Genomic DNA, 115343 nt, shown 5'->3' with positions numbered 1-115343 from the left:
GTTATAATTTGCGGCAAATTTTTCAAAGGTGACAAAAATGAGTATTACCGTTAATCAAATTGTTTTGCATCAGTTAGTCAAAAATGTGGATGGCGACAGTATAAAAATGGAAAGCGTATTTCGCGACGAGTTGCTGTCCATTACACCAGAAGTAGAACAAATGATGTTGCAATTGCATCAAGGCTATCAAAATAAAGCGAAGGCTTTTGGCGTGTTTCAGGAAAAGTCTATATTTGCACAACATTTAAATCGTTTATTAGAGCAAGAAATTGAATTTTTAGGTTTTAGTCAATATTCAACAAAATTGCTTGCAGATGAGCTAGGTAAATATAACTTTGCGGAAAGTGGCACCTTGATTTTATGTCAATATAATTTCTTAGCGACAGATTATTTGTTTATTGCATTGCTTGATAGCCGTCATAGTATGTTAGTCGATGAGCATTTAGATATTCGCCGTACAGAATATTTGGATATTACTCAGTTTGATATTGCGGCACGGATAAATTTGACGGATTTGCAAGTAAACGCGAACTCTAATCGTTATTTAACCTTTATAAAAGGCCGTGTTGGTCGCAAAATTAGTGATTTTTTTATGGATTTTTTAGGTGCCGAAGAAGGATTAAATCCACAAGTTCAAAATCAATGTTTATTGCAAGCTGTGAGTGATTACTGCGATCAAGGCGAACTCAACAAAGAGCAAACTCAAGCGGTAAAAAAACAAGTGTTTGAATATTGTAAAGGTCAGCTTTCAAATGGTAACAATATTGAATTAAGGGAACTTTCTGATTCATTACCCACTCTAAACGAACAGCCTTTTGTCGTCTTTACGGAAAAACAGAATTATGGTTTGGAAGAGAGTATTCCACCAATACGTTCAACATTGAAATCGCTAACAAAATTCTCTGGGTCAGGAAAGGGCGTTACCCTAAGTTTTGATGCGGAATTATTAAATACACGTATTCAATGGGATCCTATGACAGATACCCTAACCATCAAAGGCTTACCACCAAATTTAAAAGATCAATTACAAAAGGCTTTAAAATCAGAGAATTAATTTGGAAATACACCCAATTTTGGATATTATTTGACAGAACTTTTGCACAAATTAAGGTAAAGAAAATGCAAGTTAAAACACTTTTAGGCGCAACCTTTTTAGCATTAAGCCTCGCTTCTTGTTCCACCGTTGAAAAAGTTGTATATCGAATTGATGTACCGCAAGGCAATTATTTAGAGGCGACTACCGTTGCGCAAGTTAAAGAAGGCATGACCGCCCAACAAGTACAATATTTGTTGGGTACGCCAGTATTAGTCGATCCTTATAATAGTCAGACTTGGTACTATGTGTTCTTACAACAACGTGCCTATGAAACGCCAGTTCAACATACTTTCACAGTAAAATTTGATCAACGTGGGATTGTGACAGAAACCCATCTTGATAAACCTTTACCACAGGTTTCACAACAAGGCGAAAATAACACCATTATTGAAACAGGTGAGAAACCAAAATCAAGCTGGTGGAAATTCTGGAAATAATCTTTTTATTTTCACCGCACTACAATAAGAATAATTGGTAAAAGGAATCTCCAATGTCAAAACTCTTACTCGTTGATGATGATATTGAATTAACTGAACTACTTTCTACACTTTTAGAACTTGAGGGTTTTGACGTTGAAACTGCAAATAATGGATTAGATGCATTACAAAAACTCAATGAAAGCTATAAACTGGTTTTACTTGATGTAATGATGCCAAAGTTAAATGGTATCGAAACATTAAAAGAAATTCGTAAAGTCTCTAACGTGCCAGTGATGATGCTAACAGCAAGAGGCGAAGACATTGATCGCGTATTAGGCTTAGAATTGGGAGCGGATGATTATTTACCCAAACCTTTTAACGATCGTGAACTTATTGCAAGAATTAAGGCGATTTTGCGTCGTAGTGCATCTCCTTCAAATAATATATCAAATGTAGAAATCCTTTCTTTTGACGGAATTACTCTCCACTTTTCTCACGGAATTGCAACCTATAATGAAGAAAATCTAAATTTAACGGATTATGAATTTAAGATTCTTTGTTTATTGCTTAAATCTAAGGGAAATGTGGTAAGTCGAGAAGAATTAAGTTTAGAAGTAATGGAAAAACCACTCACTCCATTTGATCGTTCTCTTGATATGCACATCTCTAATTTAAGACGCAAATTACCAAAACGAAAAAACAAGCCCTCTTGGTTTAAAACTTTACGCGGAAAAGGATACGCTTTAGTTACCTAATTTTTATGAAATTAGGTTATTTTTTCAATTTAAATCAACTCACTATCCAAACATTTCTTATGTTTTGGTTTTCTTTTTTTCATAATGATGAGCCTTGTGATCACTGTACCTAATTTCGATCTCAGAATTTATTCCCCCATTAAAAGAAGCGAATATTGTTAATTATCAAAAAGAAATATTAGGCGGGCTATCAATGAATATAAAATTGCCATTATGGATCACCCATTAAATAAAAATGATGACAATTTTTACCGCACTTTTACCTTTAAGCATTGTCCACAGCAAAAGAAATAACGTCATTAATTTTTTCACAATCTAAAGCGATCATCATTAAACGATCTATTCCTAATGCGACACCTGAAGCATCTGGCATACCCGCTTCTAAGGCAGCAAGAAAGCGTTCATCAATTTCTCGAGTAGGCAATTCACATTTTTGTCTTTGTTGATTATCTAATTCAAAGCGATGACGTTGTTCTTGCGCATCGGCAAGTTCGTGAAAACCATTGGCTAATTCTAAACCTTTATAATAGAACTCAAAGCGTTCTGCTACCCGCTGATCTTCTGGGCTTACTTGTGCTAGAGCTGCTTGTGTTGAAGGGAAATGATACACGGCAATAGGTCGTTCTTTTCCAATTTGAGGCTCAACGACTTCACTAAATAAAAACTGTAATAACGTATCGCGATCTTCATTATCTTCAGCCATAAAATTATGTTTACGTGCTGCTTCAATTAATTCTGAACGTTCTGCTGACAAGGGATCTAAGCCTACATATTCTTGGAAAACAAATTGGTAGCTTAAACTTTCTGCAGGTGGACAATCTAAAATTTGTTGGAGCAAATCATCTACCTCATTAATTAAACGATGCATATGAAAGTGCGGTCGATACCATTCCAACATAGTGAATTCTGGATTATGGCGATTTCCAGCCTCTTCGTTGCGAAACACTTTACTGATTTGGAATATCGGCCCACTGCCTGCAGCAAGCAAGCGTTTCATATGATATTCAGGGCTTGTAGAAAGCCAAAGTGTTTTGGATTGATTATCAAAAGGCGCAAGAAATTCCGTGCTAAAGGTGGAAAGATGTAAATCAGTGACGCCAAATTCACTTAGAACAGGGGTCTCTACTTCAAGCAAACCGCGTTCTGTAAAAAATTGACGAATTTCAGCAATAATTTTTGCCCGTTTAAGAAGATTTTTTATATCAGCAGAAGGTTGCCAATGATTAAGTGCGGTCATTTTTAATCCTGTTTTAAAAATTTTGCACATTGTAAACGAGAGCTACTCTCAACTCAATCTTAGCTTTTTTGAGGTAGATCACAAAATACGATCTTTTCCATCTTTAGACATAAAAAACGTTATTAATTTGTAACAAAAAATGGCACAATGCCCACACAATATTACCCTTTTAGGGGATTTATTTTTACTTTCTATTGATTGGAGGATATCGTGCAAACAGTTAATGTCGATATTGCGATTGTTGGTGCTGGTGGCGGTGGTTTACGTGCAGCGATTGCCGCAGCAGAAGCAAATCCTAACTTAAAAATTGCATTAGTTTCTAAAGTATACCCGATGCGTAGCCATACTGTAGCAGCAGAAGGTGGCGCAGCGGCAGTTATCAAAGAAGAAGATTCTTACGATAAACACTTCCAAGATACCGTTGCTGGTGGGGACTGGCTTTGTGAGCAGGATGTAGTGGAATATTTCGTGCAACATTCCCCTGTAGAAATGACTCAATTAGAACGTTGGGGATGTCCTTGGAGCCGTAAAGCTGATGGCGATGTAAACGTACGCCGTTTCGGTGGAATGAAAATTGAGCGCACTTGGTTCGCTGCAGATAAAACAGGTTTCCACTTATTACACACACTTTTTCAAACTTCTATTCAATATCCACAAATCCAACGTTTTGATGAACACTTCGTATTAGATATTCTTGTTGATGATGGCCATGCTCGTGGTATGGTTGCAATGAACATGATGGAAGGATCACTTGTTCAAATTAATGCCAATGCGGTTGTTATCGCAACTGGTGGCGGTTGTCGTGCATTTAAATTTAATACCAATGGCGGCATTGTAACAGGTGACGGCTTATCTATGGCATATCGTCACGGTGTACCACTTCGTGATATGGAGTTTGTTCAATATCATCCAACAGGCTTACCTAATACGGGTATTTTAATGACTGAAGGTTGTCGTGGCGAAGGCGGTATCTTAGTGAATAAAGATGGCTACCGTTATCTTCAAGATTACGGTCTAGGTCCTGAAACGCCAATTGGCAAACCGCAAAATAAATATATGGAACTTGGCCCTCGTGATAAAGTTTCTCAAGCATTCTGGCAAGAATGGAAAAAAGGTAATACCTTAAAAACCGCGAAAGGCGTAGATGTGGTGCATTTAGATTTACGTCATCTTGGTGAAAAATATTTACATGAGCGTCTGCCATTCATTTGTGAATTAGCAAGTGCTTATGAAGGTGTAAATCCAGTAAATGAACCAATTCCAGTTCGTCCAGTTGTTCACTACACCATGGGCGGTATTGAGGTTGATTTTAACAGCGAAACACGTATCAAAGGTTTATTTGCTGTAGGAGAATGCGCATCTTCAGGTTTACACGGCGCAAACCGTTTAGGATCTAACTCTTTAGCTGAACTTGTTGTGTTAGGTCGCGTTGCTGGGGAATATGCAGCACAACGTGCAGTTGAGGCTCAATCTGTAAATCAAAGTGCGGTTGATGCTCAAGCAAAAGACGTTGTTGCTCGCCTAGAAGCTCTTCACAAACAAGAAGGTAATGAATCTTGGTCTGAAATCCGTGATGAAATGGGTACCGTGATGGAAGAAGGTTGTGGTATTTACCGTGACCAAGCAAGTATGCAAAAAGCAGTAGATAAAATTGCAGAGTTAAAAGAACGTTACAAACGTATTCGCGTATCAGATAATTCAAGCGTGTTCAATACAGATGTGCTTTACACCGTTGAGTTGGGTTACATTCTAGATGTTGCGCAATCTATTGCAAATTCAGCGATTGAACGTAAAGAATCTCGTGGTGCTCACCAACGCTTAGATTACACAGAACGTGACGATGTAAATTATTTAAAACACACACTTGCTTTCTACAGTGAGAATGGTGCGCCGCGCATTGAATACAGTCCGGTGAAAATTACTAAATCTCAACCTGCAAAACGTCTTTACGGTGCGGAAGCAGAAGCTCAAGAAGCAGCTGCGAAAGCTAAGGAGCAAGCAAATGGCTAATTCACCAGTAATGAATGTTGAAGTATTACGCTACAATCCTGAAATCGATCAAGAGCCACATTTAAGCACCTATCAAGTACCTTATGATAATCAAACTTCATTGCTTGATGCGTTAGGCTATATTAAGGATAAACTTGAACCATCTCTTTCTTATCGTTGGTCTTGCCGTATGGCGATCTGCGGTTCTTGCGGGATGATGGTAAATAACAAACCAAAATTGGCTTGTAAAACTTTCTTACGTGATTACAGCGGCCATATGCGTATCGAGCCATTAGCAAACTTCCCTATTGAACGCGACTTAGTGGTTGATTTAAGCCACTTTATCGAAAGTTTAGAGGCTATTAAGCCTTATATTATTGGTAACGAAGCACCAGCATTAGATGGTAAACCACATCCATCGAAAGAATTGCAAGTTAGCCGTACTAAACAAACGCCAGCACAGCTTGAGAAATATCGTCAATTCTCAATGTGTATCAACTGTGGTTTATGCTATGCCGCTTGTCCTCAATTTGGTTTAAATCCAGAATTCTTAGGCCCAGCAGCGATTACAATGGCACACCGTTACAACCTTGATAACCGTGACCATGGTAAAGCAAAACGTATGTCATTATTAAATGGTAAAAACGGGGTTTGGAGTTGTACTTTCGTTGGCTATTGCTCAGAAGTTTGTCCAAAACATGTGGATCCTGCTTCTGCAATTAACCAAGGAAAAGTGGAAAGTGCCAAAGATTATGTTATCTCTATGCTAAAACCAAAAGGCTAAGGGGGAAGGAATGTCAGTAACAGTGAGTAAACGTAAAAAATATGTTCGTCCAATGACAGCGACTTGGTGGCAAAAATTGGACTTCTACAAAGCCTATATGCTACGTGAAGCGACTTCAGTCTTTGCTGTATGGTTTTGTATTGTATTGCTTTATGGTGTTCTTTGTCTTGCAAGCAATCCAATGCCAGGCTTAGGCATATTGAGCTTTATTGAGTTTTTAAGAAACCCTATTGTGGTGTTCTTAAATATTATTACGCTTATCGCAACGCTTTATCATACGGTGACATATTTCTTAATGACACCAAAAGTGATGAATATCATTGTGAAAAATGAACGCTTACCACACACAGTTGTAAGAAATGCACTTTGGGCGGTAACCGCATTAGTTAGCGTGATTGCGTTAGTTTTAGTTTATATTTAAGGGAGAGAAAAAATGGTTGATCAAAATCCAAAACGCTCCGGCGAACCGCCAGTATGGTTAATGTTCGGTGCAGGTGGCACAGTGAGTGCAATTTTCCTTCCTGTCGTTATTCTAATCATCGGTTTGTTATTACCATTTGGTTTAGTCGATGTGCATAATTTAATTACTTTTGCTTATTCTTGGATTGGTAAATTAGTTATTTTAGTGCTTACTATTTTCCCAATGTGGTGTGGTTTACACCGTATTCATCACGGTATGCACGATCTTAAAGTACATGTGCCAGCTGGTGGATTTATCTTTTACGGTTTAGCCACAATTTATACCGTTTGGGTATTATTTGCGGTAATAAACCTGTAATAAAAATGTTATAAATAAAAAAACGAGTCTTAGACTCGTTTTTTATTTTATATATTAAGTAAATATTTTTTAGTTTGTTTTACTTTAGAAATTCGATTGCATTTTTTATAAATCGCTCAAGTATTCAGTGCCTAAATTTCCCATTTGTCTCAAAATCCAAGTTTGTTTTTTACGAACTAATAAGCTTGGCTTATTTACTTTATAAATGATTGGATTGGGCAACACAGCAGCTAAAAGTGCGGCTTCATTTTGAGATAAATTTTTAGCTGATTTTTTAAAGTAATAGCGACTTGCCGCTTCCACACCAAAAATGCCGTTTCCAAATTCCGCAATATTTAAATACACTTCTAAAATACGTTTTTTCGACCAAGTCAGCTCAAGCAACATAGTCGCTGGAACTTCTAAACCTTTTCGTAGCCAATTTTGTCCGTGCCAAAGCATTAAGTTTTTAGCAGTTTGCTGGGAAATAGTTGATGCCCCTCGGATTCCTTTGTTAGATTTTTCGTTATACCGAACTGCTCGTTGGATAGCCTCAAAATCAAAGCCTAAATGTTCAGGAAAACGCTGATCTTCTGATGAAATCACAGCTAATTGAATGTTTGGAGAGATATTTTCTAGGCTAACCCAGTCATATTGAATTTGATATCGAAAATCGCCTTGTAAAAGATTAGCGATTTTTTGTTGTACCATATAAGCGGAAAATGGAATAGGTACAAAGCGAAAAATCAGCAACAAAGCAAAAACGGCGAAAAAAAAACAAAAGACAACTCGCTGCCAGTTTTTTTTCCACCATTTAGGACTAAATAAGTGAGAGAGTGCGGTAAAAATTCGCTTAGTTTTTTTCAATGAGATCAAGATGTTGTTTCATCCATTGCATAAAATCAGGATCCATCGTTTTAATCATATTGGAACCTCGAGTGATTGTGGCGGCACTTGTATTCAGATTTTGTTGAATTTCACGCTGAGGCATATTTTTATCAATCAGCTGAGAGACAATCTGCAAGCGTAATCCTACAGCATCTCGTTCGTCTGCAGTTAATAATAAAGTTAGAAATTCCTGCGCTTTATTTTCTTCAAAGGCGATTTTTAGCATTTGAAGAAATGCATTCCATTGTTCTAAATTACGGCTGATATACATAATTATGCTCCCATTTTACACTATTAAACTAGTGCATTTAGTATAGCCGATTCAATTCTTCTTGGCTAAAGATTTGTGGGTTTTCTTTATTTTGCAAAATTTGATAGTAAAAATCATAAGCGACTACATTTTGCACATAACCACGAGTTTCATAAAAAGGAATAGATGCAACAAATTCATCTAATGCTAATTTTCCACTCGCGCGACTTAACCATTTTTCTACTCGATTTGCCCCTGCATTATAAGCGGCTGCAATCAATATTCGATTATTAGAATATTTTCCATTGAGTTCATTCAGATGTGCGGTACCTAGCAAAATATTATTCAATGGTTTGAATAAATCTTGTTCGCCTTGATAAGGTAGTTGATTATTCTCTGCAGTCAATTTTGCCGTACTTGGCAAAAGCTGCATTAAGCCCCGCGCATTTGCTGAAGATTGTGCCATTGGATTCCAAGCACTTTCTTGACGAGCGATTGCCATAGCAAAAGTTTTGCTGATATTCAAATTCTGTAATGCAGCATTGAAGTATTCAGAATAAGCATTTGGAAGACGAAGAGACAGGTAATCCCACGCTTTTGCCACAATAGAAGCATCAACAGCTAATTCAAACCATTGCTGATTTTTGGCATATTCAGAAAGTTTTAGCTGAGTTGTGAAATCAACATTATCAAGTAAAATTCGCCAACGTTGTTTTGCTAAACCATTTCGTCCAAGTTCTCTTAATTCTGTAATCATTGCAAAAACTTGCTTAAAAGGAAGTTGTTCAGCTTGAGTAAAACTTGGCACAATAGGGACATTCAGTTGATATGCTTGTTTTAATTGTGTAGCCGCTAACATTGGATAAAAGCCACGCTCTTTTGAAAGTGCGGTCAGTTTTTTGGTATTTTTTAATATATCTTGTTTAGCTTCCCAATAACGCCATTCTTGCTTACTTTTTGATTCGGCAGAAAGCAAATTTAGCCAAGAGGTTAATTCAGTTTTTTGCCAAATAGCCATTCGTAAACGGCGTTCGGTTAAATTATCAGTCTGTAATTGTCGGATTTGTTCATCACGCCATTTTTGAAAATCAGTGTTTTCATTATCAAAAAAGCGATTTAAAAAGGCTATTTTCCACTGTTTGATTTCATCTTCTGAGAGTTGCCAAGTATTTGCCCATTTTTGATAGGATTCAAAACTTAGGTTATTCATTTGTTCAGGTAGCGTTTTAAGATAACGTGGGAAAGCATCAATTAATACGGTTTTATCTAAAGTGTTAGGATCACTTTTTCTTACAATTTCAGCAAGTTGTTTAGGATTTTCTACTTGATTTTGTTCTTTTTGAACCCTGTTATTTTCTTTAGCATTATCTGAAGTTGCTGATGTTTGTTGTTCGTTTAACGTGGATAGTTTTTGTAATAAGGCTTGAAATGCTGGCGTCACAAAAGGGTAATTTTGTTGCACTAACGCATTGAGTTCATTTATTGCTTGTTGTTTTCCTTGAATATCATCATTCTGCAAAAAGGCGATTTTTGTCTCCCAAAATCGAGCAAGCAGATCATATTGCAAAGGGTAGCCTTGCAATGAGTCTATTAAGGTTTTTGTGATATTTTGAGTCGCTTCAGAAAATTGCTGGTTTTTTACCGCACTTTTTAGCAAACCTTCAACTTGCAAAAAGACTTCACGTTGTTTTAGACGTTTTAAATAATCTTGATGCTGTATTGACGCCCAGTTTTGTTTCTCTTGCTCAAGATTGATTGATGCTGTTGCCGTATTAGGCGAATCGACAAAAGCAGAAAGTGCGGTCAAAATGCAAAAAGAAATTAAAGCGACTTTTTTCATATTACGTTATTTAAATTAAAAGACTTTTTTAAACGGCTTTACAATAACATCCGCATATACGCCAGCTTCTACATAAGGATCTTGTGCAGCCCAGTCTTTTGCCGCTTGTAGATTTTCAAATTGAGCAATAACGGTTGAACCTGTAAAACCAGCTTCACTCGGATTTTCATCATCAATTGCAGGATTTGGGCCTGCTGTCAGTAAGCGATTTTCCGCTTGAAGTTGTTTTAAACGAGCCAAGTGTTGCTCGCGTACGGCAAGACGCTTTTCTAACGTATTGGGAATATCTTGGGCAAAAATAACATAGTACATAATGATTTCCTTTTATTTACAAGGGTTGTTCTGAAATTAAGGCTAATGCTTTTTCTAACTCTTGGTTATTTTCACGGGGAATCGTGCGAGAGCGACCATTATTATCAACTGCAACAAAAGTAAATACCGCATCGGTGACACAATAACGTTCGCCAATTGGCTCACTCGCCACTTTTTTTACCCATACTTCTACTTTAATTTTAATGGAAGAACGCCCAACTTTGAGACATTCACCGTAGCAACAAACAACATCGCCCACAGAGATTGGTTTGATAAAATTCATACTTTCAACGGCAACAGTAACCACGCGTCCGTGTGCGATTTCTTTCGCTAAAATCGCGCCGCCCATATCCATTTGAGACATAATCCAGCCACCAAAAATATCTCCGTTAGCATTGGTGTCAGAAGGCATCGCCAAAGTTCGTAGTAAAAGAACTCCTTTTGATTGGCGACCATTTTTATCAGTAAAATTGGCAGACATTATTTCTCTCCGTCTTTTGAATTTGAGCCATCTTTAGGCAAATAACGATAAATATAAACTCCCGAAATAATGGTTGCAATCACTGTCATACCAATAATTCCGAAAGATTTGAAATCAACCCAAGCCTCTTCCGACATATTATGGCTGATATAAATATTTACCAACATACAAATAATAAAGAATAATGCCCAGCCAAGGTTAAGTGTATTCCAAGCCTTTTCGGGCAGTTGTAGCTCTTTACCAAGTAACTTTTTGATTAATGGGGTTTTAAATTGAAATTGTGCGACGAGCAAAACAATAGCAAATAAGCCATTGATAATTGTCACTTTCCATTGCAAATAGCGGATTTCATTAAAGTAAGCGGTTAAAAGTCCAAAAAAAACGACCGCACTTGCCATAATTTTCTGTTGTTTTTCAACTATTCCGTATTTCCATTTTAAAATCACGATCTGCAAAATTGTTGCAACCACTAATACGATGGCTGCTTCACGTACACCACCGAGTTTGTAAGTGATAAAAAATAAAATTAAAGGGATAAAGTCAAGGAGTTGTTTCATATTGATTAATCCTTCATAAATAAGCTGTAGAAACGATAAGTCACTACTAGCATGAAAATATTAAGTAATGCGGTGAAAATGCCTATTACCATATCAAATATAGCATTATTGGAAAATGCGCTTAATTGGAAAATAAGAATTGGCACGAGAAAATAAACCAGTAGGGTGTAAATAAACAATACGCCTTTTCGAGTATTTCCTTGCATCCAAATTTTTCGGATAGTTTGCGAAAGTGCCTCTTGAGTAGAAAGATAATGTACTACCGTTAAATTTAAACGGACAAAGAACCAAACGCCAACAAGCATCGCGATAAGTGACATAATAGAGGGCGATTTTTTTGTGAGTAATGCAGCAAAGGCTTCACCAAGACCAAGTAACATTGGTGCAACCATTAATAGATCTAACAGAATTACGCCTGCAAAACGGCGCAAGGTAAGTGAGAAGGTTTCACCTAAAGTGCGGTAATTTTGTAGGCTAATTTTATGGATTGAGGTTAATCCCCAAGCTGCAATAAAGCTCGTTAAAATTTGAGTGATTGCAACTGAAAAGATAAAACTTGTGATATCTGTATTGGCGAGATTTAATACATCATTTTTATTTTCATCATTAACTGAAAAACTTAAAAGTGCACTCGCGCTTTGCACAATAAATAAAATTGCGACAAATTGCAGCATAATTTTTTTCTGATTACGGAAGAAATTCCAACTGTCTTGCAATACTTGTGTAAAGTTAATTAGCATTTTTTTCTCTCTATGAAAATGGTGGCGCAATTATACAGGGTTTGCCGATTATTGCATAAATATCCTTAATTCAGAATTGAATAGATAAAACAAAAGTGGACAAATTTGCCCACTTTTCATTCATTTTATTAAGATTGCGTCAGCTTTATTTTTTCTTCGCATATTTTAACGAGTCAATGGCTACCGCTAGAATGATAATGCTACCTTTAATGATGTATTGCCAGTAAGGGTTTACACCGATGTAAGTTAAACCGTAGTTGATAACAGTAAAGATAATAACCCCAGTGATAACACCAATTACTGTACCTACCCCACCAGCAAAAGATACACCACCCACTACGCAAGCGGCGATAGCATCTAATTCATACATAAAACCTAAGTTGTTAGTTGCAGAACCGATACGACCCGCTTCAAGCATACCACCAAAGGCATAGAACATACCTGCAATCATATAGATTGCAACTAAGTTACGTGCAACGTTTACACCAGATACTTTAGCTGCTTCTGGGTTACCCCCAATAGCAAATACGTTTTTACCGAAACGAGTTTTGTTCCACATAATCCATACTAATAATGCTGCAATAGCTGCATAAATCGTGATGTAAGAGAGTTTAAAGCTGCCGACTCGGAAGAATCCTTGAGCAAATGTTGAGAAATTTTCACTAAAACCTGCGATTGGAGAACCACCTACAGCATCATAGTATAGTGAGTTGAAACCATATATGATGATCATTGTACCCATGGTTGCGATGAATGGAGTTACATTTAAGTAAGCGATAACTAAACCATTCACTAAACCAATTACTGCACCGATAGCACAAACTGCGAGAATAACCATTGGAATTGGTATTTGTCCCATTTCAGGGAACACGCGGTTAATATTTTCCATTGATTGCAACATTGTTGCAGAGATAACTGCAGCCAAACCAACTTGACGACCTGCAGATAAGTCAGTCCCTTGTGTAATCAATAAACCCGCAACCCCTAAAGCAATAATTAAACGTACAGAAGATTGGGTTAAGATGTTACTGAAATTGACTAAATTTAAGAATGTCGGATCTTGTGCAATGATGATGCCGAGCAAAATCAATAACACAAAATAAATCGCATTTTGTTTTAAGAGATCAAAGGATTTGTTTTTTTCTAAGGCACTCATAATTCATTCCTTATGTTTATAAATATTTTGCCGCGAGTTGCAAAATTTCTTCTTGCGATGTTTTTGCGCTTTCAACGATACCTGCTAATTTACCGTTACTCATTACTAAAATGCGATCAGTCACACCCAGTAATTCTGGCATTTCTGATGAAATCATAATAATGCCTTTATCTTTTTTAGCGAGTTCTTGAATAAGTTGGTAAATTTCAAATTTTGCCCCAATATCGATACCACGAGTCGGCTCATCTAGCATCAAAATTTCAGGTTGAGTTAAAAGCCAACGACCAATAATGACTTTTTGTTGGTTACCACCAGAAAGAGAACCAATTGTAGTTCTGTGTGATGGTGTTTTAACATTCATTGAATCAATTACCCACTGGGTATCACTTTTCATCTTCTTCGTGCTAAGTAATTTCCACGGAGTGAGATAAGATTTCATATTTGAAATCAATGAATTAAACTCAATACTTAAATTAGAATAAATCCCCGTTGAACGACGCTCTTCAGTAACCAATGCAAAGCCATTATTAATCGCTTCAAGTGCGGTATGATTTTTCACAGTTTTTCCGTGTAACTTAATCGTTCCTTCGATTAATTCACGTACGCCAAAAATAGCTTCAACGATATCGGTACGTTTAGCCCCCACAAGTCCTGCAATACCGAGAATTTCACCTTTGCGTAATTCAAAAGATACGTCTTGAATGGATGGTTGATTTTTAGCGGTAAGATTTTCCACCTGCAAAATAACTTCTTTTGGCACGTTGGTTTTTTCAGGGAAACGCTGTGTTAATTCACGCCCTACCATCATTCCAACAATTTGTTCCATTGTAGATTCTTTCACGTTTACCGTGTTGATCCATTTACCGTCGCGTAAAATAGTAATTTCATCACAGATTTTGAAGATTTCATCCATTTTGTGAGAAATATAAATGATGCCGCAACCGCGTTGTTTTAATTTGTCGATAATTTTAAACAGATGCTCAACTTCTTTTTCAGAAAGCGAGGATGTTGGTTCATCCATGATTACGATTTTAGCGTTATACGAGAACGCCTTCGCAATTTCGATCATCTGCATTTGAGAAACTGAAAGTTTGGCGACTTTTTCTTTCGGATCTACATCAATATCCAATTCATCAAAAATCGCTTTAGTATCACGGTACATTTTGGCGTGATCAACAAAAGGACCTTTAAGTGGATAGCGTCCAAGCCATAAATTATCCATTACGCTAGTTTGGCGCACGAGGTTGAGTTCTTGGTGCACCATTGAAATACCATTTTCAAGGGCTTCTTTAGATGTTTTGAAATTGACGGGTTCGCCTAAGAAAAGAATTTCGCCTTCATCTTTGGCATAAATACCGAATAAACATTTTAGTAATGTAGATTTGCCCGCGCCGTTCTCACCCATTAAAGCATGAACAGAATGTGATCGAACCGTTAAGTTTGCGTTATCTAAAGCTTTTACGCCTGGAAAGGACTTGCAGACATTGGTCATTGTGAGCAGCACTTGGCTGTCTTGACATTGAGTTTGAGCTGTCATATCCAACCTCTTTAAAAAGGGGAAGATCCACTTCCCCTTAGATTACAACAAAAATTGATGGAAAATTATTTTAAGAAGTCACCTAAGTTGTCTTTATCCACACCAACATAAGGAATGCGTACAACACGATCTTTTAATTCCCATTTTGTGCCTTCAGTTGCAGATTTACCTTGTGCTAAATTGTTAGATAATTGAACAACTGCTTTACCTTGGTTTACACTATCGTTTAATACTGTACCCGCAAGTTCGCCTTTACTAATCAATTGTAATGCTTCTGGTAACGCATCCACACCAAAGATAGGTAATTTTTTACCGTGCGCTTTTGTTGCTTCTAACGCACCTAATGCCATACCATCGTTGTTAGAAATAATGACTTCAATGTCGTTCGCTTTAGAGCTAGATAACCAAGCATCTACTTTATCTTTCGCCATTGCAGCATCCCACATACCAGTATCAATAAATAATTGTTCAGTTTGGATACCTTTCGCATTAAGTTCTTCTACAACATATTTTGTACGCACTTCCGCATCTGGATGACCAGGTTCGCCTTTTAATAATACAAATTGGATTTTGCCATCTTTATTTAAGTCAAGAGCTGGATTCGCTTTCCATTGCTTTGCAATTAAATCCCCTTGAATTAAGCCTGATTCTTTTGGATCAGTACCTACATAGTAAGCCTGTTCATAAGAACCGATAGCTTTTGCACCAGGGTCTTTGTTAAAGAATACGACAGGAATATTATCTGATTTTGCCTTGCCAATAATAGTTGGAGCTGCCGCTGGGTCCACCAAGTTAATCGCAAGTGCTTTCACGCCTTTAGAGAGTAAGATATCAACTTGGTCATTTTGAATAGATTGTGCATTTTGAGAGTCATTCATTAAGAGTTTAATGCCACCGACTACTTTAGCTTCTTTATCAATTTCTTTGCGCATTAAAGACATAAAGTTATCATCATATTTATAAATCGTTACCCCAATACGATTATCTGCAGCAAAACTTGCAGATGCTGAACCTAATGCAATAGCGAAAGCGACGGTACTTAACACGGCTGTTTTTTTCATAATAACACTCCTATTTGGAAAGTTGATGTGGATAGATAAGGTTGTGTACATCATAAATAAATTATCGTAATTAATCTATGAGCAAATTTGCAAAAATGAAAATGATTACATAAAAAATTATGAATTTGTGATCCATGTCACAAATTAGCGCGATTCCACCGAAAAACGGCGTACCAAAGTAGGGTTAAATTGAACTACTGGAGGTGTAATTATTTTCTCGTCAGTTAGACTTAATGCTAATTTAGCCGCATAAGTTGCCATTAAATCAATAGGATAGCGAATTGTGGTTAATTTTGGGATCAAATAACGGGCAATCGGCATATCATCAAAACCAATAATTGAAAATTGGCTTGGTACGCTGATATTGTTTTCATTGAGAACTGAAATGGCTCCCGCCGCCATTGAATCGTTATAAGCAACGACAGCCGTAAGATTTTTGTTATAACTAAGTAAATCAATCATTGCTTTTTCGCCGCCTTCAAAGTCTGGGCTATTGAGTGTTATCGCCTGTTCAATGATGGGATAATTGTGATCTTTTAATGCGGCAAGATAACCATTTCTTCTTTCAACTTCATCAAAAATGGCGTGATTTGAACCGATATATGCAATATGTTGATGCCCATAACGAATAAGCATTTCCGTGGCTAAATAAGTGCCTTTTTGGTTATCTAAACTGACACAACGATGTTCATAACCTTTAATAACACGGTTAATGATTACCATTCCTTGCACAGTATTTAAATAATGGCTTAATTCATCATCAGATAAGGCTTTAGAATGTACAACAAGAGAACTACAACGCTTACGTAATAAGGTATTAATTGCTTCCCGCTCTTTTTCCGCATGATGATAACCAATACCGATAAGAATCGTTTTTTGATGTGCTTCTGCTACTTTATCCACCGCTTTCACTAAAATCGCAAAAAAGGCATCCGTCACATCGGTTACCACCACGCCAATTGTATCGGTGTTTTGCACGGCAAGGGCTTGAGCATTTGCATTAGGTTGATAAGCTAACTGTGCAATAGCTTGTTCCACCGCAAGGCGTGTATTTTCACTAACAGAAAGAGAGTGATTTAATACTCGGGATACGGTAGCGACAGATACATTGGCTAATTTAGCGACATCTCGAATAGTACTCATAACTTTTTCCTTGTTATAATCTATAAATCTTATATTTTGATCATAAATAATTTACGATAAATTGAAAGCGGTTACTTTCATAAGTATGAACTAAATCATAAAAAATTTTGCTTATTTTCTTATTTTGTGACAAAGATCACGGTTTATTTACAATAATTTAGTATAAATTAATGTAATCGTTTACATTGATAAAAAACAGGAGTCAAAATGACCGCACTTTTTGAACCTACAGAACATCCACATCGTCGCTACAATCCGTTAATCGATCAATGGGTTTTAGTTTCGCCACATCGTGCCAAACGCCCGTGGCAAGGGCAACAGGAAAAAGTCAATGAAGAACAAAAACCAAGTTATGATCCAACTTGTTATCTTTGCCCGAGTAATAAGCGTATTACAGGGGAATTAAATCCAGATTATCGTAAACCTTATGTGTTTAAAAATGATTTTTCCGCACTTTTAGAAGATACGCTAGCCCCTGAAAAATCCTCCGATCCTCTTTTCCAAAGTTCTCAAGCTCGTGGGGAAAGTCGAGTCATTTGTTTCTCTCCCGATCATAGTAAAACATTGCCATTATTGACCGCACTTGAGATTGAAGAAGTGATTAAAGTATGGCAGGAACAACTTCGCGAGCTTGGTGCGAAATACCAATGGGTGCAAATTTTTGAAAACAAAGGGGCAGCAATGGGGTGTTCGAACCCACATCCACATGGTCAAATTTGGGCGAATAGTTTCTTGCCAAATGAAGTTGCTCGTGAAGATCGTACACAACGTGATTATTTGCTAAAACATGGCTCAGTAATGTTGGTTGATTATGTAAAACGAGAATTGACGTTGCAAGAACGTATTGTCGTTGAAACTGAACATTGGGTCGCTTTAGTACCTTATTGGGCTATTTGGCCATTTGAAACATTGCTTTTACCAAAAACTCATGTAAAACGTTTAACTGAATTAAGTGACGAACAATCAAAAGATCTTGCGGTTATTTTGAAAAAATTGACGACCAAATACGACAATCTCTTTGAAACCTCTTTCCCATATTCTATGGGATTTCATGCCGCACCATTTAACGGCGAAGATAACGAACATTGGCAGTTACATGCTCATTTTTACCCTCCTCTTTTGCGTTCAGCAACCGTGCGTAAATTTATGGTGGGATATGAAATGTTAGGCGAAAACCAACGCGATTTAACGGCGGAACAGGCTGCAGAGCGATTACGTGCTTTGAGTGAAGTTCATTATAAAGAAAGAACTAAATAATATAGTCAGTTCCCCTCTTTCGCTTTAGCAAAGAGTGGTGCAGATCGAGTATAGATTTAATATAAAGGATAGAAATATGACCCCAATCCAAAATGCTCAACAAATTTTCAATAGACAGCATAAAAATTTGCCAGCTCTTACCGTCTATGCACCTGGCAGAGTAAATATCATCGGCGAACATACTGACTACAACGACGGCTTTGTTATGCCTTGCGCAATTAATTTTGGTACGGCCGTTTCTGGTACAAAACGAGATGATCATATTTGGAATGTTTATGCTGCAGATCTTGATGAAACTGATGAATTTTCTCTCAATGTTGAAATTCCTAAGAGTGAACACAAATGGGCTAATTACGTGCGTGGGGTGGTAAAATTTATCCAAGAACGTTACCCGGATTTTCAACAAGGTGCAAATTTAGTGATTTCTGGAAATGTGCCGCTTTCTTCAGGATTAAGTTCATCTGCAGCGTTAGAAGTTGCGGTGGGTAAATTCTGCCAACAACTTGGCGATTTACCACTTTCTCACACGGATATTGCATTGAATGGGCAAAAGGCTGAAAACCAATTTGTTGGAGCAAATTGTGGCAATATGGATCAGTTAATTTCCGCACTTGGGCAGGAAAATCACTTACTGATGATCGATTGTCGTAGTCTTGAAACCACGCCAACACCAGTGCCACAAGATGTCGCCGTGATTATTGTGAATTCAAACGTACCGCACGATTTAGTAACAGGCGAATACAATACTCGCCGTCAGCAATGTGAAGAGGCAGCAAAATTTTTTGGCGTGAAAGCATTACGAGATGTTTCAGTTGAGCAATTCCAAAAAAGAGAAGCAGAATTGACCGCACTTTCTCCGTTAGCAGCAAAACGCGCTCGTCATGTCGTAACAGAAAATCAACGAGTACTTGATGCAGTAGAAGCATTGAAGAACAATGATTTGACTTGTTTAGGTAAACTAATGGAAGCATCTCACGATTCAATGCGTGATGATTTTGAAATCACCGTACCACAAATTGATTATTTAGTTGAATTGGTTCAACTTGTTATTGGCAAAAGTGGCGGTGCACGTATGACGGGCGGCGGTTTTGGTGGCTGTATTGTCGCACTTGCACCGCATGATAAAGTCGATTCAGTTCGTAAAATTATTGCGGATAATTACGAGAAAACGACTGGTTTAAAAGAAACTTTTTATGTGTGTACCGCATCACAAGGTGTTCGAGTGATTTAAGAGAAAATGATGTTACAACAAACCACTTTTAATGCGCCTAATGGTGCACCTTATCAGCTTATAACCCTGCAAAATGAAAATGGGATGCGTGTTCAATTTATGGATTGGGGCGCAACTTGGCTTTCTTGTAAAGTGCCAGTAAATGACACATTACGCGAGGTTTTATTGGGTTGTAAGGTAGAGAATTATCCCACTCATCAAAGCTATTTAGGCGCAAGCGTAGGGCGTTATGCAAATCGTATTGCAAATGCACAATTTGAATTGAATGGCGAACTTATTAAAGTAAGTAGTAATCAAGGAAAGCACCAGCTTCATGGTGGAGAGGGCTTTGATAAACGTCGTTGGAAAATTCAAGAGTGCGGTGAAAATTTTGTGTGTTTTTCATTACATTCAGAGCATGGTGATCAAGGTTTTCCTGGTAATGTGGATGTGTCTGTAACCTATATGCTAACAGATGATAATAGCGTAAAAATTGAATATTCAGGGATCTGTGATAAGGATACCGCATTGAACCTAACGAATCACGCCTATTTCAATTTAGAAAATGCTGAGCAAGGCAGTGACGTGCGTGAACATACATTGCGTTTAAATGCTGATTTTTATCTACCTGTAGATAATGAGGGGATTCCTAATTCTCCATTAAAGCACGTGGTGAATACAAGTTTTGACTTCCGTATTGCTAAACCCATCAAGCAAGATTTTTTACAAGGAGAGCAGCAAGCAACAAAGGGTTACGATCATTCCTTTATTGTCAATAAGGCTTGGCAAAAGCCTTGTGTGTTACTAACCTCTCCAACTGGCGATTTAAGTTTGGAAGTAAGAACCTCGCAAGCTGCATTGCAGGTTTATACGGGTAATTATCTTGCAGGTACACCAACGAGAAATGGCGAATTATATGCCGATTTTTCTGGCATAGCACTAGAAACCCAATGTTTACCAGATACGCCTAATCATCCTGAATGGCAAAATTACGGCGGGATTCAAAAAGCAGGCGAGCGATATTATCAATGGACGGAGTTTAAATTTAAATAAGCCATTATTTATAATAAAAATGTCATTACAAGATCTATAAATTAGGTTCATTTCTAGCGTTAAAAGCTGTGACACACCACCAGCCTCTTAATCTAATTTAATTGGTCAAGCGATGGCTTTTTTATTTACAAAGGTTTACACTAATTTCAAATTTACTCAGGAAATCTATTATGCTCATTTCTCATTCTGACCTTAACCAACAACTTAAATCTGCTGGAATCGGCTTTAATGCAACAGAACTACACGGCTTTTTAAGCGGTTTACTTTGTGGTGGATTAAAAGATCAAAGTTGGCTGCCGCTCTTATATCAATTCAGCAATGATAATCACGCTTATCCAACAGGATTAATCCAACCCGTTACAGAACTTTATGAACAAATTAGTCAAACCTTATCAGATGTTGAAGGCTTTACCTTTGAACTTGGTTTAACCGAAGATGAAAATGTCTTTACACAAGCGGATAGCCTATCTGACTGGGCAAACCAATTCTTACTTGGTCTTGGCTTAGCACAACCTGAATTAGCAAAAGAAAAAGGTGAAATTGGCGAAGCGGTAGATGATTTACAAGATATTTGCCAACTTGGTTATGATGAAGATGATAATGAAGAAGAGCTTGCGGAAGCACTAGAAGAAATCATTGAATATGTTCGCACCATTGCAATGTTATTCTATTCTCATTTCAACGAAGGGGAAATTGAGAGCAAACCTGTATTACATTAAGGAGATCTAGAATGGAATTGGCTTATATGGCTAAATTGCCTAAAGAAGAATTTGAGGAACGTCGCACACGAGTATTCGCTCAAATGCAACCTAATTCGGCATTATTGCTTTTTTCTGAAATCGAAAAACGCCGTAATAATGATTGTACCTATCCTTTCCGTCAAGATAGCTATTTTTGGTATTTAACAGGCTTTAATGAACCGAATGCTGCTCTGTTATTACTGAAAACAGAACAAGTAGAAAAAGCCATTATTTTTCTTCGTCCACGCGATCCGTTACTTGAAACTTGGAATGGTCGCCGATTAGGTGTTGAGCGTGCGCCACAGCAACTTAATGTAAATGAAGCCTATTCTATTGAAGAGTTCGCTACCGTACTGCCAAAAATACTGAAAAATTTGACCGCACTTTACCATGTGCCAGAAATTCATACTTGGGGTGATGCATTGGTGTCAGAAAGTGCGGTGAATTTTAGCGAGATTTTAGATTGGCGACCAATGCTCAGCGAAATGCGCCTTATAAAATCGCCGAATGAAATCCGATTAATACAACAAGCGGGACAAATTACGGCACTTGGGCATATTAAAGCAATGCAAACAACACGCCCAAATCGCTTTGAATATGAAATTGAAAGCGATATTTTGCATGAATTTAATCGCCATTGCGCCAGATTTCCTTCTTACAATTCCATTGTTGCAGGAGGAAGTAACGCCTGTATTTTGCACTACACAGAAAATGATCGCCCACTAAATGATGGGGATTTAGTGCTGATTGACGCTGGCTGTGAATTTGCCATGTATGCAGGCGATATCACCCGCACTTTTCCTGTAAATGGAAAATTTAGCCAGCCTCAACGTGAAATTTACGAGTTAGTTTTAAAAGCACAAAAACGTGCGATTGAATTACTTGTACCTGGCAATTCCATTAAGCAAGCCAATGATGAAGTTATTCGTATTAAAACCCAAGGATTAGTGGATTTAGGCATCTTAAAAGGAGATGTGGATACACTTATTGAACAACAAACTTATCGCCAATTTTATATGCACGGATTAGGGCACTGGCTAGGTTTAGATGTACATGATGTGGGTAGCTATGGCCCAGATAAACAACGGATACTCGAAATCGGTATGGTCATTACCGTTGAGCCTGGTATTTATATTTCAGAAGATGCAGATGTGCCAGAGCAATACAAAGGCATTGGCGTGCGCATTGAGGATAATTTACTGATGACTGAATATGGTAATAAAATACTAACCTCAGCTGTCCCTAAAGAAATTGCAGACATTGAAAATTTAATGAATTTTTAATAAAAATGTTTAAATTGTGATCTAGTACACAGTTTTTTATTGCTCAAAATGTTAGCATTGGAGCCAGTTAAAAACCGAACCAATCAGTTAAGGAGTCGATTATGTACAAACACATTTTAGTGGCAGTAGATCTTTCTGAAGAAAGTCCAATTTTACTTAAAAAAGCAGTTGGGATTGCTAAACGCCACGAGGCAAAACTTTCTATCATCCACGTTGATGTGAACTTTTCAGATCTTTATACTGGATTGATTGATGTGAATATGTCTTCAATGCAAGACAGGATTTCCACGGAAACACAAAAAGCCCTATTAGATTTAGCTGAAAGTGCGGATTATCCAATTTCAGAAAAATTGAGTGGCAGCGGCGATTTAGGACAAGTTTTAAGTGATGCCATCGAACAATATGATGTGGATTTATTAGTGACGGGACATCACCAAGACTTTTGGAGTAAATTAATGTCTTCAACACGTCAAGTGATGAATACGATTAAAATTGATATGTTGGTTGTTCCGCTTAGAGATGAATAATTAACAAGAAATTGTTTTTTGAATAATCTGAAATAACTTAAATTTTAACCGCACTTCTCAAATAGCGTCGTGAAGTGCGGTTTTATTTTGGGGTTTTGGCAAAAAGCCTTTTTATAAATTTCAAAAATATGCAAAAATAGGGCGATTTAGTTTTTATTTTATTATGGGTAACAAGGATTCTTTTTAATGAAAACAACAGCAGAAATAAGACAATCATTCCTTGATTTTTTCCATAGCAAAGGTCACCAAGTAGTTGAGAGTAGCTCACTTGTGCCGGAAAATGATCCGACTTTGCTTTTCACGAACGCTGGGATGAACCAATTTAAGGACGTGTTCCTTGGAATGGATAAACGCCCTTATTCTCGAGCCACCACCGCGCAACGTTGCGTACGTGCAGGTGGTAAACACAACGACTTAGAAAATGTTGGTTATACCGCACGTCATCATACTTTCTTTGAAATGCTCGGTAACTTCAGTTTTGGTGATTACTTTAAACAGGATGCGATTAATTTTGCTTGGGAATATTTAACTTCTCCACAATGGCTTGGTTTACCTAAAGAAAAACTCTGGGTAACCGTGTATGAAACTGACGACGAAGCCTATAATATTTGGAATAAAGATGTTGGTGTTCCTGCTGAACGCATTATTCGCATTGGTGACAATAAAGGTGCACCTTACGCATCAGACAACTTCTGGGCAATGGGCGACACAGGTCCTTGCGGTCCTTGTACTGAAATTTTCTACGATCACGGCGATCATATTTGGGGCGGACCTCCAGGCTCACCAGAAGAAGATGGCGACCGTTATATTGAAATCTGGAACGTTGTGTTTATGCAGTTCAACCGTTTAGCAGATGGCACAATGGAAAAATTACCTCGTCCGTCTGTTGATACAGGTATGGGTTTAGAGCGTATTTCTGCTGTGTTGCAACATGTGAACTCAAACTACGAGATTGATATTTTCAAAACATTAATCGCAAAAACGGCGGAAATTGTAGGCGCAACAGATTTAACTAACAAATCACTACGTGTTATTGCTGACCATATTCGTTCTTGTGCATATTTAATCGCCGATGGCGTTATCCCATCAAATGAAGGGCGTGGTTATGTCTTACGCCGTATTATTCGCCGTGCAGTTCGTCACGGTCACTTATTAGGTGCTAAAGAATCTTTTTTCTATAAACTCGTGCCAACTCTAATTGATGTAATGGCTGAAGCTGGAAAAGATGTAAAAGCAAAACAAACAAATGTTGAAAAACTATTACGTCTAGAAGAAGAACAATTTGCTCGCACTCTAGAACGTGGGTTGAGCTTATTAGATGAAGCCCTTTCTCAAGTGAAAGATGGCATTCTTTCAGGTGAAGTTGCATTCAAACTTTATGATACTTATGGTTTCCCATTGGATTTAACGGCTGATGTATGTCGTGAGCGCAATATCACCATTGATGAACAAGCGTTTGACCGTGAAATGGAAGCACAACGTACTCGTGCTCAAGCAGCGAGTCAGTTTGGTGTGGACTACAACAGCGTTATTCGTGTAGATGGCGAAACTAAGTTTGAAGGCTATACTGAAGTCGAATCTCAGGCAAAAATCACCGCACTTTTCTATGATGGTAAATCAGTGGAAAGTATCGAAGCAGGTCAAAGTGCGGTCGTTATTTTAGAAAATACGCCATTTTATGCAGAATCAGGTGGTCAGATTGGCGATAGCGGATATTTAAGCACACAAGGTGTAACCTTTAATGTGAAAGATACCCAAAAATATGGGCAAGTATTTGGACACATTGGAGAATTAACGCAAGGAAGTTTAAAAGTTGGACAATCAGTGAATGCGATTGTGGACGCTAAACGTCGCCACAACACATCACTCAATCACTCAGCGACACACTTATTGCACGCTGCCTTACGTCAAATTCTAGGTTTACACGTTGTGCAAAAAGGTTCGCTTGTTTCAGATAAAGCCTTACGTTTTGACTTTGCGCAACCAGAAGCCATTACCAAAGAGCAATTGAGTGAAATTGAAACATTAGTAAACCAAAAAATCCGCGCTAACTTTCCAGTTCAAACGGATATTATGGATATTAATTCCGCAAAAGCGAAAGGAGCAATGGCTCTCTTTGGCGAAAAATATGGCGATAAGGTTCGTGTATTAACGATGGGTGATTTCTCAATTGAGCTGTGTGGCGGTATTCACGCAAAACGCACAGGCGATATTGGTTTATTTAAAATTATTACTGAAAACGCAGTGGCTGCTGGCATTCGTCGTATTGAAGCTGTAACAGGTCAAAATGCCATTGACTGGTTACATAATCAACAACGCATTCTGACCCAAAGCGCAGACTTATTAAAATCAGACGTAAATACCTTAGTGGAAAAAATCCAACAACTTCAAGACAAAACGAAGAAAGTGGAAAAAGAATTACAAGCTCTAAAAGAAAAAGCCGCAATGCAGGCTGGTTCTGATTTTGTAAAAAGTGCGGTCAAAATCAACGGTGTTTCTGTTATTGCACAACAATTAGATGGTATAGAAACAAAATCATTACGCGTAATGGTCGATGATTTAAAAAATCAACTCGGATCAGGCGTAATTGCATTTGCATCAATATTAGATGAAAAAGTTAATCTCGTCGTTGGAGTGACAAATGATTTAACCGCCAAAATAAAAGCTGGAGAACTTGTTAATTTAATGGCTCAACAAGTTGGAGGAAAAGGCGGTGGTCGTCCAGATATGGCAATGGCAGGAGGTTCCCAACCAGAAAATGTGGCACAAGCAATTAAAGTGGCACAAGACTGGTTAAACAAAAATCTGTAGTACAAGCTGATTGGTGGAATGCCAACCGTTCCTTGATTGATAGGATATCTAATAAATGCAAACTAAGGAGATAAAAGATGTTAATCTTAACTCGTAAAGTTGGCGAAAGTGTACTTATTGAAGATGATATTTCTATCACGGTTTTGAGTGTACGTGGAAACCAAGTTAAACTCGGTGTTGAAGCACCTAAAGAAGTATCCGTTCACCGAGAAGAAATTTACCAACGAATTAAACAAACGAAAGATGAACCCTATTTAGGTTCCTCTTAGTTAAACAATGGATATGATAATATGAAAGCAATTATTCCTGTCGCCGGTCTTGGCACACGTATGTTGCCCGCCACGAAGGCGATTCCGAAGGAAATGCTCACTTTGGTGGATAAACCGTTAATTCAATACGTGGTAAATGAATGTGTAGCTGCTGGCATAAAAGAAATTGTGCTGGTAACACATTCATCAAAAAATGCTATCGAAAACCATTTTGATACATCTTTTGAATTAGAAACGATGCTGGAAAAACGTGTGAAGCGTCAGCTTCTAGAAGAAGTTCGTTCTATCTGTCCAAAAAATGTAACCATTATGCACGTTCGTCAAGGTAATGCGAAAGGTTTAGGTCACGCCGTGTTATGCGGTCGTCCTTTAGTAGGAAATGAATCTTTTGCCGTTATGTTACCAGATGTATTATTAGCTGAATTTAGTGCAGATCAGAAAAAAGAAAATCTTGCTGCAATGATTCAACGCTTTAATGAAACTGGCGCAAGTCAAATTATGGTAACCCCAGTTCCGCAAGAAAATGTGAGTAGCTATGGTGTTGCAGATTGTGGTGGCATTGAGCTTAATGGCGGCGAAAGTGCAAAAATTAATAGTATTGTTGAAAAACCTTCTATTGAAGACGCACCATCAAATCTTGCTGTGGTTGGGCGTTATGTTTTTTCAGCAGCAATTTGGGATTTGTTAGAAAAAACACCAATTGGTGTTGGCGATGAAATCCAATTAACCGATGCTATTGATATGCTAATTGAAAAAGAAACCGTTGAAGCATTTCATATGACAGGGGAAACTTTTGATTGTGGCGATAAAATTGGTTATATGGAAGCTTTCGTAGAATATGGTATTCGTCACGAAAAATTAGGTAAAGAATTTAAATCCTTTATCAAAAATTTGGCAAAAACGCTATAAATAGCACTAATACAAATAAAATGGACAAAATGAAAGATTTTGTCCATTTTTGTTTTATTATTAATATAGAATATTGATTTATGAATAAATATGCACAATAATAGAATAATTAATTAAAACAAAAAGGAAAAATTATGACACTTTGGGGTGGGCGTTTTACACAAGCCGCAGATAAACGTTTTAAAGATTTTAATGACTCATTACGTTTTGACTATCGTTTGGCAGAACAGGATATTCAAGGCTCGATTGGTTGGTCCAAAGCCTTAGTAAAAGTGAATGTATTAACTGTTGAAGAACAGCATCAACTTGAGCAAGCACTAAATGAATTACTTGTTGAAGTGCGGTCAAATCTGCAAGCAATTTTACAAGATGATGCTGAAGATATTCATAGTTGGGTTGAAAGTAAGCTAATTGATAAAGTAGGCAACCTTGGTAAAAAATTACATACTGGTCGTAGCCGTAACGATCAAGTGGCAGTCGATATAAAACTGTGGTGCAAACAACGTGTGGTTGAATTACAAGAATCCGTGCGTAATTTGCAACACCACTTAGTTCAAACCGCAGAAAACACACAACAAGCAGTAATGCCTGGCTATACCCATTTACAACGAGCTCAACCAATCACTTTTGCCCATTGGTGTATGGCATATGTGGAAATGTTCGACCGCGACTATTCACGTTTAACAGATGCATATAATCGTATGAATACTTGTCCACTTGGTAGTGGTGCGCTGGCTGGTACGGCCTATGCTGTAGATCGTGATTCACTTGCGCACGATCTTAGTTTTGCTTTCGCAACTAGAAATAGCTTAGATAGCGTCTCTGATCGCGATCATATCGTAGAATTACTTTCTATCGCCTCTCTTAGTATGGCACATCTTTCCCGCTTTGCTGAAGATATGATTATCTTTAACAGCGGAGAAGCAAATTTCGTAGAGCTATCTGATCGCGTGACTTCTGGCTCATCATTAATGCCACAAAAGAAAAATCCTGATGCTTGTGAGTTAATTCGGGGCAAAACGGGTAGAGTAATTGGTTCATTAACATCTATGTTAATCACATTAAAAGGCTTGCCACTTGCGTATAATAAAGATATGCAAGAAGACAAAGAGGGTATTTTTGATGCCTTAGATACTTGGCAAAACTGTGTAGATATGGCAACGTTCGTCTTAGATGAATTGAAAGTAAATGTTGAACGTACTCGTGAAGCTGCGTTAAAAGGCTATTCAAACGCAACGGAATTAGCAGATTATTTAGTCTCGAAAGGTGTGCCTTTCCGAGATTCCCATCATATCGTAGGCGAAACAGTGGTTTATGCAATCGAGAAAGGCAAAGGATTAGAAGATCTGACTATCCCTGAATTCCGCCAATTTAGTGAAGTAGTGGGAGATGACGTTTACGAGATTCTTTCTCTCCAATCTTGCTTAGACAAACGTTGTGCAAAAGGTGGCGTATCGCCATTGCGTGTTGCCGAAGCTATTGCAGAAGCCAAAACAAGATTTGCTTAATTAATATTATAACTTAGAGATCACATTGGATTTTACAAGCCTCTAAGTGCCACCTATTTATAAGCAAAAACACTTAAATAAAACGATCAAGACAAAAAGTGCGGAAAAAACCACCGCACTTTTTATCTCAATTAGGAATAATCAATGACCAATCAACAAGACTATACTCAAGACAATGACAAACTTTACCGTTATCTTTTCCAACATCGTGCAGTTCGTGGAGAATGGGTTCGCTTAAATAAAACATTTACTGATACATTAAATACCCATCAGTATCCTAAAGCAGTACAGGATTTATTGGGAGAAATGATGGTAGCGACTAATTTGCTTACTGCCACACTAAAATTTGACGGCAATATTACCGTACAAATTCAAGGCGATGGCCCATTACGCTTAGCATTAGTAAATGGTAATGATCAACAACAAATCTGCGCCCTTGCTCGAGTGGATGGCAACATCACTGAAAATATGAGTCTGCATAATATGATTGGTAAAGGCGTATTGGTCATTACTATTGCACCAAAAGAAGGCGAACGCTATCAAGGTGTAATTAGCTTAGATAAACCCACGATCACAGAATGCTTAGAAGATTATTTTGTACGCTCAGAACAGCTTCAAACTCAATTAATTATTCGTACTGGAGAATATGAAGGCAAGCCAGTGGCAGCAGGTATGTTATTACAAATTATGCCTGATGGTTCTGGTACACCAGAAGATTTTGAGCATTTAACTACGCTCGCAGCAACAGTAAAAGATGAAGAATTATTTGGTCTCCCTGCAGAAGAGTTACTCTATCGTTTATATCACGAAGAAACCGTTAATCTTTATCCAGCACAAGATGTACAATTTTTCTGTGGCTGCTCTGCTGAGCGTTCTAGTTCTGCATTACTGCTCATCTCTGATGAAGAAATTGACGAAATATTAGCCGAACATAAAGGCAGTATTGATATGCAATGTGAGTGTTGTGGCACACACTACTTCTTTAATAAAGAAGCGATTGAAAAATTAAAATCAACAAGAGTTTAAAAACAATCCAGACACAATGTCGGGATTTTTGCTCTATATCACAATATCACTAAAAAGAGGTAAAATCCTTAAAAAAATGTTTAAAAATGAGATCTACTTAACATTTTTTTATATTGACATCCATTATAATAAGCCACAGTTAAATTTTAATCTTATATATTAGAGGTGACTTATGACAGACTTAAATAAAGTGGTAAAAGAACTTGAAGCTCTTGGCATTTATGACGTAAAAGAAGTTGTTTACAATCCAAGCTACGAGCAATTGTTCGAAGAAGAAACTAAACCAGGCTTAGAAGGCTTTGAAAAAGGTACTTTAACTACGACTGGTGCAGTGGCAGTAGATACAGGTATCTTCACAGGTCGTTCTCCAAAAGATAAATATATCGTGTTAGATGAAAAAACAAAAGATACTGTTTGGTGGACATCTGAAACAGCAAAAAACGACAATAAGCCAATGAACCAAGCTACATGGCAAAGCTTAAAAGACTTGGTAACTAACCAACTTTCTCGTAAACGCTTATTTGTAGTTGATGGTTTCTGTGGTGCGAGTGAACACGATCGTATTGCAGTACGTATTGTCACTGAAGTAGCGTGGCAAGCACATTTTGTAAAAAATATGTTTATTCGCCCAACTGAAGAACAACTCAAAAATTTTGAACCAGATTTCGTTGTAATGAACGGTTCTAAAGTAACCAATCCAAACTGGAAAGAACAAGGTTTAAATTCAGAAAACTTCGTTGCTTTCAACTTGACTGAACGCATTCAATTAATCGGCGGTACTTGGTACGGCGGTGAAATGAAAAAAGGTATGTTCTCAATGATGAACTACTTCCTACCACTTAAAGGTGTTGGCGCAATGCACTGCTCAGCTAATGTTGGTAAAGATGGCGATGTAGCAATCTTCTTCGGCTTATCTGGTACAGGTAAAACAACCCTTTCAACGGATCCAAAACGTGAATTAATCGGAGATGATGAACACGGTTGGGATGATGTTGGTATCTTTAACTTTGAAGGTGGTTGTTATGCGAAAACCATTCATCTTTCAGAAGAAAATGAACCAGATATTTACCGCGCTATCCGTCGCGACGCATTATTAGAAAACGTGGTTGTTCGTTCAGATGGTTCTGTTGATTTCGATGATGGTTCAAAAACAGAAAATACTCGCGTGTCTTACCCAATTTATCACATCGATAATATTGTAAAACCAGTTTCTCGTGCAGGTCACGCAACTAAAGTGATTTTCTTAACCGCAGATGCGTTTGGTGTATTACCTCCAGTATCTAAATTGACACCAGAACAAACTAAATACTACTTCTTATCTGGTTTCACTGCAAAATTAGCAGGGACTGAACGTGGTATTACTGAACCAACACCAACTTTCTCAGCATGTTTCGGTGCAGCATTTTTAACGCTTCATCCAACTCAATATGCAGAAGTGTTAGTAAAACGTATGCAAGCAGCGGGTGCTGAAGCTTACTTAGTGAATACTGGTTGGAATGGCACAGGCAAACGTATCTCAATCAAAGATACTCGCGGAATCATTGATGCAATCTTAGATGGCTCAATTGAAAAAGCTGAAATGGGCGAATTGCCAATCTTCAACTTAGCCATTCCTAAAGCATTACCAGGTGTAGATTCTGCAATCTTAGATCCTCGCGATACTTACGCAGATAAAGCACAATGGCAATCAAAAGCTGAAGACTTAGCAGGTCGTTTTGTGAAAAACTTTGTTAAATATGCAACTAACGAAGAAGGCAAAGCTTTAATTGCAGCTGGTCCTAAAGCTTAATTAACAATACTAAAAATATTAACCGCACTTTGGGTAACTGAAGTGCGGTCATTTTTTATCTGTTTTCAAGCTGATAAATGTATTCAAAAATTTAAAAAAATCCAGTAAAATCACGGCGTTCTAACTTTCATCAATTAAAAAGGACAATGCAATGCTTAACCAAATTAAAAAAGATGCTCAAGATCGTATGGAAAAAAGCCTTGAAGCATTAAAAGGTCATATTTCAAAAATTCGTACTGGTCGTGCGCAACCGAGTTTACTTGATGCAATTCAAGTTGAATATTACGGTGCGGCGACCCCACTTCGCCAATTAGCAAACGTAGTGGCAGAAGATGCGCGTACTTTAGCCGTAACTGTTTTTGATCGTTCTTTAATCTCTGCGGTAGAAAAAGCAATTTTAACCTCAGATTTAGGTTTAAACCCATCTTCAGCGGGTACCACAATCCGTGTTCCGCTTCCGCCATTAACAGAAGAACGTCGTCGCGATTTAATCAAGATCGTAAAAGGCGAAGGTGAACAAGGTAAAGTTGCGATTCGTAATGTGCGTCGTGATGCGAATGATAAAATCAAAGCATTATTAAAAGACAAAGAAATCAGCGAAAACGAACAACATAAAGCAGAAGAAGAAATCCAAAAAATCACAGATATTTACATTAAAAAAGTAGATGAAGTATTAGCGGATAAAGAAAAAGAATTAATGGATTTCTAATCATCAAAAAATACGAAAGGCAGGCAGTTTTGTCTGCCTTTATTTTATTAGGTATGCGAATTTAGACGTACCAATGAAAATATAATCAACAAAGTGCGGTAAAGATTCTATGCAAAAACAAAACATTGTCATTCTTGGTTCAACGGGATCAATCGGTAAGAGTACCCTTTCTGTTATTGAAAATAATCCTGAAAAATATCATGCATTTGCACTCGTAGGCGGAAAAAATGTAGAAACAATGTTTGAACAATGCATAAAATTCCGACCGCACTTTGCGGCTCTTGATGATGTAAATGCTGCTAAAATTTTACGTGAAAAATTAATTGCGCATCATATTCCAACGGAAGTATTAGCAGGACGACGAGCTATTTGCGAACTCGCAGCACACCCAGATGCCGATCAGATAATGGCGTCGATTGTTGGTGCAGCAGGATTGTTACCGACTCTTTCAGCGGTTAAAGCAGGTAAACGGGTATTACTGGCAAATAAAGAATCACTGGTAACCTGCGGACAGCTTTTTATTGATGCTGTAAAAAACTATGGCGCGAAGCTTTTACCAGTAGATAGTGAACATAATGCTATTTTTCAATCGTTACCGCCAGAAGCACAAGAAAAAATTGGTTTTTGCCCACTTTCTGAATTAGGTGTAAGTAAAATTATACTCACTGGTTCTGGCGGGCCATTCCGTTACACGCCACTTGAACAATTCACCAACATAACACCAGAACAAGCGGTTGCGCACCCTAATTGGTCTATGGGTAAAAAAATCTCTGTCGATTCAGCTACAATGATGAATAAGGGCTTGGAATACATTGAGGCTCGCTGGCTTTTCAATGCAAGTGCGGAAGAAATGGAAGTCATTATTCATCCACAATCGATTATTCATTCTATGGTGCGTTATGTTGATGGCTCAGTCATAGCTCAAATGGGAAATCCAGATATGCGTACACCAATTGCAGAAACTATGGCATATCCTCACCGCACTTTTGCTGGAGTAGAACCACTCGATTTCTTTAAAATCAAAGAACTGACTTTTATTGAACCTGATTTTAATCGCTATCCGAATTTAAAACTGGCTATTGATGCCTTTTCTGCGGGTCAATATGCGACAACAGCAATGAATGCAACTAATGAAATTGCCGTACAAGCATTTTTAGATCGTCAAATTAGTTTTATGGATATTGCAAAAATTAATTTGAAAACAATTGAGAAAATTTCGCCTTATACCATTCAAAATATTGATGATGTACTCGAAATTGATGCACAAGCAAGAGAGATTGCGAAAACACTAATTAAGGAATAGACCTAGAATAACTAGGTCTAGTTTATTCGATTTAATGGAATACAAATTCCAAAATGCACATATAGGCTGCAATACAAAATAAAATAATCGCCAATAATTTTCTTGTTAAAACTGGATTCATTAATCCACGCAATTTCATTGAGAAGAAACTCATTCCAAATGAACCCAAGGTAACGACACCAACTACAAGAAAATTTACATACCCTAATTGACCACTTAGGCTGATATCATAGGGAAAAGCTCTAGTGAGATAGCCGTATAGATTACCAATACCGCCAATAATCATCATATAGTTCGTATAAACGGCAATTTGTTGCGTTTTTACCCCCTTTAATTGCCCGACAAGGGGCGCAAGAATAGAACCGCCTCCAATACCTGTAATACCCGCAATTAAGCCTCCTCCACAAAAACTAATACTACCTTTAGCTCGTTCTATAGGAGACATATTAAACACTTCTATTTGTATTCTCGATCTGTTCAAAAATGTTTTAATCGCTAGTGCACTTAAACTAACCGTAAAAATTAAACTAATTATCGCTGTAGAAAAATAAAAACTTAATTCAAAACCAATTTGCACCCCAATCACCATAGCAATAGACCATAAAATCATATTGATATAATCAATTTTAATTTTTTGCTTATGGAAAAATAATAAATTAATCAATGCGGTACACATCACAATGGTGAGTGACGTAGCTGAAATAACTTGAATCGGCAATTCGGGAAATAACGTACGTAAAATTGGCACCATCAATACCCCACCGCCAATACCAAAAATAGCAGAAACCATATTGGTACAAATACCGCAAATCAGTAAGATAAAAATTGTACTAAACGCCATCTTAGATCCTATTTAAAAATTCATTTAATCATACTTCATTTTGACGTAAGAGCATATGCGCAACTTATGATCGCTATCATATACAGTTAAAATTATTCTGCTATGATAAAAAGAATAAGGAGGATACATAGATATGAATTCATTTCAATTAATGGCAAAACCTACTGGTTCAATTTGTAATTTAGATTGTCAATATTGCTTTTACTTGGAAAAACCTCACTTAAATCAACGGGCTATGACTAATGAAGTATTAGAAGCCTATATCAAATCCTATATTGAAACAACGCCTCAACAACAAGTTACTTTCCTATGGCAAGGCGGCGAGCCAACCCTAGCAGGTCTTGATTTCTACAAAAGAGCGGTCAATTTTCAGCATAAATATGCTAATGGTAAACAAATTGAAAATTCTCTACAAACGAATGGGGTATTACTTAATGCCGATTGGTGCCGTTTTCTTCACGATCATCACTTCCTTGTAGGACTTTCTATAGATGGGCCTAAGCACTTACACGATACCTATCGTTTAACTAAAAATGGCAAAGGCTCATTTCAACAAGTAATGAATGCTCTCGATTTACTCTATAATTACCAAGTTTCTTTTAATACGCTAACTGTAGTACATAATCTTAATGTTCAATATGCTAAAGAAATCTACCATTTCTTGAAAAGAATAGGTTCATCTTATATGCAATTTATTCCACTAATGGGCGATTACAAACAACAAGCTACAGCAAAAGACTACGGTCAATTTTTAATTAATATTTTTGATGAATGGTATGCCAATGATGTCGGCAAAATTGGTATTCAATTTATTGAACAATGGTTTATGGCCTATCTTGGATTACAACCTGATTTATGTATTTTTCGTGAAACCTGCGGTGATCAATTGGTTATTGAACAAAATGGCGATATTTATAGTTGCGATCATTATGTTTATCCTGAATATAAACTCGGAAATCTTATTGAAACCCCTCTAATACAGCTCCTTAATAATAATACTAAACAAAAGAATTTTGGCGCAGCGAAATCTTTTCTTTACGAACAGTGTAAAATCTGTAAGTTTCGCTTTGCATGTCACGGAGGATGTCCAAAACATCGTACAATTCAAGGATTTGGTAAAGCACATAATCAACTTTGTGAGGCATATTATTCAGCACTTTCTCATATGGATCCATATTTAAAGTCATTTGCAAAATCATTTGGCAAAATAAAATAATATTTATCTAGTTCAAAATTTTGTTAAACACTTCACATTTTCATAATTTGCTTATAGCAGAAAAATATAGAAATTTGTATAGTAATCTAAAGTTATTTATATATTAAAAGACGCCTTTATGTTTACATTGCCCTATTATCTACCACAAAACTTAAATAAATGTATTATTTCTGAGAGTAAAACTCTAGAAAAAAACAGCTTAATTTATGCACAAGGCGAGAAGCCTAAAGAATTTTATTTTTTAAAACAAGGGCTAGTTGGTCTGTATCATAGTCTGGAAAATGGCAAAGAAACATTGACTCGACTTTATCACGCTAATGAATATTTTGGTTTTCGTACTATTTTTAGTGAAACATCTTATCATTGCAGTGCAAAAGTATTAATGGAAGCCGATATAGTTAGAATATTTCCTGGTAATCACGCAAATTTTATTGCAAATAACCCTGATTTTTCTTGTTATCTTATGAAACAACTTTCTAATGAATTATATGATGCAGAACACCGAATAAGTAATACAGCTTATAAGCGTAGTTACGAACGTATTATTGATGCCATTGAAAATTTAACTGAAAGTTATCCCGATTATCCTTGGACCTACCGAGAAGTAGCGGAATTTTGTGGATGTGAAACTGAAACCGCAATTCGTATTAGTAGAGAGCTTAAAAAAACAAGGAATTTTAGATAAAAATACACGACATCTACGAATATGCTCTTAAAATTTACCACTGCTCGCTGATTGTAAATAATATATCTAAGTAATGATTAAATCAGATAAAGATTTTTTTAATGTATAAAATAAAAAAGCCCACTATATAAAGTGAGCTTCTTTTTAGAATTAATTTTTATTCCTCAGTTGTTGCCTCAGCAACTTCTGGACGATCAACTAACTCAATGTATGCCATTGGTGCATTATCGCCTGCACGGAAACCACATTTCAAAATGCGAGTGTAACCACCTGCACGTTGAGCAAAACGTGGACCTAATTCATTAAATAATTTTGCAACAGTTTCAACGTTGCGAGTACGAGCGAATGCTAAACGACGGTTAGCAACGCTATCTACTTTTGCTAATGTAATTAACGGTTCAACTACACGGCGTAATTCTTTAGCTTTAGGCAAAGTAGTCTTAATGATCTCATGACTAACTAAAGCACTTGCTAAGTTACGGAACATCGCTTGACGATGACTACTATTACGGTTTAGTTGACGACCACTCTTACGATGGCGCATGATCTTATCCTTCTCAGAAAAATCTTAACCTATGACCAAACTAGTCTTCAGTAATACTTGCTGGCGGCCAATTTTCAAGGCGCATACCAAGTGACAAGCCACGAGAAGCAAGAACATCCTTAATTTCAGTAAGAGATTTCTTACCAAGATTAGGGGTTTTTAATAATTCTACTTCAGTACGTTGCACTAAATCACCGATATAATGAATTGTTTCTGCTTTCAAACAGTTAGCAGAACGAACTGTCAGCTCTAAATCATCTACAGGACGTAATAAAATCGGATCAAATTCCGGTTTTTCTTCCTTAATCTCAGGCTGACGAACATCACGTAAATCAACGAATGCATCAAGTTGCTCCGCCAAGATTGTTGCTGCACGACGAATTGCTTCTTCTGGCTCAAGTGCACCATTAGTTTCTAACTCAATAACGAGCTTATCCAAATCTGTACGCTGCTCAACACGAGCTGCCTCTACATTATACGCAATTCGTTCAACCGGACTATAACAAGCATCAACAAGCAAACGACCAATTGGACGTTCTTCTTGCGTATGTGTACGAGATGAAGCAGGAACATATCCTCTACCACGCTGAACACGTATACGCATACTAATTGAAGCGTTTTCATCAGTTAAATGACAAATCACATGATCTGGATTTACAATTTCAACATCACCATCATGGGTAATGTCCGCTGCAACAACAGGGCCAATTCCAGATTTATTTAATGTCAGAATAACGTCATCTTTATTCTGTACTTTAACCGCTAGACCTTTAAGGTTCAAAAGTACTTCAAGAATATCTTCTTGAACACCTTCCTTACTACTATATTCATGCAATACGCCATCAATTTCTACTTCAGTTACAGCACAACCTGGCATTGAAGACAGAAGGATACGACGCAATGCATTACCTAGAGTATGACCAAAACCACGCTCTAACGGTTCTAAGATCACTTTAGCATGTGTTGAACTAATTTGTTCAATATCTACTAAACGTGGTTTTAAAAATTCTGTAACAGAACCCTGCATTTTATCCTCTCTTTGGTTTTAAGCTTAACTATTATTTAGAGTAAAGCTCAACGATCAGATGTTCGTTAATGTCTGCTGATAAATCAGAACGTTCAGGAACACGTTTGAATACACCTTCCATTTTTGCAGAATCAACTTCTAACCATGTTGGTTTTTCTCTTTGCTCTGCTAATTCTAATGATGCTTTAATACGAGCTTGTTTTTTCGATTTTTCACGAATAGCAACTACATCATTTACAGAAACTTGGAAAGATGGAATATTAACAACACGACCATTCACAACAATTGCTTTATGACTCACTAATTGACGAGCCTCTGCACGAGTTGCAGCAAATCCCATGCGATAAACAACGTTATCCAATCTACCTTCTAATAACACTAATAAATTTTCACCAGTGTTACCTTTCAAACGGTTTGCTTCTTTATAGTAGTTACGGAATTGACGTTCTAAAATACCATAGATACGACGAACTTTTTGTTTTTCACGTAACTGACTACCATAGTCAGACAAACGCGGTTTACGAGCACCGTGCTGACCCGGTGCTGTATCAATTTTACATTTTGAATCAATCGCACGCACGCCTGATTTAAGGAATAAATCAGTGCCTTCACGACGGCTGAGCTTGAGTTTAGGACCCAAATATCTTGCCATTTTCTTTCTCCAACTATCCTATACGTCTTAAACACGACGTTTTTTCGGTGGACGACAACCGTTATGAGGAATCGGAGTCACATCAGTAATATTCGTGATACGGAAACCCGCTGCGTTTAACGCGCGAATTGTAGATTCACGACCTGGACCCGGACCTTTAACCATAACTTCCAAGTTCTTTAAGCCAAATTCTTTAACGATTTCAGCACAACGCTCTGCCGCAACTTGCGCTGCGAACGGAGTTGATTTACGAGAACCACGGAAACCTGAACCACCTGCAGTTGCCCAAGCTAGAGCATTACCTTGACGGTCAGTAATAGTAACGATTGTATTATTGAAAGATGCGTGAATATGTGCTACGCCATCTACAACTTGTTTTTTTACACGTTTACGTGCACGAACTGGTGTTTTAGCCATTCTTATTTACCCCGACTATTTTTTGATCGGCTTACGTGGACCCTTACGGGTACGCGCATTAGTTTTAGTACGTTGACCACGTACTGGTAAACTACGACGATGACGTAAACCACGATAGCATCCTAAGTCTAAAAGACGTTTGATGTTTAGTGTTACTTCACGACGTAAGTCACCTTCAACGGTAAATTTACCAACTTCGTCACGCAGTTTGTCAATCTGCTCTTCAGACAATTCTCTGATCTTAACATCTTCAGCAATACCCGCTGCTGCACAAATAGCTTGTGAACGAGTTTTACCAATACCGTAAATGGCAGTTAAAGCGATTACAGCGTGTTTATGATCAGGAATGTTAATGCCTGCAATACGGGCCACTATGCACTCCTATATTTTAATTAATTTGATATTCTGATCTTGAAAAGCCCGTTTTCAGGATACTCAAACAGAATATCAAGGACATAAATGAGTTGAGCAGTATAACTACTCAACTGGTTCTTGGCAAGAAAAATGTTAATTAACCTTGACGTTGTTTGTGTTTAGGGTCGCTACACAATACGCGTACAACACCCTCACGTTTAACAATCTTACAGTTACGACACATTTTCTTTACGGAAGCACGAACTTTCATTGCTTATCCTTTTACTTTAAATGAACAATTATTGTCCAAAACCCTTAAGGTTTGCTTTTTTCAACGCAGATTCATATTGAGAAGACATTAAATGACTTTGAACCTGAACGATGAAATCCATAATTACAACGACTACAATTAAAAGAGATGTTCCACCGAAGTAAAATTTAACATCCCAAGCCGATGTCATAATATAAGGAACTAAACATACAAACGTTACATAGAGACCGCCAATTAATGTAAGACGAGTCATCACTTTATCAATATAACGTGATGTTTGTTCACCGGGTCTAATTCCTGGAATAAATGCACCAGATTTTTTTAGATTATCTGCTGTATCACGAGGATTATATTGCATTGCTGTATAGAAAAAACTGAAGAAAATAATTGCAACAGCATAAACAAGCAAATAAAGTGGTTGGCCAGGATTCAATAACATTGATAAATTATTTAACCATTCAAATTTATCATTTTGCCCAAACCATTGTGTTAATGTAGCTGGGAATAAAATAATACTTGAAGCAAAAATTGCTGGCATTACATTTGCCATATTCACTTTCAATGGTAAATGTGTTGAATGACCACCTAAAATTTGACGACCTTGCTGACGCTTCGCATATTCAACGCGAATTCTACGTTGTCCTCTTTCAACAAAAACAACAAAATAAGTTACTGCAAATACAATAGCTGCGATCAGAAGAAGAACTAATGGATGCATCTGTCCTTGACGAGCCTGCTCAATAGTTTGAAGAATAGCCGATGGTAAACCAGCTACAATACCGCCAAAAACAAGAATTGAAATACCGTTACCAATACCTCTTTCAGTTATTTGCTCACCCAACCACATAAGGAACATTGTCCCAGTGACTAAACTAACAACTGAAGTGAAGTAAAAACTAAATCCAACATTTGGCACTAAGCCAGACAGCATATTTGGTAAGCCTGTTGAAATAGCTACTGCCTGAATCGTTGCAAAAACAACTGTCGCATAACGAGTATATTTAGAAATTTTACGCTGACCAGCAGCACCTTCTTTCTTTAATTCTGCTAAAGCAGGAGAAACCGTTGCAAGCAATTGAATTACAATAGATGCCGATATATATGGCATGATTCCTAATGCTAAAATGGATGCACGGCTTAGAGCACCACCAGAGAACATGTTAAACATGTCAATGATAGTGCCTTTTTGTTGTTCAACTAATTGAGCTAGAACAGCCGCATCAATACCAGGAACCGGAATGAATGAACCAATTCGATAAACGATAAGTGCACCTAAAACGAAAAGTAATCGGCTTTTTAATTCACCTTTACCGCTATTAGTACTTCTTGCTTGATAACCTGGTTGTTTAGCCATTTGCTAATTATTCCTCAATTGAACCGCCAGCAGCTTCAATTGCTGCTTTTGCACCTTTAGTTACACGTAAACCGCGTACCGTTACTGCAGATTTCACTTCTCCAGCTAAAATTACTTTAGCGAATTGGATATCTTTAGTTAAGATATTTGCTGCTTTTAATGTTTCTAAAGTTACTACATTACCTTCAACTTTGGTTAATTCATTTAAACGAACTTCTGCAGTCACTGCAGATTTCATTGAAGTAAAACCAAATTTTGGTAAACGACGGTATAACGGCATTTGACCACCTTCGAAACCGCGACGAACACCGCCACCAGTACGAGATTTTTGACCTTTATGACCGCGGCCACCAGTCTTGCCTAAACCTGAACCAATACCACGACCGAGGCGTTTAGCATTATGCTTTGCACCTTCAGCCGGAGATAGAGTATTTAAACGCATCTCTTACTCCTCCACTTTAACCATGTATGAAACTTGGTTAATCATACCACGTACTGCAGGCGTATCAATTAACTCAACAGTGTGGTGCATATGGCGAAGACCAAGACCACGCAAGGTAGCTTTATGCTTCGGTAAACGAGCAATTGAGCTACGAACTTGTGTTACTTTAATAGTTTTAGCCATTATTCATTACCCCAAGATTTCATCAACAGTTTTACCGCGTTTTGCAGCAACCATTTCTGGTGATTTCATATTTGCTAATGCATCAATAGTTGCACGAACAACGTTAATCGGGTTGGTAGAACCATACGCTTTAGAAAGAACGTTACGTACACCTGCAACTTCCAACACCGCACGCATTGCACCACCAGCGATGATACCTGTACCTTCACTTGCTGGCTGCATAAATACACGTGAACCAGTATGAACACCTTTAACTGGATGTTGTAATGTACCTTCATTTAAAGCGACATTAATCATATTGCGACGTGCTTTTTCCATCGCTTTTTGGATCGCTGCTGGAACTTCGCGAGCTTTACCATAACCAAAACCTACTCGGCCATTACCATCGCCCACCACTGTTAATGCAGTGAAACTCATAATACGACCACCTTTTACAGTTTTTGATACACGGTTTACTGCGATTAGCTTCTCTTGCAGTTCACCAACTTGTTTTTCGATGTTTGACATCTCAATTTACCTCATTAGAACTGTAGACCAGCTTCACGTGCAGCGTCCGCTAAAGTTTGGACACGTCCATGATATTTAAAACCGGAACGATCAAAAGCAACAGCTTGAACGCCTTTTGCTAATGCGCGTTCTGCAACAGCTTTACCTACTGCTGCAGCAGCATCTTTATTACCGGTGTATTTTACTTGCTCACGAATTGCTTTCTCAACAGTTGAAGCAGCGGCAAGCACTTCTGAACCGTTTGGTGCAATAACTTGTGCATAAATATGACGTGGAGTGCGGTGAATAACTAAACGAGTTACACCTTGCTCTCTCATCATATGACGTGCACGAGCTGCACGACGGATACGAGCTGATTTCTTATCCATAGTGTTACCTTAATTATTTCTTCTTAGCCTCTTTGATACGTACCACTTCATCAGCGTAACGTACCCCTTTACCTTTATAAGGCTCAGGACGGCGATAAGCACGAATATCTGCTGCAACTTGACCGATCAACTGTTTGTCTGCACCTTTCAACACGATTTCGGTTTGAGATGGACATTCTGCAGTAATACCTACCGGCAAAGTGTGCTCTACTGGGTGAGAATAGCCTAAACTTAATGCAATTGCGTTACCTTTAAGTTGAGCTCTGTAACCTACACCCACCAATACTAATTTTTTAATGAAACCTTCAGTAACACCGATAACCATTGCATTAACTAATGCACGTGCAGTACCCGATTGAGCATTTGCTTCAACAAAACCTTCACGTGGAGTGAACGTAAATTGTCCGTTATCTTGTTTTACTTCAACTGATTCATGAATTTTGCGAGATAACTCGCCATTTTTACCTTTTACTGTTAATAGCTGACCGTCGAGTTTAACTTCAACGCCGGCAGGAATATTAACAGGTGCCTTTGCAACACGAGACATTTTCCTACCCCTCTATTAAGCTACATAACAGATGATCTCACCGCCTAAACCTGCTTGACGAGCAGCACGGTCAGTCATAACACCTTTAGATGTAGAAATAACTGCAACACCTAAACCGCCCATAACTTTTGGTAATTCATCTTTACGTTTGTAAATACGAAGACCAGGACGACTTACACGTTGGATGCTTTCTACAACTGGTTTGCCTTGGAAATATTTTAAAGTAATTTCCAATTCAGGTTTAGCACCTTCTAAAACTTTTACGCTTTCGATATAACCTTCAGCAGCTAATACGTTGGCAATTGCCACTTTTAGCTTGGAAGAAGGCATATTGATTGCAACTTTGTTCGCAGCTTGACCGTTACGAATACGGGTCAGCATATCTGCGATTGGATCTTGCATACTCATTGTACTTTTTCTCCGATTCCAAAATAAAGTGGTATATTACCAGCTCGCTTTTTTAAGGCCTGGGATTTCACCGCGCATTGCAGCTTCACGAACCTTAATTCGGCTTAAACCAAACTTACGTAAAACGCCATGAGGACGTCCAGTTTGGCGGCAACGGTTACGTTGACGAGATGGGCTAGAATCACGTGGTAAAGTTTGTAACTTTAACACTGCATCCCAACGATCTTCATCAGAGGCATTGACATCAGAAATGATTTTCTTTAATTCAACACGTTTTGCGTAGAATTTTTCAGCCAATTTAACGCGTTTTACATCGCGTGCTTTCATTGATTGTTTAGCCATTATAACCTGCCTTATTTACGGAATGGGAAATTAAAGGCAGCAAGTAGTGCTTGACCTTCTTCATCATTCTTAGCAGTAGTTGTGATAGTGATATCTAAACCACGTACACGATCTACTTTATCGTAATCGATTTCAGGGAAGATGATTTGTTCACGCACACCCATGCTATAGTTACCACGACCATCGAATGATTTCGCACTTAAGCCGCGGAAGTCACGAATACGTGGAACAGCAATTGTAATCAAACGTTCAAAGAACTCCCACATACGCTCACCGCGTAGTGTTACTTTACAACCGATTGGATATCCCTGACGGATTTTAAAGCCAGCAACAGATTTACGAGCTTTAGTTACTAAAGGTTTTTGACCGCTGATTGCTGCTAAGTCCGCTACTGCGTTGTCTAGCAATTTTTTGTCGGTCAATGCTTCACCCACACCCATATTCAGGGTAATCTTTTCGATTCGTGGGACTTGCATGACAGATTTGTAGCCGAATTTATTTTTTAATTCGCTTACTACTTGATCTCTGTAGTAATCATGCAGTTTCGCCATCGCATTACTCCAGTTTGTTAGATAATTTCATTGTTAGATTTGAAGAAACGTACTTTTTTGCCGTCTTCGAATCTAAAACCTACACGGTCAGCTTTATTTGTTTTAGGATTGAAAATCGCAACATTTGAAGCGTCAATTGCAGCTTCTTTTTTCACCAAACCACCAGCCTTTCCTAATGCAGGAACTGGTTTTTCATGTTTAGTAATGATGTTGATACCTTCAACAAACACTTTACCGTTTGGTAACACTTTAGTTACCTTGCCACGTTTGCCCTTATCTTTACCAGTAAGAACAATTACTTCATCATTTTGACGGATTTTAGCAGCCATTACATTCCCCTTACAGTACTTCTGGAGCTAAAGAAATGATCTTCATGAATTTCTCAGAACGAAGTTCACGAGTCACTGGTCCAAAAATACGAGTACCGATTGGTTGCTCAGTGTTATTATTTAAAATTACACAAGCGTTACCATCGAAACGAATAACTGAGCCATCTGGGCGACGAACACCCTTCTTGGTGCGCACAACAACTGCTTTTAATACATCACCTTTTTTTACTTTACCGCGTGGAATTGCTTCTTTTACAGTAATTTTGATGATGTCACCAATCGCAGCATAACGACGGTGCGATCCACCTAGAACCTTGATACACATTACGCTGCGAGCGCCTGAATTATCAGCAACATCCAGCATAGTCTGTTCTTGGATCATATTAGTGCTCCGTTAAGATTAAAAAAACACCCTTTCGGGACGAACCCATCCACACTATTCAGATAGAATGGCAGATAGGCGGCGGATTTTATCAAAAGAAAAAGAGAAAGGCAATGATAATTTAGCTTCCTCTTATTGATCTATTTACTAAATAATCCAGTTAAAATTTACCGCACTTTTGGAATTATAAAAATATCCTCATCCTCTCAAAAATTTATCGAATGAAAAATAAACTGCAGAAAAAATGAAACGCTCTCTTCTCTTACCTTAGATAAATTCATCAGTTTTCAGATTTTGGGAAAATTTCCTTGCCTAAAAGCCAAAGATACAGATCGAACTCTTTTAAGTTAAATCTTTCTAATTTATAAAATCTTTGAAAATCTATCAAAACCTCTTTAAATTTTCTGTAATTTTTTAAATCTTTCCTTTTAAAGGCTGAAAATTTATCTACTTTATTAAAATAGAGGAGAACTTGCTCCACATAGCTATCATAAATTGGGAAAGCAATTGGATTATGATGACTACAATATTTAGTTGCAAAAGAGTAAAAATACTTCTCCTTACCACCAATTGTTACTTCTCCTAATTCACGAACTAATTCAATATCACCAGATTTTAAACGTTTATCTAGATCTTTAATACCCAAAATATGCTTTGCAACATAATGAATAGCAAATATATTTGTACTATAAACATTGTTAGGAATATTTATATTATCAAGCACTGGCTCTATAAAAGTATCATCTAACAAATATAATCCTGTTACATATTCTCCTAATAAGATTCCAAAAGTCTCTCGATCATATATATCTGCTTCTGTATCCAAATCATTTTCATCATAAAACTCTGTGATGCCAATCTCCTCCTCTTGATAAGGAAGATCATGTATTAATATATACTTCATTGTATCAGATAAATGGCACCACCACTCCCAATCTTCATTAGAAATATTCCCAGTAGTATCTGTATCATTGATAAGTTCTTCTGGGAATTTATCCTCTGCTAATTTTATCGTTTCTTTACGGGTATCAACGCCTTTGATGAAATTAATTAATCTATGACCCAAATAACGAGTATTCCACTCATCAGAATATTCAAAACCAAGATCTTCAGAAATTTCTCTTAAGTACCATTATTAAAAATATTTTTTTCAGTATTTGTTTAGGTGTTATGTCAATAACACCTAAAAGAAAAAGTGCGGTTAAAATTCATTGAATTTTAACCGCACTTTAAAAACAAAAAAGCCAATAGATTTACACTATTGGCTTTTATTTTATTACTCTTTGTTATTAATTAAGCAATAACTGCTTTCTCAACAACACGAACTAAAGTCCAAGATTTGGTTTTTGATAGAGGGCGACATTCGCGAATCTCTACGGTATCACCAACTTTGGCTTCATTGTTCTCATCGTGTACGTGTAATTTAGTTGTACGACGGATAAATTTACCATATAAAGGGTGTTTTACCTTACGTTCAATAGCAACAACGAAAGATTTTTCCATTTTGTCGCTAACAACTTTACCTTGTACGCTACGAATTTTATCAGTCATTACTCACCCGCCTTTTCGGTTAATACAGTTTTTACACGTGCAATATCACGACGCACTTGTTTAGCCTGATGGGTTTGTTGAAGCTGACCGGTGGCTGTCTGCATACGCAACTTGAATTGTTCACCTAAAAGGTTTACTAATTCAGCATTCAGCTCTTCAACACTTTTTGTACGTAAATCTTGAGCTTTCATTACATCACCGTCTTAGTTACGAAAGTGGTCTTAACTGGCAATTTAGCAGCTGCTAATGCAAATGCGTTTCTTGCTACTTCTTCAGACACACCATCCATTTCATAAAGCACTTTACCCGGTTGGATTAAGGCTACCCAGTACTCAACGTTACCTTTACCTTTACCCATACGGACTTCTAATGGTTTTTCAGTAATTGGTTTATCTGGGAATACACGAATCCAGATTTTACCTTGACGTTTTACTGCACGTGACATTGCACGACGTGCCGCTTCGATTTGACGAGCGGTTAAACGACAACGACCAACTGCTTTTAAACCGTAAGTACCGAAACTAACTTCAGTACCGCTCGCGATACCACGGTTGCGGCCTTTGTGAACTTTACGGAATTTTGTACGTTTTGGTTGCAACATTTAGCGTTTCTCCTTACTTACGACCTTTACCGCGAGGAGCCTTTTTAGGCTTGTCGGCAGGTTGTTGTTCTGATTGCGCAACGGCAGCCATTCCACCAAGAATTTCACCTTTGAAGATCCACACTTTAACGCCGATTACGCCGTAAGTTGTATGAGCTTCTGCAGTGTTATAATCGATGTCCGCACGAAGAGTATGTAGAGGTACGCGACCTTCACGATACCATTCTGAACGTGCGATTTCTGCACCACCTAAACGACCGCTAACCTCAACTTTGATACCTTTAGCACCTAAACGCATAGCACTTTGTACCGCACGTTTCATTGCACGACGGAACATTACACGACGTTCTAATTGAGAAGCGATGCTATCTGCAACTAATTTCGCATCTAATTCAGGTTTTTTCACTTCAGCAATGTTGATTTGAGCAGGAACGCCAGCGATTTTAGACACTGCGTTACGTAATTTTTCAACATCTTCGCCTTTTTTACCGATTACGATACCAGGACGAGCTGTGTGAATAGTTACACGAATACTTTTAGCTGGACGCTCAATAGTAATACGTGAAACTGAAGCATTTGCTAATTCTTTATTTAAGAATTTGCGTACTTTGAAATCGCCTTCAAGATTGTCAGCGAAGTCTTGTGTATTCGCGAACCAAGTAGAGCTCCAAGGTTTAACAATACCTAGGCGAATACCATGTGGATGTACTTTTTGACCCATTGCTATTCCTCTACTTATTAACGATCTGACACAACCACAGTAATGTGGCTAGTACGTTTTAAAATACGATCTGCACGACCTTTAGCACGTGGCATAACACGTTTCATGCTAGGACCTTCATCAACGAAGATTTTAGCAACTTTAAGATCATCGATATCTGCACCGTCATTGTGCTCTGCGTTTGCAATAGCTGATTCTAAAACTTTCTTCACTAAAACTGCTGCTTTTTTGTTAGTGAAAGTTAAAATTTCTAATGCTTGCGCAACTTTTTTACCACGAATTAAATCGGCAACTAAGCGAGCTTTTTGGGCAGAAGTGCGAGCGTAACGATGTTTTGCGATAGTTTCCATCTCTTTACCTCTTATTTCTTAGCTTTCTTATCTGCCGCGTGACCGCGGTATGTACGAGTCGGTGCAAATTCACCAAGCTTATGACCGATCATTTCATCAGATACATAAACAGGAACGTGCTGACGACCATTATGGACTGCGATGGTCAATCCGATCATTGATGGAATGATCATTGAACGACGGGACCAAGTTTTGATTGGTTTTTTATCCCCGCTTTCCACCGCCTTCTCTACCTTCTTCAACAAGTGTAGGTCAAGGAAAGGACCCTTCTTGAGAGAACGTGGCATGGCTAATCCTCTTTAATTTAATCTATTATTTGCCACGACGACGTACGATATATTTATCAGTACGTTTGTTGTGACGAGTTTTCTTACCTTTAGTTTGAACGCCCCAAGGAGTTACTGGGTGTTTACCAAAGTTACGACCTTCACCACCACCGTGTGGGTGATCTACTGGGTTCATTGCAGTACCACGAACTGTAGGGCGAATACCTCTCCAGCGGTTAGCACCAGCTTTACCCAATACGCGAAGCATATGTTCTGAGTTACCAACTTCACCGATTGTAGCAACACATTCCGCTAATACTTTACGCATTTCGCCAGAACGTAAACGTAAAGTTACATAGTTGCCTTCACGTGCGATGATTTGTACATAAGCACCAGCAGAACGAGCGATTTGACCGCCTTTACCTGGTTTTAATTCAACGTTATGTACTGTTGAACCAACTGGGATATTACGCATTGGTAATGAGTTACCCACTTTAATTGGTGAGTTTATGCCAGCTTGGATTTGATCGCCTACTGACAAACCTTTAGGTGCTAAAATATAACGGCGTTCACCATCTTTATAAAGCACTAAAGCAATGTTAGCAGAACGGTTTGGATCATATTCTAAACGCTCAACAACCGCTGGGATGTCTAACTTGTTACGTTTGAAATCGATTAAACGGTAGTGTTGTTTGTGACCGCCACCAATGTGACGAGTAGTAATACGACCATAGTTGTTACGACCACCAGTTTTAGATTTAGTATCTAGAAGAGGTGCGTAAGGTTTACCCTTGTGTAATTCAGGGTTCACGATTTTAACAACGTGACGACGACCAGCGGAGGTCGGCTTACATTTAACGATAGCCATTCTCTAATTTCCTCCGATTACTCTGCACTGTCCACGAAGTCCAAGTTTTGGCCTTCGGCTAAAGTTACATAAGCTTTTTTCCAGTCGCTGCGACGACCCATTTTGTTACCACGGCGTTTAGTTTTACCTTTAACAACCACAGTACGAACTGAATCTACTTTTACTTCAAATAATTGAGCAACCGCAGCAGCAATTTCAGCTTTGTTCGCATCTAAAGCAACTTTAAGTACAACAGTGTTAGATTTTTCAGCATTGTTAGTTGCTTTTTCAGAGATATGTGGTGCACGTAGCACGCTTAGCAAACGTTCTTGACTCATGCTAGGATCTCCTCAATTTGTTTCACAGCATCAACAGTAACAATCACTTTATCGAAAGCGATTAAGCTAACTGGATCGATACCTTGAACATCACGTACATCAACTTTATATAAGTTACGTGCGGCTAAGAATAGATTTTCATCTAAACTTGCTGTGATAATTAACGCATCTTCAACGGCTAAATCTTTTAATTTTTGTACTAAAACTTTAGTTTTTGGTGCATCTAATTCAAATTTTTCCACCACAACCAAACGGTCTTGACGAACTAATTCAGAAAGAATGCTTTTGATAGCACCACGGTACATTTTCTTGTTCACTTTTTGGCTGTGATCTTGTGGTTTAGCCGCGAAGGTTGTACCACCAGAACGCCAGATTGGTGATTTAATATCACCAGCACGAGCACGACCTGTACCTTTTTGACGCCAAGGTTTTTTACCTGAACCAGACACTTCAGCACGAGTTTTTTGTGCACGAGTACCTTGACGCGCACCTGCTGCATAAGCAACAACAACTTGGTGGATCAACGCTTCGTTAAACTCACGTCCGAAGGTAGTTTCAGAAACAGTGAGTGCGTTTGCACCTACAACTTGTAATTCCATCTCTATCTCCTAGACTTATGCTTTAACTGCCGGCTTAACGATAACATCGCCATTGATAGCACCAGGTACAGAACCTTTTACTAATAGCAATTTACGCTCAGCATCTACACGAACAACTTCAAGTGATTGAACAGTTACACGTTCAGCACCTAAATGTCCTGCCATTTTTTTACCTTTAAACACACGACCTGGTGTTTGGTTTTGACCAATAGAACCAAGTACACGATGTGATAAAGAGTTACCGTGTGTAGCATCTTGAGTACGGAAGTTCCAACGTTTAACACCACCTTGGAAACCTTTACCTTTAGAAGTACCAGTAACATCTACTTTTTTAACATCTGCAAAGATGTCTACATTGATTTCTTGACCTAAAGTGAATTCTTCACCTTCAGTACGAAATTCCCATAAACCGCGACCAGCTTCAACACCTGCTTTCACGAAATGACCTGCTTCAGGTTTAGTTACACGATTCGCTTTTTTAGAACCAGTAGTAACTTGAACTGCAGTATAGCCATCGTTTTCAAGAGTTTTAACTTGAGTTACGCGGTTGGCTTCAATTTCGATAACGGTAACTGGTACAGAAACACCGTCTTCATTGAAGATACGGGTCATACCAACTTTACGACCGACTAAACCAATCATTGTAATAACCTCTTAATTAACCTAGGCTGATCTGCACGTCCACGCCGGCAGCCAAATCTAAACGCATTAATGCATCAACAGTTTTTTCTGTTGGCTCTACGATATCTACTAAACGTTTGTGAGTACGAATTTCGTATTGGTCACGTGCGTCTTTGTTTACGTGTGGAGAAATCAACACGGTGAAACGCTCTTTACGAGTTGGTAAAGGAATTGGACCACGAACTTGTGCGCCAGTACGTTTAGCTGTTTCTACGATCTCCGCAGTAGATTGATCGATCAAACGGTGATCGAAAGCTTTTAAGCGGATACGGATTCTTTGGTTCTGCATTAGACCAGAGCTCCAATAAAATTTAGCTAATAAAAAAACTAACACCAATCACAATTCTAACTTCAAAATAGAAAAGGAGGTGCAAGTTACCTGTTATATAGTCTCCAAATCGGAAACATTGTTAGCCTGACATATCGTCATGCCCGTTCAATAAATGATTACATTAAACGGCTTTCATATTGAAAGCCCGCAAATACTACATAAAACCGAAACGGATTGCAAGATATTTATTCAAATAACATACAAAAAGTGCGGTTATTTTCTCATATATTTTTATAAACCCGGAGCTTTCCATAATGACGTTGTTAATCCGTTATCGACTAATTGCAATTGTTTCTTATAGATATCCTGCCAACGAGATTTATGGGCTTGATATAACCTGTGATTGTCGGCATTCGGTTGATGTTGGCGTTCAAATTTCACCAATTTTTTACCAGCTTCAGATAAGGAAGCATAGATACCTACCCCCACACCTGCTGCAATTGCACAACCTAATGCAGTTGCCTCTTTCACAACCGGAATATTAACCGTCAAACCTGTTACATCGGATAAAATTTGGCTCCATAATTTTCCTTTTGCTCCTCCACCGGCAAACACAATAGAGGTTAATCTTACACTAGAAAATTTTTGCACTTGTTCCAAGTTACATGAAGACACTATCGCGGCATTTTCCTCTAATGCACGGAATAAAACCGCTTTATTACATTTATCTGGATCAATAGAAAGATTAATAAAAGAAGGCGCGGCGTGATACCAAGATTTGAAATGCATCGCATCAGAAAAGATAGGAATTACATCATGAGATCCAACTGGTACTTTTTCAGCCATTTGTTCTAAAAGTGCATACGCATCCGTCCCCAATCGTTCAGCCAGCCGCTTTTCTTCATCGCAAAAAGCATCTCGGAACCAACGCATTGTTAATCCGGTAAAAAAACTAATTGATTCGGCTTGAACTAAAGGTGAAATAACATGGGGATTAATACGAACATTCATTTCAGGATCCGTTACAGGATGTGGTAAATTCACCACCTGTTGCCAAAACGTCCCCCCGATAACTGCAGCCTGCTCTGGCTCAGTCACATCTAAACCGATACAGCCTAGTTGAACATCCCCTCCACCGACAATAACAGGTGTCCCCTGCATTAATCCTGTTTGACGGGCTATATCTGCCGTTACGCTACCTAGCAATGTCCCGGTTTCTTTTACCGGTGTTAATATATCTGATACAAGTCCTGCCATATCCAGTAACTCTGCCGACCACTGACGAGTTTTTAAATCCAACATCCCCGTCGTACCAGCATTGGAAGGTTCAACTGCCAACTCCCTACTCAGCATAAATGCCAACCAATCACTAATCATTGAAATAGCTTTCGTTTTACGATAAATATCAGGTCGATGGTGAGCGAGCCATAATAAACGAGGCGCAGCACTTAATGCCAAAGTTTGACCAGAAATAGAATATAAATATGATTCAAATGTATTGTTATAAAGTGTCTTTAACTCTTTGACTTCTTCTACCGCACGCGCATCTACATTGCCACATGCCCAAATCGGTTGTTTTTGTTCATCATAAAGCATGATACCTTCACGCATTGAACAAGTAGAAATCGCCGCAATCTGTCCAGCTTGAATTTGTGATTGTTGCAAAGCCTGACGAATACATTCACAAGTTAATTGCCAGTTATTTTTTAAATCAAATTCCATAGAGCCGGGAATATTAGGATCCGACAAATGCGTCCATTCTCGTTGAGCGGCGGCAATCTGATTACCTTCTATATCAAAAATAACCGCTCTTACACTCCCCGTTCCGGCATCTAATGCCATTAAATAAATTGCTTGCTGTGCATTCATCATTTTCTCCTTTCAATTAAGAAGAAAATAAGCCCTTTATCGCTAAACCAACTGCGCTAACATCATTCGAGCCGTGTTTTCTTCTGTGACTAATGAATTAATATAATTTCCCTGCAATGCGCTTAAAATCGCCTCTACCTTATCTTCTCCGCCCGCAACACCAACGACATTAGAAATTTTCTTTAAATTTTCAAGCGGTACACTAATCAGTTCTTCATGTAATGGCATATCAGGCTGTAAACTTCCGTCTCTACGCATAAAATAGCCCAAAATATCCCCTACTGCGCCCTGGTTACGGATAATTTGCTGTTTTTCCTCCGTGATATAACCCGAACGGAGCAATGTCGCTTGCCCCTTTTGGCGCGTTGCTCCTATACCAACAATTGCCGTATTGGCACTGCATGCGGCAAGCATCATGTCACGAACACAGGCTTCACGTTTAAATAACCTTGCCGCCTCAATGGAAGATGCACGTAAAGGGGCAGGAATAATGCTTACAGAACAGGAACCGTCCAATTGCCCGATCCCTTTCATATAAGGCCCCACCCCACCTGATAAGGTGATCAATTTAATGTTATTGTGGGTAATAAACTCACTTGCATACTTTAATGTCTTCATAATCGTATCGCCGAAACCAATCGCTAAAACTTGATTTGGTTTCATTAATGACATCAACATCTGAGCGGCTCCAACACCTAAACGCTCATTAATTTCATGCTGTTCTAATGTCGGTAAAATACGAATATACTTTAATTGAAAATGTTGTTGTAAGGCTTCTTCTAGCTCAAAACAACCGGTAAAACGAGAGTTAATCTGTACCTTAATGATTCCTAATTGCCGGGCTTTTTCTAATAATCGGGAAACTTTTAAGCGAGGTAGCTTTAATTCTTCTCCAATCTCACTCTGCGTTAAATTATCGTGATAATAAAACCACGCCATTCTGGCAAGCAGCTCTTCTTCCGTCATGTTTTGGGAAAATTCACCGTTATCGTCTATTCGTTCATTCATATTTCATTCCTTCTTTGTCTGATATTATTCATTTGTTTAAAAATTTTATCAATTGTTCTTTTATTAATTTTTACAAAAACGTGAACAAGCTCACATTTCTTGAATATAAATCATAAAAGATCAAAAAATATTCAATTATGTGAGATTGATCACTGTTTTTTCTCATCTTTTCAGATAGAGTTATGCACAAATGATTAATTTAAATTACATTTGTTAATTCAGCGTGGTGAGATTATGTGTGATAAAACTCAAAAATGTCTTCTTTCAGCGCATAACATTGGCAAATCATTTTCCGGTGTTGAAGTCTTGAAAGAGATTAATTTTTCCCTTTTTGAAGGTGAAGTTCATGCGTTATTAGGAGGGAATGGCGCAGGAAAATCGACATTAATGAAAATTATCGCCGGCATTCACCCACAGGACTGCGGTAAGCTCATTATTCATGGTTCGCAACAAAACCGACTTTCCCCTCATAAAGCGCATCAACTCGGTATTTATTTAGTTCCCCAAGAACCTCTTTTATTTCCTAATTTAACGGTGAAGGAAAACATTTTATTTGGTTTATCCCGGGATGCAAAAACAACTGAAAAACTGACCGCACTTTTACAAGAACTAAACTCACACCTCAAACTTGATATGCAGGCAGGTTCTCTTGAGGTTGCCGATCAACAATTAGTAGAAATTATGCGAGGGCTTATGCGCGATGCCTCTATTCTTATTTTGGATGAGCCAACCGCGTCCCTCACGCCAATTGAAACCGATAATTTATTTAAAAAAATTAATTCCTTACTAACAAAAGGCGTGGGGATCATCTTTATTTCCCACAAGTTACCGGAAGTCTGGCAAATATCGCATAGAATCAGTGTTATGCGTGACGGCTATATTGCACTTAATGGAAAAATTGATGAAATCAATAAAGATGACGTTATCAAAGCAATTACACCAAAAGCCAAAAACTCACCACTTAGCGAAACTCAAAAATTATGGCTTGAGCTCCCAGGGCACCAACGAGTAAAAACAACAGATCGCCCACTTCTACAAGTTCATCATTTGACCGGAGAAGGGTTTAAAAACATTTCCTTTGATATTTATCCCGGTGAAATTCTAGGTCTTGCCGGTGTAGTAGGTGCAGGAAGAACAGAATTAGCAGAAACCTTATATGGTTTACGTCAATCAAAGCGCGGTCAGATTCTGTTTGAAAATCAAAAAATCAATCCTCTCTCCATCAAAGAACGGCTCCATAAAGGGATTGTATATCTTCCCGAAGATCGCCAAGCCTCGGGGTTATACCTTGATTCATCACTCACTTGGAATGTGTGTGCGCTAACCTACAACGACACAGGGTTTTGGCTAAATACCTCAAAAGAAAGTGCAATCTTGGAACGTTATCATCGCGCAATCGGAATTAAATTTTCCGATGAACAACAAGCAGTCAAAACACTTTCCGGCGGAAACCAACAAAAAGTACTTATCGCAAAATGTTTAGAGGCGAATCCTTCATTATTGATTGTTGATGAACCAACACGTGGGGTAGATGTTGGCGCTAGAGCGGATATTTATCAATTAATCAAAAATATTGCAAAACAAAATGTTGCCGTTTTATTTATTTCCTCAGATTTAGAGGAAATAGAACAAATGTCTGATCGCGTATTGGTTATGCATGACGGACAAATCAGCGAATCATTATGCGGAGAACAAATTAACACTAACAACATTATGCAAATGGCATTTGGTAGCAATGGGTATTAAGGAGAAAAATATGTGGAAACTCATTCAAGATAATCGCGAATTGACCATTTTAATTGCTATCGGTTTGCTGTTTACCCTATTAGGATTTGTTGGTGCCGGATTTCATTTGCAAACACTCATGATGATTTTTAATTCAGCTCAAATCGTGATTTTACTGGCAATTGGCGCAACCTTTGTCATTTTAACGCGAAATATTGATGTATCAGTCGGTTCCACAATGGGATTAAGTGCAGTTATTGTCGGAAGTCTGCTCAATGCCGGATTAGGACTTGCAAGTGCCTTTACCCTCACTTTACTTTGCGGTTTAACCGCCGGATTACTGAATGGCGTATTAGTTACGCTCTTACGAATCCCTGCTATTGTGGCAACCTTGGGAACATTAGGTTTATATAAAGGAATGATGTTATTGATCACTGGTGGGAAATGGATTGAAGGTTTACCGCAAGACCTAAAAACCTTATCGGCCCCGATTTTTCTAAATATCTCCGTTATTGGCTGGATATTAATTCTCATCATTCTAGCCACTTACTATTTCTTAACAAAATGCTCAACCGGACGGTATTTTTATGCTGTGGGAGACAATTTACAAGGTGCAATGCAACTTGGTGTACCGATTAATCGGGTCAGAATTATTGCCTTTGCAATAAATGGCTTAATGGCTGCCATTGCCGGTATTGTGTTCACGTCTCAAATCGGATTCGTGCCAAACTCAACCGGAAATGGGCTAGAGATGAAAGCGATAGCCGCTTGCGTATTGGGCGGAATTAGTTTGTTAGGTGGTGCCGGTAACTTAATCGGTGCGGTGCTTGGCGCCTATTTCCTCATTCAAATTGATTCTATATTGGTTCTTCTTAAAGTACCGGCTTACTGGAATAACTTCGTTGCGGGTATCGTGCTTTTAGTCGTCTTGGTCTTTGACGGTCGGATCCGAGTCATGATTTCTCACAATCTCAAATTACAACGCTATGCACGATTTTTAAAAGACGACTAGCCCCATTTATTTATCAAAGTGCGGTCATTAAAGGAGAAAGATGATGTTGACGATAAAAAAACATGCTTGGGAATTGACATTGCTACTACTATTAATACTTGAAATTCTTGGATTCGGTCTATTCAATCCCTTAATGCTTGATCTCAACGTACTCTTATATAGTACAAGTGATTTCATCTATATTGGTATGCTGGCACTTCCGTTAACAATGATTATTATCAGTGGGGGAATGGACATTTCTTTCGGTTCAACGGTTGGCTTATGCTCCATAACATTAGGCGTGTTATTTAAATTGGATATTCCGATTAGCCTTGCTATCCCTGCAACCTTTGTTGTGGGGCTACTGTGTGGGTTCATTAATGCAGGACTTATTCTTTATACAAAAGTTAATCCCTTGGTGATCACGCTAGGCACCATGTATCTTTTTGGCGGTGGCGCATTGCTCCTGTCCGGTTTCGCCGGAGCAACCGGTTATGAAGGTATCGGTGGATTCCCTGAATCACTGTTAGAATTTGCCAATCAAACCTTATTAGGAATTCCCACTCCTATTCTTTACTTCATATTAATGACGTTTATTTTCTGGCTACTTATGCACAAAACCAAAATTGGAAGAAGCATTTTTCTAATTGGTCAGAGTGAACGAACTTCTCGTTACAGTGCAGTTCCGATTCAAAAAACACTTTTTCTCATTTACGCATTTATCGGACTTGTTGCCGCTTTTGTCGCAGTGCTATTAGTGTCCTATTTCGGTTCCGCCCGTTCAGATTTAGGCAGCTCATTATTAATGCCGGTACTGACCGCCGTTGTATTGGGTGGCGCCAATATTTATGGTGGCTCAGGCTCAATTATCGGTACCGCTATCGCTGCCCTATTAATTGGTTATTTACAACAAGGTTTACAAATGATCGGTATTCCAAATGAGATTTCAAGCGCCTTATCCGGTGCCTTACTGATTATCGTATTAATCGGCAAATCCGTTAGCTTGCACTACGGTGCAATGATGCAATGGATACGCCGAAAAGCCAAACATCAAGCAGTCGTAGATTAGTCGTTAAACACTCAACCTTAAGAGGAGAACTTGTTATGAAAACTCGTATGAAAATGACCGCGCTTTCCATATTGCTCGGTTTATCTGTGACGACTGCCGCACAAGCAGCAGATCGCATCGCCTTTATCCCCAAATTAGTCGGCGTCGGCTTCTTCACTAGCGGTGGGCAAGGTGCAACTGAAATGGGAAAAACCCTTGGGGTGGATGTTACCTATGACGGTCCTACGGAACCGAGTGTTTCCAATCAAGTACAATTAATTAATAACTTCGTCAATCAAGGCTATAAAGCCATTGTAGTTTCAGCGGTTTCACCTGATGGCTTATGCTCTACATTACAACGAGCGATGAAACGAGGTGTAAAAGTATTAACTTGGGATTCAGACTCTAAACCGGAATGCCGTAGCCACTACATTAACCAAGGAACACCAGAACAATTAGGTTCTATGCTTGTTGAGATGGCATCAAGCCAAATAACCAAACCTAACGCCAAAGTTGCCTTCTTTTATTCCAGTCCAACGGTCACTGATCAAAATCAATGGGTAAAAGAAGCGAAAGCAAAAATCGCTAAAAATCATCCGGAATGGGAAATTGTCACCACTCAATTCGGTTACAACGATGCAATCAAATCACTTCAAACCGCAGAGGGTATTTTAAAAGCTTATCTGGACTTAGATGCCATTATTGCACCGGATGCCAACGCATTACCGGCCGCCGCACAAGCTGCTGAAAACCTCAAAGTAAATCATGTCGCTATCGTTGGTTTTAGCACCCCTAACGTGATGCGACCTTATGTAAAACGAGGCACGGTTAAACAGTTTGGTCTTTGGGATGTCGTACAACAAGGCAAAATTTCCATTGCCGTAGCAAATGATTTGCTGAAAGGCAAGCCGCTTAATGTCGGTGATAAAGTAGAAGTTGAAGGTATTGGCACAATTGAAGTATCTCCAAACAAAGTTCAGGGTTACGAATACGAAGCGAAAGGTAACGGCATTGTGCTATTACCACAACGTGTTGTCTTCACTAAAGACAATATTGATCAGTACAATTTCTAATTAAGGAGCATAACAATGGCAGATTTAGATGATATTCGAGACGGTAAAGATTTTGGTTTGGACAAACCACAAACTCATCAAGCGTTTTATTTAAAAGGCTCAGGTGCGCTGGATTGGGGAATGCAATCCCGTTTAGCCAATATTTTTAATCCCAAAACAGGCAAAACAATTATGTTAGCCTTTGACCATGGCTACTTCCAAGGCCCTACAACCGGGCTTGAACGCATTGATTTAAACATTGCGCCTTTATTTGAATATACCGATGTATTAATGTGTACACGAGGTATTTTACGCAGTGTTGTGCCCCCTAGCGTTCGTAAACCTGTTGCGTTGCGGGCTTCCGGTGCAAATTCAATTTTAACGGAACTCTCCAATGAGGCTATTGCCGTATCCGTTGAAGATGCGCTTCGATTAAACGTTTCCGCTATGGCTGCACAAGTTTATATTGGCTCTCAATATGAACACCAATCTATTAAAAACATTATTCAGTTGGTGGATCAAGGCACCCGCTACGGAATGCCTATTATGGCAGTAACCGGTGTAGGTAAAGATATGGCGCGTGATCAACGTTATTTCTCACTCGCAACCCGTATTGCAGCAGAAATGGGCGCGCATATTATTAAAACTTACTATATTGATAAAGGGTTTGAGCGTGTTACCGCCGGTTGTCCGGTGCCGATTGTGATTGCCGGTGGCAAAAAACTCCCGGAAAATGAAGCCTTAGAAATGTGCTATAAAGCGATTAATCAAGGCGCAGCCGGTGTAGATATGGGACGCAATATTTTCCAATCAGATGCCCCAATCGCGATGTTAAAAGCCGTTAATGCGATTGTTCATGGTGGCGAAAATGCTGAACAGGCATACCAATTATATCTACACGAAAAAAACCATCACTGTTAATCACTAAACATTCCTCTCTTGCTACAACGGAGGAATGTTATTCCACTGAAACTAAGGAGAAATTATGTTTGCTATGCTCGTTGAAATTAATATAAAAGAAGGTAAAGAACAAGAATTTCTTGATGTATTTGAACGCAACCATCTCGGAACACGCCAAGAAAAAGGTAACTTACGCTTTGATGTCTTACGTGACCCAGAAATTCGAACCCGCTTCTATGCTTATGAAGTTTATGAAAATGAACAAGCATTGGCAGAACACAAAAAAACGGAACATTACCAACGTTGTGTGAAAGAACTAGAGCCCTTAATGACGACACATCGAAGCAAAAAAATCTTTGAATGGGTTTTTCCTGAGGAAATTGAAGCATGAACGCAGAAAAAGTGCGGTTGATTTCAGCGTTAAAATCACAGCCAATCAGTGTAGGAATATTGGCGTCCAATTGGCTTAAATTTTCAAAAACACTCAACGTATTAAGCCAAAACCAACTCCGCCTCCTGCATTTTGATATTGCTGACGGGCAATTTTCCCCTTTTTTCACTGTGGGAAGTATGGCGATACAGCAGTTTCCTAACACATTTATAAAAGATGTGCATTTAATGGTAAAAGATCAATTTAACGTTGTTAAAAAATGTGTTGCCGCCGGTGCGGATATTATGACCCTACAAGTTGAAAATACCGTTGATCTGGACAACACATTACAATGGTTAAAAACGCAAAAAACGATATTATGTGGCTTGGCTATTTGTCCTAATACACCTTTAGAATTACTTTATCCCTATTTACCGGATATTGATTTAATCCAAATCTTAACATTGGATCCAAGAACTGGGGAAAAAGCTAATCTTGATCAAATAACCGAACGATTAATCCAATTACTTAACCAACTTCATGATTCAGGGCAGGAAAAACTCATCTCTATTGATGGCTCAATGACATTTGAATTGGCTTCACATTTGAAAAAATATGAGATCGATTGGGTTGTATCGGGTAGTGCTTTGTTTTCATCGGATTCCTTTGAAAAGACCTTGATAGAATGGAAAAAAATGCTGTCCCATTAATACAAAAATGCGGTTGTTTTCCACATTGTTTCAAAATCAAAACACAATGGAAAACAACCGCACTTTTCAATCAACACCTAAACTCGGTTATCAATCAAGGCAATGTGTCTTTTTGCGGCAATCCACGCCCCAACATAGCCCATAATTAAACAGCACACTAATAAGAATACAAATTCGCCAACGCCTAATCCATTCAAACTGAATTGAACGGCAAAAATATCTGTTACATATTTCACTGCAGAAGTAAAATAGCTGATAATAAAGCTACTAAAAATTGCTGCAACTAACCCACCTAACAGGGCATAAATCATCCCTGTATAAAGATAAGGACGAAGGATAAATTGATCTGTTGCACCAAGCAATTTCATCACATCAATACTTGATCGGCTACTATACACATCAGAGCGAATACTGTTACCAATAACTAAAAATACCGCTATCGTCATTAATACAGTGCAGAAAATTGCCACATGGGCGATTAACCAAGAAAGTGCGGTCAATTTTTCCATCCAATCGTTATCTAAGCGAACTTCTTGCACGCCTTTAATTTTATTTAAATTGGTACGTAATTCGTCACGTTTTTCTGAAACATTAAATTCGCTCGTCGGTTTTACTATAACGACCGCAGGCAATGGATTATCATCTAAAATTTCCAATTCTTCACCAAAGCCAGACCAGCTTTTAAATTCCTTTAAACTTTCTTGACGAGAAACATAATTCAGTGATTCCACGCCTTTTTGCTGACGGATTTTCTCTACCACTAAATTCGCATTTTCCTCACTTAAATTTTTATGAAGATAAATAGTCAATTCACTTTCAGGATAAAATTGAGTGGTGGCTAAATGCAAATTTTTCCACATTAAATAGCTCACAGTCGGGATCGTAAGCGAAACGGCAATCACTAAAATCGTGAGCAGCGTGCCAAATTTACGTTGCCACAAATCCGCCCATACTGCACGCAAAGTATAGGCTGTTTGAACAAAAACAGATGCATCCGTTGATCGGCTCATGATTATTCCTTAATAACGTAAATAACCTTGTTCAAGCACAAGACAAGGTTTTGGTTTTTGTTGAATTAAATTAATGTCGTGAGTAGCAATTAACACAGTCATTCCTAGACGATTAAATTCTTCAAACAAATTAAAAATCCCTACGGAAAGTTCATCGTCTAAATTACCCGTTGGTTCATCTGCCAATAAGAGTTGAGGTTTATGCACAATCGCACGCGCAATATCAACGCGTTGCTGTTCTCCGCCAGAAATTTGCGGTGGCAAATAGTGGGCTTTATTACGCAATCCTACACGATCTAAAGATGCCATTGCTCGAGTATTCGCATCTTTTGGATGCATACCTGCAATAATCAACGGCAATGCCACATTTTCCACCACTGTACGATCTGTTAATAAACGATAATCTTGATGAACCATACCAATTTGGCGACGCAGAAATGGAATTTCATATTTTGACAAGCGAGTAATATCATGCCCGTTAAACCAAATTTGACCTGCGTTGGCTTTTTCCATTCCCATAATAAGCTTGAGTAATGTACTTTTCCCTGCTCCTGAATGCCCAACTAAGTAAGTCATACTTCCCACTGGAAGATGAAAATTCAAGCCTTGTAACGCTGGCTGCGTTGCACCATGATAGGCTTTAGAAACATTTGAGAGCTTAATCACAATTCTTCCTTATTCTTTTTATTCTTCTTCATGAACGAATAATGCCTCAATAAATTCTTTCGCATTAAACTCACGTAAATCTTCAATTTTCTCGCCTACACCGATATAGCGAATAGGCAACTTAAACTGATCGGCTATGGCAAAAATCACGCCACCTTTTGCCGTGCCATCTAATTTTGTTAGAGAGATTCCTGTTAAACCCACAGCCTCATTAAATAACTTCGCTTGGCTAATGGCATTTTGTCCCGTGCCAGCATCCAGCGTAAGCATAATTTCATGTGGCGCAGTTTCATCATATTTTTTCATAACACGAACAATTTTTTTCAGTTCGTCCATTAAGTTATTTTTATTTTGCAGACGACCCGCCGTATCCGCAATAAGAATATCAATATTGCGTGCAGCCGCTGATTGCATCGCATCAAAAATCACAGACGCAGAATCAGACCCCGTGCTTTGCGCAACAACTGGAATATGATTGCGCTCTCCCCAAACTTGAAGCTGCTCAACAGCCGCCGCACGGAAAGTATCGCCCGCCGCAAGCATCACTGATTTTCCTTCAGCCTGAAATTTACGTGCGAGCTTACCAATTGTCGTTGTTTTACCCACGCCATTTACGCCCACCATTAAAATCACATAAGGTTTTTTCGTGCTATCAATCTCTAAAGGTTGTGCTACTGGCTCAAGAATATCCGCCATTTCTACTTTTAATTGTTGATATAAAAGCTCGGCATTTTGTAATTCTTTACGGCTTGCATGTTCAGTCAAATTTTTGATGATTTTACTTGTTGTCGGCACACCAATATCCGCAATTAAAAGTTGTTCTTCTAATTCTTCAAACAACTCATCATCAATTTTCTTTCCTAAGAAAAAACCACGAAAACCCGTGCCAATATTTTGTTTAGTTTTCAGTAATCCCTTAACTAAACGACTAAAAAAGCCCCCTTCACTTGGCTTTTCGCGAGTTTCAATTTCAACAACGGGCTGAAGATCATCTTCTAAATTTTTCGCATCGATGATTTCTTCAATCGGCTCAAGTGCGGTTGAAATTTCCTGTATTTTTTCTTCTTCGACTAAATCATGAGTTTCAAATTTTTCAATAGACGGCTCGATATCTTTTATCTTTTCTTCTTCAATTATTGGCTCAATTTTAGGTTCATCTTGCTTTTTATTACGCCCAAATAACGATGCCCAAAATCCGCCTTTTTTATTTTCTTCAGCCATAATAAAATGCTCTCTTAACTGTAATCCGATAAAAATGTCGTTCATTCTAGCAAAAAATCGTCTAAACTAAGCACAATTTTCAATAAAAATCGAATCTTTATGAAAAAAATACAAACGCCAAATGCAAAGGGCGAGGTTCGCATTATTGCAGGTCTATGGCGAGGGCGAAAACTTACCGTATTAAATTCAGAAGGCTTACGCCCAACTGGCGATAGAGTGAAAGAAACGCTTTTTAATTGGTTAATGCCTTATATCCACCAATCTGAATGTTTAGATGGCTTTGCGGGGAGTGGTTCATTAGGTTTTGAAGCACTTTCTCGCCAAGCGAAAAAAGTGACTTTTTTAGAACTAGATAAAACTGTCGCCAATCAATTAAAAAAGAATTTACAAACACTCAAATGCTCATCAGAACAGGCTGAAGTAATTAATCAAAGTAGTTTGGATTTTCTAAAACAACCACAAAATCAACCGCACTTTGATGTGGTATTTTTAGATCCACCTTTTCATTTTAATTTGGCAGAACAAGCAATTAGTTTGCTTTGTGAAAATAACTGGCTAAAACCCAATGCGTTAATTTACGTAGAAACAGAGAAAGATAAACCGCTTATTACTCCTGAAAACTGGACGTTATTGAAAGAAAAAACGACGGGAATAGTGAGCTATCGTTTATATCAGAATTAGAGAGAAAATTATGTTAGATATCGTTTTATATGAACCAGAAATCCCACAAAATACTGGTAACATTATTCGACTTTGTGCCAACACAGGATTTCGCTTGCACTTAATTGAACCGCTAGGTTTCACTTGGGATGATAAACGCTTACGCCGCTCAGGTTTGGATTATCACGAATTTGCGGAAATCAAACGCCACAAAACCTTTGAAGCCTTTTTAGAAAGCGAAAAACCCAAACGCCTTTTTGCACTTACAACAAAAGGCTGTCCAGCACATAGCCAAGTGAAATTTAAATTTGGGGATTATTTAATGTTTGGCCCAGAAACTCGTGGCATTCCGATGTCAATTTTAAATGAAATGCCGATGGAACAAAAAATCCGCATTCCAATGACTGCCAATAGCCGCAGTATGAACTTGTCTAATTCTGTTGCAGTAACGGTTTATGAAGCGTGGCGACAATTAGGCTATAAAGGTGCGGTAAATTTACCAGAAGTAAAATAAACAAAAAAGTGCGGTTAAAATTTAATAAGATTTTTAACCGCACTTTTATTATTTAAATGGAACTTGTTTTCCGAATATCCGTTTTTTTATTCTAATTAGTTCATTTTTTATTTTAGCTAAAGGTTTAGCGGGAATTTGGTTTTTATGCACTTTTTCCCTACCATTATGCAAACTACTCTCAAAATAATTTTCATCATGCAGAATAAAACTTTGAGCGCATATTGCAGGGGAAAGTTGCATAACTTTATAATCTTTTTTGCCTAATAATTCATCAAAAATTAGAGTATCAATAGCAAGATAAAGTTGTTTATTTCTTATGTTATTCAATAAATATCTAGCACCCTTAGCTGTGATTGAATAGCCAGCCATTCCAGTATGTTTGAATTTCAATCGGGAAATATTTCTATTACATTTTATTTGCTCACACTTTCCATAAATTATTTTTCCATGAGCTTCTAACTTCAATATATCAGTATCTTCAGGTATATAATCAATATTCAACAATTCTTTTGCATTTTCTCCCAAATAAATATCGTCTTCAAAAATATTAATATAATCTAAATTATTTTCTAAAACGAAATTCCATAAAACAATATGGCTTAATGCACAGGCTATCTCAGCATCACACAAAGTTGCTTTTGATGAACGATCAAAGGTGATATTAAATTTTTTAGCGGTTTCTTCAATAATGTCGGGCGTAATAGCATCAAAAAATTCGAAAGGAATATTCTGCTTACCGAATTCTTCGGTAATGTGTTTTCGGCGTTTTTGTTCAGTAGTTAAACTGATAACATAATTGTGCTGAGCTGCATTATGCATAATAAGTAACCCAAATAAATAAAAAGTTGGAACAGTATAATATAAAAAGTACGGTAAAAAAATCATAGAAATTTTCACCGCACTTTTGCATTTTAAATATTATGTGCTAAACGATATTCAACTAAATCTTCAATGGTTAGCACGGAATAACCAAATTTTTTCGCAAATTCTACAATCTCAGGGGTGCGTGCCATTGTGCCGTCGTCATTCGTGATTTCACAAATAACGCCTGCTTCTTTAAATCCTGCCAGACGTGCTAAATCAACGGAAGCTTCTGTGTGTCCGCGACGAGTAAGTACGCCACCATTTACTGCACGAAGTGGGAAAACATGGCCTGGACGATGTAAATCTGTTGGAACTGCATTATCAGCAATAGCCGTTTGAATGGTTGTGACTCGGTCTGCGGCAGATACGCCCGTAGAAACACCTTTTGCGGCTTCAATCGTCACAGTAAAAGCCGTTTTGTTTACGCTATTATTGTGTTCTACCATTGACGGTAAATCGAGTTGTTGGCAACGTTCATCAGTAATGCATAAACAAACAATGCCACTGCCATAACGAATTAATTTTGCCATTTGTTCTGGCGTGATTGTTTCTGCTGGGAAAATTAAATCGCCTTCATTTTCACGATCTTCATCATCTAAAACTAATACGCCAGTTCCATTTTTAAAGGCATTAATTGCATTAAGTACGCGTTCTTCAGCGGTGTTGCCGAATGGGGATAAAATTGACTGATTCATAGTAATTTCCTAATTTGAGATTTCAATTAAATACCAGAATCAGGGCTGAGAAATGCAAATAAAATGAACGATTTGGGAACCCAACTCGTTTTATTCTCTTTCATCCAGACTTTACTGTCGGCTTTGGAATTTCACCAAATCTGCTGACTTTAAAAGTGAAAATCAGGACAATTTAGCAAGAAAAATTTGCCAAAAATTGACCGCACTTTTAAACGCTCGTGGGCTTTACCACCGGTAGGGAATTTCACCCTGCCCTGAGAATGCGAGCTAAGTATAACGCAAAATACCTAGGCACTAAATCAGAACGTGAAAAATATTTTCATTTAGCCTACAATAAACACACTCAATTCTTACGCTATCAAGAGCAGATTATGTCAAAAACAAAAGAGAAAAAAGTCGGTGTCATTTTCGGGAAATTTTATCCTGTACACACAGGCCATATAAATATGATTTATGAGGCGTTCAGTAAAGTCGATGAACTGCACGTTATCGTGTGTAGTGATACGGTGCGAGATTTGAAATTATTTTACGATAGTAAAATGAAACGCATGCCAACCGTTCAGGATCGCTTGCGTTGGATGCAGCAAATTTTCAAATATCAAAAAAATCAGATTTTTATTCATCATTTGGTTGAAGACGGTATTCCGAGTTATCCAAATGGCTGGCAATCTTGGAGTGAAGCGGTTAAAACCCTATTCCATGAAAAACATTTTGAGCCTTCAATCGTATTTAGTAGCGAACCTCAAGATAAAGCGCCTTACGAGAAATACTTAGGTTTAGAAGTTTCGTTAGTCGATCCTGACCGCACTTTCTTTAATGTATCCGCCACAAAAATTCGCACCACACCATTCCAATATTGGAAATTTATTCCGAAAGAAGCTCGTCCTTTCTTTGCCAAAACGGTGGCGATTTTAGGGGGAGAAAGCAGTGGTAAAAGCGTGCTAGTTAATAAGTTAGCCGCCGTATTTAATACCACTTCTGCGTGGGAATACGGGCGTGAATTTGTATTTGAAAAGCTCGGTGGCGACGAGCAAGCGATGCAATATTCTGACTATCCGCAAATGGCGCTTGGTCATCAACGATACATTGATTATGCCGTGCGCCATTCTCATAAAATTGCATTTATTGATACGGATTTCATCACCACCCAAGCATTTTGCATTCAGTATGAAGGAAAAGCCCACCCATTTTTAGACTCAATGATTAAAGAATATCCCTTCGATGTCACTATTTTACTTAAAAATAATACTGAATGGGTGGATGATGGCTTGCGTAGCTTAGGCTCACAAAAACAACGCCAACAATTTCAACAACTACTCAAAAAACTGTTAGATAAATATAAAGTCCCTTATATAGAGATTGAATCGCCAAGTTATCTTGATCGCTATAACCAAGTTAAAGCAGTCATTGAGAAAGTGTTAAATGAAGAGGAAATCAGTGAATTACAAAACACAACCTTTCCTATAAAAGGGACATCTCAATGATTTTATTTGCTGGTGATCCGCACGGAAGCTATGATCACATTTACCCTTTTATAAAAGAACAGGAAAATGTCGCACTGATAATTTTAGGCGATTTACAGCTCACGACAGCAGATGAATTGGATAAACTTGCACAACATTGTGATATTTGGTTTATTCATGGAAATCATGATAGCAAAACCATTAGTGCTTTTGATTCAATTTGGGGTTCTAAGTGGCAATCACGCAATTTACACAATCGCGTAGTTGATATTCAAGGAACTCGCATTGCGGGATTAGGCGGTGTATTTCGCGGACAAATTTGGATGCCACCAAATCGCCCCATGTTTTTTGATCCTATTCATTATTGCCAATATAGCCCACAGGAGAAGATTTGGCGAGGCGGTGTGCCTTTGCGTCATCGCACGTCAATTTTTCCATCAGATATTGAAATCTTAGAAAACCAACAAGCGGATGTGTTGATTTGTCACGAAGCCCCTAAACCACATCCGATGGGTTTCCAAGTAATTAATGATTTGGCAATGAAGATGGGGGTTAAGCTAGTATTCCACGGACATCATCACGAAAACTTTACTTATCGAACAAAGTATCCCTACAAAATCACGAATGTAGGTTTCCGCAGTCTTGCTGATGCAGAGGGAAATTATTTGCTGCAAACGATCGACGATCGTGAAAAATAAATCTATTCCAAAATAAAAGCCGACTCATTTTTCTTCTTTAAGTTAAACGCAAGCGACTTAGGTCGCTTGCTAACATCAAAAATAAGAAGGCTCTCGCTCATTGATACGCCATTTTGAATTTTGATGCCTAGTTATAGTTACAAGACTAGAGAAGATTATATATTTTATATATAAGAAAGCAAAAAGCCGCTAAATCTCTTTAGCGACCTTTTTAAATTTGGCTCCTCCTGCGGGACTCGAACCTGCGACATATGGATTAACAGTCCACCGTTCTACCGACTGAACTAAGGAGGAAATGGTGCCTCGAGGCGGAATCGAACCACCGACACGGGGATTTTCAATCCCCTGCTCTACCGACTGAGCTATCGAGGCGTTATCGTTATTGGCTACTGCCTGACAACGGGGCGTATTAAACTATTTTTTCGGTTTTCGGTCAATAACTAAATGCAAAAAAAATGGAAAAAACATTTCATTTGAATAGTTAATCATCAATATGTTTATTAAAACAACGAAATAATAAAAACTATTTTAAAATTTACCGCACTTTTTTAATAAAAAATGCTCAATGGTGTTAGCCAGCGAGCATTTTTGATTATCTGAAAAAATTCAATTATCGTCTAACACGGAATTTTTTCTGTGCCTTATCAACTTTCAACAAATAATTGCGTGCTTGTGATGATGGGTGAATCGTCGTTAGAATGCGATAAACTTGTTCTGGATACATTTGATTGATTTTGTAAATCGCCGTATCCTTATCATTATCAAAAACACGTAACACTGCGCCTGCACCACTATTATAAGCAGAAATCATGGCGAAACGTTTTGAGGTTGGATTCGTAATTCCATCTAAATATTGATTTTGTAAAATCCATAAATAAGACACACCAGCATCAATATTATTCGCAGGATCATATAAATAACGCGTTGATGGCTGCCCACCTTTGCCTTTCATTGCAAATACATCTCGACCTGCTGTATGAGGCACGACTTGCATTAATCCAATAGCATTTGCATAGCTAATCGCATATGGGTTAAAACTTGATTCTGTTTGCATAATGCCCAAAATCAAACTTTCATCGATGCCATAACGTTGCGCAGCTTTACGAATCAATGGTAAATATTTTCGTGCACGCACTTCTACGTGGTTTGCAATCATAGGAACAGAGACAAATTGCACGGTATGCCCGTTTTGTAATCGACGTGTTTGCAATTTATTTTGAATCAAATAAGTGGCGAAATTACTTGCGATAACTTGATTAGCAATGTGTTGCCCTTGATGATCCACAACCTGCCCCAAAAGGAATGGGCGAGAGCTAATCGGCACATCGCCAGATGCAAATAAATCAATACCTTTTGCATCCGCTCCCATTAACAAGGTATGAACAATAGCATTATGTAAACGATTTAGATCTTGCTGAGTTTCAATAACGATATTACCTTCATCAAAACTCACGTGGCTACGCGTATAAAAAGAATCTGTATATTTCACGTAATCTTTTCGACTAGCCACTAACAATTCATTGACGCCCCAAATACGGTCAATATTATGCGAGAATTGCCCTGTGAGAATATCTAACCCTTGCGTGTCTTTAGCAAAGGCTTCATCATAGTTAATACCTTGATTCGATGAATTACTACAAGCATACAAAAAAGGCAACAATGCCAATAATAAATATTTTTTCATTGTAGGATAGATAACTAATTTGATGGTGGAACATAACCTTCAATATGAACATCTTTACCTTCAAACAAAAAATTAACCATTTCTTGTTCTAATAATTTACGGTGCTCTGCATTCATCATATTAAGTTTTTTTTCATTCACAAGCATCGTTTGTTTCTTAATCCATTCGCCCCAAGCCTGTTTACTTACTGAATCAAAAATACGCTTGCCCAACTCTCCAGGATAAAGTTGAAAATCTAAGCCTTCCGCTTCTTTTTTGAGATATTCACAAAATACTGTTCTTGCCATAATGATTCCTTACAAATTGTATTAAAAGATTTTTCACAGGCTGAGCCAGCCCGATCGGTTCAGGATTTTGTGGATCATACCAATATTTGACCGCACTTGATAGGTTTGATTGGTATTCTTTTGTGCTTTCCATCACTTTTCGCCAGTCTAAATTAGCCTGCTCTACGCATAAAGTACTCTCCATTTCGGCGTAAATTGGATGAATATCTAAATGAAAATGGCTAAATGTATGTCGAAAACTCGGCCATTCTTGATAATGCGTGACTTTTTCTTGGGCTAAAAAATGAAGCAACGAGGATTTATCTTCAAATTGTGGAAAACAAAATAATCCGCCCCATAATCCCGAGTTTTCTCGCTGCTCCAAACATACTTTGCCATTTTTCGACAAAATTAAAAAATAGGTAGTTTTTTCTGGCATCGCTTTTTTAGGTTTTTTAGCTGGAAATTTTTCCCAGTTTGTATTTTTATAAGCCAAACAATCTATATTTAACGGACAAAGATCGCATTTGGGCTTAGTTCGCATGCAAACCATTGCACCAATGTCCATCATTGCTTGATTAAAATCTGCCACACGCATCGTAGGTGTAACTTGCTCCGTTAATGCCCACAAGCGATTTTCTACTTTTTTCTCGCCACTCCATCCCTCAATAGCAAAATAACGCGCCAACACACGTTTAACATTACCATCTAAAATTGGATAAGGCTGATTTAAAACAGAAGATAAAATGGCACCAGCAGTTGAACGTCCCACTCCAGATAACGCCCAAACTTGCTCAAAATTTGTCGGGAAATTTCCATTAAATTCATCCCGTACTTTTTGAGCGGCTTTATGTAAATTACGCGCTCGTGCATAATAGCCTAAGCCCGTCCATAAATGTAACACTTCATCTTGTGAAGCATTGGCAAGTGCGGTGATATTTGGAAATGTTTTGATAAACCGCTCAAAATAAGGAATTACCGTCGCAACTTGCGTTTGTTGCAACATCACTTCAGAAAGCCATACACCATAAAGCGTTTTATTTTGCTGCCAAGGTAAATGCTTGCGTCCAAACTTGTCGTACCAAGCTAAAACAGATTTGGCAAATGGCGCATTGATGGAAGATTTTGCTAACATAAAAAGAAAAGTGCGGTTAAAAATGCTGATGATTTTACACGAAAATAGAGCTTGTTTATCTGCATTTTTTCAGTATAATTCGCAACCTATTTGGTGCCAATTATGGCGTATTATTCACTCACGCGGTGTAGGGAGAAAGTTCCTATAGCGGCGTGGCTTCATTTTGAGGTTTTTCTATGAAACAAGGTATTCATCCAGAATATAAAGAAATTACTGCGACTTGTTCTTGCGGTAATGTGATCAAAACACGTTCAACTTTAGGCAAAGACATCAACCTTGATGTGTGCGGTAACTGCCACCCATTCTATACTGGTAAACAACGTGTTGTTGATACTGGTGGTCGTGTCGAGCGTTTCAACAGCCGTTTCAAAATTCCAAGCACAAAATAATTTGGACTTGTTTAAAAACCCCGCTAATTTGCGGGGTTTTGTTTTATACAGTTAGAACAACAATACGTTGAACTTAATTAAAGATAGTAATGTTCTACATAATTTAATTTATCATCAAGTTTTAAAACTAAAGGCTGACCTGTTGGAATTTCAAAATCCATAATTTCAGCATCAGAAATACCGATAATATGTTTTGCCAACGCACGAAGTGAATTACCGTGAGCAACCACTAAAACACGTTTGCCAGAAAGCATTGCTGGTGCAATTTGATCTTCCCAGAATGGTAATGCACGTTCTAATGTTAATTTTAAATTTTCTGCGTTTGGCACAACATCAGATGGAATATTTGCGTAGCGACGGTCATTGTGTGCAGAATTTGGATCTTGTGGATCTAAATCTGGTGGAGAAATGTCGTAAGAACGACGCCAAATATGAACTTGTTCGTCACCGTATTGCTCCGCAGTCGCTTTTTTATCTAAACCTTGTAAAGCACCATAATGACGTTCATTTAAACGCCAGTTTTTCACTTGAGGAATCCATAATTGATGGGATTCTTCTAACACGATATTACAAGTTTTGATTGCTCGAGTTAAAACGGAGGTAAATGCGATATCAAATTCATAACCTTTGTCTAACAGTTTTTTACCCGCAGCTTTTGCTTCTTCCACACCACGTTCAGTTAAATTCACATCACGCCAGCCTGTGAATAAGTTTTTCGCATTCCATTCACTAAAACCGTGACGGATAAATACTAATTCCATAAGAATCTCCTAATTTTTTCAAATAAAAAGAACGCACATTTTATAGCAAAAAATCCTTAGCTTTAAAAGTTAAAAGGGATGATTTCCTGATCTTCAGCAAAAAATAACCATCAAACTTTTTCGCCTTTTAACAAATATGATAAGATTTGCGAGTTTTACGAATTTAGGACGAATTATGTTGCGTTTTGGCGTTAATCAAAAAACATCATTATTATTAACCGCACTTTTAAGCTGCGGTTTATTAATATTTTCGCCTGTCAGCCAATCTTCCGATCTCAATCAAATTCAAAAACAAATTAAGCAACAAGAATCTAAAATTGAGAAACAAAAGCTTCAGCAAACTAAGTTGCAAGCGAATTTAAAAAAACACGAGAGTAAAATTAACAGTGTTGCGAGTGAACTGCTTGAAACCGAAATAAGTTTAAAGGAAATTCGTAAGCAAATTGCCGATGCAGATAAGCAATTCAAACAATTAGAAAAACAGGAACGTGAGCAAAAAGCACGATTAGCCAAACAAATAGATATAATTTATCGTTCAGGCATTAATCCATCGCTGATTGAACGAATGTTTGCCAAAGATCCGACAAAAGCAGAGCGAATGAAAGTTTATTATCAGCATTTAAATCAAGTTCGGATTGAAATGATTGATAATTTAAAAGCAACGCAAGCACAAATTGCAGTACAAAAAAAGGCGATTCTCTCTCAACAAAAGAATCACCGAAATCAACTTTCCACACAAAAAAAACAACAACAAGCATTGCAAAAAGCACAGCAAGAGCATCAATCTACGCTGAATGAACTCAATAAAAATTTAGCCCTAGATCAAGATAAATTGAATGCACTAAAAGCAAACGAACAAGCACTTCGTCAAGAAATTCAACGAGCTGAACAAGCAGCACGCGAACAAGAAAAACGTGAAAGAGAGGCACTTGCTCAACGCCAAAAAGCTGAAGAAAAACGAACATCAAAGCCTTATCAACCAACTGTGCAAGAACGCCAATTACTTAATAGTACAAGCGGTTTAGGGGCGGCAAAAAAACAATATTCCTTACCAGTTTCTGGTTCAATTTTGCATACTTTTGGTTCTATTCAAGCAGGCGAAGTACGTTGGAAAGGTATGGTAATTGGCGCATCAGCAGGCACGCCTGTTAAAGCAATTGCTGCTGGACGCGTCATTTTAGCGGGATATTTAAATGGTTATGGTTATATGGTTATTGTTAAACACGGCGAAACTGATTTAAGTTTATATGGCTTCAATCAAGCTGTATCAGTGAAAGTTGGTCAGCTTGTTTCAGCAGGGCAGGTTATTGCTCAAGTAGGAAATACAGGGGAAATATCACGTTCTGCGCTTTATTTTGGTATTAGCCGTAAAGGAACGCCAGTAAATCCTGCAGGGTGGGTTCGTTGATGAATATTCTGATAAAAAGTGCGGTAAAAAATTTCATTGTTTTTTCTACCGCACTTTATACCTCTTTTTCTTTTGCTCAAAGTAAACTTGCTATTGTTATTGATGATGTAGGCTATCATCTCAAAGAAGATGCGGCAATTTTTGCGATGCCACGTGAAATTTCCGTAGCAATTATTCCTGCAGCGCCCTATGCTCGAGCACGTAATCAAGAAGCAAAATCTCAAGGTAGAGATATTTTAATCCATATGCCGATGCAACCAGTAAGTGCAGTGAAAATAGAAGACGGTGGGCTGCATTTAGGAATGTCTGCGGCACAAGTAAATGATCGCGTTAATACGGCTAAAAATATTGTGCGTGATGCCATCGGTATGAACAATCATATGGGGAGTGCAGCAACGGCAGATCCCCAATTAATGACTTATTTAATGACCGCACTTCAAGAAAAACATTTATTCTTTTTAGATAGTCGAACAATAGGAAAATCTGTAGCTGGAAAAATAGCAAAAGAACAAGGGGTGCGTTCATTAGATCGCCATATATTTTTAGATGATAGTAACGAATTCGCAGACGTTCAACGTCAATTTAAAGCAGCAATTCACTATGCTAGAAAACACGGCTCCGCCATTGCAATAGGTCATCCTCGCCAAAATACGATTGCAGTTTTACAAGCAGGACTTCGTAATTTACCCGAAGATATTCAATTAGTCGGAATGGGAAATTTATGGCGAAATGAAAAAGTTATTCCGCCCAAGCCATTTATTTTATTATTCAGCGAAGTGCCTGCACCAACTTCTATAGAACCTTTTGAGCCTGTAGGATTATTGCGTGGAATTCCAAAATAAAACAGTTGCTAATATTTAAAAATAAACATTAACAACTGCTTTGTCTACTATATCAATTTATCAATGGAATAAGTTATAAATACGTCTTTTAATATTAGTTTTTAGATTAAACAACTCTCTCATAATCACTATTTTTAATGATCTCTGTTTCCTTTGTTTCTCATAAATAGTTGATTCTATCTCGCCATCATCTTCTAAGCAAAATGGTACTATTGCATAAGGTGGCACTTTATTCTCAAAAAAACGATCCATTGTCACATCCACGGTTAAATACCACTCCTTGCTTTGTGTTAAAAATTTCCTTGCTGCTTGGGGAGTTAAATAATAACCTGTAGCACCAGCAAATCCTTTACTAAATTGATATATCGAAAGATTACCGAAATTAGAGATCAATTTTCTTTTATTTTTCAAACGATCAGGTTGTAACCAGAAAAATTCAAACGTATTTTTATCGCTATTAATAAAATCAAGTACTTCTAAGAAATTATTTTTAAATTTAGCATCATCTTCTAATACAATAATAGGGTAATCTAATTCTACACATTTCTCCCACATAGAATAATGGCTCGCATAACAGCCTAATTGACCCAAGGTTAAAGGATACCCCTTTGTATTCAACCGCTTATTTTCATTGTAACGTTGAAACAATGGGTGATTCGGATTTGATTTTCCATAAATAGCATCAAAAAAGTGAATTTCTTGTATTAAATTATTCGAAAATAACTGTTCAAACTGTGCTTGCATATAAGCTTTTCGATCTGTAGATTTTTCTAGATTAATAATGAAGATAGGTGTAATAAACATAATCTCTCCATAGTTATTTAAATGGAACGATAAATTTCTGCTTATTTTGTTTAGCAGTAATTCTTTTATGTTTAGTAAACAATCTTATTATTTTTTCTAATATTGTTCTCTTTTCTTTTACCTTATTTATTTCTTGAAGAATAATTTGTTTGCTTTGTGATGTACTATTTAAGTCACTCTTTGCTTGCTTGCTTGCTTGCTTGCTTGCTTGCTTGCTTGCTTGCTTGCTTGCTTGCTTGCTTGCTTGCTTGCTTGCTTGCTTGCCAAGACTATCTAAAATTTCATTTCTTATTATCAAGTTATTATTAATATGTGTTAATGTGATTAACATAATTCCGCCTTCATAAAATATTTATTTATAAAAAGACAAATCGTAAACGATGTGATTTGTTTAGTTATGGTAGATAATTATACCCCTACCTATTCATTTTACAAATACGTAAATTCCGTTTTAAAAGTAACGCACACAGTGAAAATCTGCCAGATTTCCACCGCACTTTTTTAACCTTCAAGTCCATTTATTTCTCTAAAATACCATTCTTGCATTTCTGAATAATCTCATCCACGCACCGTCTTCTGTCCAGTTTTCTGGGTGCCAAGAGTTACTCACAGCACGGAACACACGTTCAGGGTGTGGCATCATAATAGCAACTCGCCCATCAAGATTTGTAATTGCAGTAATGCCCTCCGAAGAACCATTCGGATTGGCAGGATATAGTTCGGTGGGGCTACCGTTGTTGTCAATATATTGTGCGGCAATGATGCCTTGTGCTTTTAAGCCTGCAAACTGTTCAACTGATTTAAACTTAACTTGTCCTTCCCCGTGAGAAACCGCAATGGGCATATGTGAGCCTGCCATTCCTGCAAACCAAACTGAATCCACTTCATTAATTTTCACTAAACTCACACGCGCTTCAAAGCGTTCAGATTTGTTGCGTACAAAATGCGGCCAGTTTTCTGTACCTGGGATAATTTCCGCCAAGTTAGAGATCATTTGACAACCGTTACATACGCCTAAGGTCAGTGTGTTTGGATTGATAAAAAACTGGCTGAATTGCTCATGTAATTTCGGGTTAAATAAGATGGATTTTGCCCAACCGCCCCCTGCACCAAGCACATCGCCGTAAGAGAAACCGCCACAAGCAACCATTGCATTGAATTCTGCTAAATTACGACGACCAATCATTAAATCAGACATATGCACGTCAATTGCATTAAAGCCTGCACGATCAAACGCCGCTGCCATTTCATAATGACTATTTACACCTTGTTCACGTAAAATTGCAATGGTTGGTTTTACACCTTTATTGATAAATGGCGCAGTAATATCTTCATTCACATCGTAAGTCAAAAATGCGGATAAGCCTTTGTCGTCAGGGTTTTTCTTAGCTTCAAACTCTTGCTCAGCACACTCTGGATTATCGCGTAAGCGTTGCATTTGGTAAGTTAATTCTGCCCAAATACTACGTAATTCAGAGCGTTTTTCGCTGAATAATTTATGGCTGCCGCGGCTGATTTCAAAGCGATCATCAACAGTTACCGTACCAAGTTGGTGAGTAATACCAAGCAAATTGTGAGCTTTCAACACCTCACGTACGCTTTCTAATTGGCTATCGGCAACTTGGATAACCGCTCCCAATTCTTCGTTAAATAATACCGCTAAATCGTTGTCGCCTAGGGCTGAAATATCAACTTCTACCCCACAATGCCCTGCAAACGCCATTTCTGCAAGAGTTGTGATTAAACCGCCGTCCGAACGGTCGTGATAAGCCAATAATTTATCTTCTGCCACTAAAATTTGCATTGCATTGTAAAAATCTTTTAAGCGTTGAACCTTTACCACATCGGCAGGCTTGTCTCCTAACTGTTTGTACACTTGAGCAAGTGCGGTCGCACCTAATCGATTATGCCCTTCGCCTAAATCAATTAGCAATAAACTCGAGAAACCTTTGTCGGTACGAAGTTGTGGCGTAAGCGTTTTACGTACATCTTCTACACGAGCAAAAGCGGAAATTACTAATGAAAGCGGGGCGGTCACTGATTTTTTCTCGCCATTATCGATCCAAGTGGTTTTCATCGACATTGAGTCTTTACCCACAGGAATAGTTAAGCCTAACGCAGGACAAAGTTCTTCGCCCACAGCTTTTACTGCTTCATAAAGTCCAGCATCTTCGCCTGTGTGACCTGCTGCACTCATCCAGTTGGCGGAAAGTTTAATACGTTTCATCTCGCCAATTAGGGTGCCAGCAATGTTAGTAATGGCCTCCGCCACAGCTAAACGTGCCGAAGCCGAGAAATCTAGCAAGGCAACTGGAGAGCGTTCGCCCATTGCCATTGCTTCGCCGTGGTAGCTATCCAGTGAAGCAGTAGTAACAGCCACATCAGACACGGGGATTTGCCAAGGACCCACCATTTGATCTCGTGCCACCATACCTGTTACCGAGCGATCACCAATAGTAATTAAGAAAGTTTTTTCTGCGACAACGGGTAAACGTAATACACGGTGGAATGCTTCTTTTAATTGAATACCTTCTGTTTTAAGTGATTGATTTTCTGCTGTTTTTGACAAAACTTCACGCGTCATTTTCGGCGTTTTGCCTAATAACACATTCATTGGTAAATCAATTGGATTATTATCGAAATGACTATCGTGCAAGATTAAATGTTCTGCTTGTGTTGCTTCGCCAATCACTGCAAAAGGGGCACGTTCACGCTCACAAAGTGCGGTAAATAATTCGAGGTTTTCTGGCGCAACGGCTAATACATAACGTTCTTGCGATTCATTACACCAAATTTCCAATGGCGACATACCTTTTTCATCACAAAGAATAGAACGCAGATCGAATTTTCCTCCACGCTTGCCATCGTGTACCAATTCAGGCATTGCATTAGATAAACCACCCGCACCCACATCGTGAATAAACAAGATTGGATTTTCTTCGCCTAATTGCCAACAGCGGTCAATAACTTCTTGGCAGCGGCGTTCCATTTCCGGATTTTCACGTTGAACAGAAGCAAAATCTAAATCTTCTTTTGATTTACCACTGTCCATCGAAGAAGCAGCACCACCACCTAAACCGATGTTCATTGCTGCCCCACCCAAAACGATCAATTTAGCACCGATTGGAATTTCGCCTTTTTGAACCTGTTCGCCACGAATATTACCGATTCCTCCAGCTAACATAATCGGCTTGTGATAACCGCGTACTTCTTTTCCTGCAAAACTATTTACTTTTTCTTCATAAGTACGGAAATAACCTAATAATGCTGGGCGACCAAATTCATTATTAAATGCCGCACTACCTAAAGGCGCATCTATCATAATATCTAAGGCAGAAGCAATGCGATTTGGTTTAGACAATGGATTTTCCCAAGGTTGTTCAAAATTTGGAATAGCGAGGTTAGACACCGAGAAACCTGTTAAACCTGCTTTGGGTTTTGCCCCACGCCCCGTTGCCCCTTCATCACGAATCTCCCCGCCAGAGCCTGTTGCGGCACCAGGAAATGGCGAAATTGCTGTGGGATGGTTATGTGTTTCTACTTTCATTAAAATGTGCACATCTTCTTGATGAACACGATATTGTCCATCAGGATCAGGAAACCAACGCCCGACTTTCGAACCTTCCATTACTGCAGCATTATCTTTATAAGCAGAAAGCACAAAATCAGGCGTTTGCTCAAAGGTATTTTTGATCATTTTAAACAGCGATTTATCCTGTTTTTTGCCATCAATAATCCAATCGGCATTAAAAATTTTATGGCGACAATGCTCTGAATTCGCTTGTGCAAACATATAAAGCTCCACATCCTGTGGATTACGCTTTAAGGCAGTAAAACTTTCCACTAAATAATCCATCTCATCATCTGCCAACGCTAAACCCAAGGCAATATTCGCCTGTTCTAATGCTTGACGGCCACCATTTAAAATATCAATGGTAGTTAATGCTTTGGGTTCTTGTTGAGTAAAAAGCAAGGCTGCTTCTGTTTCGTGATTTAACACGGTTTCTAACATACGGTCGTGTAATAAATCTTTCAGCGTAGCCAATTCTGCTTCGGTTAAATCACGCTCAATATTGAAGTAATAGGCTATACCACGTTCAATACGATTTACCTTCGACAAACCACAATTGTGAACGATGTCTGTCGCTTTTGAAGACCAAGAGGAAATTGTCCCCACTCGTGGAGTCACAATTAAACAATATCCTGCAGGCTTGAGTTCAGAAAACATTGACCCATAATGCAATAATGCTTGTAATTTAACGATTTCATCTTCTACAAGCGATGTTTTTTGTTCAACAAAATGCAAATACTCTGCATAAACTGACGTAATAGGCAATTGATATTGCTGGCATTTTTGTTGAAGTTGAGTTAAACGAAATTCAGAAAGAGCAGGCGAGCCACGAAAGGTTTTGACAGTCATATTGCAGTTCCGTATAAAAGAAAATAAAAAACAGACGTATTATAACGAACAAAGCAAACGTTTGCATTCAAAATAAAACAAGAAGATTTATGTTCAAACATACTCCCTATTTTCAAGTAATACAAAGCTTATACCCTCTCTACAACCGCTAAAAAATCAATCAATTACTTTATCTATTGCTAATAAATTTTAAAACCTTATGAACAGCCAGCCAAAGATAACCCAATTGAAGTATTTTTGTTTGATAATGTGATATAACAGACGTAAAATTACACACTTTCATAAACTCGGAAATTTTTATACTTTCAATTAATTTAAGGACATAACAATGAGCTTATTTTCAGAACCATCTAAACGTCGTTATGGCGTTGCAATTTTTTGCAGGTTTTATCTCTGCTTTCGTTAAATGGGGAGCGGAGCATCCTTTTCCACCGTGCAGAGCCCTATTGATTTCACGAATTTAACTGGATCGAGGTAACGCACATACTGTTTTCATTAGTCTTTGCTATTGGTTATTGTGTGGTGGCTGAAATTTTCCCGAAAATCAAATTCTGGATAGCTTTAATTGGTGGAAAGAATTAGAAAGCGTGGTATAGTTTAAACACTTTTCACTTAATCTAAATAAAGAGGATTTTATGACAGTTACATTAGCAGGAAACCCTATTGAAGTTGGCGGACATTTCCCTCAAGTGGGCGAAATAGTAGAAAACTTTATTTTAGTCGGTAATGACTTAGCCGATGTTGCATTAAACGATTTTGCAGGTAAACGCAAGGTCCTAAATATTTTTCCAAGCATCGACACAGGTGTGTGTGCGACTTCAGTACGTAAATTTAACCAACAAGCGGCAAAATTAAGTAACACCGTAGTGCTTTGTATTTCAGCAGACTTGCCCTTTGCTCAAGCTCGTTTTTGTGGAGCAGAAGGAATTGAAAATGCCAAAACAGTTTCAACTTTTCGTAACCACGCATTACACTCACAATTAGGCGTAGATATTCAAACTGGCCCGTTGGCAGGTTTAACTTCTCGTGCGGTTATTGTGTTAGATGAACAAAACAATGTTTTACACAGCCAGTTAGTTGAAGAAATTAAAGAAGAGCCAAACTATGAAGCTGCATTGGCAGTGTTAGCGTAGTAGATAGAAGATTTAAAACAAGAACCGCCGAGAGGCGGTTTTTTATTATGCTAATAATCTATTTCTTTGAGTAAAAAATCTAGAGATTGTATGAAAAATGCTTGTTCTGATTACTTAAAGTTATCAAACAGTTCAATAAAAATATATTTAGATACAAAATGTTTACGCTAATTTAAGAAAAACGCCCAATCTTTTTTAAGATAAATGGGGAAAAAATATTAAAGAGTTATAAACCCATCATAAATATGGGTCGCCTCGCCTGTCATATAAAGTGGATGACCAACACCATTCCATTCGATCATGAGCGAACCGCCTGGTAAATCTACTTGGACATTGTTGTTCAATAAGCCTTGCATAATTCCAACTGCAACAGCTGCACAAGCACCACTTCCACAGGCTTGAGTTTCGCCAGCACCACGTTCATAAACTCTAAGCTTAATATGTTCTTTGTTGATGATTTGCATAAAACCAGCATTGACACGCTCAGGAAAACGTTCGTGGCTTTCTAACAAAGGACCAAGCTGTTCAACATTTGCTGTTTGAATATCATCTACTTGTACAACACAATGAGGATTCCCCATTGAAACTGCACCACATAGTACGGTTTGAATATCTGTACGCAGAATATAATTTTTCTCAAATTTATTTGCGGTAAATGGAATTTTTGCTGGTTCCCAAATTGGTTCGCCCATATTCACACGAATTTGATTGTCATCTTTCACCATCAAAACCATATTACCCTTTTGTGTGCTAACCGAGATGTCTTTTTTGTTAGTTAGCCCTTTTAATGTCACAAACCGAGCAAAACAACGAGCACCATTTCCGCATTGCGAAACTTCGCTTCCATCAGCATTAAAAATTCTATAATGAAAGTCGAGTTCGGGATCGTAAGGAGCTTCAACAATTAAAAGTTGATCAAACCCAATTCCACAATGGCGATTGGCTAAACGTCGGATCGTTTCTGGAGTAAAAAACACATTTTGAGTGACTCCATCAACCACAACAAAATCGTTACCTAATCCGTGCATTTTGGAAAACTGCATTTTTCCATCCTTTGTATAAATTCAAGATTTTTGCATTATAAAGAGCAGCAAAAATCATGGCAAATAAAGAACTCTAGTATAAGCAAAGTGCGGTAAAAATACCGTAAATTTTTACCGCACTTTATTCATTCTTGGTATCAGATTACATCCAAGCGTTATTACGAATAATGCCTACTGCAATACCTTCAATTTCAAAATTTTTTTGTTCTTCAAGATTGACTACTATAGGATCAAATTCTTCATTTTCTGCGTGTAGATAAATGATAGAACCTTTTTTCTCAAGACGTTTTACTGTTACTTCATCTTCAATACGTGCAACCACAATTTGTCCGTTACGTACATCCTTAGTACTATGCACAGCTAGTAAATCACCATCTAAGATACCAACATTTTTCATTGATAGACCATAAACTTTAAGTAAGAAGTCAGCCTGTGGTTTAAACATATCTGCATCTACTCGATATGTCGCTTCAATATGCTGCTCTGCAAGAATCGGTTCTCCAGCAGCTACGCGCCCTACAAGCGGTAAACCGTCAAATTCATCATTCGAACTATTGTCTAAAATACGAATACCACGAGATGCGCCGGGAATGATTTCGATTGCACCTTTACGTGAAAGTGCTTTCAAATGTTCTTCTGCGGCATTTGCAGATTTGAAACCTAATTCTCGAGATATTTCTGCTCGTGTTGGTGGCATACCTGTTGTTTCCAAATGGCGTTTTAATAAATCCAACACTTCTTGTTGGCGTGCGGTTAATGGTCTCATATACACTCCTGTTTTTAAACACAGATAACTGGTATTGTATACAGATTGTGTAAAGTTGCAACTGTTATTTTTTAAATCTGTGTATTAAGTCACATTTTGTCGCCAAATTTTCTAAATTAGTTGAGATCGGATGTGTTAAAATATTTGAGTTTTTGGACGATAAAAACACCAAAGGGCTAAAAATAGTTCTATTCACAAACTGCTTTTTAAACGTCTATAAGATCTACAAACTTATAACAAAGAGAAAATTTATTATGGCAAATTTTATAAATATGTATCGCCAATTATTGAGCTTGCCGCTGTCTGCATTGGTGAAAAATAATCCTATTCCCGCCAATCCAATAGAAGAGCTTTCACTTAATATTCATCAACCTATTGTTTATGTTTTGCCTTATACATCTCAAACTGATTTCGTTATTTTCCGCAGAAATTGCTTGGCATTAGGCTTGCCCGATCCCGCAGAGAAAAATGAAATTAATGGCGTTAAGTTACCACGTTATGTATATTTAGACGAAGGTCGCCGAATTTTTAAATCAAAAGGTGCAAAAGACGAAACCACTACCATTTTCAATAAATATCTTGAATTACACCGCACTTCTGAAAGTTTAGATGTGCAACTTATTCCTGTTTCTGTTCTTTGGGGACGTTCTCCCGGACAAGAAGATAAATCAGATTTGCCTAATTTGCGTTTATTAAATGGTATACAAAAAACATTTGCAGCAATTTGGTTTGGACGTGATACTTTTGTGCGTTTTTCTCAAGCGGTTTCATTACGTTATATGGTAGTTGAACATGGCTCAGATGAAAAAATTGCACAAAAGCTGGCTCGAGTTGCAAAAATGCACTTCGCAAAACAACGTATTTCAGCGACAGGCCCTCGTTTACCAAATCGTCAAGCAATGTTTAATAAATTATTGCAATCAGAAGCAATCCGACGAGCAATTGAAGATGAAGCAAAATCAAAAAATATCAGTATTGAAAAAGCACAAAAAGAAGCATATAAAATTTTGGATGAAATTGCAGCTGATGTCAGCCATTCAAGTTTACGTGCAGTAGATCGTTTTTTACGTTGGCTTTGGAATAAACTTTATTCAGGTATTAATGTACAAAATTCGAATCGTGTCCGTAAATTAGCGTTAGAAGGTCATGAAATTGTTTATGTGCCTTGCCACCGTAGTCATATCGATTACTTATTGCTTTCTTATGTGCTTTATCATCAAGGTCTTGTTCCGCCACATATCGCGGCAGGGATTAACTTAAATTTCTGGCCTATAGGTAGAATGTTTCGTAGTTGGGGGGCATTCTTTATTCGCCGCACTTTTAAGGGAAATCGACTATATTCTGCCATTTTTCGCGAATATTTATCAGAACTATTCCATCGAGGCTATTCCGTCGAATATTTTATTGAGGGCGGTCGTTCTCGTACAGGTCGTTTGCTGGCACCAAAAACAGGTATGATGTCAATGACACTTCAAGCATTGCAACATAGTCAAACTCGCCCCATTTCGATTGTTCCTGTTTACGTTGGTTATGAACACGTATTAGAAGTAGACACTTATGCTAAGGAATTACGTGGTGCAGCGAAAGAAAAAGAAAATGCGGGTTTAGTACTTCGTGTAATTAAAAAATTACGTAATCTTGGTCAAGGTTTTGTAAATTTTGGTGAGCCAATTACGCTTTCAAACTATTTGAGCCAACATTTCCCTGATTGGAAAGAGCAAAATCACGAAGAAAAACCACAATGGTTTACACCTGCGGTAAATAATATTTCTAAACAAGTAATGATTAATATTAACAAAGCAGCGGCAGTTAATTCAATGAACCTTGTGGGTACAGCACTACTTTCATCTCGTCAGCGAGCACTTTCACGTGAGCAACTGTTAGAACAACTTAGTAGTTATCAACAATTGTTACAAAATGTCCCTTATTCTACGGACGTAGTCCTACCAAATGTGACACCGCAAGCAATGTTAGAACACGTATTAGCTTTAGATCGTATAGGTGTGTTAATTGAAAAAGATAATTTTGGCGAAATTGTACGCTTAGAACGTTCATCTGCTGTACTAATGACTTATTATCGTAATAATATTCAGCATCTATTCGTATTACCATCTTTAGTTGCGAGTATTATTTTGCATTACGAAGCGATCCAAAAAGATTTATTATTAGACGCGATTAGAAAAATTTACCCTTTCTTACAAGGCGAATTGTTCTTACATTTCAATGAAGATGAATTGAATGTACAAATCCATCAAATCATTAATGAATTTGCACGCCAAAGCGTTATTAATTCAAATGATAACTTCTTATCTATTAATAAATCAAAAGTACGAATTTTACAGCTTTGGTCTGCGGGAATGCAGGAAATCTTGCAACGTTATTACATTACTGTCACTATTTTACAAAAACAACCTGCTATTTCTCGAGCTGAACTTGAAAAAGAAAGCCAGCTTGTTGCTCAACGTTTATCAGTATTACACGGCATAAATGCACCAGAATTCTTTGATAAAGCGGTTTTTTCAAGCTTTATTGCAAACTTGAAAGAACAACGTTACTTTGATGAATCTGGTTATACTGTTCTTGATAAAATAGAAGAATTAGCTTCAACGCTTTCCCATTTGATTTCAACAGAAATTTGCTTAACGGTGAAAGGAACAATTGAAAAATCCGAAGATCTTTCTTCATAAAACAATACTGAGGGCATCATTGATGCCCTTTCTTTTATATAAATGATTTAGATCGCATTTAACGAAAAATTATACTTAATCAATGCAATTTTAATCTTGGTTTTAAATAACGATTCAATTTATCAACGAGAATAATCAAACCAATTTTAATACAACCGTGCAAAGCATGTTGGTGCATTCGATACAAAGACACATAAGCAAACTGCGCAAATTTACCTTGAACGGTAAGTGGATTTTTACCAAACTTATTGGTTAGACTACCAAGTGCGGTAAAATTTGACAGAGAAACTAAAGTACCTTTATCGTTATATTTAAAAGATTTCAGTGGTTTATTTTCAAACAATGCAAAAATATTTTTTGCACAAGCCTTTGCCATTTGATGTGCAGCTTGCGCTCTTGGCGGAACCAATTTACCATTTGATTGTATAAATGCTGCACAATCGCCAATCGCAAAAATACTATCATCAACGGTAGTTTGAAGTGTATCTTTAACCACTAATTGATTGATACGATTAATTTCTAATCCATCAAATTGCTGCGTTACTGTTGAGGCGCGAACTCCTGCTGCCCAAACAATAAGATCAGCTTTAATCTCCCCGCCATCTTTGGTAATAAGTGTATTTGGCTGCGCCTCAGTAATCATTGTGTTTAATTGCACATTGGTGCCCATTTCCTTTAATTCATCTAACACTGCAGCAGATAAATTTTCAGGTAATGCTGGCAATAAACGTGTTCCTGCTTCGACTAAAGTAACTTGTAAGCAAGAACTATCAATTTTACCATAACCGTAAGAAGACAAATCTTCAGCGGCATGATAAAGTTCTGCGGTTAATTCCACACCAGTAGCACCACCTCCCACAATAGCAATATTTACTTTATTTTCATCCACTAACTTTTGTTTAAATTCTTCTTCGCCAATGTCATCTAATGCGCGGTTTTCTGAAAATTTTAAAAATAATTCCAACAGTTTATGTTGAAAACGTAAAGCCTGTTTTGAACTATCTAAAAAAATACAATTATCAGCCACCCCTTTTGTGTTGAAATCATTAGATTTACTGCCAATGGCAATCACTAAATAATCGTAAGGAATTCGACGAGCAATGACAAGCATATCGCCCTCTTGTCCATAAACAGGTGCAAGTTCAACATATTTTTGCTCGCGATTAATACGTATAATTGAACCTTGCTCAAAACTGAAAAAATGATTTTTACCGTGCGCACGATAACTTAAAGAATCAACGCCATCATCCATTACACCTGTTGCAATTTCATGCAATAAGGGTTTCCATAAATGGGTGGCATTACGATCAACCAGCGTCACTTTAGCTTGTTTTTGACGACCTAATTTATTACCCAAAAATGTTGCTAATTCAATACCGCCAGCACCTCCACCAACGATCACGACGTTTTTCATAAAGCTCTCCTAAAAGTTTAAATTGTTAAAAATGTTACATTAATGTAATGATAACATAACAACGAAACAGGGCGGAAAACTTTCATAAAAATAACCGCACTTATATATCAAAGTGCGGTTATTTTTTGAGTTATTTTAAGTTGATATTAGAACAACAAAAACGGTGCTATTTCAGCACCGTTCTTTGTTATCGAATCACATTTTAAAGAATAACGTGAGAAAGACCTAAACCGATTAATAAGCAGAAAAACATGCTCAATAAACCTGGAAGCATAAAGCTGTGGTTTAAAATGTATTTACCGATTTTGGTTGTACCTGTGGTATCGAAGTCAAGAGATGCAATGATTGGACCATAGTTAGGGATGAAGAAGTAACCATTTACAGCAACAAATACACCGATTAATACAGGTGCAGGGATACCTAATGCGATACCAAGAGGGAACAATGTCGCTACTGTTGCACCTTGGCTGTTTACTAATACTGAAAGTACAAATAGAGCGAAAGCAAATGCCCATGGTGCAGTTTCAACTAAGCCTTTCACCATTTCTTTTACTTCAGTAATGTGTGCCTGCATTAAAGTGTCACCTAACCAAGCAATACCGAAGATTGCGATTACTGCGCGCATACCTGCATGGAATACAGAACCTTTGGTAATCGCTGTGCCATCTGGTTTACAAGTTAAGATAATCAATGCACCAATAGAAAGCATAATAATTTCAATGGTATGTGCCATTCCCATTGGTTTTCCATCAAAAACAGGTCGAATAGAAGGAGCTGCACCCATTAACACGACAAGTAAAGCACCAAATAAGAATAAAGAAACGGAAATTTTAGCTGTTTTGCTCACTTCTACTTCTTTGACTGAAGTGGTAGAAGCAAAAATATCTGCATATTTTGGATCATTCAAACGACGTTGATATTCTGGATCATCTTTTAATTCTTTACCCATTTTATTAACAAATAAGCAAGCAAGGAAAAGTCCTAGAATAGTTGAAGGAATGGTTACCATTAAAACATCGCCAAGATGAATGCCTTGTGGCTCAAGGTAAGCAACCACAGCCACCACCGCTGCAGCGATTGGGCTTGCTACGATAGCAAATTGTGATGCAATTACCGCCATTGACATTGGGCGTTCAGGACGGATACCGTTTTGACGGCTCACTTCAGCGATAACTGGCAATACAGAATATGCCACGTGACCAGTACCCGCTAAGAGAGTGAATAACCAAGTTACTGCTGGCGCAATAAACGTAATGTGTTTAGGATTACGACGTAAGATTTTGGTTGCGATTTTGATCATGTAGTCTAAACCGCCAGCTGCTTGCATTGCTGCCGCGGCTGCCACTACAGCCATAATCATAAACATAACATCAATAGGTAAACCTGCTGGTTTCAAGCCAAAGCCAAAAGAAAGAATGGCAAGACCTAAACCACCAAATACACCTAAACCGATACCACCTACACGCGCACCCACAAAGATACACAATAATACGATGGCAAATTGTAGTAAAAACATTGCAGACATACTGCCCCCCTAAGTTAATAAAAAACACTGTGTTTTATTTGTTGAAACGGCGTGTAATATAGCAACAAATAGGTAGAGATTCCATAACTTGGATCAATAAATAATGTTGAAAATTTCTGTTATTTTCCATCAGCTGAAATAAAGATAATTTAATGTATTCTATATTTTGAATATTTTTTTGAAAGATAACCCAAGTGCGGTTATACTTGAGCCCTATTTTGACGTACTTAATCAGTAGAGAAAACAATGCAAGAATTTATCTCAATGGCAACAGAGTTTGCTCAAAAACATACTCTTTTAGCGGTTTCTTGGTTTGCGATTTTCGTGATAGTGATTTATACCTTCTACAAAGGCGCAACGAGTAAATTTAAAGTAATTACGCACAATGAAGTTATTCGGCTAATAAATTCCGATGAAGCCATTGTGGTAGATTTACGTAGTCTTGAAGAATTTCAACGTGGACATATCATTAATAGTATTAATGTGCTTCCAAGCGAAATTAAAAATCAAAACATCGGAAAATTAGAGTCGCATAAAGAGAAAGCTCTTATATTAGTCGATACAAATGGTACTTCAGCCTCTGCTTCTGCAGTATTTTTAACCAAACAAGGTTTTAATTCTGTATTTGTATTGAAAGAAGGCCTTTCCGCGTGGGTAGCAGCAAATTTACCTTTAGTTAAAAAACATAAATAATAAGGAATAGAAAATGTCAGAACAAAAACAAGACGTTGCAGCAACAGAAGAACAACAACCCGTTCTCCAAATTCAACGTATTTATGTGAAAGATGTGTCTTTTGAAGCTCCAAATCTTCCACATATTTTCCAACAAGAATGGAAACCAAAACTTGGTTTTGATTTAAGCACCGAAACAACCCAAGTTGGCGATGACTTATATGAAGTGGTATTAAACATTTCTGTTGAAACTACACTTGAAGATAGTGGCGATGTCGCATTTATTTGCGAAGTAAAACAAGCGGGCGTATTTACTATTAGCGGTTTAGAAGATGTTCAAATGGCGCATTGTTTAACTTCTCAATGCCCGAATATGCTTTTCCCTTATGCACGTGAATTAGTGTCTAACTTAGTAAATCGCGGTACGTTCCCTGCATTAAACTTATCTCCAGTAAACTTTGATGCATTGTTTGTTGAATATATGAATCGCCAACAAGCAGAAAATGCAGAAGAAAAATCTGAGGAAGAACAAACTAAACATTAATTAAATGGTAAAACAAAAGGCAAGCTAGAAATGATCTGCACCCCAAAAGCTGGATTAAATAACCAACTAACTAAGGTGCAGATTTTTTATGACCAAATACCACACCCTTTTCAAACAACAAGTCAATGCACCGTTTGACGTATCCATATCCCATTGTGCAATTAAGCCTGCAAAGCCTTCACCTAATCCTACTTGTACAAGTGCTACGGCATAATCCGCTGCAGCTTCAGCAAGTTCTGCACGAAGTGCGGATGAAATTTTTCCGTTTTCTGCTGAACCATAGAAAGCATTGTTTGCTAATGCAGCTGGAACTGATTCAGTGTAGTTTTCTGTATACCAACCATTACGTAATTCGCAAATCCTACAACACTGTTCCGCCACAAGTAGATGACACATTAACAGAATTTGGGAGAGAGGCATCTAATAAGATGTTTGAGTTGGTGGATTGGTTGGAAACGAATTTAGGGAAAATTTTAAAAAGCAAAAGTGCTTAAATGCAAAAACACCGCTTTTACAAGCGGTGTCTTTTCTTACTATTTTGCAATTAGCAGTCTTGTTTGCCATAAGCATCTTGGCGAAGAACGTGACGAACACCTTCATCAAATTCTGCTAGTACGCGATCTGCATCTTTTGGATCTTTACCGCGCGCATCTAAGTAGAATTTAATTTTTGGTTCAGTACCTGAAGGACGAGCAATTAAGCGTCCGCCATTTTCCAAGTTAAATACAAGGATATCGCTTTGACGATCTGTTTTAATGTGGTCGATAAATTGTGCCACTTTCACGCCAGCGATTTCTGCTGGTGGATTGTTACGAAGTGCGGTCATTAATTTTCCGATTTCTGAAAGATCGCTGACTCGAATAGAGATTTGTCCACTCACATAAGCACCAAATTCTTTGGTAAATTCATCAGCATAATCTGCTAAAGTTTTGCCTTGTTTTTTCAAGTTACGCACAAGATCTAAGAACACGATTGCTGCAGAAATACCGTCTTTATCGCGTACTTTGTCTGGGTCCACTAAATAGCCTAATGCCTCTTCAAAACCGAACAATAAGCCAGATACTTTACCGATGTATTTGAAACCAGTTAAGGTTTCTTCTGATTGGAAACCGTATTTTTTCGCAATTTCAGCGAGCGCAGGAGAAGAAACAAGTGAGCAAGCCAATGTGCCTTGTTTACCTTGATATTGTTTTGCTAAGTACCAACCTAAGAAACAGCCAACCACGTTACCGTGTAGTGATTTCCAGTTACCTTGCGCATCAGGCACAGCAACGGCTAAACGGTCTGCATCTGGGTCATTCGCAATGATAAATTCAGCGTTCTTTTCTTTTGCCACTTTAATTGCTAAATCCAATGCGCCTTTTTCTTCTGGATTTGGGAAATTCACCGTTGGGAATGTGTCATCTGGCCAAACTTGATCTGCTACTACGTGGGGTTGTGGTAAGCCTGCTTTTGCCAGTGTTTTACTTAAAACTTCATAGCCAATACCATGCATAGCGGTATAAACATAGTTAATGTCGCAAGCTGGCTCTTTAGCTAATGATGCAGTTTTTGTAATGTACGCATCTACCACTTCATCATTTAACACCACATAATTATCGCTACGTGGTAAATCTTGGATATTGCCAGCCGCAACTTTATCAATTAATGCTGCGATGTCTTTATCTGCTGGTGAAACGATTTGACCGCCGCCATTTGCTTTGCCCAAATATACTTTATAGCCGTTATCTTCCGGTGGATTATGGCTTGCTGTCACCATTACACCTGCAGTGGTATCAAAATATTGGATCGCATAAGCTAAAACTGGAGTCGGTAATTTGCGTGGTAATAAATAGGCTTTCACGCCTGCACCCGCCATAATTTCAGCGGTGTCACGGGCAAAAACATCAGAGTTTTTACGGCCGTCGTAACCAATTACGATAGATGGTTCTTTATCGTAACCTTTTAAATATTCCGCTAAACCACCAGCAGCTTGAGAAACTAAAACTCGGTTCATCCCCATTGAGCCAGCTTGTAAACGGCCACGTAAACCTGCCGTACCAAATTGCAAACGACCATTAAAACGTGCGTGCAATTCTGCCTCTGCCGCTTTATCTCCGCCTTTTGCTGCATCTAAAAGTGCGGTTAATTCTGCACGAGTTTCTGCGTCAGGATCTTGGTTTAACCAATGTTGTGCAACCTCAAAAAGTGTTGTCATAGCGTTATCCTTATTCGTTGAAATAAATAAAAAAATCGCCGTTAGACTAGCGGAAATCTCACAAAATGAAAACGGCTAATTATTAATTTTTTGATCTACTTAACATTTTTTATTCACGCAATCGGTTATCTGAGCTAATTTGGGAACGCTATTTGTATCGTAGGAATTTGTTTGAAAAATTCGCTATAATATCGCCCCAATATTTACGGCAAAATTTAACCGCACTTTAAGGATTTTCAATGTCATCCCAACCTCGTTTCGTCCATCTTCGCACGCACACAGATTTTTCGATGATTGACAGTATTGTCAAAGTGAAACCTTTAGTGAAAGCCTGTGCAGCTAATGAAATGGTCGCGATGGGATTAACGGATTTTACTAATTTTTGTGGTGTGGTGCGTTTTTATGGCGAAATGCTTTCTTCGGGTATGAAGCCAATTATCGGTGCAGATGTAAAAGTAAAAAGCACATTGTGTGGCGATGAATACTTTGATCTTACTTTGCTGGCTAAAAATAATGAAGGCTATAAAAATATTACTTTATTGTTATCAAAAGCTTATCAGCGAGGTTATAACGATTTACCTTATATTGATCAAGATTGGTTAATTGAACATCGCGAAGGTGTGATTATTTTATCTGGCGGCACGCAAGGCGATATAGGTAAAAAATTGTTGAAAGAAAACGTAGCCGAAATTGAAAGTGCGGTCGCTTTTTACCAAGAATTTTTTGCTGATCATTTTTATCTTGCACTTACGCGTACTGGCAAACCAGATGAAGAACGTTATATCCAAGCAGCATTAAAATTAGCTAAAAGTCATGGATTGCCTTTGGTGGCGACGAACGATGTGATGTTTTTGAAATCTGATGATTTTGAGGCTCATGAAATTCGCGTAGCGATTCACGATGGCTATACTTTAGACGATCCTAAACGTCCGAAATATTATACCTCACAGCAATATTTCCGCAGCGAAGACGAAATGTGTAAGCTGTTTGCTGACATTCCTTCCGCTCTTGAAAATACTTTATTAATTGCGCAACGTTGTAGTGTCACTTTGCGTCTCGGTCAATATTTCTTACCTCAATTCCCGACGGGAGATTTAAGTACAGAAGATTTCTTAGTACAAAAATCCAAAGAGGGCTTGGAAGAACGTTTAGCTTTTTTATTCCCTGATGAAAAAGTGCGGTTAGAAAAAAGACCAAAATATGATGAACGCTTGCAGGTTGAGCTGGATGTGATTAACCAAATGGGATTCCCAGGTTATTTTTTGATCGTAATGGAATTTATTCAGTGGTCGAAAGATAACGATATTCCTGTTGGACCAGGTCGTGGTTCTGGTGCGGGTTCATTAGTGGCTTACGCATTAAAAATTACTGATTTAGATCCGCTAGAATTCGATTTACTTTTTGAACGTTTCTTAAATCCAGAACGTGTGTCTATGCCCGATTTCGACGTGGATTTCTGTATGGATGGTCGCGATCGCGTGATTGAACACGTTGCAGAAACTTATGGTCGTGGCGCGGTATCGCAAATTATTACCTTTGGTACGATGGCTGCGAAAGCGGTTATTCGTGATGTGGGGCGCGTATTGGGGCATCCGTATGGTTTCGTTGATCGTATTTCGAAATTAATTCCGCCAGATCCAGGTATGACGCTCGCCAAAGCATTTGAAGCCGAGCCGCAATTACAGACTGCTTACGATAGCGATGAAGAAGTACAAGCGTTGATTGATATGGCACGTAAACTAGAGGGCGTAACCCGTAATGCAGGTAAACATGCAGGTGGCGTGGTCATTTCGCCAACCTTAATTACTGATTTTTCACCACTCTATTGTGATAATGAAGGCTTATATCCAGTTACTCACTTTGATAAAAATGATGTGGAATATGCTGGGCTTGTGAAATTTGACTTCTTAGGCTTGCGTACTCTCACTATCATTAAATGGGCATTGGATATGATTAATGTTCGTATGGTGCGTGAAGGCAAGCCTCGAGTAGATATTGCTGCCATTCCACTTGATGATCCTGAATCTTTTGAATTACTTAAACGTTCCGAAACCACCGCCGTGTTCCAGTTGGAATCGCGTGGTATGAAAGATTTGATCAAACGCCTACAACCTGACTGTTTTGAAGATATTATCGCATTGGTAGCATTGTTCCGTCCTGGCCCGTTGCAATCGGGCATGGTAGATAACTTTATCGACCGTAAACATGGGCGAGAAGAAGTATCTTACCCTGACGCAGAATATCAACATGCAAGTTTGAAACCTATTCTTGAGCCGACTTACGGCATTATTTTGTATCAAGAACAAGTGATGCAAATTGCGCAAGTGTTGGCTGGTTATACATTGGGTGGAGCAGACTTATTGCGTCGAGCGATGGGGAAAAAGAAACCAGAGGAAATGGCAAAGCAGCGTTCTGTGTTTAAAGAGGGGGCGGTAAAAAACGGTGTGGATGGTGAGCTTTCCATGAAGATTTTCGACTTGGTGGAAAAATTTGCTGGCTATGGTTTTAATAAATCTCACTCCGCTGCTTATGCCTTGGTGTCTTACCAAACCCTTTGGCTCAAAACCCATTTCCCTGCGGAATTTATGGCTGCAGTGATGACATCTGAAATGGATAATACGGATAAAATCGTAGGTTTGTACGACGAATGTTTGCGTATGGGCTTAAAAGTAACGCCACCAGATATTAATGTCGGCAAGCACCATTTTAGCGTCAATGAACAAGGCGAAATTGTATATGGTATTGGCGCGATTAAAGGTGTGGGGGAAGGCCCGATTGAAGCACTTGTGACGGCAAGAAATGAAGGGGGTATTTTCAAAGATTTATTCGATTTATGCGCTCGTGTAGATTTGAAAAAAATTAACCGCCGCACCTTTGAAAGCCTAATTATGTCGGGTGCCTTTGATAAATTAGGCCCACATCGCGCCGCACTTTCTAAGAATTTAGAAGATGCACTTAAAGCTTCCGATCAACATGCGAAAGATGAAGCAATGGGACAAACGGATATGTTCGGCGTGCTGACTGAAACCCATGAAGACGTAGAAAATGCCTATGCTAATACACCGCCTTACACCGAAAAACAAATTCTTGATGGCGAACGAGAAACCTTGGGGCTTTATTTAAGCAGCCATCCTGTTAGCCGTTATTTGAAAGAACTTTCACATTACACATCGACGCGCTTGAAAGATCTTGTACCAAATCGCCGTGGACAAATTAGCACTGTGGCGGGATTATTGGTCTCATCACGAATTGCAATCACAAAAAAAGGCAATCGCTTAGGCATTGCTACATTAGACGATCGTTCTGGTCGCTTAGATTTAACATTATTTGGCGAAAGCCTAGAGCAATTTGGTGAGAAATTACAAAAAGATACCGTTGTTGTTGCTTCTGGGCAAGTGAGCTTTGATGATTTTTCTGGCGGCTTAAAAATGGCGGTGCGAGAGTTAATGACCTTAGACGAAGCACGTTCTCGTTATGTCAAATCCTTAGCTATTAGTCTTTCTGAGCATCAAATTACACCAAGTTTCATTAAACAACTTAAAGCATTACTTGAGCCAGTGAGTGGTGGAACCTTGCCTATTAACGTGTATTACCAAAGTCCGAAAGGTCGTGCGTTGTTACGTTTGGGCGTGCAATGGTCGATCATTCCAACAGATGAAATTCTGACGGAATTGGTGAATTTACTTGGCGAAAGTGCGGTGGAATTAGAGTTTGAATAATACAAAGGCGTGAAAAATATCACGCCTTTTTTATAAGATTAACGTAAGAAATAACGATAAGATTTGCTTTCTGTTACATCTTCAAAAACATAATTGAGTTGGGCAAGTGCCTGTTCAAATTCTGTTTGTTCGCGTTCTTCAATTTGGAAACCAGCAAGGATATTTCCATAGTCCGCACCGTGGGCACGATAATGGAATAATGAAATATTCCAACGATTTTGCAAGGTTTCTAAAAATTTCAATAACGCACCTTTTTGCTCTGGGAATTCGAACGTATATAAGCGTTCATTATCATTGGCTGCACGACCACCCATTAAATAGCGAACATGCGTTTTCGCAATATCATCATCAGACATATCCTCAACATCAAAACCATTTTTCGTGAGGTCTGCAATAATATCTGCTTTTTCTTGCTCATTTGTCGTTCTTACCCCAACAAACACACAAGCGCGTTTATCATCTGCATAACGATAACTGAATTCGGTTACAGCTCGGTTACCTAATACATAAGCAAATTTTAAGAAACTACCGGGTTGTTCAGGCATGGTCACAGCTAATAAAGCTTCTCGATTTTCACCAATTTCACAACGTTCAGATACATAACGTAATGTGTGGAAATTCAAGTTTGCACCAGACAAAATTGCCGCCATATTTTTGCCTTCAATATGGTTTTGTTTCGCATATTTTTTCAAACCGGCTAAACCTAACGCACCTGATGGTTCTGCAACAGCACGAACGTTCTCAAACAAATCTTTCATTGCTGCGCATACTTCGTCACTATCGACCAATACCATATCATCAAGATATTGCTGACATAGACGGAATGTTTCGTCACCAATGCGTTTTACGGCAACGCCATCGGCAAATAATCCAACATGGGTTAAATCTGTTGGTTCGCCTTTATCGAGAGCGGCTTTTAAGCATGCAGAATCCTTTGATTCTACACCGATGATTTTAATTTCTGGCATAAATTGCTTAAGCAAAATTGCTACACCTGCAGCTAAGCCACCACCGCCGACTTGTACAAACACATAATCCAAATCTGCCACTTGTTGTAGCATTTCCATCGCTAACGTGCCTTGTCCAGCGATCACTAATGGATGATCGAATGGTGGAATAAATGTCATGTTTTTTTCTTTTGAAAGCTCGATGGCTTTTGCTTTGGCTTCATCGAAATTAGCACCGTGCAACAACACCTCACCACCAAAACCACGCACTGCATCCACTTTAATGCTTGGGGTGTTTTGTGGCATAACAATTAATGCTTTTAAGCCTAATTGTTTCGCCGATAATGCCACGCCTTGTGCATGGTTACCTGCAGATGCCGCTATTACGCCTGCTGCTTTTTGTTCTGCTGAAAGGCTAGAAATCATTGCGTAAGCACCGCGTAGTTTAAAGCTATTTACTGGTTGGCGATCTTCGCGCTTGATCCAGATATTATTGTGCAGTCGTTCAGAAAGTTTTCCCATTTTTTGTAAAGGGGTCACTTGCGCAGCTTCATATACGCGCGAACCAAGTTTAACAATGGCATTGATATAATCTGATTGAGAGGGTTGAGGATTGGTAAGTAGGTTTTTCATAGTGTTTGTTTTGATGATGAAGTGCGGTTAGTTTTTCCTTTGTTTTATCCCCCTCTTATGAGGGAGGGGGAACCGTTAAATTATTTTAATAATGTTTTATCGCGTACCGCACCTTTGTCCGCTGAGGTCGCAAAGTGGCCGAATACTTTCAATGCGAAAGAGACTTCACGCTCACGGTGAGCTGGCTGCCAACCTTTTTGATCTTGTTCGGCTCTGCGTGCTACGAGTTCTTCATTACTGATTTCTAAGTTAATTGCACGATTTGGAATATCAATGTTGATAATATCGCCATCGCGTACTAAGCCAATTGCACCGCCAGAAGCCGCTTCTGGTGATGCGTGTCCAATAGACAAGCCTGATGTACCACCAGAGAAACGGCCATCCGTTAATAAAGCGCATTTTTTGCCCAAGCCCATAGATTTTAAGTAACTGGTTGGGTATAACATTTCTTGCATACCTGGTCCACCTTTAGGGCCTTCGTAACGGATAACAACGATATGACCTTCTTTAACTTTGCCACCTAAAATGCCTGCAACCGCATCTTCTTGGCTTTCAAATACGATTGCAGTGCCAGTGAATTTCCAAATAGATTCATCTACACCAGCGGTTTTAACGATACATCCATCTTCAGCGAGATTACCGAATAATACGGCTAAGCCACCTTCTTGCGAGATCGCATTTTCTTTATTGCGAATACAACCGTTTACACGATCATTATCGACGGTATTCCAGCGGCAATCTTGTGAGAATGCTTGAGTTGTACGGATACCAGCAGGGCCTGCACGGAAGAATTTATGTAATTCTTCATCTTGATTGCGAATAATATCGTATTGGTCTAGTTGTTCTCCCATGCTCATTCCAAGCACGGTGTGTGTATTTTTATGAATTAATCCAGCGCGATCTAATTCACCCAACAATCCCATAATACCGCCTGCACGATGTACGTCTTCCATATGATATTTATTGGTGTTTGGCGCAATTTTGCTTAAACAAGGTACTTTGCGTGATAAACGGTCAATATCTTCCATTTTAAAATCTACGCCAGCTTCTTGTGCCGCAGCCAATAAGTGTAAAACTGTATTGCTTGAACCACCCATTGCGATATCGAGGCTCATTGCATTTTCAAAGGCATCAAAAGTACCGATTGAACGAGGCAATACGCTTACATCATCTTGTTCGTAATAACGTTTGCAAAGCTCAACAATTTGACGCCCAGCTTTTAAGAACAATTCTTTGCGGTCAGCATGGGTCGCCAACATAGAACCATTGCCTGGTAAAGATAAACCTAAGGCTTCAGTTAAACAGTTCATAGAGTTTGCGGTAAACATACCAGAGCAAGAACCACAAGTTGGACACGCACTGCGTTCGATGGCATCAATACGTTCATCTGACACATTCGGATCGGCTGCCTCAATCATCGCATCTACTAAATCTAAGCGGATTAATTGATCAGAAAGTTTAGTTTTACCTGCTTCCATCGGGCCGCCTGAAACGAAGATAGTTGGAATATTTAAACGCATTGCCGCCATTAACATTCCTGGAGTGATTTTGTCACAGTTGGAAATACACACCATCGCATCAGCACAGTGCGCATTGACCATATATTCCACGCTATCAGCGATTAAATCACGGCTTGGCAAAGAATAAAGCATTCCACCGTGACCCATTGCGATACCATCATCCACCGCAATGGTATTGAATTCTTTTGCTACGCCGCCCGCTTTTTCAATTTCTGCGGCAACAAGCTGTCCCATATCTTTTAAATGCACATGCCCTGGTACGAATTGCGTGAAAGAGTTCACCACCGCAATAATCGGTTTACCAAAGTCATTTTCTTTCATTCCTGTTGCACGCCATAAGGCACGTGCACCTGCCATATTACGACCTTGTGTGCTGGTCGCTGAACGTAGTTTGGGCATAAATAATCTCTCCGAGTAAAATTTAGGGTTCGTTTGTATGATTAATTAACCATTAAAACATCCGGCAGCTTAACCAACTGATTCACTAATAGATCTAAAGTGCGGTCAGATTTTACAGTGATTTTTAACCGCACTTGGGTTTCAATGAGTGTCATTTCCATTGTTGTAACGGTAAATCCGCAGTGACGTGCTACGCGTAACATGTGTTGCGCTGACCACATTTTATGCTGCCCCACATCAGTACAAATTATCGCATTATTTGGTTTGCGATTAGAAGCCATTGCAGCCCCTTGCTCATTACGACAAAGTAAGTGATCTAAGCCTGTGTCATAAAGGGCATCGTAGGTTGGCATAATTGCGTCACCGGGATAACCGAAAAGAGTCGTGACATGGTGTGCTTTCAAGCACGCCATAATGAGTTGTGCGCCTGTCATTGTGTTTGTTTCCTGTTGTTTTTATTTTGGGATAAGTTCAGCATTGTAGCGAAATTTCGAGTCATTGGTAGGGCTTGGAGAGAAAAAAACGAAAAAAAGTGCGGTGAAAATTGGCTTATTTTGAATATTCCTGTTCTTCCCCTAAAAAATTTAGTGAATTTTTACCGCTCTTTTGGCTTATTTATTGACTGATGATTAGATTTCATTATATTGAAACTCTTTTCATTTTTTTACATAGGATAATTTATGGCTCACTCAGCCCCAAAAGCACAAAAGCGTGAGACTTTTTCTGGTCGTCGTGCATTTATTCTGGCAGCAATTGGTTCTGCCGTTGGTCTTGGTAATATTTGGCGTTTCCCTTATACCACTTATGAAAACGGTGGTGGCGCATTTATCATCCCTTACCTTATTGCATTATTAACGGCAGGGATTCCTCTTTTATTCCTAGATTATGCCATTGGGCACCGTCATCGTGGTGGTGCGCCACTTTCTTATCGTCGTGTTAGCCCGCACTTTGAAGTGTTTGGCTGGTGGCAAATGATGGTGAATGTCATCATCGGATTATATTACGCTGTAGTATTAGGCTGGGCAGCAAGCTACACATATTTTTCTTTCACTGGTGCGTGGGGCGATAAACCCATTGATTTCTTCATCGGCGAATTTTTAAAAATGGGCGATATTAAAAACGGTATCAGCTTTGAATTTGTTGGTATGGTAACCGCACCATTAATTGCGATGTGGATTGTTGCCTTAGGCGTGCTTTCTATGGGTGTTCAAAAAGGAATTGCTAAGGTCTCTTCCGTATTAATGCCAGTGCTCGTCGTAATGTTTATGGTGCTTGTGATTTATTCCTTATTCTTACCAGGTGCGGCAAAAGGTTTAGATGCATTATTTACACCAGATTGGACAAAATTATCCAACCCGAGTGTGTGGATTGCCGCTTATGGACAAATCTTCTTCTCGCTTTCAATCGGCTTTGGGATTATGGTGACTTACGCCTCTTATCTTAAAAAAGAATCCGATTTGACTGGTAGTGGCTTGGTTGTAGGTTTTGCTAACAGTAGCTTTGAAGTGTTAGCAGGTATCGGCGTATTTGCAGCATTAGGCTTTATTGCAACAGCGCAAGGTCAAGAAGTCAGCGAAGTGGCAAAAGGTGGAATTGGTTTAGCATTTTTTGCGTTCCCAACCATCATCAATAAAGCACCATTTGGCGAAGTGCTAGGCATGTTATTCTTTGGTTCATTAACCTTTGCCGCATTGACTTCATTCATCTCAGTTATCGAAGTAATTATTTCCGCAATTCAAGATAAAATTCGTATTAGCCGTGGAAAAGTGACATTCATCGTGGGTGTACCAATGATGCTAGTTTCTGTCATCTTATTCGGCACAACAACTGGCTTACCGATGTTAGATGTGTTCGATAAATTTGTGAACTATTTCGGTATTGTTGCCGTAGCATTTGCGTCTTTAATTGCGATTGTAGCAAATGAAAAACTCGGTTTATTAGGTAATCACTTAAATGAAACTTCATCTTTCAAAGTAGGTTTCTTCTGGCGTTTATGCATTGTATTAACGAGTGGTGTTTTAGCATTTATGCTTTTCAGCGAAGGGGCAAAAGTCTTCTCTGAGGGTTATGAAGGTTATCCAAACTGGTTTGTAAATACCTTTGGTTGGGGAATGTCCATTAGCTTACTTGTCGTGGCATTTTTCCTTTCTCGCTTAAAATGGAAAAGCGAAACCAAATTAACGATTGATGAAACTAAAGGAGAATAAAATGACTACTGGCGCAATTATTATGATGATCATAGCCCTTACTTTATTGTGGGGAGGATTAATTTACGCGTTGCTTCGCTTACCGAAAGAAAACTAATCCTAAAATTAACCGCACTTTTATCTGTATCTAAAAGTTGGGCTTATCCACCAGCTTTTAGGTACGATTTTATGGATAAGTATTATTCTAGTATCATTAAGTAAAATAACGAGTTTTTGCTTTACCGCACTTCTAATCTTTAATAAAACCAAATTCTCCGCTTTCATCCATTTTTAAAATTGATGCGTAATTTTTTCGCCAATCCCCTAATACAATTCGGGTAAATTCTTCTTGTTGATGAATCGCCTCACGGTGTGTGTGTCCGTGAATTAATAAATTTACATCAAACTCTTGTACTTTTTCTGCCGTGAAGGCTTGGTTTACATCCATAATTTCCTGTGATTTCGCTTGTTTATCTTGATTACTCTTTGCTCGAATTTTATCCGCAATTATCACCCGCACTTTTAATGGCAAGCACAAAAACAAACGTTGCAGCCATTTTTGATGCACTCTACGGCGAAATTGTTGGTAAGCCTCATCATCAATACAAAGCGTATCGCCATGACAAAGTAAGATTTTTTTATCATAAAGTGTAATCAATTGATAATCAGGTAAAAGCTGAGCTCCCGTTTCTTTTGAAAAACGTTCACCAATTAAGAAATCACGGTTACCGTGCTGAAAATAACATTGCACACCTTGCTCGCTTACAGACTTAATTAAATCTTTAACTTGTTGAATCAATGTAGACTGCTCGTCATCACCAATCCAAAAATCAAAAAGATCACCCAAAATGTAAAGCCGTTCAGCCTGTGGGGCAAGATTATGCATAAAATCGACAAAAAGTGCGGTCAATTCTGGCTGAGTTTCGCTTAAATGCAAATCAGAAATAAAATAGCTATGTTTCATAAAAATTCCACGATTTTTGTTTAGATTAGCACATATTGAGATTGAATTTGCTATACTTTAACGAAATTTTGTATAGGGCATTCTCATGTTAAAACTACTTCGAATTTTCCTCGTATTAATCTGCTGTATTCTAATTTGTGTACTGGGTACGATTTATTCTTTTATCCGCTTTAAAAATCCAAGCAACGTAGGCATTGTTGCACGTTGGTTTGGACGCTTATATCCACTTTTTGGCTTAAAGGTAGAACATCGTATTCCTCAAGATCAGAAGCAAATTAGCCGCGCCATTTATATCGGTAATCATCAAAATAATTATGATATGGTAACAATCTCTTATATGGTGCAACCTCGCACAGTAAGTGTGGGTAAAAAAAGCTTAATTTGGATACCCTTCTTCGGCATTTTATATTGGGTAACGGGTAATATTTTCTTGGATAGAGAAAACCGCACAAAAGCGCATAATACGATGTCACAGCTTGCACGACGAATTAATGAAGATAATTTATCAATTTGGATGTTCCCAGAAGGCACTCGCAATCGCGGTCGCGGTTTATTACCCTTTAAAACGGGTGCATTCCATACGGCGATTTCAGCAGGTGTACCAATTATTCCAGTGGTGTGTTCAACCACGCATAACAAAATCAATTTAAATCGTTGGGATAATGGCAAAGTGATTTGCGAAATAATGGATCCAATCGATGTTTCAGGCTATACCAAAGACAACGTTCGAGATCTTGCGGCTTATTGTCATGATCTAATGGAAAAACGCATTGCCGAACTTGATGAAGAGATAGCAAAAGGAAACTAAAATGCCACGCCTTTCCCGCCGTCAATTATTAAAAACAGCTGCGATTTCTACCGCACTTTCCACAGTGCCAGCACCATTGTTAGCGGCAAGCCGTGAAAAACTAGTTGTGCCGCCACTAATTGAAGTTCGTCGCGGTCGCCCAATTGTATTAACAATGCAGGAAATGAATTATCCGTTAGATGGCTCACACAATGTGACGGTATGGGGATTCAACGGTAATTATCTTGGCCCAACCATTAAAATCAAATCAGGTAGCTTTGCCAAACTTAATTATCATAACAATTTGCCACAATCCGTTGCTTTATCTATTCAAGGTTTACAAGCATCAGGCGAACTGTTTGGCGGGGCAGCTCGAGTTCTCAAAAAAGGCGAATCTTGGGCACCCATCGTGCCTATTGAACAACCCGCAGCAAGCTGTTGGTATCGTTCCGCAACATTAGCCAACTCAGCCTATCAAACCTATCGTGGCTTAGCTGGAATGTGGTTAATTGAAGATGAGCAAAGCCTAAAAGCGAATCTTCCCAATAAATACGGCGTAGATGATATTCCATTGATTTTACAAGATATGGAATTTAACAATGATGGTCTCCAATTATTCAAACAAAATCAACCGCACTTTGTAGGCAATCGCTTATTAGTAAATGGTATTGAAGCACCATATTTAGATGTTGCACGGGGTTGGATTCGTTTACGTTTGCTCAATGCCTCATTAGCGCGTGCTTATGATTTACGCTTGGATAATGATCAAGAAATGCTGCTTATTGCACAAGATTTAGGTTTCTTACCAAAAGCGAAATCAATCAAATCTTTGGTTCTCTCGCCAGGAGAACGCGCAGAAATACTGGTTAATATGAATGAAATTGACAACGTATCTCTCATTAGCGGAAGTAAACGTAGCTTGTACGAAAAAATAAAAAATATGTTGTTCTCAGGCGATGAACTCGCTAATAACACTGTCCTTGAATTGCGCGCCAAGGGAGAAATGTCAGCATTTAATAAACAACCGAATCTAACTTTCGAAACGGATGCGCCAGCAATATTACAACAAGCCGTTGCACAAACTCGAGAATTTAATATTGATGTCACAAACGGTTTAATTAATCAAAGACGTTTTGACCCACGCAAGGTTGATGTTATGGCTCGTAAAGGCACCATTGAACGCTGGATTTTAAATGCAAGTTTACCTGTTGGATTTACTATTCAAGGTGCCAAATTTGTGGTGGAAAGCCAAGGAGAACATCAATTACAAGCTGAAGAATTAGCTTGGAAAGATACCGTTTGGGTAAAAAACAAAACTCAAATTTTAGTGAAATTTGATCAAGCATCTTCTGGCAACTACCCATTCTTATTTGGGGTATCGAATTTAATGTTAGAAGATATGGGCTGTCTTGGCGTATTGATGGTTCAATAGACAAAAAATTTAATCATAACCCAGTGGATATTCTATTAATCACTTCTTGAAAAATATTACTAGCCTTGCGCTTTTTCCAGTATAATCTGACCAATTTTCTGACAAATTAAAACAAGACGATGAATAAAAAACACACTTTAATTTCACTTGCTATTTTGACCGCACTTTATAGCCAACAAAGTTTGGCAGATTTGCATGAACAATGTTTAATGGGCGTGCCAAAATTTAGCGGTGAAGTCGTGACGGGTGATGTGAATTCTCTGCCTGTCTATATTGAAGCGGATAACGCAGAAATTAATCAGCCAAATGATGCGACCTATCAAGGTAATGTAGATTTGAAACAAGGCAATCGCCATTTGTTAGCACAATCCGTGCAGGTCAAACAATCTGGAAACCAATCAACACCTTTACGCATGGCTTATGTCCGCAATGGATTTGATTATAAAGATAATCAGATCAATATGTTGGGTAAAGATGCAGAGTTTAATTTAGATAGTCACGATGGTAATTTAACAAATTCAGAATATGAATTTGTCGGTCGTCAAGGACGTGGTAAAGCTGATAATATAACACTGCATAATAATTATCGTGTAATGAAGAATGCAACCTTTACGTCATGTTTGCACGGCGACAATGCTTGGGCAGTAGATGCGTCAGAAATTCGTCAATACGTGAAAGAAGAATATGCTGAAATGTGGCATGCTCGCTTTAAAATACACGGTGTTCCCGTCTTTTATACCCCTTACTTACAATTACCCATTGGAGATCGTCGTCGTTCTGGTTTATTGATTCCAAGCGCGGGAACATCTAACCGAGATGGTCTTTGGTATGCACAACCAATTTATTGGAATATCGCTCCTAATTATGATCTTACTTTCACCCCGAAATATATGTCTCGCCGTGGTTGGCAAGCAAATGGGGAATTTCGCTATTTAACCTCTATTGGCGAAGGTAAAGTGGCAGGAGAATATTTAGGTAAGGATCGTTACTCTGAATATGCTAGTGATAATCGAAAACGTCATTTGTTCTATTGGAGTCACAATTCTAGCTTTTTACAAAATTGGCGTCTAAATATTAATTACACCCGAGTAAGCGATAAACGTTATTTCAACGACTTTGATTCTATTTATGGACGCAGTACCGATGGTTATGCGAACCAATATGCTCGCATAGCTTATTATCAACCCAATTATAATTTTTCTCTTTCTGCACATCAGTTCCAAATTTTTGATGATATTGTAAACATCGGCCCTTACCGTGCAGTACCACAATTAGATTTCAACTATCACAAATATGATTTAGCGAATGGATGGTTAAATTTCAAATTACATTCACAAGCAGTTCGTTTTGATAATGACAGTAAATTGATGCCAACTGCATGGCGTTTCCATGCAGAACCTAGCCTAAATTCTTTAATGTCAAATAAATACGGCAGTTTGAATATTGAAACGAAACTTTATGCTACTCGCTACGAGCAGAAAAAAGGTTCAGGAAAAAATGCAGAGGACGTGCAAAAAACGGTAAATCGAGTTATTCCACAATTTAAAGTTGATTTACAAAGTGTATTAGCACGCGATATAACGTTCTTAAAAGAGTATACACAAACCTTCGAACCGCACGTGCAGTATTTATATCGTCCTTACCGAAATCAAAGCAATATTGGTTCAACACTTAATAATGATTATTTGGGATTTGGTTACGATTCAGCATTAGTACAGCAAGATTACTATTCGCTATTCCGTGATCGCCGTTATAGTGGTTTAGATCGAATTTCATCGGCAAATCAAGTTACCTTGGGTGGCACAACGCGTTTTTATGATATTGCTGGCGAAGAACGATTTAATTTATCTGCAGGTCAAATTTATTACTTAAGTAATTCTCGTATTGATGAAAACCCTGCGAATAAAACACCAACTTCATCATCTGCTTGGGCATTAGAATCTAATTGGAAAATAAGTAATAAATGGTATTGGCGTGGTAGCTATCAATTTGATACTCATACCAATTCAACATCATTAGCGAATACATCACTAGAATATAATCCTGAAAAAAATAATTTAATTCAGTTAAATTATCGATATGTGAACCAAGAATATATTGACCAAAACTTAGGTAAATCGGCTAACGCCTATCAACAAGATATCCAACAAGTGGGATTAGTTGTAGGCTGGGAAATTGCCAATAATTGGGCTGTAGTAGGACGCTATTATCAAGATCTCGCCTTACAAAAACCAGTAGAACAATATCTAGGCGTTCAATATAACAGTTGCTGTTGGGCTGCAAGTGTTGGTGTAAAACGCAATGTCACAAACCACCAAAACCAAACACGTAATGAAATTGTTTATGATAATAGCATTGGCATAACCTTAGAATTAAGGGGGTTAGGCAGCAATGACCATCAAAGCGGTATTCAAGAGATGTTAGAAAAAGGAAAACTACCTTATATTCGAGCATTTAGTTTGGATTAAACATTGTTCAATATAAACGTTAGATCAACAAAAAGAGCGGCTATTTTTAACCGCTCTTTTGTCACAATATACAAAATAAAATACTGATTAGAGATTACCTAACTTTTCGTTTAAAACACTGAGCAATTTATCTTTACTAATCATTTCTTTTTCACCAGAACGACGGTTCTTATATTCAATTTCGCCATTGTCTAGGTTTTTCTCGCCGATTACCACCATATGCGGTACGCCGATGAGTTCCATATCGGCGAACATCACGCCTGGGCGTTCTTTACGATCATCAAAAATCACATCTACGCCTTGCGATTGTAAAGTGCGGTAAAGTTCTTCAGCGTATTTTTGCACAGCTTCAGATTTGTGCATGTTCATTGGCACAATCGCCACAGTGAATGGGGCGATTTCGTCTGATGGCCAGATGATACCGCGTTCATCATGGTGTTGCTCAATGGCTGAAGCCACCACACGAGTTACACCAATACCGTAGCAACCCATCGTCATCACAAGAGGTTTACCATCTTCGCCTTGAACGGTCGCTTTCATCGCTTCAGAGTATTTTTTACCCAGTTGGAAAATATGTCCCACTTCAATACCACGTTTGATTTGAAGCGTGCCTTTACCGTCTGGGCTTGGGTCGCCTTCTACTACGTTACGTAAATCAAATACTTCAGGCATTGCTACATCGCGTTCCCAGTTCACGTTGAAGTAGTGTTTGCCGTCGATATTCGCACCACAACTAAAATCAGACATTAACGCCACAGTGCGGTCAATAATTGCAGGAATATTAAGATTTACCGCGCCTAACGATCCCACGCCTGCACCAATTTTCGCTTTGATTTCAGTTTCGTCCGCAAACTCAAGGGGATCTGCCACTAACGGGTGTTTTTGTGCTTTGATCTCGTTTAATTCATGGTCGCCGCGAATAATCAACGCAACAAGCGGTTGATTTTCGTCTGCACCTTTCACAATCAAAGTTTTTACGGTTTTCTCGATTGGTAAATTGAATTGCTCCACCAACTCCGCAATAGTTTTCGCATTTGGTGTATCAACTAAACACATTTCAGCGGTTGGAGCTTGGCGTTCGCCTATAGCAATTGCTTCTGCAAGCTCAATATTCGCGGCAAAATCCGATTCCGTTGAGAACACAACATCATCTTCCCCGCTTGAAGCTAACACTTGGAATTCGTGAGAAGCTGAACCCCCGATTGAACCTGTATCCGCTTGCACCGCACGGAAATCTAAGCCTAAACGGTTAAAAATGTTACTGTATACTTGATACATCACATCATAGGTTGCTTGCAAACTTTCTTGTGTCGTGTGGAAAGAATACGCATCTTTCATAATAAATTCACGCGAACGCATTACACCAAAACGAGGGCGCACTTCATCACGGAATTTCGTTTGAATTTGGTATAAATTAAGTGGAAGTTGTTTGTATGAAGAAACTTCTCGGCGGACTAAATCTGTAATCACTTCCTCGTGAGTTGGCCCAAGTACAAAGTTACGCTTTCCTCGGTCTTCAAAACGAAGCAATTCAGGGCCATATTGATCCCAACGACCAGACTCTTCCCATAATTCCGCAGGTTGCACAACTGGCATTAATACCTCAATGGCACCACCTTTGTTCATCTCTTCGCGAACAACTTTTTCCACTTTTTTCAATACGCGAATACCCGTCGGTAGCCAGTTATATAAACCTGATGCCATTGGGCGAATCATACCTGCACGCAACATTAATTGGTGGCTCACAACCTGAGCATCATTTGGCGTTTCTTTTAGGGTGGAAAATAAATATTGACTTGTACGCATTGTTTAACCTTAAATTCTAAGAACTGAAAAAATTGGTGCAAGTATAACAAAAAGTGCGGTCATTTTTAACCGCACTTTTAACACTTAGTCATTATTTTGCGCATTCGCCAAAATTACCTTATGTTCTTGAATCAATGCCATAAACGGCTGACCAAACCGCTCTAACTTGATAGAGCCCACGCCATTAATTTGCAACATTTCAATATTGCTTGTTGGCATATATTGTGCCATTTCTTGCAACGTCGCATCATTAAAGACAATGTACGGCGGAATATTTTCTTTATCGGCAATTTGTTTGCGTAAGAAACGCAAGCGTGCAAATAAATCCTTATCGTAATTTGCAACACCTTGACGTTGTGGATTATGAGCAATTTTACTGATTGCAGAAATACGAGGCATTGCCAATTCTAACGGTTCTTCGCCTTTCAAAATCACTTTCGCACTTTCAGTAAGTTGCAACGTTGGATTTAATTCACTAATAACCTGTTGCACAAAACCCAAATGAATAAGCTGACGAATGACGGACTGCCAATGCTCTTTACTTTTATCTTTTCCAATGCCATACACTGAAAGTTTATGGTGTTGGCGTTCAATAATTTTCTGATTGTGCATGCCACGCAACACCGCAATCACATAATGTGCACCAAAACATTGTCCCACTCGATAAATAGTAGACATTACTTTTTGCGCATCGACTAAACCATCATATTTTTTAGGAGGATCAAGGCAAATATCACAGTTATTGCATGGTGTTTGTCGATGCTCGCCAAAATAATTGAGAAGAACTAAACGGCGACAAGTCTGGCTTTCCGCAAATTCCCCAATAGCTTCTAATTTATGTTGCTCAATCTGACGCTGTGGCGTTTCTGGTTTTTCGAAGAGAATTTTTTGTAACCAAGCGTAATCAGCTGGTTCATAAAACAAAACCGCCTCGGCAGGCAAATCATCACGTCCTGCTCGACCTGTTTCTTGATAGTAAGATTCAATGCTACGTGGTAAATCAAAATGGGCAACAAAGCGCACATTGGATTTATTAATCCCCATTCCAAAAGCAATGGTTGCGACTACTACTTGAACATTATCACGCTGAAAATCCTGTTGCACACGTTCACGAATTGCCGTTTCCATTCCTGCGTGGTAAGCAGCAGCAGAGACACCTTTATTGCGTAAACTTTCCGCAATTCGCTCAACCTTATTTCTGCTGTTGCAATAAATAATCCCACTCTTACCCTTTTGAGCCAACACAAAACGTGTCAGTTGCTCCATAGGTTTGTATTTTTCTTCCAAGGTATAACGAATATTTGGTCGATCAAAACTACCAATGTATTTGTGCAGATTTTTCAGATTAAGATGCCGCAGAATATCTTGTTGAGTCGCATAATCTGCCGTTGCCGTAAGTGCCATAATCGGCGCATCAGGGAAACTGGCTTTTAAACCGCCAAGCTGGGTATATTCAGGGCGAAAGTCATGCCCCCATTGAGAAATACAATGTGCTTCATCAATCGCAATAAAGCAGACTTTGCTATAAGAAATAAGTTGAAAAAAACTGTTCGTCATCACTTTTTCTGGCGACACATAAAGTAGTTTAAGTTGCCCAGAAATAAGCTTATTTTGTACTTGTTGCTGCTGTGCTAAAGTCTGACTAGAATTAAGAAAATCCGCCTCAATTCCATTAGCTTGCAGCTGATCCACTTGATCTTTCATCAAGGAAATCAGCGGAGAAATCACTAAAGTTAAACCATCAAAACAAAGTGCGGGAATTTGGTAACAAAGCGATTTGCCATTCCCCGTTGCCATTACCACCAACGCATCTTGTCCATTTAAAGCAGCATTAATAACTTCTTCCTGCCCTTTACGGAAAGATTGATAACCGAAAACCGATTTCAAAACAGAAAGTGCGGTCGGTTTTTCTATTATTTTTGATAGTTTTGATAGTAAAGGAGAATCCAGCATTTTAGAACTGCACGTTCTCGCCATGTGCAGCACAGGCTTCAACGAAACAATCCCAAAAACGTTGTCCGTCATTAGAAACCCAGTCGCCATTTTTAAAAGCAAAATGGAAACCGCCTAATTTACTTGCAATCCAAAGCTCAAGCAGCGGTTCTTGCTTGTTAATCACTATTTGTGTGCGATTATCAAAGGTGATTGTAAATACTGAACCTTGCGTTTCGCAATCCACATCTGCGCCTTGGTTTTCCAATTCTTCTTCAATTTTTTGCCAAACTTGTTCAATATTTTGGTGAAATTCTGCAATATTCATAAAATTTTCCTGTTTAAATCTGATAAAATGCGGCAAATTATAAAGCCTTTCTCAAGCTTGTGAAAGGCGGATTTACCGATAAGTGAGAGAGAGAAAAATGAAAAAACTACTATCAATTTTAGTGCTTAGTGCAATTTGCATTGTGACAACAGGATGCGGCGTAAAAGGTTCTTTATATTTTCCTGAAAAAGATCAAGCTCAACAAACTCAATAATCTATTATCTAATATCATTCCCAAAATAACTAAAACAGGCACACAACATGAATTTCTTCCAATATAAACATAACAAACTTTATGCCGAAGATATGCCAGTTCAACAACTTGCTGAACAATTTGGCACGCCTCTCTATGTATATTCTCGCGCGACACTTGAACGCCATTGGCACGCTTTTGACTCTGCTTTCGGTAAGCACCCTCACTTAATTTGTTTTGCCGTGAAATCTTGCTCAAATATTGGCGTGTTAAATATTATGGCAAAACTTGGTTCAGGTTTCGATATTGTCTCGCAAGGCGAACTTGAGCGTGTACTGGCAGCAGGTGGCGATGCGTCAAAAGTGGTCTTTTCTGGCGTTGCGAAATCTCGAGAAGAAATTATGCGTGCATTAGAAGTTGGAATCCGTTGCTTTAATGTGGAATCAGTTTCTGAACTCAAGCACATTAACCAAATCGCAGGAGAAATGGGTAAAATCGCACCTATTTCTTTACGTGTAAATCCAGATGTTGATGCACATACTCACCCTTATATTTCAACAGGATTAAAAGAAAATAAATTTGGTGTAAGCGTAAATGAAGCTCGAGAAGTGTATAAATTAGCCTCAACGCTACCAAACATAAAAATAACAGGGATGGATTGCCACATAGGCTCACAGCTCACCGAATTACAACCATTCTTAGATGCAACAGATCGCTTAATTGTCCTAATGGAACAATTAAAAGAAGATGGAATTACATTAAAACATCTCGATCTGGGCGGTGGTTTAGGCGTGACTTATACGGATGAAACACCACCGCATCCAAGCGATTACGCAAATGCGTTATTAGAAAAACTAAAAAATTATCCCGAACTTGAAATTATTCTTGAACCTGGCAGAGCAATTTCTGCAAATGCAGGAATTCTAGTAGCAAAAGTACAATACTTAAAAAGTAATGAAAACCGTAATTTCGCCATTACCGACACAGGAATGAACGATATGATCCGACCAGCATTGTATGAGGCTTACATGAACATCGTCGAAATTGACCGCACTTTAGAAAGAGAAAAAGCCATTTATGATGTTGTGGGACCAGTTTGCGAAACGTCTGATTTCTTAGGCAAACAACGGGAACTTTCAATTGCCGAAGGGGATTATATTGCTCAATGTTCTGCTGGTGCCTATGGAGCAAGTATGTCATCAAACTATAACTCAAGACCCCGTACTGCAGAAGTTTTAGTAGATAGAGATAAATCCTATTTAATTCGTCGTCGAGAAACCTTACAGGAACTTTGGGCATTAGAATCGACCATTTAATATTTCTTATCTTAAAAAAAAGAGCGGTAAAAAATTATCTATTTTTCTACCGCACTTTTTCTATTTTTATCCATCAATAAACCTACCTCAAATAGTAAGTTTTTGAGATAAATCAAATTTTTTCTATTCTAGATTGGCATAGAATTGAATTCTTTATAAAATGTCATGCTTTTTAAAGTGGACTTCTAACCACTAAAGGGGAAATTATGCAAGATAAGCTAAAAGTTTTATTAATTGACGACCATCCGTTAATGCGTCGTGGCATTAAACAACTTGTAGAATTAGACGATAACTTTGAAGTAGTGGCTGACGTAAGCAGCGGCACAGAAGGGATTTCTGTGGCATTACAAACATCACCTGATGTGATCATTTTAGATCTCAACATGAAAGGACTTTCTGGGTTAGATACGCTCAAAGGATTACGTGCAGAAGGCGTTGATGCGCGAATTTTAATTTTAACAGTGTCTGATGCAAAAAATGATATTTATACTCTGATTGATGCTGGTGCAGATGGTTATTTGTTAAAAGATACTGAACCTGATACATTGCTAGAGCAAATCAAGCGCATAGCACAAGGCGAAGTCATTCTGAGTGATTCTATTAAAAATTTATTATTAGAACGTACTCACGAAGATAATCCGTTAGACAGCTTAACGGATCGTGAAATGGGCGTACTTCGTCAAATTGCAACTGGCTTATCAAACAAACAAATTGCAGCACAACTGTTTATTTCAGAAGAAACCGTAAAAGTACATATCCGTAATTTATTACGTAAATTAAATGTTCATTCTCGTGTTGCAGCAACGGTATTATTTTTTGAACAAAATCGTTAAAAATAATCATAAAAAATGCGCTAGGAGAGACTTAGTGCATTTTTCTTTAAAATTATAATATTTAAATTAGCTCAATAGATTTAATATCTTCTAATAAAACATACAATTCTTGTTTAATATTTTTTTCAAACTGTGCTTCTGCACTTTCTCGAGCTAAATCCAGACGCATTCTTTCTCTTTTCTCAAGTAGTTTACGGTCATCATGTGTAGGCATATCACGCACCACTTCATATAAATTAGCCATCGCAGGATAAGATGATAAATTCTTACCAAAAGGCCTTAATAGCATTGTAAGACGAATTACGCCTTCAGAAAGATTACATTCTCCAGACTGCATTGCACGAGCAATAATATCAATGCTCTCTTTTAATCGTATAACCCGATTATTCTTAGCTTTAGCAATCAATTCCTTTTGAACTTTTAACTGCTTTAATAAACGGATTGCATATAGAGTCAATCCAGTTACCAAGAAAAGTGCGATGACAAAAAATATCCAAATCATAGATTACCTAAATTGATTAATATCCATACGCTCGAAAGTGCGGTATAAATCATCTTCGCTTTCATCTTCAATGCCAAGTTCTTCCATTAACTCAGAAATTCGATCTAAGCATTCATCTACAAATTGTTGATCTGATTTACTAATAGTTTTACCCGCATCTAAAGCATCCAATAATTCATTAAGAATTTCATTATTTTCCAGATTTTCAAGCTCTTTCATTGGATCTTGTTTTTTCACCTGTTTTATTACAGGAATTACTTGACCTTTTTCAGGCTTATTAACAAATTCAACAACCAACGGTATCTTTTTCTTACTACCAATTTTTGGATCTTTAATTTCATTTTGAAGTTTATTCGCTTTTTCTTCAACCGCACTATGACGAGATCCTGAAGCTAAACCTTTATGCTTACGTTTTTTCTTATCTTCACGAGCTTTAGCATCCAATTCATAACGAGTAAGCTTTTTACCAGTGCGCGCTTTTGTTATATCTATTTTTTTATCTGCTTTGCGAATTGGCATAATATCTGTAATTCGACGTGTTTTTTTCTTACGAGCCATAGGGTACCTTTCTTAAAATTTTGTGGATTGTATCACTAGTGCGTATTTTTCTCACTAACAAACATAAACTTTATCTAAACTTATTTTGTTAAAGTATAAACTTCTAAAAAACAAAAACCCCATATCTTTCGACACGGGGTTCTTCTGTTTTTATGTGATTTAGATTTGTATCTGATAACCTGGCGGTGCCCTACTCTCACATGGGGAAACCCCACACTACCATCGGCATTACAGCGTTTCACTTCTGAGTTCGGTATGGTCTCAGGTGGGTCCACCGCACTATCGCCGCCAGGATAATTCTTTGATAACTCGTCTTCTCTTTTATCTCTCGTTACTCAGTCTTTCCTCTACCTTTCACTCGTTCTTATTGGTCACAAGCTGAATCCGATTTTCTTTCTATTAAGTCTTCTATATTTACTTTTCTTTGTTTAGTCTTTTACTTCTCTTTCGCTCTGCTTTTATTTGCTTCGCTTTTCATCTCTTACTTCACTTAGCTCCCAAAAACACTTGAGCGTTGTATAGTTAAGCCTCTCGGGCAATTAGTATTGGTTAGCTCAATGACTCACATCACTTACACACCCAACCTATCTACGTCGTAGTCTACAACAACCCTTACTGACTTAAA

The 115343-nt window shown here is 38.2% G+C and carries 120 protein-coding genes, 2 tRNA genes, 2 rRNA genes, 3 pseudogenes and 1 riboswitch; of the genes and pseudogenes, 52 read left to right on the top strand and 75 right to left on the bottom strand.

All coding sequences use genetic code 11. From position 1 onward, the window contains the following. Positions 1-37 precede the first annotated feature (37 nt). From yejK to DV356_RS00625, 3 genes are all read left to right on the top strand, one after another. Complete coding sequence (gene yejK / locus DV356_RS00635) at positions 38-1054, top strand: nucleoid-associated protein YejK (RefSeq protein ID WP_005652457.1); 1017 nt, start codon at positions 38-40, stop codon at positions 1052-1054. Between the two features lie 65 nt (positions 1055-1119). Beyond that, a complete protein-coding gene (bamE, locus tag DV356_RS00630; RefSeq protein WP_005693190.1) occupies positions 1120-1533 on the top strand; it encodes an outer membrane protein assembly factor BamE in 414 nt (137 codons plus the stop codon). A gap of 53 nt (positions 1534-1586) precedes the next feature. Further along, the gene (locus DV356_RS00625; RefSeq protein ID WP_118806380.1) at positions 1587-2270 is read left to right on the top strand and encodes a response regulator; all 684 of its coding nucleotides are present in this window, start codon (positions 1587-1589) and stop codon (positions 2268-2270) included. A 265-nt stretch (positions 2271-2535) separates the two neighbouring features. On the opposite strand, the gene epmA is transcribed toward DV356_RS00625, so the two are convergent. Further along, positions 2536-3507: an elongation factor P--(R)-beta-lysine ligase gene (gene epmA, locus DV356_RS00620; RefSeq protein ID WP_032826703.1), complete on the bottom strand. Its 972-nt coding sequence runs from the start codon at positions 3505-3507 to the stop codon at positions 2536-2538. Between the two features lie 210 nt (positions 3508-3717). On the opposite strand from epmA, the gene frdA reads away from it, so the two are divergent. The 4 genes from frdA to frdD are packed head-to-tail and all read left to right on the top strand — an operon-like array spanning position 3718 to position 7058. Then, a complete protein-coding gene (frdA, locus tag DV356_RS00615) occupies positions 3718-5517 on the top strand; it encodes a fumarate reductase (quinol) flavoprotein subunit (RefSeq protein WP_118806379.1) in 1800 nt (599 codons plus the stop codon). Then, positions 5510-6280 carry a succinate dehydrogenase/fumarate reductase iron-sulfur subunit gene (locus tag DV356_RS00610; protein WP_005639269.1) on the top strand — a complete coding sequence of 257 codons (771 nt, stop codon included), beginning with the start codon at positions 5510-5512 and terminating at the stop codon, positions 6278-6280. Before frdA ends, DV356_RS00610 begins: the two co-directional genes overlap by 8 nt. A 10-nt stretch (positions 6281-6290) precedes the next feature. Next, positions 6291-6701, top strand: coding sequence for a fumarate reductase subunit FrdC (gene frdC / locus DV356_RS00605; protein ID WP_005652451.1), 411 nt, complete (start codon positions 6291-6293; stop codon positions 6699-6701). A gap of 12 nt (positions 6702-6713) precedes the next feature. Beyond that, positions 6714-7058 carry a fumarate reductase subunit FrdD gene (frdD, locus tag DV356_RS00600; RefSeq protein ID WP_005648338.1) on the top strand — a complete coding sequence of 115 codons (345 nt, stop codon included), beginning with the start codon at positions 6714-6716 and terminating at the stop codon, positions 7056-7058. Positions 7059-7163: 105 nt separating this feature from the next. Here frdD and mtgA read toward each other — a convergent pair whose 3' ends face one another. The 11 genes from mtgA to DV356_RS00545 all read right to left on the bottom strand — a co-directional run bounded on the left by mtgA (position 7164) and on the right by DV356_RS00545 (position 17002). After that, positions 7164-7904 carry a monofunctional biosynthetic peptidoglycan transglycosylase gene (gene mtgA / locus DV356_RS00595; protein WP_074039539.1) on the bottom strand — a complete coding sequence of 247 codons (741 nt, stop codon included), beginning with the start codon at positions 7902-7904 and terminating at the stop codon, positions 7164-7166. Continuing rightward, positions 7891-8196 (bottom strand): trp operon repressor, encoded by a 306-nt coding sequence (trpR, locus tag DV356_RS00590; protein ID WP_005629736.1) that lies wholly within the window; start codon positions 8194-8196, stop codon positions 7891-7893. The genes mtgA and trpR overlap by 14 nt, the downstream gene beginning before the upstream one ends. 37 nt (positions 8197-8233) lie before the next feature. Further along, complete coding sequence (locus DV356_RS00585; protein WP_118806378.1) at positions 8234-10015, bottom strand: transglycosylase SLT domain-containing protein; 1782 nt, start codon at positions 10013-10015, stop codon at positions 8234-8236. A 15-nt stretch (positions 10016-10030) separates the two neighbouring features. Continuing rightward, complete coding sequence (locus DV356_RS00580) at positions 10031-10327, bottom strand: YciI family protein (protein WP_005648344.1); 297 nt, start codon at positions 10325-10327, stop codon at positions 10031-10033. Positions 10328-10343: 16 nt separating this feature from the next. Next, positions 10344-10808, bottom strand: coding sequence for an acyl-CoA thioester hydrolase YciA (gene yciA / locus DV356_RS00575; protein ID WP_005652441.1), 465 nt, complete (start codon positions 10806-10808; stop codon positions 10344-10346). Further along, positions 10808-11365, bottom strand: coding sequence for a septation protein A (locus DV356_RS00570; RefSeq protein WP_011272232.1), 558 nt, complete (start codon positions 11363-11365; stop codon positions 10808-10810). Before DV356_RS00570 ends, yciA begins: the two co-directional genes overlap by 1 nt. Before the next feature lie 5 nt (positions 11366-11370). After that, positions 11371-12105: a hypothetical protein gene (locus DV356_RS00565; RefSeq protein WP_105877868.1), complete on the bottom strand. Its 735-nt coding sequence runs from the start codon at positions 12103-12105 to the stop codon at positions 11371-11373. Positions 12106-12250: 145 nt separating this feature from the next. Next, positions 12251-13261 carry a galactose/methyl galactoside ABC transporter permease MglC gene (gene mglC / locus DV356_RS00560; RefSeq protein ID WP_118806377.1) on the bottom strand — a complete coding sequence of 337 codons (1011 nt, stop codon included), beginning with the start codon at positions 13259-13261 and terminating at the stop codon, positions 12251-12253. Between the two features lie 16 nt (positions 13262-13277). Next, positions 13278-14798: a galactose/methyl galactoside ABC transporter ATP-binding protein MglA gene (gene mglA, locus DV356_RS00555; protein ID WP_005652432.1), complete on the bottom strand. Its 1521-nt coding sequence runs from the start codon at positions 14796-14798 to the stop codon at positions 13278-13280. A 65-nt stretch (positions 14799-14863) separates the two neighbouring features. Then, positions 14864-15859: a galactose/glucose ABC transporter substrate-binding protein MglB gene (gene mglB, locus DV356_RS00550; RefSeq protein ID WP_005663075.1), complete on the bottom strand. Its 996-nt coding sequence runs from the start codon at positions 15857-15859 to the stop codon at positions 14864-14866. 144 nt (positions 15860-16003) lie between these two features. Beyond that, positions 16004-17002, bottom strand: a complete 999-nt coding sequence (locus DV356_RS00545; protein WP_005652428.1) for a substrate-binding domain-containing protein — start codon at positions 17000-17002, stop codon at positions 16004-16006. Between the two features lie 207 nt (positions 17003-17209). Between DV356_RS00545 and galT the strand changes: the two genes are divergently transcribed. From galT to ispC, 14 genes are all read left to right on the top strand, one after another. Further along, positions 17210-18259 (top strand): galactose-1-phosphate uridylyltransferase, encoded by a 1050-nt coding sequence (galT, locus tag DV356_RS00540; RefSeq protein WP_118806376.1) that lies wholly within the window; start codon positions 17210-17212, stop codon positions 18257-18259. 76 nt (positions 18260-18335) lie between these two features. Next, complete coding sequence (galK, locus tag DV356_RS00535) at positions 18336-19490, top strand: galactokinase (RefSeq protein ID WP_118806375.1); 1155 nt, start codon at positions 18336-18338, stop codon at positions 19488-19490. 9 nt (positions 19491-19499) lie between these two features. Continuing rightward, positions 19500-20522, top strand: a complete 1023-nt coding sequence (gene galM, locus DV356_RS00530) for a galactose-1-epimerase (RefSeq protein ID WP_118806374.1) — start codon at positions 19500-19502, stop codon at positions 20520-20522. Positions 20523-20692: 170 nt separating this feature from the next. Continuing rightward, complete coding sequence (locus DV356_RS00525; protein WP_118806373.1) at positions 20693-21241, top strand: YecA/YgfB family protein; 549 nt, start codon at positions 20693-20695, stop codon at positions 21239-21241. 11 nt (positions 21242-21252) lie between these two features. Beyond that, positions 21253-22545: a Xaa-Pro aminopeptidase gene (gene pepP, locus DV356_RS00520; protein ID WP_118806372.1), complete on the top strand. Its 1293-nt coding sequence runs from the start codon at positions 21253-21255 to the stop codon at positions 22543-22545. A 101-nt stretch (positions 22546-22646) separates the two neighbouring features. Then, positions 22647-23072, top strand: a complete 426-nt coding sequence (gene uspA, locus DV356_RS00515; RefSeq protein ID WP_038440185.1) for a universal stress protein UspA — start codon at positions 22647-22649, stop codon at positions 23070-23072. A gap of 186 nt (positions 23073-23258) precedes the next feature. Then, positions 23259-25883 carry an alanine--tRNA ligase gene (alaS, locus tag DV356_RS00510; RefSeq protein ID WP_118806371.1) on the top strand — a complete coding sequence of 875 codons (2625 nt, stop codon included), beginning with the start codon at positions 23259-23261 and terminating at the stop codon, positions 25881-25883. A 77-nt stretch (positions 25884-25960) separates the two neighbouring features. Continuing rightward, entirely contained in the window at positions 25961-26152 is a 192-nt protein-coding gene (gene csrA / locus DV356_RS00505; protein WP_015701866.1) for a carbon storage regulator CsrA, read from the top strand. A gap of 21 nt (positions 26153-26173) precedes the next feature. After that, positions 26174-27061: a UTP--glucose-1-phosphate uridylyltransferase GalU gene (gene galU, locus DV356_RS00500; RefSeq protein WP_005652408.1), complete on the top strand. Its 888-nt coding sequence runs from the start codon at positions 26174-26176 to the stop codon at positions 27059-27061. A 134-nt stretch (positions 27062-27195) separates the two neighbouring features. Further along, positions 27196-28569: an argininosuccinate lyase gene (argH, locus tag DV356_RS00495; protein WP_112119000.1), complete on the top strand. Its 1374-nt coding sequence runs from the start codon at positions 27196-27198 to the stop codon at positions 28567-28569. Between the two features lie 144 nt (positions 28570-28713). Continuing rightward, positions 28714-29595, top strand: coding sequence for an Hsp33 family molecular chaperone HslO (gene hslO / locus DV356_RS00490; RefSeq protein ID WP_112118999.1), 882 nt, complete (start codon positions 28714-28716; stop codon positions 29593-29595). 172 nt (positions 29596-29767) lie between these two features. Further along, positions 29768-31384, top strand: coding sequence for a phosphoenolpyruvate carboxykinase (ATP) (pckA, locus tag DV356_RS00485; RefSeq protein ID WP_005648384.1), 1617 nt, complete (start codon positions 29768-29770; stop codon positions 31382-31384). 151 nt (positions 31385-31535) lie between these two features. Then, positions 31536-32093 carry a ribosome recycling factor gene (gene frr, locus DV356_RS00480; protein ID WP_005652401.1) on the top strand — a complete coding sequence of 186 codons (558 nt, stop codon included), beginning with the start codon at positions 31536-31538 and terminating at the stop codon, positions 32091-32093. Between the two features lie 109 nt (positions 32094-32202). Continuing rightward, entirely contained in the window at positions 32203-33396 is a 1194-nt protein-coding gene (gene ispC / locus DV356_RS00475; protein ID WP_118806370.1) for a 1-deoxy-D-xylulose-5-phosphate reductoisomerase, read from the top strand. A gap of 31 nt (positions 33397-33427) precedes the next feature. Here ispC and DV356_RS00470 read toward each other — a convergent pair whose 3' ends face one another. Next, positions 33428-34237, bottom strand: a complete 810-nt coding sequence (locus DV356_RS00470; RefSeq protein WP_005690397.1) for a sulfite exporter TauE/SafE family protein — start codon at positions 34235-34237, stop codon at positions 33428-33430. A 133-nt stretch (positions 34238-34370) separates the two neighbouring features. On the opposite strand from DV356_RS00470, the gene DV356_RS00465 reads away from it, so the two are divergent. Then, a complete protein-coding gene (locus tag DV356_RS00465; RefSeq protein ID WP_116961756.1) occupies positions 34371-35453 on the top strand; it encodes an anaerobic sulfatase maturase in 1083 nt (360 codons plus the stop codon). Positions 35454-35571: 118 nt separating this feature from the next. Further along, on the top strand, positions 35572-36138 hold the full coding sequence (locus tag DV356_RS00460; RefSeq protein ID WP_422567859.1) for a Crp/Fnr family transcriptional regulator: 567 nt from the start codon (positions 35572-35574) through the stop codon (positions 36136-36138). Positions 36139-36295: 157 nt separating this feature from the next. On the opposite strand, the gene rplQ is transcribed toward DV356_RS00460, so the two are convergent. The 31 genes from rplQ to lsrR form a co-directional block, all read right to left on the bottom strand. After that, entirely contained in the window at positions 36296-36682 is a 387-nt protein-coding gene (gene rplQ / locus DV356_RS00455; RefSeq protein ID WP_005648400.1) for a 50S ribosomal protein L17, read from the bottom strand. Between the two features lie 40 nt (positions 36683-36722). Further along, the gene (locus tag DV356_RS00450) at positions 36723-37709 is read right to left on the bottom strand and encodes a DNA-directed RNA polymerase subunit alpha (protein ID WP_112118997.1); all 987 of its coding nucleotides are present in this window, start codon (positions 37707-37709) and stop codon (positions 36723-36725) included. A 31-nt stretch (positions 37710-37740) separates the two neighbouring features. Further along, complete coding sequence (gene rpsD / locus DV356_RS00445) at positions 37741-38361, bottom strand: 30S ribosomal protein S4 (protein ID WP_005648404.1); 621 nt, start codon at positions 38359-38361, stop codon at positions 37741-37743. Positions 38362-38388: 27 nt separating this feature from the next. After that, positions 38389-38778: a 30S ribosomal protein S11 gene (gene rpsK, locus DV356_RS00440; RefSeq protein ID WP_005543603.1), complete on the bottom strand. Its 390-nt coding sequence runs from the start codon at positions 38776-38778 to the stop codon at positions 38389-38391. A 15-nt stretch (positions 38779-38793) separates the two neighbouring features. Continuing rightward, a complete protein-coding gene (gene rpsM, locus DV356_RS00435) occupies positions 38794-39150 on the bottom strand; it encodes a 30S ribosomal protein S13 (RefSeq protein WP_005648406.1) in 357 nt (118 codons plus the stop codon). Between the two features lie 139 nt (positions 39151-39289). Continuing rightward, positions 39290-39403 (bottom strand): 50S ribosomal protein L36, encoded by a 114-nt coding sequence (rpmJ, locus tag DV356_RS00430; RefSeq protein ID WP_005625868.1) that lies wholly within the window; start codon positions 39401-39403, stop codon positions 39290-39292. A 28-nt stretch (positions 39404-39431) separates the two neighbouring features. Continuing rightward, on the bottom strand, positions 39432-40757 hold the full coding sequence (gene secY, locus DV356_RS00425) for a preprotein translocase subunit SecY (RefSeq protein WP_005652382.1): 1326 nt from the start codon (positions 40755-40757) through the stop codon (positions 39432-39434). 7 nt (positions 40758-40764) lie between these two features. Beyond that, positions 40765-41199 carry a 50S ribosomal protein L15 gene (gene rplO / locus DV356_RS00420; RefSeq protein WP_050848529.1) on the bottom strand — a complete coding sequence of 145 codons (435 nt, stop codon included), beginning with the start codon at positions 41197-41199 and terminating at the stop codon, positions 40765-40767. Between the two features lie 3 nt (positions 41200-41202). Further along, positions 41203-41382, bottom strand: coding sequence for a 50S ribosomal protein L30 (gene rpmD / locus DV356_RS00415; protein WP_005543631.1), 180 nt, complete (start codon positions 41380-41382; stop codon positions 41203-41205). A gap of 6 nt (positions 41383-41388) precedes the next feature. Continuing rightward, entirely contained in the window at positions 41389-41889 is a 501-nt protein-coding gene (gene rpsE, locus DV356_RS00410; RefSeq protein WP_005625871.1) for a 30S ribosomal protein S5, read from the bottom strand. 14 nt (positions 41890-41903) lie between these two features. After that, a complete protein-coding gene (gene rplR / locus DV356_RS00405) occupies positions 41904-42257 on the bottom strand; it encodes a 50S ribosomal protein L18 (RefSeq protein ID WP_005625873.1) in 354 nt (117 codons plus the stop codon). Positions 42258-42270: 13 nt separating this feature from the next. Continuing rightward, a complete protein-coding gene (gene rplF, locus DV356_RS00400; protein ID WP_005648412.1) occupies positions 42271-42804 on the bottom strand; it encodes a 50S ribosomal protein L6 in 534 nt (177 codons plus the stop codon). 15 nt (positions 42805-42819) lie between these two features. Next, positions 42820-43212 carry a 30S ribosomal protein S8 gene (gene rpsH, locus DV356_RS00395; protein WP_005625877.1) on the bottom strand — a complete coding sequence of 131 codons (393 nt, stop codon included), beginning with the start codon at positions 43210-43212 and terminating at the stop codon, positions 42820-42822. 36 nt (positions 43213-43248) lie between these two features. After that, positions 43249-43554, bottom strand: a complete 306-nt coding sequence (gene rpsN, locus DV356_RS00390; RefSeq protein ID WP_005625879.1) for a 30S ribosomal protein S14 — start codon at positions 43552-43554, stop codon at positions 43249-43251. An 11-nt stretch (positions 43555-43565) separates the two neighbouring features. Next, complete coding sequence (gene rplE, locus DV356_RS00385; RefSeq protein WP_005625881.1) at positions 43566-44105, bottom strand: 50S ribosomal protein L5; 540 nt, start codon at positions 44103-44105, stop codon at positions 43566-43568. 17 nt (positions 44106-44122) lie between these two features. Further along, a complete protein-coding gene (gene rplX, locus DV356_RS00380; RefSeq protein WP_005635734.1) occupies positions 44123-44434 on the bottom strand; it encodes a 50S ribosomal protein L24 in 312 nt (103 codons plus the stop codon). 10 nt (positions 44435-44444) lie between these two features. Continuing rightward, the gene (rplN, locus tag DV356_RS00375; protein ID WP_005548786.1) at positions 44445-44816 is read right to left on the bottom strand and encodes a 50S ribosomal protein L14; all 372 of its coding nucleotides are present in this window, start codon (positions 44814-44816) and stop codon (positions 44445-44447) included. Between the two features lie 280 nt (positions 44817-45096). Next, complete coding sequence (locus DV356_RS00370) at positions 45097-45720, bottom strand: hypothetical protein (RefSeq protein WP_118806496.1); 624 nt, start codon at positions 45718-45720, stop codon at positions 45097-45099. 389 nt (positions 45721-46109) lie between these two features. Then, entirely contained in the window at positions 46110-46367 is a 258-nt protein-coding gene (rpsQ, locus tag DV356_RS00365; protein WP_005625886.1) for a 30S ribosomal protein S17, read from the bottom strand. Further along, the gene (rpmC, locus tag DV356_RS00360; protein ID WP_005625888.1) at positions 46367-46558 is read right to left on the bottom strand and encodes a 50S ribosomal protein L29; all 192 of its coding nucleotides are present in this window, start codon (positions 46556-46558) and stop codon (positions 46367-46369) included. Before rpmC ends, rpsQ begins: the two co-directional genes overlap by 1 nt. Further along, on the bottom strand, positions 46558-46968 hold the full coding sequence (gene rplP / locus DV356_RS00355) for a 50S ribosomal protein L16 (RefSeq protein ID WP_005648425.1): 411 nt from the start codon (positions 46966-46968) through the stop codon (positions 46558-46560). Before rplP ends, rpmC begins: the two co-directional genes overlap by 1 nt. A 13-nt stretch (positions 46969-46981) precedes the next feature. Beyond that, on the bottom strand, positions 46982-47689 hold the full coding sequence (gene rpsC / locus DV356_RS00350; RefSeq protein ID WP_005625894.1) for a 30S ribosomal protein S3: 708 nt from the start codon (positions 47687-47689) through the stop codon (positions 46982-46984). Positions 47690-47706: 17 nt separating this feature from the next. Then, entirely contained in the window at positions 47707-48039 is a 333-nt protein-coding gene (rplV, locus tag DV356_RS00345) for a 50S ribosomal protein L22 (protein WP_118806369.1), read from the bottom strand. Between the two features lie 11 nt (positions 48040-48050). After that, positions 48051-48326: a 30S ribosomal protein S19 gene (rpsS, locus tag DV356_RS00340; protein ID WP_005539416.1), complete on the bottom strand. Its 276-nt coding sequence runs from the start codon at positions 48324-48326 to the stop codon at positions 48051-48053. Between the two features lie 25 nt (positions 48327-48351). Continuing rightward, positions 48352-49173, bottom strand: coding sequence for a 50S ribosomal protein L2 (gene rplB, locus DV356_RS00335; RefSeq protein ID WP_005652371.1), 822 nt, complete (start codon positions 49171-49173; stop codon positions 48352-48354). A 17-nt stretch (positions 49174-49190) separates the two neighbouring features. Beyond that, positions 49191-49490, bottom strand: coding sequence for a 50S ribosomal protein L23 (rplW, locus tag DV356_RS00330; RefSeq protein WP_005632756.1), 300 nt, complete (start codon positions 49488-49490; stop codon positions 49191-49193). Next, on the bottom strand, positions 49487-50089 hold the full coding sequence (gene rplD, locus DV356_RS00325; protein WP_005652369.1) for a 50S ribosomal protein L4: 603 nt from the start codon (positions 50087-50089) through the stop codon (positions 49487-49489). The genes rplW and rplD overlap by 4 nt, the downstream gene beginning before the upstream one ends. Before the next feature lie 15 nt (positions 50090-50104). Beyond that, positions 50105-50731, bottom strand: a complete 627-nt coding sequence (gene rplC / locus DV356_RS00320; RefSeq protein ID WP_005632753.1) for a 50S ribosomal protein L3 — start codon at positions 50729-50731, stop codon at positions 50105-50107. A gap of 16 nt (positions 50732-50747) precedes the next feature. Continuing rightward, positions 50748-51059, bottom strand: a complete 312-nt coding sequence (rpsJ, locus tag DV356_RS00315; protein ID WP_001181005.1) for a 30S ribosomal protein S10 — start codon at positions 51057-51059, stop codon at positions 50748-50750. 273 nt (positions 51060-51332) lie between these two features. Next, a complete protein-coding gene (gene lsrK, locus DV356_RS00310) occupies positions 51333-52883 on the bottom strand; it encodes an autoinducer-2 kinase (RefSeq protein WP_422567860.1) in 1551 nt (516 codons plus the stop codon). 69 nt (positions 52884-52952) lie between these two features. After that, complete coding sequence (gene lsrR / locus DV356_RS00305; protein WP_005685969.1) at positions 52953-53918, bottom strand: transcriptional regulator LsrR; 966 nt, start codon at positions 53916-53918, stop codon at positions 52953-52955. 234 nt (positions 53919-54152) lie between these two features. Here lsrR and lsrA point away from each other — a divergent pair, with 234 nt between their 5' ends. From lsrA to DV356_RS00270, 7 genes are all read left to right on the top strand, one after another. Continuing rightward, positions 54153-55664: an autoinducer 2 ABC transporter ATP-binding protein LsrA gene (gene lsrA, locus DV356_RS00300; RefSeq protein WP_118806367.1), complete on the top strand. Its 1512-nt coding sequence runs from the start codon at positions 54153-54155 to the stop codon at positions 55662-55664. A gap of 10 nt (positions 55665-55674) precedes the next feature. After that, the gene (lsrC, locus tag DV356_RS00295; protein WP_005685965.1) at positions 55675-56655 is read left to right on the top strand and encodes an autoinducer 2 ABC transporter permease LsrC; all 981 of its coding nucleotides are present in this window, start codon (positions 55675-55677) and stop codon (positions 56653-56655) included. A gap of 43 nt (positions 56656-56698) precedes the next feature. After that, positions 56699-57703, top strand: coding sequence for an autoinducer 2 ABC transporter permease LsrD (gene lsrD, locus DV356_RS00290; RefSeq protein ID WP_005685963.1), 1005 nt, complete (start codon positions 56699-56701; stop codon positions 57701-57703). Between the two features lie 35 nt (positions 57704-57738). Then, positions 57739-58755 (top strand): autoinducer 2 ABC transporter substrate-binding protein LsrB, encoded by a 1017-nt coding sequence (gene lsrB / locus DV356_RS00285; RefSeq protein ID WP_118806366.1) that lies wholly within the window; start codon positions 57739-57741, stop codon positions 58753-58755. 15 nt (positions 58756-58770) lie between these two features. Next, positions 58771-59655 (top strand): 3-hydroxy-5-phosphonooxypentane-2,4-dione thiolase, encoded by an 885-nt coding sequence (lsrF, locus tag DV356_RS00280; protein ID WP_005685959.1) that lies wholly within the window; start codon positions 58771-58773, stop codon positions 59653-59655. A 64-nt stretch (positions 59656-59719) separates the two neighbouring features. Beyond that, positions 59720-60025, top strand: a complete 306-nt coding sequence (gene lsrG, locus DV356_RS00275; protein ID WP_112118992.1) for a (4S)-4-hydroxy-5-phosphonooxypentane-2,3-dione isomerase — start codon at positions 59720-59722, stop codon at positions 60023-60025. Continuing rightward, positions 60022-60714, top strand: a complete 693-nt coding sequence (locus DV356_RS00270; RefSeq protein WP_005685955.1) for a beta/alpha barrel domain-containing protein — start codon at positions 60022-60024, stop codon at positions 60712-60714. The genes lsrG and DV356_RS00270 overlap by 4 nt, the downstream gene beginning before the upstream one ends. A gap of 77 nt (positions 60715-60791) precedes the next feature. Here the strand turns inward: DV356_RS00270 and ftsX are convergent, their stop codons facing one another. The 3 genes from ftsX to ftsY are packed head-to-tail and all read right to left on the bottom strand — an operon-like array spanning position 60792 to position 63611. Further along, positions 60792-61724 carry a permease-like cell division protein FtsX gene (ftsX, locus tag DV356_RS00265; RefSeq protein WP_112118991.1) on the bottom strand — a complete coding sequence of 311 codons (933 nt, stop codon included), beginning with the start codon at positions 61722-61724 and terminating at the stop codon, positions 60792-60794. 9 nt (positions 61725-61733) lie between these two features. Continuing rightward, positions 61734-62390, bottom strand: coding sequence for a cell division ATP-binding protein FtsE (gene ftsE, locus DV356_RS00260; protein ID WP_118806365.1), 657 nt, complete (start codon positions 62388-62390; stop codon positions 61734-61736). 18 nt (positions 62391-62408) lie between these two features. Beyond that, positions 62409-63611: a signal recognition particle-docking protein FtsY gene (gene ftsY / locus DV356_RS00255; RefSeq protein WP_192882150.1), complete on the bottom strand. Its 1203-nt coding sequence runs from the start codon at positions 63609-63611 to the stop codon at positions 62409-62411. Between the two features lie 99 nt (positions 63612-63710). Here ftsY and rsmD point away from each other — a divergent pair, with 99 nt between their 5' ends. After that, positions 63711-64292: a 16S rRNA (guanine(966)-N(2))-methyltransferase RsmD gene (rsmD, locus tag DV356_RS00250; protein WP_112087941.1), complete on the top strand. Its 582-nt coding sequence runs from the start codon at positions 63711-63713 to the stop codon at positions 64290-64292. A gap of 10 nt (positions 64293-64302) precedes the next feature. Next, positions 64303-64785 carry a tRNA (uridine(34)/cytosine(34)/5-carboxymethylaminomethyluridine(34)-2'-O)-methyltransferase TrmL gene (trmL, locus tag DV356_RS00245; protein WP_038440203.1) on the top strand — a complete coding sequence of 161 codons (483 nt, stop codon included), beginning with the start codon at positions 64303-64305 and terminating at the stop codon, positions 64783-64785. 48 nt (positions 64786-64833) lie between these two features. Here trmL and DV356_RS00240 read toward each other — a convergent pair whose 3' ends face one another. Then, positions 64834-65670, bottom strand: coding sequence for a glycosyltransferase family 25 protein (locus DV356_RS00240; protein WP_192882141.1), 837 nt, complete (start codon positions 65668-65670; stop codon positions 64834-64836). 26 nt (positions 65671-65696) lie between these two features. After that, a complete protein-coding gene (gene ribB / locus DV356_RS00235) occupies positions 65697-66344 on the bottom strand; it encodes a 3,4-dihydroxy-2-butanone-4-phosphate synthase (RefSeq protein ID WP_038440205.1) in 648 nt (215 codons plus the stop codon). An 88-nt stretch (positions 66345-66432) separates the two neighbouring features. Continuing rightward, a riboswitch (FMN riboswitch) is annotated at positions 66433-66610 on the bottom strand. Between ribB and nadR the strand changes: the two are divergent. Then, positions 66587-67828 (top strand): annotated as a pseudogene (gene nadR / locus DV356_RS00230) (multifunctional transcriptional regulator/nicotinamide-nucleotide adenylyltransferase/ribosylnicotinamide kinase NadR); the annotation flags it as partial. Its footprint overlaps the riboswitch before it by 24 nt. Next, a complete protein-coding gene (locus DV356_RS00225; RefSeq protein ID WP_042593678.1) occupies positions 67825-68505 on the top strand; it encodes a metallophosphoesterase family protein in 681 nt (226 codons plus the stop codon). The pseudogene nadR and the gene DV356_RS00225, both read left to right, overlap by 4 nt. A gap of 218 nt (positions 68506-68723) precedes the next feature. Here DV356_RS00225 and DV356_RS00220 read toward each other — a convergent pair. The 5 genes from DV356_RS00220 to mutY form a co-directional block, all read right to left on the bottom strand. Continuing rightward, positions 68724-68799: transfer RNA gene (locus DV356_RS00220), tRNA-Asn, on the bottom strand. A gap of 2 nt (positions 68800-68801) precedes the next feature. After that, a tRNA-Phe gene (locus DV356_RS00215) sits at positions 68802-68877 on the bottom strand. A 238-nt stretch (positions 68878-69115) separates the two neighbouring features. Then, the gene (gene mltC / locus DV356_RS00210) at positions 69116-70189 is read right to left on the bottom strand and encodes a membrane-bound lytic murein transglycosylase MltC (protein WP_048954663.1); all 1074 of its coding nucleotides are present in this window, start codon (positions 70187-70189) and stop codon (positions 69116-69118) included. Positions 70190-70203: 14 nt separating this feature from the next. Continuing rightward, on the bottom strand, positions 70204-70476 hold the full coding sequence (locus DV356_RS00205; protein ID WP_005648477.1) for an oxidative damage protection protein: 273 nt from the start codon (positions 70474-70476) through the stop codon (positions 70204-70206). Beyond that, positions 70454-71590: an A/G-specific adenine glycosylase gene (gene mutY, locus DV356_RS00200; RefSeq protein WP_074039564.1), complete on the bottom strand. Its 1137-nt coding sequence runs from the start codon at positions 71588-71590 to the stop codon at positions 70454-70456. The genes DV356_RS00205 and mutY overlap by 23 nt, the downstream gene beginning before the upstream one ends. Before the next feature lie 176 nt (positions 71591-71766). Between mutY and rpmE the strand changes: the two genes are divergently transcribed. Beyond that, positions 71767-71979 (top strand): 50S ribosomal protein L31, encoded by a 213-nt coding sequence (rpmE, locus tag DV356_RS00195; protein ID WP_005625828.1) that lies wholly within the window; start codon positions 71767-71769, stop codon positions 71977-71979. Positions 71980-72056: 77 nt separating this feature from the next. Here rpmE and DV356_RS00190 read toward each other — a convergent pair whose 3' ends face one another. Beyond that, on the bottom strand, positions 72057-72740 hold the full coding sequence (locus DV356_RS00190) for a 2,3-diphosphoglycerate-dependent phosphoglycerate mutase (RefSeq protein WP_005652337.1): 684 nt from the start codon (positions 72738-72740) through the stop codon (positions 72057-72059). 175 nt (positions 72741-72915) lie between these two features. On the opposite strand from DV356_RS00190, the gene envC reads away from it, so the two are divergent. After that, entirely contained in the window at positions 72916-74148 is a 1233-nt protein-coding gene (gene envC, locus DV356_RS00185) for a murein hydrolase activator EnvC (RefSeq protein ID WP_005652336.1), read from the top strand. After that, positions 74148-74990: a divergent polysaccharide deacetylase family protein gene (locus DV356_RS00180; protein ID WP_050845994.1), complete on the top strand. Its 843-nt coding sequence runs from the start codon at positions 74148-74150 to the stop codon at positions 74988-74990. The genes envC and DV356_RS00180 overlap by 1 nt, the downstream gene beginning before the upstream one ends. A gap of 60 nt (positions 74991-75050) precedes the next feature. Here the strand turns inward: DV356_RS00180 and DV356_RS00175 are convergent, their stop codons facing one another. The 3 genes from DV356_RS00175 to purL form a co-directional block, all read right to left on the bottom strand. Next, positions 75051-75794 carry a glycosyltransferase family 25 protein gene (locus DV356_RS00175; RefSeq protein ID WP_050845993.1) on the bottom strand — a complete coding sequence of 248 codons (744 nt, stop codon included), beginning with the start codon at positions 75792-75794 and terminating at the stop codon, positions 75051-75053. A 13-nt stretch (positions 75795-75807) separates the two neighbouring features. Beyond that, complete coding sequence (locus DV356_RS00170) at positions 75808-76125, bottom strand: hypothetical protein (protein ID WP_005666251.1); 318 nt, start codon at positions 76123-76125, stop codon at positions 75808-75810. Between the two features lie 195 nt (positions 76126-76320). Then, positions 76321-80214, bottom strand: a complete 3894-nt coding sequence (purL, locus tag DV356_RS00165; RefSeq protein ID WP_105896969.1) for a phosphoribosylformylglycinamidine synthase — start codon at positions 80212-80214, stop codon at positions 76321-76323. 328 nt (positions 80215-80542) lie between these two features. On the opposite strand from purL, the pseudogene DV356_RS00160 reads away from it, so the two are divergent. Together DV356_RS00160 and tpx are read left to right on the top strand one after the other, a co-directional pair. Next, positions 80543-80787, top strand: a pseudogene (locus tag DV356_RS00160) (hypothetical protein); the annotation flags it as partial. 62 nt (positions 80788-80849) lie between these two features. Then, positions 80850-81347: a thiol peroxidase gene (gene tpx, locus DV356_RS00155; protein ID WP_005663159.1), complete on the top strand. Its 498-nt coding sequence runs from the start codon at positions 80850-80852 to the stop codon at positions 81345-81347. 218 nt (positions 81348-81565) lie between these two features. Here tpx and dapF read toward each other — a convergent pair whose 3' ends face one another. Further along, a complete protein-coding gene (gene dapF / locus DV356_RS00150) occupies positions 81566-82390 on the bottom strand; it encodes a diaminopimelate epimerase (RefSeq protein WP_118806363.1) in 825 nt (274 codons plus the stop codon). Between the two features lie 142 nt (positions 82391-82532). Then, the gene (gene lexA, locus DV356_RS00145; protein ID WP_005648504.1) at positions 82533-83156 is read right to left on the bottom strand and encodes a transcriptional repressor LexA; all 624 of its coding nucleotides are present in this window, start codon (positions 83154-83156) and stop codon (positions 82533-82535) included. Positions 83157-83410: 254 nt separating this feature from the next. Here lexA and plsB point away from each other — a divergent pair, with 254 nt between their 5' ends. Next, positions 83411-85843 carry a glycerol-3-phosphate 1-O-acyltransferase PlsB gene (plsB, locus tag DV356_RS00140; RefSeq protein ID WP_005685931.1) on the top strand — a complete coding sequence of 811 codons (2433 nt, stop codon included), beginning with the start codon at positions 83411-83413 and terminating at the stop codon, positions 85841-85843. Positions 85844-85922: 79 nt separating this feature from the next. Here the strand turns inward: plsB and DV356_RS00135 are convergent, their stop codons facing one another. Together DV356_RS00135 and DV356_RS00130 are read right to left on the bottom strand one after the other, a co-directional pair. Further along, a complete protein-coding gene (locus DV356_RS00135) occupies positions 85923-87257 on the bottom strand; it encodes an NAD(P)/FAD-dependent oxidoreductase (RefSeq protein ID WP_048954657.1) in 1335 nt (444 codons plus the stop codon). A gap of 202 nt (positions 87258-87459) precedes the next feature. Next, positions 87460-88782, bottom strand: coding sequence for an anaerobic C4-dicarboxylate transporter (locus DV356_RS00130; RefSeq protein ID WP_005655513.1), 1323 nt, complete (start codon positions 88780-88782; stop codon positions 87460-87462). 246 nt (positions 88783-89028) lie between these two features. Between DV356_RS00130 and DV356_RS00125 the strand changes: the two genes are divergently transcribed. Further along, complete coding sequence (locus DV356_RS00125; RefSeq protein ID WP_118806362.1) at positions 89029-89475, top strand: rhodanese-like domain-containing protein; 447 nt, start codon at positions 89029-89031, stop codon at positions 89473-89475. Between the two features lie 13 nt (positions 89476-89488). Next, positions 89489-89998 carry a protein-export chaperone SecB gene (gene secB / locus DV356_RS00120; protein ID WP_005630575.1) on the top strand — a complete coding sequence of 170 codons (510 nt, stop codon included), beginning with the start codon at positions 89489-89491 and terminating at the stop codon, positions 89996-89998. A gap of 66 nt (positions 89999-90064) precedes the next feature. Here the strand turns inward: secB and DV356_RS00115 are convergent, their stop codons facing one another. Then, complete coding sequence (locus DV356_RS00115) at positions 90065-90394, bottom strand: hypothetical protein (protein WP_048954656.1); 330 nt, start codon at positions 90392-90394, stop codon at positions 90065-90067. Here DV356_RS00115 and DV356_RS00110 point away from each other — a divergent pair. Further along, positions 90346-90492: pseudogene (locus DV356_RS00110) on the top strand (winged helix-turn-helix transcriptional regulator); the annotation flags it as partial. The gene DV356_RS00115 and the pseudogene DV356_RS00110 sit on opposite strands and share 49 nt — an antisense overlap. A 50-nt stretch (positions 90493-90542) precedes the next feature. Here the strand turns inward: DV356_RS00110 and DV356_RS00105 are convergent. Next, positions 90543-92195 carry a phospho-sugar mutase gene (locus DV356_RS00105; protein ID WP_118806361.1) on the bottom strand — a complete coding sequence of 551 codons (1653 nt, stop codon included), beginning with the start codon at positions 92193-92195 and terminating at the stop codon, positions 90543-90545. A 239-nt stretch (positions 92196-92434) separates the two neighbouring features. Between DV356_RS00105 and dnaE the strand changes: the two genes are divergently transcribed. Further along, positions 92435-95914: a DNA polymerase III subunit alpha gene (gene dnaE, locus DV356_RS00100; RefSeq protein WP_118806360.1), complete on the top strand. Its 3480-nt coding sequence runs from the start codon at positions 92435-92437 to the stop codon at positions 95912-95914. Positions 95915-95952: 38 nt separating this feature from the next. Here the strand turns inward: dnaE and ilvA are convergent, their stop codons facing one another. The 3 genes from ilvA to DV356_RS00085 form a co-directional block, all read right to left on the bottom strand. Then, on the bottom strand, positions 95953-97494 hold the full coding sequence (gene ilvA, locus DV356_RS00095; RefSeq protein ID WP_118806359.1) for a threonine ammonia-lyase, biosynthetic: 1542 nt from the start codon (positions 97492-97494) through the stop codon (positions 95953-95955). Positions 97495-97574: 80 nt separating this feature from the next. Beyond that, the gene (gene ilvD / locus DV356_RS00090) at positions 97575-99413 is read right to left on the bottom strand and encodes a dihydroxy-acid dehydratase (RefSeq protein ID WP_118806358.1); all 1839 of its coding nucleotides are present in this window, start codon (positions 99411-99413) and stop codon (positions 97575-97577) included. A gap of 41 nt (positions 99414-99454) precedes the next feature. Beyond that, positions 99455-99847: an ACT domain-containing protein gene (locus DV356_RS00085; RefSeq protein ID WP_118806357.1), complete on the bottom strand. Its 393-nt coding sequence runs from the start codon at positions 99845-99847 to the stop codon at positions 99455-99457. A 246-nt stretch (positions 99848-100093) separates the two neighbouring features. Here DV356_RS00085 and DV356_RS00080 point away from each other — a divergent pair, with 246 nt between their 5' ends. Together DV356_RS00080 and DV356_RS00075 are read left to right on the top strand one after the other, a co-directional pair. Beyond that, positions 100094-101620, top strand: coding sequence for a sodium-dependent transporter (locus DV356_RS00080; protein ID WP_005648533.1), 1527 nt, complete (start codon positions 100094-100096; stop codon positions 101618-101620). 1 nt (position 101621) lies between these two features. After that, a complete protein-coding gene (locus DV356_RS00075) occupies positions 101622-101717 on the top strand; it encodes a methionine/alanine import family NSS transporter small subunit (protein ID WP_005648534.1) in 96 nt (31 codons plus the stop codon). A 132-nt stretch (positions 101718-101849) separates the two neighbouring features. On the opposite strand, the gene lpxH is transcribed toward DV356_RS00075, so the two are convergent. Continuing rightward, positions 101850-102563 (bottom strand): UDP-2,3-diacylglucosamine diphosphatase, encoded by a 714-nt coding sequence (gene lpxH, locus DV356_RS00070; protein WP_118806356.1) that lies wholly within the window; start codon positions 102561-102563, stop codon positions 101850-101852. A gap of 85 nt (positions 102564-102648) precedes the next feature. Here lpxH and DV356_RS00065 point away from each other — a divergent pair, with 85 nt between their 5' ends. The 3 genes from DV356_RS00065 (at position 102649) to lptD (ending at position 107250) form a co-directional block, all read left to right on the top strand. Beyond that, complete coding sequence (locus DV356_RS00065) at positions 102649-103371, top strand: 1-acylglycerol-3-phosphate O-acyltransferase (RefSeq protein WP_005648537.1); 723 nt, start codon at positions 102649-102651, stop codon at positions 103369-103371. A gap of 1 nt (position 103372) precedes the next feature. Beyond that, positions 103373-104782: a multicopper oxidase domain-containing protein gene (locus DV356_RS00060; protein WP_118806355.1), complete on the top strand. Its 1410-nt coding sequence runs from the start codon at positions 103373-103375 to the stop codon at positions 104780-104782. Between the two features lie 119 nt (positions 104783-104901). After that, entirely contained in the window at positions 104902-107250 is a 2349-nt protein-coding gene (gene lptD, locus DV356_RS00055) for an LPS assembly protein LptD (protein ID WP_118806354.1), read from the top strand. A gap of 87 nt (positions 107251-107337) precedes the next feature. Here lptD and proS read toward each other — a convergent pair whose 3' ends face one another. The 3 genes from proS to cyaY form a co-directional block, all read right to left on the bottom strand. Further along, positions 107338-109056 (bottom strand): proline--tRNA ligase, encoded by a 1719-nt coding sequence (gene proS / locus DV356_RS00050; protein ID WP_105894138.1) that lies wholly within the window; start codon positions 109054-109056, stop codon positions 107338-107340. A gap of 84 nt (positions 109057-109140) precedes the next feature. Beyond that, positions 109141-111009: a DNA helicase RecQ gene (gene recQ / locus DV356_RS00045; protein ID WP_118806353.1), complete on the bottom strand. Its 1869-nt coding sequence runs from the start codon at positions 111007-111009 to the stop codon at positions 109141-109143. A 1-nt stretch (position 111010) separates the two neighbouring features. Next, entirely contained in the window at positions 111011-111316 is a 306-nt protein-coding gene (cyaY, locus tag DV356_RS00040; RefSeq protein ID WP_005655473.1) for an iron donor protein CyaY, read from the bottom strand. A gap of 97 nt (positions 111317-111413) precedes the next feature. Here cyaY and lptM point away from each other — a divergent pair, with 97 nt between their 5' ends. From lptM to DV356_RS00025, 3 genes are all read left to right on the top strand, one after another. Then, entirely contained in the window at positions 111414-111530 is a 117-nt protein-coding gene (gene lptM, locus DV356_RS00035) for an LPS translocon maturation chaperone LptM (RefSeq protein WP_005652274.1), read from the top strand. Positions 111531-111577: 47 nt separating this feature from the next. Next, entirely contained in the window at positions 111578-112825 is a 1248-nt protein-coding gene (lysA, locus tag DV356_RS00030; protein ID WP_118806352.1) for a diaminopimelate decarboxylase, read from the top strand. A 206-nt stretch (positions 112826-113031) separates the two neighbouring features. Further along, positions 113032-113658: a response regulator gene (locus tag DV356_RS00025; RefSeq protein ID WP_005652269.1), complete on the top strand. Its 627-nt coding sequence runs from the start codon at positions 113032-113034 to the stop codon at positions 113656-113658. Between the two features lie 61 nt (positions 113659-113719). Here DV356_RS00025 and DV356_RS00020 read toward each other — a convergent pair whose 3' ends face one another. The 4 genes from DV356_RS00020 to DV356_RS00005 form a co-directional block, all read right to left on the bottom strand. Next, on the bottom strand, positions 113720-114160 hold the full coding sequence (locus DV356_RS00020) for a DUF2489 domain-containing protein (RefSeq protein ID WP_118806351.1): 441 nt from the start codon (positions 114158-114160) through the stop codon (positions 113720-113722). A gap of 3 nt (positions 114161-114163) precedes the next feature. After that, the gene (yihI, locus tag DV356_RS00015; protein ID WP_118806350.1) at positions 114164-114718 is read right to left on the bottom strand and encodes a Der GTPase-activating protein YihI; all 555 of its coding nucleotides are present in this window, start codon (positions 114716-114718) and stop codon (positions 114164-114166) included. A gap of 177 nt (positions 114719-114895) precedes the next feature. Continuing rightward, positions 114896-115011 (bottom strand): 5S ribosomal RNA (rrf, locus tag DV356_RS00010). Between the two features lie 225 nt (positions 115012-115236). Next, positions 115237-115343 (bottom strand): 23S ribosomal RNA (locus tag DV356_RS00005); the annotation flags it as partial.

The sequence above is a fragment of the Haemophilus influenzae genome (assembly GCF_003494325.1).
In the GTDB taxonomy this organism is placed as follows: Bacteria; Pseudomonadota; Gammaproteobacteria; order Enterobacterales; family Pasteurellaceae; genus Haemophilus; species Haemophilus influenzae_I.
The sequence above is the reverse complement of the archived record's forward strand: the minus strand, read 5'-3'. Positions and strand labels throughout refer to the sequence as shown.

What these genes read in the sequence shown, in the direction of transcription:
- DV356_RS00370 (WP_118806496.1), bottom strand. Translation starts at nt 45,720, where the DNA reads ATGAAGTATATATTAATACATGATCTTCCTTATCAAGAGGAGGAGATT.
- DV356_RS00020 (WP_118806351.1), bottom strand. Translation starts at nt 114,160, where the DNA reads ATGATTTGGATATTTTTTGTCATCGCACTTTTCTTGGTAACTGGATTG.
- lsrF (WP_005685959.1), top strand. Translation starts at nt 58,771, where the DNA reads ATGGCAGATTTAGATGATATTCGAGACGGTAAAGATTTTGGTTTGGAC.
- trpR (WP_005629736.1), bottom strand. Translation starts at nt 8,196, where the DNA reads ATGTATATCAGCCGTAATTTAGAACAATGGAATGCATTTCTTCAAATG.
- rpsS (WP_005539416.1), bottom strand. Translation starts at nt 48,326, where the DNA reads ATGCCACGTTCTCTCAAGAAGGGTCCTTTCCTTGACCTACACTTGTTG.
- lysA (WP_118806352.1), top strand. Translation starts at nt 111,578, where the DNA reads ATGAATTTCTTCCAATATAAACATAACAAACTTTATGCCGAAGATATG.
- rplC (WP_005632753.1), bottom strand. Translation starts at nt 50,731, where the DNA reads ATGATTGGTTTAGTCGGTCGTAAAGTTGGTATGACCCGTATCTTCAAT.
- DV356_RS00545 (WP_005652428.1), bottom strand. Translation starts at nt 17,002, where the DNA reads ATGAGTACTATTCGAGATGTCGCTAAATTAGCCAATGTATCTGTCGCT.
- yejK (WP_005652457.1), top strand. Translation starts at nt 38, where the DNA reads ATGAGTATTACCGTTAATCAAATTGTTTTGCATCAGTTAGTCAAAAAT.
- DV356_RS00240 (WP_192882141.1), bottom strand. Translation starts at nt 65,670, where the DNA reads ATGATTTTTTTACCGTACTTTTTATATTATACTGTTCCAACTTTTTAT.
- mltC (WP_048954663.1), bottom strand. Translation starts at nt 70,189, where the DNA reads ATGAAAAAATATTTATTATTGGCATTGTTGCCTTTTTTGTATGCTTGT.
- lsrC (WP_005685965.1), top strand. Translation starts at nt 55,675, where the DNA reads ATGTGGAAACTCATTCAAGATAATCGCGAATTGACCATTTTAATTGCT.
- rpsJ (WP_001181005.1), bottom strand. Translation starts at nt 51,059, where the DNA reads ATGCAGAACCAAAGAATCCGTATCCGCTTAAAAGCTTTCGATCACCGT.
- tpx (WP_005663159.1), top strand. Translation starts at nt 80,850, where the DNA reads ATGACAGTTACATTAGCAGGAAACCCTATTGAAGTTGGCGGACATTTC.
- rpmD (WP_005543631.1), bottom strand. Translation starts at nt 41,382, where the DNA reads ATGGCTAAAACTATTAAAGTAACACAAGTTCGTAGCTCAATTGCTCGT.
- DV356_RS00190 (WP_005652337.1), bottom strand. Translation starts at nt 72,740, where the DNA reads ATGGAATTAGTATTTATCCGTCACGGTTTTAGTGAATGGAATGCGAAA.
- mglC (WP_118806377.1), bottom strand. Translation starts at nt 13,261, where the DNA reads ATGAGTGCCTTAGAAAAAAACAAATCCTTTGATCTCTTAAAACAAAAT.
- DV356_RS00580 (WP_005648344.1), bottom strand. Translation starts at nt 10,327, where the DNA reads ATGTACTATGTTATTTTTGCCCAAGATATTCCCAATACGTTAGAAAAG.
- alaS (WP_118806371.1), top strand. Translation starts at nt 23,259, where the DNA reads ATGAAAACAACAGCAGAAATAAGACAATCATTCCTTGATTTTTTCCAT.
- dapF (WP_118806363.1), bottom strand. Translation starts at nt 82,390, where the DNA reads ATGCAGTTTTCCAAAATGCACGGATTAGGTAACGATTTTGTTGTGGTT.
- rpmC (WP_005625888.1), bottom strand. Translation starts at nt 46,558, where the DNA reads ATGAAAGCTCAAGATTTACGTACAAAAAGTGTTGAAGAGCTGAATGCT.
- rpsN (WP_005625879.1), bottom strand. Translation starts at nt 43,554, where the DNA reads ATGGCTAAACAATCAATGAAAGCACGCGATGTAAAACGCGTTAAATTG.
- galK (WP_118806375.1), top strand. Translation starts at nt 18,336, where the DNA reads ATGACCCCAATCCAAAATGCTCAACAAATTTTCAATAGACAGCATAAA.
- frdD (WP_005648338.1), top strand. Translation starts at nt 6,714, where the DNA reads ATGGTTGATCAAAATCCAAAACGCTCCGGCGAACCGCCAGTATGGTTA.
- purL (WP_105896969.1), bottom strand. Translation starts at nt 80,214, where the DNA reads ATGACTGTCAAAACCTTTCGTGGCTCGCCTGCTCTTTCTGAATTTCGT.
- DV356_RS00225 (WP_042593678.1), top strand. Translation starts at nt 67,825, where the DNA reads ATGATTTTATTTGCTGGTGATCCGCACGGAAGCTATGATCACATTTAC.
- DV356_RS00130 (WP_005655513.1), bottom strand. Translation starts at nt 88,782, where the DNA reads ATGTCTGCAATGTTTTTACTACAATTTGCCATCGTATTATTGTGTATC.
- ispC (WP_118806370.1), top strand. Translation starts at nt 32,203, where the DNA reads ATGCAAAAACAAAACATTGTCATTCTTGGTTCAACGGGATCAATCGGT.
- ftsX (WP_112118991.1), bottom strand. Translation starts at nt 61,724, where the DNA reads ATGAGCCGATCAACGGATGCATCTGTTTTTGTTCAAACAGCCTATACT.
- DV356_RS00465 (WP_116961756.1), top strand. Translation starts at nt 34,371, where the DNA reads ATGAATTCATTTCAATTAATGGCAAAACCTACTGGTTCAATTTGTAAT.
- yihI (WP_118806350.1), bottom strand. Translation starts at nt 114,718, where the DNA reads ATGGCTCGTAAGAAAAAAACACGTCGAATTACAGATATTATGCCAATT.
- uspA (WP_038440185.1), top strand. Translation starts at nt 22,647, where the DNA reads ATGTACAAACACATTTTAGTGGCAGTAGATCTTTCTGAAGAAAGTCCA.
- mglA (WP_005652432.1), bottom strand. Translation starts at nt 14,798, where the DNA reads ATGACAGCTCAAACTCAATGTCAAGACAGCCAAGTGCTGCTCACAATG.
- DV356_RS00085 (WP_118806357.1), bottom strand. Translation starts at nt 99,847, where the DNA reads ATGACAGGCGCACAACTCATTATGGCGTGCTTGAAAGCACACCATGTC.
- bamE (WP_005693190.1), top strand. Translation starts at nt 1,120, where the DNA reads ATGCAAGTTAAAACACTTTTAGGCGCAACCTTTTTAGCATTAAGCCTC.
- DV356_RS00025 (WP_005652269.1), top strand. Translation starts at nt 113,032, where the DNA reads ATGCAAGATAAGCTAAAAGTTTTATTAATTGACGACCATCCGTTAATG.
- dnaE (WP_118806360.1), top strand. Translation starts at nt 92,435, where the DNA reads ATGTCATCCCAACCTCGTTTCGTCCATCTTCGCACGCACACAGATTTT.
- DV356_RS00060 (WP_118806355.1), top strand. Translation starts at nt 103,373, where the DNA reads ATGCCACGCCTTTCCCGCCGTCAATTATTAAAAACAGCTGCGATTTCT.
- rpsK (WP_005543603.1), bottom strand. Translation starts at nt 38,778, where the DNA reads ATGGCTAAAACACCAGTTCGTGCACGTAAACGTGTAAAAAAACAAGTT.
- lsrG (WP_112118992.1), top strand. Translation starts at nt 59,720, where the DNA reads ATGTTTGCTATGCTCGTTGAAATTAATATAAAAGAAGGTAAAGAACAA.
- DV356_RS00175 (WP_050845993.1), bottom strand. Translation starts at nt 75,794, where the DNA reads ATGTTTATTACACCTATCTTCATTATTAATCTAGAAAAATCTACAGAT.
- csrA (WP_015701866.1), top strand. Translation starts at nt 25,961, where the DNA reads ATGTTAATCTTAACTCGTAAAGTTGGCGAAAGTGTACTTATTGAAGAT.
- DV356_RS00125 (WP_118806362.1), top strand. Translation starts at nt 89,029, where the DNA reads ATGCAAGAATTTATCTCAATGGCAACAGAGTTTGCTCAAAAACATACT.
- rplX (WP_005635734.1), bottom strand. Translation starts at nt 44,434, where the DNA reads ATGGCTGCTAAAATCCGTCAAAATGATGAAGTAATTGTTCTTACTGGT.
- lsrD (WP_005685963.1), top strand. Translation starts at nt 56,699, where the DNA reads ATGTTGACGATAAAAAAACATGCTTGGGAATTGACATTGCTACTACTA.
- frdC (WP_005652451.1), top strand. Translation starts at nt 6,291, where the DNA reads ATGTCAGTAACAGTGAGTAAACGTAAAAAATATGTTCGTCCAATGACA.
- ilvD (WP_118806358.1), bottom strand. Translation starts at nt 99,413, where the DNA reads ATGCCCAAACTACGTTCAGCGACCAGCACACAAGGTCGTAATATGGCA.
- epmA (WP_032826703.1), bottom strand. Translation starts at nt 3,507, where the DNA reads ATGACCGCACTTAATCATTGGCAACCTTCTGCTGATATAAAAAATCTT.
- rplR (WP_005625873.1), bottom strand. Translation starts at nt 42,257, where the DNA reads ATGGATAAGAAATCAGCTCGTATCCGTCGTGCAGCTCGTGCACGTCAT.
- rplV (WP_118806369.1), bottom strand. Translation starts at nt 48,039, where the DNA reads ATGGAAACTATCGCAAAACATCGTTACGCTCGCACTTCTGCCCAAAAA.
- DV356_RS00105 (WP_118806361.1), bottom strand. Translation starts at nt 92,195, where the DNA reads ATGACAACACTTTTTGAGGTTGCACAACATTGGTTAAACCAAGATCCT.
- DV356_RS00180 (WP_050845994.1), top strand. Translation starts at nt 74,148, where the DNA reads ATGAATATTCTGATAAAAAGTGCGGTAAAAAATTTCATTGTTTTTTCT.
- rplW (WP_005632756.1), bottom strand. Translation starts at nt 49,490, where the DNA reads ATGAGTCAAGAACGTTTGCTAAGCGTGCTACGTGCACCACATATCTCT.
- lexA (WP_005648504.1), bottom strand. Translation starts at nt 83,156, where the DNA reads ATGAGACCATTAACCGCACGCCAACAAGAAGTGTTGGATTTATTAAAA.
- ilvA (WP_118806359.1), bottom strand. Translation starts at nt 97,494, where the DNA reads ATGAAAAACCTACTTACCAATCCTCAACCCTCTCAATCAGATTATATC.
- recQ (WP_118806353.1), bottom strand. Translation starts at nt 111,009, where the DNA reads ATGCTGGATTCTCCTTTACTATCAAAACTATCAAAAATAATAGAAAAA.
- argH (WP_112119000.1), top strand. Translation starts at nt 27,196, where the DNA reads ATGACACTTTGGGGTGGGCGTTTTACACAAGCCGCAGATAAACGTTTT.
- DV356_RS00115 (WP_048954656.1), bottom strand. Translation starts at nt 90,394, where the DNA reads ATGTGTCATCTACTTGTGGCGGAACAGTGTTGTAGGATTTGCGAATTA.
- DV356_RS00470 (WP_005690397.1), bottom strand. Translation starts at nt 34,237, where the DNA reads ATGGCGTTTAGTACAATTTTTATCTTACTGATTTGCGGTATTTGTACC.
- rplQ (WP_005648400.1), bottom strand. Translation starts at nt 36,682, where the DNA reads ATGCGCCATCGTAAGAGTGGTCGTCAACTAAACCGTAATAGTAGTCAT.
- lptD (WP_118806354.1), top strand. Translation starts at nt 104,902, where the DNA reads ATGAATAAAAAACACACTTTAATTTCACTTGCTATTTTGACCGCACTT.
- lpxH (WP_118806356.1), bottom strand. Translation starts at nt 102,563, where the DNA reads ATGAAACATAGCTATTTTATTTCTGATTTGCATTTAAGCGAAACTCAG.
- DV356_RS00525 (WP_118806373.1), top strand. Translation starts at nt 20,693, where the DNA reads ATGCTCATTTCTCATTCTGACCTTAACCAACAACTTAAATCTGCTGGA.
- rpsC (WP_005625894.1), bottom strand. Translation starts at nt 47,689, where the DNA reads ATGGGTCAAAAAGTACATCCACATGGTATTCGCCTAGGTATTGTTAAA.
- rpmJ (WP_005625868.1), bottom strand. Translation starts at nt 39,403, where the DNA reads ATGAAAGTTCGTGCTTCCGTAAAGAAAATGTGTCGTAACTGTAAGATT.
- rplD (WP_005652369.1), bottom strand. Translation starts at nt 50,089, where the DNA reads ATGGAATTACAAGTTGTAGGTGCAAACGCACTCACTGTTTCTGAAACT.
- lsrK (WP_422567860.1), bottom strand. Translation starts at nt 52,883, where the DNA reads ATGGCATTAGATGCCGGAACGGGGAGTGTAAGAGCGGTTATTTTTGAT.
- DV356_RS00270 (WP_005685955.1), top strand. Translation starts at nt 60,022, where the DNA reads ATGAACGCAGAAAAAGTGCGGTTGATTTCAGCGTTAAAATCACAGCCA.
- DV356_RS00080 (WP_005648533.1), top strand. Translation starts at nt 100,094, where the DNA reads ATGGCTCACTCAGCCCCAAAAGCACAAAAGCGTGAGACTTTTTCTGGT.
- secB (WP_005630575.1), top strand. Translation starts at nt 89,489, where the DNA reads ATGTCAGAACAAAAACAAGACGTTGCAGCAACAGAAGAACAACAACCC.
- DV356_RS00460 (WP_422567859.1), top strand. Translation starts at nt 35,572, where the DNA reads ATGTTTACATTGCCCTATTATCTACCACAAAACTTAAATAAATGTATT.
- lsrR (WP_005685969.1), bottom strand. Translation starts at nt 53,918, where the DNA reads ATGAATGAACGAATAGACGATAACGGTGAATTTTCCCAAAACATGACG.
- rplP (WP_005648425.1), bottom strand. Translation starts at nt 46,968, where the DNA reads ATGTTGCAACCAAAACGTACAAAATTCCGTAAAGTTCACAAAGGCCGC.
- galU (WP_005652408.1), top strand. Translation starts at nt 26,174, where the DNA reads ATGAAAGCAATTATTCCTGTCGCCGGTCTTGGCACACGTATGTTGCCC.
- rpsE (WP_005625871.1), bottom strand. Translation starts at nt 41,889, where the DNA reads ATGTCAAACATCGAAAAACAAGTTGGTGAACTGCAAGAGAAGCTAATC.
- rpsD (WP_005648404.1), bottom strand. Translation starts at nt 38,361, where the DNA reads ATGGCAAGATATTTGGGTCCTAAACTCAAGCTCAGCCGTCGTGAAGGC.
- ftsY (WP_192882150.1), bottom strand. Translation starts at nt 63,611, where the DNA reads ATGGCTGAAGAAAATAAAAAAGGCGGATTTTGGGCATCGTTATTTGGG.
- DV356_RS00170 (WP_005666251.1), bottom strand. Translation starts at nt 76,125, where the DNA reads ATGTTAATCACATTAACACATATTAATAATAACTTGATAATAAGAAAT.
- DV356_RS00610 (WP_005639269.1), top strand. Translation starts at nt 5,510, where the DNA reads ATGGCTAATTCACCAGTAATGAATGTTGAAGTATTACGCTACAATCCT.
- hslO (WP_112118999.1), top strand. Translation starts at nt 28,714, where the DNA reads ATGACCAATCAACAAGACTATACTCAAGACAATGACAAACTTTACCGT.
- DV356_RS00135 (WP_048954657.1), bottom strand. Translation starts at nt 87,257, where the DNA reads ATGAAAAACGTCGTGATCGTTGGTGGAGGTGCTGGCGGTATTGAATTA.
- rplF (WP_005648412.1), bottom strand. Translation starts at nt 42,804, where the DNA reads ATGTCTCGTGTTGCAAAGGCACCTGTTAATATTCCTGCCGGCGTTGAA.
- rplB (WP_005652371.1), bottom strand. Translation starts at nt 49,173, where the DNA reads ATGGCTATCGTTAAATGTAAGCCGACCTCCGCTGGTCGTCGTCACGTT.
- plsB (WP_005685931.1), top strand. Translation starts at nt 83,411, where the DNA reads ATGGCAAATTTTATAAATATGTATCGCCAATTATTGAGCTTGCCGCTG.
- pepP (WP_118806372.1), top strand. Translation starts at nt 21,253, where the DNA reads ATGGAATTGGCTTATATGGCTAAATTGCCTAAAGAAGAATTTGAGGAA.
- secY (WP_005652382.1), bottom strand. Translation starts at nt 40,757, where the DNA reads ATGGCTAAACAACCAGGTTATCAAGCAAGAAGTACTAATAGCGGTAAA.
- frr (WP_005652401.1), top strand. Translation starts at nt 31,536, where the DNA reads ATGCTTAACCAAATTAAAAAAGATGCTCAAGATCGTATGGAAAAAAGC.
- DV356_RS00075 (WP_005648534.1), top strand. Translation starts at nt 101,622, where the DNA reads ATGACTACTGGCGCAATTATTATGATGATCATAGCCCTTACTTTATTG.
- proS (WP_105894138.1), bottom strand. Translation starts at nt 109,056, where the DNA reads ATGCGTACAAGTCAATATTTATTTTCCACCCTAAAAGAAACGCCAAAT.
- rplN (WP_005548786.1), bottom strand. Translation starts at nt 44,816, where the DNA reads ATGATCCAAGAACAGACTATGCTGGATGTTGCTGATAATTCAGGCGCT.
- rpsH (WP_005625877.1), bottom strand. Translation starts at nt 43,212, where the DNA reads ATGAGTATGCAAGATCCAATCGCAGATATGCTGACCCGTATTCGTAAC.
- rsmD (WP_112087941.1), top strand. Translation starts at nt 63,711, where the DNA reads ATGAAAAAAATACAAACGCCAAATGCAAAGGGCGAGGTTCGCATTATT.
- mglB (WP_005663075.1), bottom strand. Translation starts at nt 15,859, where the DNA reads ATGAAAAAAACAGCCGTGTTAAGTACCGTCGCTTTCGCTATTGCATTA.
- DV356_RS00565 (WP_105877868.1), bottom strand. Translation starts at nt 12,105, where the DNA reads ATGCTAATTAACTTTACACAAGTATTGCAAGACAGTTGGAATTTCTTC.
- rpsQ (WP_005625886.1), bottom strand. Translation starts at nt 46,367, where the DNA reads ATGACTGATAAAATTCGTAGCGTACAAGGTAAAGTTGTTAGCGACAAA.
- mutY (WP_074039564.1), bottom strand. Translation starts at nt 71,590, where the DNA reads ATGTTAGCAAAATCTTCCATCAATGCGCCATTTGCCAAATCTGTTTTA.
- galM (WP_118806374.1), top strand. Translation starts at nt 19,500, where the DNA reads ATGTTACAACAAACCACTTTTAATGCGCCTAATGGTGCACCTTATCAG.
- rplO (WP_050848529.1), bottom strand. Translation starts at nt 41,199, where the DNA reads ATGCGTTTAAATACTCTATCTCCGGCTGAAGGTGCAAAGCATAATGCT.
- ribB (WP_038440205.1), bottom strand. Translation starts at nt 66,344, where the DNA reads ATGAATCAGTCAATTTTATCCCCATTCGGCAACACCGCTGAAGAACGC.
- galT (WP_118806376.1), top strand. Translation starts at nt 17,210, where the DNA reads ATGACCGCACTTTTTGAACCTACAGAACATCCACATCGTCGCTACAAT.
- lptM (WP_005652274.1), top strand. Translation starts at nt 111,414, where the DNA reads ATGAAAAAACTACTATCAATTTTAGTGCTTAGTGCAATTTGCATTGTG.
- yciA (WP_005652441.1), bottom strand. Translation starts at nt 10,808, where the DNA reads ATGTCTGCCAATTTTACTGATAAAAATGGTCGCCAATCAAAAGGAGTT.
- pckA (WP_005648384.1), top strand. Translation starts at nt 29,768, where the DNA reads ATGACAGACTTAAATAAAGTGGTAAAAGAACTTGAAGCTCTTGGCATT.
- lsrA (WP_118806367.1), top strand. Translation starts at nt 54,153, where the DNA reads ATGTGTGATAAAACTCAAAAATGTCTTCTTTCAGCGCATAACATTGGC.
- envC (WP_005652336.1), top strand. Translation starts at nt 72,916, where the DNA reads ATGTTGCGTTTTGGCGTTAATCAAAAAACATCATTATTATTAACCGCA.
- DV356_RS00205 (WP_005648477.1), bottom strand. Translation starts at nt 70,476, where the DNA reads ATGGCAAGAACAGTATTTTGTGAATATCTCAAAAAAGAAGCGGAAGGC.
- DV356_RS00450 (WP_112118997.1), bottom strand. Translation starts at nt 37,709, where the DNA reads ATGCAGGGTTCTGTTACAGAATTTTTAAAACCACGTTTAGTAGATATT.
- rplE (WP_005625881.1), bottom strand. Translation starts at nt 44,105, where the DNA reads ATGGCGAAACTGCATGATTACTACAGAGATCAAGTAGTAAGCGAATTA.
- DV356_RS00570 (WP_011272232.1), bottom strand. Translation starts at nt 11,365, where the DNA reads ATGAAACAACTCCTTGACTTTATCCCTTTAATTTTATTTTTTATCACT.
- DV356_RS00625 (WP_118806380.1), top strand. Translation starts at nt 1,587, where the DNA reads ATGTCAAAACTCTTACTCGTTGATGATGATATTGAATTAACTGAACTA.
- lsrB (WP_118806366.1), top strand. Translation starts at nt 57,739, where the DNA reads ATGAAAACTCGTATGAAAATGACCGCGCTTTCCATATTGCTCGGTTTA.
- rpmE (WP_005625828.1), top strand. Translation starts at nt 71,767, where the DNA reads ATGAAACAAGGTATTCATCCAGAATATAAAGAAATTACTGCGACTTGT.
- DV356_RS00065 (WP_005648537.1), top strand. Translation starts at nt 102,649, where the DNA reads ATGTTAAAACTACTTCGAATTTTCCTCGTATTAATCTGCTGTATTCTA.
- DV356_RS00585 (WP_118806378.1), bottom strand. Translation starts at nt 10,015, where the DNA reads ATGAAAAAAGTCGCTTTAATTTCTTTTTGCATTTTGACCGCACTTTCT.
- cyaY (WP_005655473.1), bottom strand. Translation starts at nt 111,316, where the DNA reads ATGAATATTGCAGAATTTCACCAAAATATTGAACAAGTTTGGCAAAAA.
- trmL (WP_038440203.1), top strand. Translation starts at nt 64,303, where the DNA reads ATGTTAGATATCGTTTTATATGAACCAGAAATCCCACAAAATACTGGT.